The organism is Acinetobacter sp. SFA (assembly GCF_001647535.1).
Taxonomy (GTDB): domain Bacteria; phylum Pseudomonadota; class Gammaproteobacteria; order Pseudomonadales; family Moraxellaceae; genus Acinetobacter; species Acinetobacter pecorum.
Window position 1 is genome coordinate 1 of the sequence record NZ_LSZI01000003.1, and the last position, 115,343, is coordinate 115,343.

At 41.7% G+C, this 115,343-nt stretch carries 93 protein-coding genes, 1 tRNA gene and 1 rRNA gene (1 of these 95 running past the window's edge); 60 read left to right on the forward strand and 35 right to left on the reverse strand.

Annotation, left to right across the window (positions count from 1 at the left end; all coding sequences use genetic code 11):
- The first annotated feature begins 21 nt into the window (after positions 1 to 21).
- The 5 genes from rrf to AY607_RS02350 all read left to right on the forward strand — a co-directional run bounded on the left by rrf (position 22) and on the right by AY607_RS02350 (position 4,641).
- Positions 22 to 136 (forward strand): 5S ribosomal RNA (gene rrf, locus AY607_RS02330).
- A gap of 329 nt (positions 137 to 465) precedes the next feature.
- Positions 466 to 1,830 (forward strand): MFS transporter, encoded by a 1,365-nt coding sequence (locus tag AY607_RS02335; protein WP_064101647.1) that lies wholly within the window; start codon positions 466 to 468, stop codon positions 1,828 to 1,830.
- Positions 1,831 to 2,183: 353 nt separating this feature from the next.
- The gene (locus tag AY607_RS02340) at positions 2,184 to 3,533 is read left to right on the forward strand and encodes an aromatic acid/H+ symport family MFS transporter (RefSeq protein WP_064096849.1); all 1,350 of its coding nucleotides are present in this window, start codon (positions 2,184 to 2,186) and stop codon (positions 3,531 to 3,533) included.
- A 94-nt stretch (positions 3,534 to 3,627) separates the two neighbouring features.
- On the forward strand, positions 3,628 to 3,828 hold the full coding sequence (locus tag AY607_RS02345) for a hypothetical protein (RefSeq protein ID WP_064101648.1): 201 nt from the start codon (positions 3,628 to 3,630) through the stop codon (positions 3,826 to 3,828).
- A 489-nt stretch (positions 3,829 to 4,317) separates the two neighbouring features.
- Positions 4,318 to 4,641 (forward strand): ankyrin repeat domain-containing protein, encoded by a 324-nt coding sequence (locus tag AY607_RS02350; protein WP_064096851.1) that lies wholly within the window; start codon positions 4,318 to 4,320, stop codon positions 4,639 to 4,641.
- Between the two features lie 48 nt (positions 4,642 to 4,689).
- On the opposite strand, the gene AY607_RS02355 is transcribed toward AY607_RS02350, so the two are convergent.
- Together AY607_RS02355 and AY607_RS02360 are read right to left on the reverse strand one after the other, a co-directional pair.
- Positions 4,690 to 5,241 (reverse strand): type 1 glutamine amidotransferase domain-containing protein, encoded by a 552-nt coding sequence (locus AY607_RS02355; RefSeq protein WP_064096852.1) that lies wholly within the window; start codon positions 5,239 to 5,241, stop codon positions 4,690 to 4,692.
- Between the two features lie 383 nt (positions 5,242 to 5,624).
- Positions 5,625 to 6,314 (reverse strand): TIGR04219 family outer membrane beta-barrel protein, encoded by a 690-nt coding sequence (locus AY607_RS02360; protein ID WP_064101649.1) that lies wholly within the window; start codon positions 6,312 to 6,314, stop codon positions 5,625 to 5,627.
- 134 nt (positions 6,315 to 6,448) lie between these two features.
- Between AY607_RS02360 and AY607_RS02365 the strand changes: the two genes are divergently transcribed.
- The 4 genes from AY607_RS02365 (at position 6,449) to zupT (ending at position 10,984) form a co-directional block, all read left to right on the forward strand.
- The gene (locus tag AY607_RS02365; RefSeq protein ID WP_064101650.1) at positions 6,449 to 7,897 is read left to right on the forward strand and encodes an aldehyde dehydrogenase family protein; all 1,449 of its coding nucleotides are present in this window, start codon (positions 6,449 to 6,451) and stop codon (positions 7,895 to 7,897) included.
- Positions 7,898 to 8,489: 592 nt separating this feature from the next.
- A complete protein-coding gene (locus AY607_RS02370) occupies positions 8,490 to 9,965 on the forward strand; it encodes a sodium-dependent transporter (RefSeq protein ID WP_064096855.1) in 1,476 nt (491 codons plus the stop codon).
- A gap of 10 nt (positions 9,966 to 9,975) precedes the next feature.
- Positions 9,976 to 10,086 (forward strand): methionine/alanine import family NSS transporter small subunit, encoded by a 111-nt coding sequence (locus AY607_RS14775; protein WP_081406379.1) that lies wholly within the window; start codon positions 9,976 to 9,978, stop codon positions 10,084 to 10,086.
- Positions 10,087 to 10,174: 88 nt separating this feature from the next.
- The gene (zupT, locus tag AY607_RS02375) at positions 10,175 to 10,984 is read left to right on the forward strand and encodes a zinc transporter ZupT (protein ID WP_064096856.1); all 810 of its coding nucleotides are present in this window, start codon (positions 10,175 to 10,177) and stop codon (positions 10,982 to 10,984) included.
- 69 nt (positions 10,985 to 11,053) lie between these two features.
- On the opposite strand, the gene rsmB is transcribed toward zupT, so the two are convergent.
- Together rsmB and fmt are read right to left on the reverse strand one after the other, a co-directional pair.
- Positions 11,054 to 12,361 (reverse strand): 16S rRNA (cytosine(967)-C(5))-methyltransferase RsmB, encoded by a 1,308-nt coding sequence (gene rsmB / locus AY607_RS02380; protein WP_064101651.1) that lies wholly within the window; start codon positions 12,359 to 12,361, stop codon positions 11,054 to 11,056.
- On the reverse strand, positions 12,358 to 13,320 hold the full coding sequence (gene fmt / locus AY607_RS02385) for a methionyl-tRNA formyltransferase (protein WP_064101652.1): 963 nt from the start codon (positions 13,318 to 13,320) through the stop codon (positions 12,358 to 12,360). The genes rsmB and fmt overlap by 4 nt, the downstream gene beginning before the upstream one ends.
- Before the next feature lie 408 nt (positions 13,321 to 13,728).
- Here fmt and ilvD (AY607_RS02390) point away from each other — a divergent pair, with 408 nt between their 5' ends.
- The 5 genes from ilvD (AY607_RS02390) to AY607_RS02410 all read left to right on the forward strand — a co-directional run bounded on the left by ilvD (AY607_RS02390) (position 13,729) and on the right by AY607_RS02410 (position 20,184).
- Positions 13,729 to 15,558, forward strand: a complete 1,830-nt coding sequence (gene ilvD, locus AY607_RS02390) for a dihydroxy-acid dehydratase (RefSeq protein ID WP_081406380.1) — start codon at positions 13,729 to 13,731, stop codon at positions 15,556 to 15,558.
- A gap of 305 nt (positions 15,559 to 15,863) precedes the next feature.
- The gene (gene ilvD, locus AY607_RS02395) at positions 15,864 to 17,549 is read left to right on the forward strand and encodes a dihydroxy-acid dehydratase (RefSeq protein ID WP_064101653.1); all 1,686 of its coding nucleotides are present in this window, start codon (positions 15,864 to 15,866) and stop codon (positions 17,547 to 17,549) included.
- 150 nt (positions 17,550 to 17,699) lie between these two features.
- A complete protein-coding gene (locus AY607_RS02400) occupies positions 17,700 to 19,022 on the forward strand; it encodes a hypothetical protein (protein WP_064101654.1) in 1,323 nt (440 codons plus the stop codon).
- The gene (locus AY607_RS02405) at positions 19,003 to 19,290 is read left to right on the forward strand and encodes a chorismate mutase (RefSeq protein ID WP_064096862.1); all 288 of its coding nucleotides are present in this window, start codon (positions 19,003 to 19,005) and stop codon (positions 19,288 to 19,290) included. The genes AY607_RS02400 and AY607_RS02405 overlap by 20 nt, the downstream gene beginning before the upstream one ends.
- 156 nt (positions 19,291 to 19,446) lie before the next feature.
- The gene (locus AY607_RS02410) at positions 19,447 to 20,184 is read left to right on the forward strand and encodes a sulfite exporter TauE/SafE family protein (RefSeq protein WP_064101655.1); all 738 of its coding nucleotides are present in this window, start codon (positions 19,447 to 19,449) and stop codon (positions 20,182 to 20,184) included.
- Here AY607_RS02410 and AY607_RS02415 read toward each other — a convergent pair.
- The 4 genes from AY607_RS02415 to AY607_RS02430 all read right to left on the reverse strand — a co-directional run bounded on the left by AY607_RS02415 (position 20,181) and on the right by AY607_RS02430 (position 26,235).
- The gene (locus AY607_RS02415) at positions 20,181 to 21,086 is read right to left on the reverse strand and encodes a LysR family transcriptional regulator (RefSeq protein WP_064101656.1); all 906 of its coding nucleotides are present in this window, start codon (positions 21,084 to 21,086) and stop codon (positions 20,181 to 20,183) included. The genes AY607_RS02410 and AY607_RS02415 overlap by 4 nt on opposite strands.
- Before the next feature lie 98 nt (positions 21,087 to 21,184).
- Positions 21,185 to 22,480, reverse strand: coding sequence for a solute carrier family 23 protein (locus AY607_RS02420; RefSeq protein WP_064096865.1), 1,296 nt, complete (start codon positions 22,478 to 22,480; stop codon positions 21,185 to 21,187).
- Between the two features lie 297 nt (positions 22,481 to 22,777).
- Positions 22,778 to 25,462 (reverse strand): phosphoenolpyruvate carboxylase, encoded by a 2,685-nt coding sequence (ppc, locus tag AY607_RS02425; protein WP_064101657.1) that lies wholly within the window; start codon positions 25,460 to 25,462, stop codon positions 22,778 to 22,780.
- Positions 25,463 to 25,611: 149 nt separating this feature from the next.
- Positions 25,612 to 26,235 carry a TetR/AcrR family transcriptional regulator gene (locus AY607_RS02430; RefSeq protein ID WP_064101733.1) on the reverse strand — a complete coding sequence of 208 codons (624 nt, stop codon included), beginning with the start codon at positions 26,233 to 26,235 and terminating at the stop codon, positions 25,612 to 25,614.
- Positions 26,236 to 26,383: 148 nt separating this feature from the next.
- Between AY607_RS02430 and AY607_RS02435 the strand changes: the two genes are divergently transcribed.
- From AY607_RS02435 to dnaJ, 4 genes are all read left to right on the forward strand, one after another.
- Complete coding sequence (locus tag AY607_RS02435; protein WP_064101658.1) at positions 26,384 to 27,487, forward strand: efflux RND transporter periplasmic adaptor subunit; 1,104 nt, start codon at positions 26,384 to 26,386, stop codon at positions 27,485 to 27,487.
- 2 nt (positions 27,488 to 27,489) lie between these two features.
- Complete coding sequence (locus tag AY607_RS02440; protein ID WP_064096869.1) at positions 27,490 to 30,627, forward strand: efflux RND transporter permease subunit; 3,138 nt, start codon at positions 27,490 to 27,492, stop codon at positions 30,625 to 30,627.
- A gap of 131 nt (positions 30,628 to 30,758) precedes the next feature.
- The gene (locus tag AY607_RS02445; protein ID WP_064096870.1) at positions 30,759 to 31,136 is read left to right on the forward strand and encodes a hypothetical protein; all 378 of its coding nucleotides are present in this window, start codon (positions 30,759 to 30,761) and stop codon (positions 31,134 to 31,136) included.
- Between the two features lie 106 nt (positions 31,137 to 31,242).
- Positions 31,243 to 32,355, forward strand: a complete 1,113-nt coding sequence (gene dnaJ / locus AY607_RS02450; RefSeq protein ID WP_064096871.1) for a molecular chaperone DnaJ — start codon at positions 31,243 to 31,245, stop codon at positions 32,353 to 32,355.
- Between the two features lie 133 nt (positions 32,356 to 32,488).
- Here the strand turns inward: dnaJ and AY607_RS02455 are convergent, their stop codons facing one another.
- Positions 32,489 to 33,712: a glycosyltransferase family 32 protein gene (locus AY607_RS02455; RefSeq protein WP_064096872.1), complete on the reverse strand. Its 1,224-nt coding sequence runs from the start codon at positions 33,710 to 33,712 to the stop codon at positions 32,489 to 32,491.
- A 514-nt stretch (positions 33,713 to 34,226) separates the two neighbouring features.
- Between AY607_RS02455 and dapB the strand changes: the two genes are divergently transcribed.
- The gene (gene dapB / locus AY607_RS02460; RefSeq protein ID WP_064096873.1) at positions 34,227 to 35,048 is read left to right on the forward strand and encodes a 4-hydroxy-tetrahydrodipicolinate reductase; all 822 of its coding nucleotides are present in this window, start codon (positions 34,227 to 34,229) and stop codon (positions 35,046 to 35,048) included.
- 56 nt (positions 35,049 to 35,104) lie between these two features.
- Positions 35,105 to 35,749, forward strand: a complete 645-nt coding sequence (locus AY607_RS02465; RefSeq protein ID WP_064101659.1) for an START domain-containing protein — start codon at positions 35,105 to 35,107, stop codon at positions 35,747 to 35,749.
- Positions 35,750 to 35,797: 48 nt separating this feature from the next.
- Here the strand turns inward: AY607_RS02465 and ahr are convergent, their stop codons facing one another.
- The 11 genes from ahr to AY607_RS02520 form a co-directional block, all read right to left on the reverse strand.
- Positions 35,798 to 36,826 carry an NADPH-dependent aldehyde reductase Ahr gene (gene ahr, locus AY607_RS02470; protein WP_064096875.1) on the reverse strand — a complete coding sequence of 343 codons (1,029 nt, stop codon included), beginning with the start codon at positions 36,824 to 36,826 and terminating at the stop codon, positions 35,798 to 35,800.
- Positions 36,816 to 37,412: a DNA-3-methyladenine glycosylase I gene (locus AY607_RS02475; RefSeq protein ID WP_064096876.1), complete on the reverse strand. Its 597-nt coding sequence runs from the start codon at positions 37,410 to 37,412 to the stop codon at positions 36,816 to 36,818. The genes ahr and AY607_RS02475 overlap by 11 nt, the downstream gene beginning before the upstream one ends.
- Before the next feature lie 24 nt (positions 37,413 to 37,436).
- Positions 37,437 to 37,682, reverse strand: coding sequence for a hypothetical protein (locus tag AY607_RS02480; protein ID WP_064096877.1), 246 nt, complete (start codon positions 37,680 to 37,682; stop codon positions 37,437 to 37,439).
- Between the two features lie 15 nt (positions 37,683 to 37,697).
- Positions 37,698 to 38,240: a M23 family metallopeptidase gene (locus AY607_RS02485; protein ID WP_064101734.1), complete on the reverse strand. Its 543-nt coding sequence runs from the start codon at positions 38,238 to 38,240 to the stop codon at positions 37,698 to 37,700.
- A 69-nt stretch (positions 38,241 to 38,309) separates the two neighbouring features.
- On the reverse strand, positions 38,310 to 39,338 hold the full coding sequence (gene mutY, locus AY607_RS02490) for an A/G-specific adenine glycosylase (protein ID WP_064101660.1): 1,029 nt from the start codon (positions 39,336 to 39,338) through the stop codon (positions 38,310 to 38,312).
- Positions 39,339 to 39,498: 160 nt separating this feature from the next.
- The gene (locus AY607_RS02495) at positions 39,499 to 39,861 is read right to left on the reverse strand and encodes an HIT family protein (RefSeq protein WP_064101661.1); all 363 of its coding nucleotides are present in this window, start codon (positions 39,859 to 39,861) and stop codon (positions 39,499 to 39,501) included.
- Between the two features lie 91 nt (positions 39,862 to 39,952).
- Positions 39,953 to 40,687, reverse strand: a complete 735-nt coding sequence (locus tag AY607_RS02500; RefSeq protein WP_064101662.1) for a dienelactone hydrolase family protein — start codon at positions 40,685 to 40,687, stop codon at positions 39,953 to 39,955.
- 164 nt (positions 40,688 to 40,851) lie between these two features.
- Entirely contained in the window at positions 40,852 to 41,541 is a 690-nt protein-coding gene (locus AY607_RS02505; protein WP_064096881.1) for an FKBP-type peptidyl-prolyl cis-trans isomerase, read from the reverse strand.
- Between the two features lie 49 nt (positions 41,542 to 41,590).
- A complete protein-coding gene (locus tag AY607_RS02510) occupies positions 41,591 to 42,295 on the reverse strand; it encodes an FKBP-type peptidyl-prolyl cis-trans isomerase (RefSeq protein ID WP_064096882.1) in 705 nt (234 codons plus the stop codon).
- Between the two features lie 166 nt (positions 42,296 to 42,461).
- Positions 42,462 to 44,645: a polysaccharide biosynthesis tyrosine autokinase gene (locus tag AY607_RS02515; RefSeq protein ID WP_064101663.1), complete on the reverse strand. Its 2,184-nt coding sequence runs from the start codon at positions 44,643 to 44,645 to the stop codon at positions 42,462 to 42,464.
- A gap of 249 nt (positions 44,646 to 44,894) precedes the next feature.
- Positions 44,895 to 45,971: a polysaccharide biosynthesis/export family protein gene (locus AY607_RS02520; RefSeq protein WP_064101664.1), complete on the reverse strand. Its 1,077-nt coding sequence runs from the start codon at positions 45,969 to 45,971 to the stop codon at positions 44,895 to 44,897.
- Positions 45,972 to 46,713: 742 nt separating this feature from the next.
- Between AY607_RS02520 and rfbB the strand changes: the two genes are divergently transcribed.
- The 12 genes from rfbB (at position 46,714) to AY607_RS02580 (ending at position 59,711) form a co-directional block, all read left to right on the forward strand.
- Complete coding sequence (rfbB, locus tag AY607_RS02525; protein WP_064101735.1) at positions 46,714 to 47,772, forward strand: dTDP-glucose 4,6-dehydratase; 1,059 nt, start codon at positions 46,714 to 46,716, stop codon at positions 47,770 to 47,772.
- Complete coding sequence (rfbA, locus tag AY607_RS02530) at positions 47,772 to 48,647, forward strand: glucose-1-phosphate thymidylyltransferase RfbA (RefSeq protein WP_064096885.1); 876 nt, start codon at positions 47,772 to 47,774, stop codon at positions 48,645 to 48,647. Before rfbB ends, rfbA begins: the two co-directional genes overlap by 1 nt.
- 5 nt (positions 48,648 to 48,652) lie before the next feature.
- Positions 48,653 to 49,066 carry a sugar 3,4-ketoisomerase gene (locus AY607_RS02535; RefSeq protein ID WP_064101665.1) on the forward strand — a complete coding sequence of 138 codons (414 nt, stop codon included), beginning with the start codon at positions 48,653 to 48,655 and terminating at the stop codon, positions 49,064 to 49,066.
- 69 nt (positions 49,067 to 49,135) lie between these two features.
- On the forward strand, positions 49,136 to 50,227 hold the full coding sequence (locus tag AY607_RS02540) for an acyltransferase family protein (RefSeq protein ID WP_064101666.1): 1,092 nt from the start codon (positions 49,136 to 49,138) through the stop codon (positions 50,225 to 50,227).
- 62 nt (positions 50,228 to 50,289) lie between these two features.
- Positions 50,290 to 51,405, forward strand: coding sequence for a DegT/DnrJ/EryC1/StrS family aminotransferase (locus AY607_RS02545; RefSeq protein WP_064101667.1), 1,116 nt, complete (start codon positions 50,290 to 50,292; stop codon positions 51,403 to 51,405).
- Positions 51,406 to 52,650, forward strand: a complete 1,245-nt coding sequence (locus AY607_RS02550) for an O-antigen translocase (protein WP_064101668.1) — start codon at positions 51,406 to 51,408, stop codon at positions 52,648 to 52,650.
- Positions 52,651 to 52,663: 13 nt separating this feature from the next.
- Positions 52,664 to 53,551, forward strand: a complete 888-nt coding sequence (locus tag AY607_RS02555) for a glycosyltransferase family 2 protein (protein ID WP_064096890.1) — start codon at positions 52,664 to 52,666, stop codon at positions 53,549 to 53,551.
- Between the two features lie 151 nt (positions 53,552 to 53,702).
- Positions 53,703 to 54,845, forward strand: a complete 1,143-nt coding sequence (locus AY607_RS02560; protein WP_064101669.1) for an O-antigen ligase family protein — start codon at positions 53,703 to 53,705, stop codon at positions 54,843 to 54,845.
- A 2-nt stretch (positions 54,846 to 54,847) separates the two neighbouring features.
- Positions 54,848 to 55,714: a glycosyltransferase family 2 protein gene (locus tag AY607_RS02565; protein ID WP_064101670.1), complete on the forward strand. Its 867-nt coding sequence runs from the start codon at positions 54,848 to 54,850 to the stop codon at positions 55,712 to 55,714.
- Positions 55,714 to 56,862: a glycosyltransferase family 4 protein gene (locus tag AY607_RS02570; protein ID WP_064101671.1), complete on the forward strand. Its 1,149-nt coding sequence runs from the start codon at positions 55,714 to 55,716 to the stop codon at positions 56,860 to 56,862. The genes AY607_RS02565 and AY607_RS02570 overlap by 1 nt, the downstream gene beginning before the upstream one ends.
- A 91-nt stretch (positions 56,863 to 56,953) precedes the next feature.
- The gene (locus AY607_RS02575; RefSeq protein ID WP_064096894.1) at positions 56,954 to 57,907 is read left to right on the forward strand and encodes a hypothetical protein; all 954 of its coding nucleotides are present in this window, start codon (positions 56,954 to 56,956) and stop codon (positions 57,905 to 57,907) included.
- Positions 57,908 to 59,081: 1,174 nt separating this feature from the next.
- Entirely contained in the window at positions 59,082 to 59,711 is a 630-nt protein-coding gene (locus AY607_RS02580) for a sugar transferase (RefSeq protein WP_064096968.1), read from the forward strand.
- 438 nt (positions 59,712 to 60,149) lie between these two features.
- Here the strand turns inward: AY607_RS02580 and AY607_RS02585 are convergent, their stop codons facing one another.
- From AY607_RS02585 to AY607_RS02595, 3 genes are read right to left on the reverse strand one after another with little or no spacing between them, the layout of a single operon-like run.
- A complete protein-coding gene (locus AY607_RS02585) occupies positions 60,150 to 62,336 on the reverse strand; it encodes a polysaccharide biosynthesis tyrosine autokinase (RefSeq protein WP_064101672.1) in 2,187 nt (728 codons plus the stop codon).
- A gap of 16 nt (positions 62,337 to 62,352) precedes the next feature.
- Complete coding sequence (locus AY607_RS02590; protein WP_064101673.1) at positions 62,353 to 62,781, reverse strand: low molecular weight protein-tyrosine-phosphatase; 429 nt, start codon at positions 62,779 to 62,781, stop codon at positions 62,353 to 62,355.
- Complete coding sequence (locus tag AY607_RS02595) at positions 62,781 to 63,884, reverse strand: polysaccharide biosynthesis/export family protein (RefSeq protein ID WP_155858350.1); 1,104 nt, start codon at positions 63,882 to 63,884, stop codon at positions 62,781 to 62,783. Before AY607_RS02595 ends, AY607_RS02590 begins: the two co-directional genes overlap by 1 nt.
- A gap of 565 nt (positions 63,885 to 64,449) precedes the next feature.
- On the opposite strand from AY607_RS02595, the gene AY607_RS02600 reads away from it, so the two are divergent.
- From AY607_RS02600 to AY607_RS02675, 16 genes are all read left to right on the forward strand, one after another.
- On the forward strand, positions 64,450 to 65,733 hold the full coding sequence (locus tag AY607_RS02600) for an oligosaccharide flippase family protein (protein WP_227509948.1): 1,284 nt from the start codon (positions 64,450 to 64,452) through the stop codon (positions 65,731 to 65,733).
- Complete coding sequence (locus AY607_RS02605; RefSeq protein ID WP_064101675.1) at positions 65,733 to 66,593, forward strand: ATP-grasp fold amidoligase family protein; 861 nt, start codon at positions 65,733 to 65,735, stop codon at positions 66,591 to 66,593. Before AY607_RS02600 ends, AY607_RS02605 begins: the two co-directional genes overlap by 1 nt.
- A complete protein-coding gene (locus AY607_RS02610; RefSeq protein WP_064101676.1) occupies positions 66,590 to 67,756 on the forward strand; it encodes a nucleotide sugar dehydrogenase in 1,167 nt (388 codons plus the stop codon). The genes AY607_RS02605 and AY607_RS02610 overlap by 4 nt, the downstream gene beginning before the upstream one ends.
- Positions 67,756 to 68,652: a glycosyltransferase family 2 protein gene (locus AY607_RS02615; RefSeq protein ID WP_064101677.1), complete on the forward strand. Its 897-nt coding sequence runs from the start codon at positions 67,756 to 67,758 to the stop codon at positions 68,650 to 68,652. The genes AY607_RS02610 and AY607_RS02615 overlap by 1 nt, the downstream gene beginning before the upstream one ends.
- Before the next feature lie 65 nt (positions 68,653 to 68,717).
- Complete coding sequence (locus AY607_RS02620; protein WP_171255263.1) at positions 68,718 to 69,767, forward strand: EpsG family protein; 1,050 nt, start codon at positions 68,718 to 68,720, stop codon at positions 69,765 to 69,767.
- A gap of 14 nt (positions 69,768 to 69,781) precedes the next feature.
- Positions 69,782 to 70,540 carry a glycosyltransferase family A protein gene (locus AY607_RS02625; RefSeq protein ID WP_171255264.1) on the forward strand — a complete coding sequence of 253 codons (759 nt, stop codon included), beginning with the start codon at positions 69,782 to 69,784 and terminating at the stop codon, positions 70,538 to 70,540.
- Positions 70,541 to 70,555: 15 nt separating this feature from the next.
- On the forward strand, positions 70,556 to 71,812 hold the full coding sequence (locus AY607_RS02630) for a glycosyltransferase family 4 protein (protein ID WP_064101680.1): 1,257 nt from the start codon (positions 70,556 to 70,558) through the stop codon (positions 71,810 to 71,812).
- On the forward strand, positions 71,805 to 72,413 hold the full coding sequence (locus AY607_RS02635) for a sugar transferase (protein WP_064101681.1): 609 nt from the start codon (positions 71,805 to 71,807) through the stop codon (positions 72,411 to 72,413). Before AY607_RS02630 ends, AY607_RS02635 begins: the two co-directional genes overlap by 8 nt.
- Positions 72,413 to 73,066 (forward strand): NeuD/PglB/VioB family sugar acetyltransferase, encoded by a 654-nt coding sequence (locus tag AY607_RS02640; protein ID WP_064101682.1) that lies wholly within the window; start codon positions 72,413 to 72,415, stop codon positions 73,064 to 73,066. The genes AY607_RS02635 and AY607_RS02640 overlap by 1 nt, the downstream gene beginning before the upstream one ends.
- A gap of 30 nt (positions 73,067 to 73,096) precedes the next feature.
- Positions 73,097 to 74,272, forward strand: coding sequence for a DegT/DnrJ/EryC1/StrS family aminotransferase (locus AY607_RS02645; protein WP_064101683.1), 1,176 nt, complete (start codon positions 73,097 to 73,099; stop codon positions 74,270 to 74,272).
- A 116-nt stretch (positions 74,273 to 74,388) separates the two neighbouring features.
- Complete coding sequence (locus AY607_RS02650) at positions 74,389 to 76,263, forward strand: polysaccharide biosynthesis protein (RefSeq protein WP_064101684.1); 1,875 nt, start codon at positions 74,389 to 74,391, stop codon at positions 76,261 to 76,263.
- A 12-nt stretch (positions 76,264 to 76,275) separates the two neighbouring features.
- Positions 76,276 to 77,151 (forward strand): UTP--glucose-1-phosphate uridylyltransferase GalU, encoded by an 876-nt coding sequence (gene galU, locus AY607_RS02655; RefSeq protein ID WP_064101685.1) that lies wholly within the window; start codon positions 76,276 to 76,278, stop codon positions 77,149 to 77,151.
- A 12-nt stretch (positions 77,152 to 77,163) separates the two neighbouring features.
- Positions 77,164 to 78,420 carry a nucleotide sugar dehydrogenase gene (locus AY607_RS02660; RefSeq protein ID WP_064101686.1) on the forward strand — a complete coding sequence of 419 codons (1,257 nt, stop codon included), beginning with the start codon at positions 77,164 to 77,166 and terminating at the stop codon, positions 78,418 to 78,420.
- A complete protein-coding gene (gene pgi, locus AY607_RS02665) occupies positions 78,420 to 80,078 on the forward strand; it encodes a glucose-6-phosphate isomerase (RefSeq protein WP_064101687.1) in 1,659 nt (552 codons plus the stop codon). The genes AY607_RS02660 and pgi overlap by 1 nt, the downstream gene beginning before the upstream one ends.
- A gap of 1 nt (position 80,079) precedes the next feature.
- Complete coding sequence (gene galE / locus AY607_RS02670) at positions 80,080 to 81,099, forward strand: UDP-glucose 4-epimerase GalE (protein WP_064101688.1); 1,020 nt, start codon at positions 80,080 to 80,082, stop codon at positions 81,097 to 81,099.
- A 2-nt stretch (positions 81,100 to 81,101) separates the two neighbouring features.
- Positions 81,102 to 81,980, forward strand: coding sequence for a beta-1,6-N-acetylglucosaminyltransferase (locus AY607_RS02675; protein ID WP_064101689.1), 879 nt, complete (start codon positions 81,102 to 81,104; stop codon positions 81,978 to 81,980).
- 83 nt (positions 81,981 to 82,063) lie between these two features.
- On the opposite strand, the gene AY607_RS02680 is transcribed toward AY607_RS02675, so the two are convergent.
- The 10 genes from AY607_RS02680 to AY607_RS02725 form a co-directional block, all read right to left on the reverse strand.
- Positions 82,064 to 83,440, reverse strand: coding sequence for a phosphomannomutase/phosphoglucomutase (locus AY607_RS02680; protein ID WP_064101690.1), 1,377 nt, complete (start codon positions 83,438 to 83,440; stop codon positions 82,064 to 82,066).
- A gap of 59 nt (positions 83,441 to 83,499) precedes the next feature.
- Positions 83,500 to 85,338, reverse strand: coding sequence for a glutamine--fructose-6-phosphate transaminase (isomerizing) (gene glmS / locus AY607_RS02685; protein WP_064101691.1), 1,839 nt, complete (start codon positions 85,336 to 85,338; stop codon positions 83,500 to 83,502).
- Positions 85,339 to 85,349: 11 nt separating this feature from the next.
- Positions 85,350 to 86,714: a bifunctional UDP-N-acetylglucosamine diphosphorylase/glucosamine-1-phosphate N-acetyltransferase GlmU gene (gene glmU / locus AY607_RS02690; protein WP_064101692.1), complete on the reverse strand. Its 1,365-nt coding sequence runs from the start codon at positions 86,712 to 86,714 to the stop codon at positions 85,350 to 85,352.
- A 20-nt stretch (positions 86,715 to 86,734) separates the two neighbouring features.
- A complete protein-coding gene (locus AY607_RS02695) occupies positions 86,735 to 87,256 on the reverse strand; it encodes a phosphatidylglycerophosphatase A (protein WP_064101737.1) in 522 nt (173 codons plus the stop codon).
- A complete protein-coding gene (thiL, locus tag AY607_RS02700) occupies positions 87,234 to 88,151 on the reverse strand; it encodes a thiamine-phosphate kinase (protein ID WP_064096914.1) in 918 nt (305 codons plus the stop codon). The genes AY607_RS02695 and thiL overlap by 23 nt, the downstream gene beginning before the upstream one ends.
- A gap of 17 nt (positions 88,152 to 88,168) precedes the next feature.
- A complete protein-coding gene (gene nusB, locus AY607_RS02705; protein ID WP_005173752.1) occupies positions 88,169 to 88,618 on the reverse strand; it encodes a transcription antitermination factor NusB in 450 nt (149 codons plus the stop codon).
- Positions 88,619 to 88,622: 4 nt separating this feature from the next.
- Positions 88,623 to 89,093, reverse strand: a complete 471-nt coding sequence (gene ribE, locus AY607_RS02710; RefSeq protein ID WP_004280926.1) for a 6,7-dimethyl-8-ribityllumazine synthase — start codon at positions 89,091 to 89,093, stop codon at positions 88,623 to 88,625.
- Positions 89,094 to 89,111: 18 nt separating this feature from the next.
- Complete coding sequence (ribBA, locus tag AY607_RS02715; RefSeq protein WP_005173756.1) at positions 89,112 to 90,227, reverse strand: bifunctional 3,4-dihydroxy-2-butanone-4-phosphate synthase/GTP cyclohydrolase II; 1,116 nt, start codon at positions 90,225 to 90,227, stop codon at positions 89,112 to 89,114.
- A 420-nt stretch (positions 90,228 to 90,647) separates the two neighbouring features.
- The gene (locus AY607_RS02720) at positions 90,648 to 92,159 is read right to left on the reverse strand and encodes an aldehyde dehydrogenase family protein (protein WP_064101693.1); all 1,512 of its coding nucleotides are present in this window, start codon (positions 92,157 to 92,159) and stop codon (positions 90,648 to 90,650) included.
- 357 nt (positions 92,160 to 92,516) lie between these two features.
- Complete coding sequence (locus AY607_RS02725) at positions 92,517 to 93,479, reverse strand: alpha/beta hydrolase (RefSeq protein WP_064101694.1); 963 nt, start codon at positions 93,477 to 93,479, stop codon at positions 92,517 to 92,519.
- Between the two features lie 293 nt (positions 93,480 to 93,772).
- On the opposite strand from AY607_RS02725, the gene AY607_RS02730 reads away from it, so the two are divergent.
- The 8 genes from AY607_RS02730 (at position 93,773) to AY607_RS02765 (ending at position 104,171) form a co-directional block, all read left to right on the forward strand.
- A complete protein-coding gene (locus AY607_RS02730; RefSeq protein ID WP_064101695.1) occupies positions 93,773 to 95,473 on the forward strand; it encodes an NAD-dependent malic enzyme in 1,701 nt (566 codons plus the stop codon).
- A 510-nt stretch (positions 95,474 to 95,983) separates the two neighbouring features.
- Positions 95,984 to 97,027, forward strand: coding sequence for a phytanoyl-CoA dioxygenase family protein (locus tag AY607_RS02735; protein ID WP_064101738.1), 1,044 nt, complete (start codon positions 95,984 to 95,986; stop codon positions 97,025 to 97,027).
- Positions 97,028 to 97,233: 206 nt separating this feature from the next.
- Positions 97,234 to 98,061 (forward strand): ABC transporter permease, encoded by an 828-nt coding sequence (locus tag AY607_RS02740; RefSeq protein ID WP_064101696.1) that lies wholly within the window; start codon positions 97,234 to 97,236, stop codon positions 98,059 to 98,061.
- Positions 98,058 to 98,720, forward strand: a complete 663-nt coding sequence (locus tag AY607_RS02745; RefSeq protein ID WP_064101697.1) for an ABC transporter ATP-binding protein — start codon at positions 98,058 to 98,060, stop codon at positions 98,718 to 98,720. Before AY607_RS02740 ends, AY607_RS02745 begins: the two co-directional genes overlap by 4 nt.
- Positions 98,710 to 99,807, forward strand: coding sequence for a capsule biosynthesis protein (locus AY607_RS02750; protein WP_064101698.1), 1,098 nt, complete (start codon positions 98,710 to 98,712; stop codon positions 99,805 to 99,807). The genes AY607_RS02745 and AY607_RS02750 overlap by 11 nt, the downstream gene beginning before the upstream one ends.
- Before the next feature lie 3 nt (positions 99,808 to 99,810).
- The gene (locus AY607_RS02755; protein ID WP_064101699.1) at positions 99,811 to 101,496 is read left to right on the forward strand and encodes a polysaccharide biosynthesis/export family protein; all 1,686 of its coding nucleotides are present in this window, start codon (positions 99,811 to 99,813) and stop codon (positions 101,494 to 101,496) included.
- A gap of 77 nt (positions 101,497 to 101,573) precedes the next feature.
- Complete coding sequence (locus AY607_RS02760) at positions 101,574 to 102,896, forward strand: glycosyltransferase family 2 protein (RefSeq protein WP_064101700.1); 1,323 nt, start codon at positions 101,574 to 101,576, stop codon at positions 102,894 to 102,896.
- A gap of 144 nt (positions 102,897 to 103,040) precedes the next feature.
- Entirely contained in the window at positions 103,041 to 104,171 is a 1,131-nt protein-coding gene (locus AY607_RS02765) for a GT-D fold domain-containing glycosyltransferase (protein WP_064096923.1), read from the forward strand.
- 116 nt (positions 104,172 to 104,287) lie between these two features.
- Here AY607_RS02765 and AY607_RS02770 read toward each other — a convergent pair whose 3' ends face one another.
- Positions 104,288 to 108,955, reverse strand: coding sequence for a capsular polysaccharide synthesis protein (locus AY607_RS02770; protein WP_171255266.1), 4,668 nt, complete (start codon positions 108,953 to 108,955; stop codon positions 104,288 to 104,290).
- 361 nt (positions 108,956 to 109,316) lie between these two features.
- On the opposite strand from AY607_RS02770, the gene AY607_RS02775 reads away from it, so the two are divergent.
- From AY607_RS02775 to AY607_RS02790, 4 genes are read left to right on the forward strand one after another with little or no spacing between them, the layout of a single operon-like run.
- Positions 109,317 to 110,690: a bifunctional cytidylyltransferase/SDR family oxidoreductase gene (locus AY607_RS02775; RefSeq protein WP_064096924.1), complete on the forward strand. Its 1,374-nt coding sequence runs from the start codon at positions 109,317 to 109,319 to the stop codon at positions 110,688 to 110,690.
- Between the two features lie 10 nt (positions 110,691 to 110,700).
- Positions 110,701 to 111,864: a hypothetical protein gene (locus tag AY607_RS02780; protein ID WP_064101701.1), complete on the forward strand. Its 1,164-nt coding sequence runs from the start codon at positions 110,701 to 110,703 to the stop codon at positions 111,862 to 111,864.
- A 3-nt stretch (positions 111,865 to 111,867) separates the two neighbouring features.
- On the forward strand, positions 111,868 to 113,853 hold the full coding sequence (locus AY607_RS02785; RefSeq protein ID WP_081408790.1) for a capsular polysaccharide biosynthesis protein: 1,986 nt from the start codon (positions 111,868 to 111,870) through the stop codon (positions 113,851 to 113,853).
- 7 nt (positions 113,854 to 113,860) lie between these two features.
- On the forward strand, positions 113,861 to 115,120 hold the full coding sequence (locus AY607_RS02790) for a capsule biosynthesis protein (RefSeq protein WP_064101702.1): 1,260 nt from the start codon (positions 113,861 to 113,863) through the stop codon (positions 115,118 to 115,120).
- A gap of 175 nt (positions 115,121 to 115,295) precedes the next feature.
- Here the strand turns inward: AY607_RS02790 and AY607_RS02795 are convergent.
- Positions 115,296 to 115,343, reverse strand: a tRNA-Gly gene (locus AY607_RS02795) (it continues 28 nt past the right edge of the window).

Below are 115,343 nucleotides of genomic sequence, written 5' to 3' on the forward strand. Positions count from 1 at the left end.
TGCAAAGTCATGAACAGTTGTGCTGGCGACCATAGCAAGAGTGAACCACCTGATCCCTTCCCGAACTCAGAAGTGAAACCTCTTAGCGCTGATGGTAGTGTGGGATTACCCATGTGAGAGTAAGTCATCGCCAGCTCATTATTCGAAACACCCCCAACTAAACGGTTGGGGGTGTTTTTTTATGTGCGGGAATTTATTGAAAGATAAGTAGAAACTCTTATTAAATGTGATTAATAAAAATATAAATAACGTGAAAAGTATAATTAAATTAAGCTAGCTTTATGTTACTAGCACTTTATTTAAAACCCTTCCTGCTAAAACTTTAGTCCAAATTTTTTAAAATTACTTAACTTGGTATGTTTTGCAGTAGACAAAGTAAAAATAATCATCCATTTTGTATACAAAAGTGAATGACCATTCATTTTTTCATAGAATAAAAAAGCTCACAATTGGAGGTGAGGAAAAATGACAGCAACAACGGTAAATGTGAATGCTGTAGTGGATGAGGCAAAGTTTAAACCTTTTCATTTAAAGATCGTACTCTGGTGCGTATTTGTCGTGATTTTTGACGGTTATGATTTGGCAATTAACGGTGTTGCTTTACCGCTACTGATGCAAGAATGGAATATGACGGCAGTTCAAGCCGGAATGCTGGCCAGTACTGCTCTGGCAGGCATGATGTTTGGTGCCATGTTTTTCGGTATGCTGGCAGATAAAATTGGACGAAAAAATGTCATTCTGATTTGTGTAACCTTGTTCAGCGGATTTACGTTCTGGGGCGGTTTTGCCTCTAATCCGACTGAATTCGGCATCCTGCGTTTTATTGCAGGTTTAGGTATTGGCGGTGTATTACCCAATCTGGTTGCGCTCACTTCTGAATATGCGCCACAAAAAATGCGTAGTACTCTAGTGACGACCATGTTTAGCGGTTATGCGGTGGGTGGTATTATGGCGGCCTTGCTCGGTGCCTGGTTAACCCCAAGTTTTGGCTGGGAAATCATGTTCTACATTGCCGGAATTCCATTATTAATTATTCCGGTTTTATGGTTCTATTTACCAGAATCTTTAACTTTTCTGGTGAAAAAACAGCAAAATGAAAAGGCCAGTAAAATTGTTCAGCAGATCAGTCCTGAGCAAAATGCCACTGCTCGTACCCAGTTTGTACTGAATGAAGTACACGCACCTGATGCTTCAATTGCTGCTCTGTTCAGACAGGGGAGGAGCATGAGTACTTTATTATTCTGGTGCTGCTTCTTTATGTGTCTGCTGATGGTTTATGCATTGGGTAGCTGGTTACCAAAACTGATGATGGCAGCGGGTTATTCTCTAGGTAACAGTCTGATGTTCCTGATGGCCATGAATATTGGCGCAGTGATTGGAACCATTGGTGGCGGTATTCTGGCTGACCGTTTCCATCTGAAACCGGTCATTATTGGCATGTTCCTACTAGGTGCAGTTTCACTGGTCGGATTAGGCTTTAACTCTCCACAAGCCGTGATCTATCTACTGGTTGCCGCTGCTGGTGCTTCAGCGATTGGTAGTAGTATTCTGCTCTACAGCTTTGTAGCCCAGTACTATCCGCTGTCAATCCGTTCTACAGGTATTGGCTGTGCTTCAGCAGTCGGTCGGGTAGGCGCCATTGTGGGGCCGATTATTATTGGATTCCTGTTGGGTATGGAGTTGCCACACAAGATGAACTTCCTGGCAGTTGCTATTCCAGCCATTATTGGGGCAATTTCAGTCGCTCTGATTGTACGCAAAGATCTGAACGCGGAAAGAAATGCGGAAACCTTACTCTCCAAACAGAAACTGAATTCGGTTAAAACCTAGTCACTTTTTGCCAATCACAATGACTTAAACTTCTATTGGATGACAAAAGCCCCTTCGATAAAAGGGGCTTTTGCATACAGTTCATAAAGAATTGAATAAATCAAAAAATAAATAATTCAAACACCTGTTATAAGTTCAGTTTAATTAAAATTACAATGATTCGAATATTCAGTAGTTTATCTTAATGAAAACGTGATATATCACGCAAAAAAATGATATTGAAATATGCATAGCAGAATATCAATTAGTCTTATTGTGCCTCAAATTCCACTTGCGTATATTGCTAAAACTTGAATATTCACTCGTATATTCAAAAGGATTTTACGGACAAGTACTCATGGGAGATGAGAACGATGACAACGGAAACAGTAGATATAAATTCTGTAGTCGATAATGCGAAATTCACGCCTTTCCACTTCAATGTAGTTGCTTGGTGTTTACTCATTATCCTATTTGATGGCTACGATTTAGCAATTAATGGTGTAGTTTTACCATTATTGATGCAAGACTGGGGCTTAAGTGCAGTGCAGGCAGGAATGCTTGCAAGTACTGCACTGGCTGGCATGATGTTTGGTGCGATGATCTTTGGTTCCCTAGCGGACAAGATTGGTCGTAAGAAAGTGATCATGATCTGTATTGTATTATTTAGTGGTTTAACTTTTGCCGGTGGCTTTGCTTCAAACCCAACCGAATTCGGTATTTTACGTTTTCTTGCCGGCTTAGGTATTGGTGGTGTCATGCCAAACCTGGTGGCATTGACGTCTGAATATGCCCCACAAAAAATGCGTAGTACGCTGGTGACCACCATGTTTAGCGGTTATGCAGTCGGTGGCGTAATGGCTGCGTTATTGGGTTCATGGTTCACGCCAAGTTTTGGTTGGCAAATCATGTTCTTTATCGCGGGTATTCCACTGTTTTTATTACCAGTGATCTGGAAATTCCTGCCTGAATCACTTGCCTTCATTGTGAAACAGAACAAGCAGACGGAAGCGCGTCGCATCGTACGTCGCCTGGAACCAAACCTGAAAGTCACCGAGAACACGACTTTTACTTTGCCGCAGGAAAATGTGCCTGAAGCCGCTAACGTGGTGAGCTTGTTCCGTCGTGGTCGTGCGGTGAATACCTTACTGTTCTGGGTCGCGTTCTTCACCTGTCTGTTAACCATGTATGCGCTGAGCAGCTGGTTACCGAAGTTGATGATGGCAGCAGGTTACTCGATGGACAACAGTCTGATGTTCATGATGGTCATGAATGTGGGTGCGGTTGTGGGTATTGTCGGTGGCGGTATTCTTGCGGATCGTTTCCACCTGAAACCGGTACTGATGTTCCTCGGTATGATGGGTGCGATTGTGATGAGCTCAATGGGCTTTGCATCTAACCAATTCTTACTTTACATCCTGGTGTTCTTGGCCGGTGCAGCGTCAATTGGTTCACAAATGTTGCTATATAGCTATGTTGCGCAGTTCTACCCACTTGCGGTACGTTCGACAGGTATTGGCTGGTCTTCTGCGATTGGTCGTATGGGTGCGATTGTAGGGCCGATCCTGATTGGTGGCTTACTGGGGATGAACCTGCCTGCTTACTTTAACTTTATGGCAGTTGGTTTACCGGTATTGATTACTGCAATTGCGGTTGCATTGATCATGCATGACGATGAGTCTGAAAAGATTGGTTCAATTGAACCAGCAGTGTCTAAAGCTTAAAGCTAAGTATTAAATAAGAAGCCTCCGAAAGGGGGCTTTTTTATTATTATCATTAAATGATAAATTTTAAAAATATTAAAAAAGTGATAAATAAATGAACTTAAACGAAAGATTTAAAAAATTTGCTGATCTGGAATACGAATCTATTGATGATGCCTATAATATTCAATTTAAAGGACAAAAAGCTGATTATTTCACTTTTGATCGCTCATGGATTCTAGAAGTAAAGTTTTTAGAAACAGACAGGAGCCCCAATATTAATGATTATATAAATAAACAAGTAGATAGATCCTGATTTTCCTAAATTTTATGGAACTGTACATATTGAGGAGTTAATCCAAAAACATAAAAATCCAGATTTTATAAGAAATCAATTATTTAATTATGCTGCGCGTAATTTAAAGGCTATTTGTTCCAAGGCAGATAAACAGATAGCTGAAACAAAAAATGCTTTAAAAAATCCTTTGTGCATTGGAATCTTAGTTGTACTAAATGAAAGAAATGACTTCCATGACCAAAATTTTATATATCAAGAAATAAGTCGTTTACTACATAAAAAAAATCCTGAGGGAGATTTTGAAAGAAAAAATATCCACGCAGTGTGGTATATACACGAATATCAGAATAACAAAAGTAAATATGCAATTTCTGATTTTTTGATAAGACCTACAGATGAGTATGAGTCTATTAGGTCTTTAGCAAATCTCTTACATTTGGATTGGATTAGTTATAATGGATATGCTTTTATACCCTCAGACTTAAAATAAATCTTGAGGTAGATTCTATGCAATTCGACTCATTCTCCCCAATCCCTGAAGATGATGACGAATTACATCTTCCTGAACTGGTGTACTGGGCTTCTTTAGGCGACGTTGAACAGGTCGAACAGGCACTACAGGAAGGTCTGGACGTCAACTCCGCCGATGAAGAAGGCTATAGCGCCTTACAGGCGGCTGCTGAAAATGATCATCTGGAAGTGGTCAAACTCTTGGTTAGCAAAGGCGCAGATATTGCCCATCGTAGTCCAAATACTGCTTTAGAACTGGCCGAAATGGCAGGCAACAAAGAAGTTGTGGCTTATCTGAAAAGTCTGGCTGGTGGTGTCTGAATATAAAAAAGAACCTCAATGCTGAGGTTCTTTTTTATTGGTAGGAGCTTAAGCAGCTTCATCTTCAAGTTCTTTTAAAATGGCTTCATTAAAGGCCGGAATATCATCCGGATTACGTGAAGTAATCAGTACCCAGTCGCCGGTATTGCAACGATGAACTTCTTCATCGACCCATTTCGCGCCAGCATTTTCCAGATCCAGCTTGATACTCTTATATGAAGTCAGATTCTTATCTTTAATTCGATCTGCATCAATTAAGGCCCATGGCCCATGACAGATCGCGGCAATCGGTTTGTGATTGTCGGCAAAATGCTGAATGATTTTCTGCGCATCCTGATTGATTCTTAGAGTATCCGCGTTGACTGTACCGCCTGGAATCACCAACAAATCATAATCATTCAGATCGACATGGTCGAAACTGGTATCCGGCGTATATTGGGTAGCAGCTTTGGTATCACCTTTGACAGTGGCTACATCTTCATTTTTTTCTGCGGCATGAATCACTTCAAAACCTTTGGACTTTAAAAAATTTAAAGGCTCAGTCAGTTCATCATGTTCAACGCCTTGATTGGATGTAATAAAGAGGACCTTTTTTACCATGATTGCTGTTCCCAAAAAATGTGAGGATTTTTAGCTTAACAACAAGCAGATTTTTACAATGTTGGAGTTTTAACTCGGAACTGTTAAGCAATGATAAATAAAGCAATGTATATGAAAAGGAATATGCAGAAAAAAAGCCCCGACATCCTGTCGGGGCTTTTCCGTATCTCGTGATTTAGGTATAACTCCTGTCGTACCTCACGTCCTGGTGTTGCGATGTTATTCTTGTTTTTAGGTCTTCTTGGAGCATCCTGCTCTCTATGTTTATAAGATAATATACATCCCGACAGGCTACTAGCAGCAGATTACGCTTATCAATGTACGCTTTGGCTTACAACAGCGCAGAGAAATTGAGCTGTGTAGACTGAAGCAGTGGCATGTCATTAAAAGTGTACATCCAGACCGATATAAGGACCTTTAAATTCCAGCCGTAAATCTGGTCGTTGATCCTGTTCAAAATCCACCTGCATCATGCGATAACCGACTTTGGCACCGACATCGACCAACAGATTATCAATAAAGTCATATTGCAGTTCGGCCTGTACATCGGTTTTTTTGCTATCGCTGCCATGCGTGTAAATGGCTTCGGCTTTGGCACTCATACCGGTAAATGGCAGTTTTACGCCAACTGTTGCATAGAGTAGCGGACTGTATTCATCCAGATCATACTGGTTTAGAGCACCTGCATTCAGGTTTCTCACCGTACCGTCCAGATTGTTAAGACCAGCACCAATATCGGCATGTACTACGGTATCGAGTAGTTCGTAATACAGAATATAGTCAATGTTATTCAGCTCGATATCTGCGGCATTGGCAGGCGAGCTTTGTTCGCTGTTACTGTCAAGATTGACATATCTGATTTTCGCATTGGGTAAAAGTGGTAGCGGATGCTCCACAGCAACAGATAGCTGTGCGGTACCTTGCCGATCCAGTTCATGCTTGAAATTGTTGTCTTGACTATAGCCATCAAAATTCCAGTAACTAAGATCAGCTTTTACGCCAATCACATCTGCATGACTGAATGTGCTGAGTCCAAAACCTAATAATAGTGAGGTGAGTATGTTTGCGCGCATGGCTCTATTTCCTTATAGCTTGCTTCAAATCAGGCCGGTCTGTTACTTAAAAACATTTTCTTTATATGTCTGAGCAAGTGCATGATATAGAGAATTTCAAAAATGTATATCCTTGGATGTTGAAGGACGAGAAGATGGTATCTGTAGAAGCAAAACAGCATAAAGATTATGCATTATATGTCGCCGGTCAGGCGGTTCAGACAGGGGAATGGCTGGAGGTTAAACATAAATATAGCCAGAAGCTGTATGCACGTGTCGCCCTGGCAGATGCCAGCACGCTGGAACAGGCAATTCAGTCTGCAACAGATGCTGAAGCCGAGATGGCCGCATTAGAGCCGTTCCAGAAACAGAAAATTCTGCTGCACTGTGTGCGACGTTTCCGCGAAATTCATGAAGAACTGACGGAAATCCTGATTGCAGAGGGCGGTAAACCACGTAAAGCTGCAGAAGCTGAAGTCGAACGCCTGATCAATACCTTTCAGATCGCAGCAGATGCCGTGACCCAGATGGATCAGGGACGCATCCTGCCTTTGGCCGTCACTGCGGCAGCTTCGGGTTATCAGGGAATGGTCAAACAGGTGCCAATTGGTGCGGTATCTCTGATTAGTCCGTTTAATTTTCCCTTGAACCTGACTGCGCATAAAATTGCACCTGCGATTGCAGCCGGTTGTCCTTTTGTACTGAAACCGGCAAGTTTGACTCCAATTTCTGCGCTTAAAATTGCCGAGATTCTGGCAGAAACTGAGTTGCCTTATGGTGCATTTTCAGTTTTACCCTGTCCACGAGAACTGGCCGATGTGCTGGTCACGGATGACCGCTTTAAATTACTCAGCTTTACCGGCTCTGATGCAGTGGGCTGGGACATGAAAGCCCGTGCCGGCCGTAAAAAAGTCACACTGGAGCTGGGCGGCAATGCTGCAGTGATGATCGAACCAGATACAGAGATTAATGATGCACTGATTAGCCGTTTGATCGGTGGCGCCTATGGCCATGCCGGACAGGTATGTATCAGTGTACAGCGGATTCTGGTGCATCAGGATATCTATGATGACGTGAAACAGAAAATGGTGGCCAAGCTGAAAACGCTTAAAGCGGATGATCCAAATCTGAGCACGACCTTGGTGGGGCCAATGATCAAGAAAGCTGAGGCCAAACGGCTAGAAACATGGCTGGATAAAGCTGTGAAAAAAGATGCAAAAATTCTGGCAGGCGGCAAACTGGACGAGGTACTGTTCGCACCGACCTTGCTGGAGAATGTGGATCAGAATCTGGAAATCTATCGGGATGAAGTCTTTGGTCCAGTGGCCATGATTGAACCTTATACCGATTTTGAATCCGGTATTGCCTGTATCAACCGCAGCCGTTTTGGCCTGCAGGCCGGGGTCTATACCCAGAATCTGAACAAGATGCTATATGCCTGGGATCATCTGCATGTCGGTGGTGTCATCATCAATGATATACCGTCTTTCCGGGTGGATAACATGCCCTATGGCGGGGTAAAAGATTCGGGTCTGGGCCGTGAAGGGATTCAGTCCGCCATTCGCGACATGCAGGAAGAGCGCATGCTGGTCATTAAAGCTTAAGTTCAGCATGTTCTTTGCCCAGATCGCAAGCCGGGTGGTTTTTCAATCGGGTGATGGGATCTGGGTCTATTGCATAATCTTAAATTTCAGGCCGGGGCAGGGAAAGACTCTGCTCCATATACTTCGACCAGAAAAAGGGATTCATCCGTAGAGATTTGTAGCGCTTAGACACAGGATATTAAACAGCGATTTATCCTGATGACAGGAAAAGCTTTAAGAACCATAAGTCTGTAGTAAAACTTAATAAAAAATATATTCCAAAAAGTTTGTCAATATATAACCTTAAAAATAAAGTCTTTTCCGTAGAATTATTGAGCAATTAATTCAAACAGATTATAAATAACGAATATTTTGAGCAGAATTTACAGAAAAAATTTACAAAAGTCAGTATTGTTAAATCATCTACAAGGTCAGTTTTTCGATCAGACTTTAAGCAAGCTGTAAGACCTGCTGACCTGTTTGTATATTAGAATTCGACACCCACAAGGTGCCCTCTAATTCAAACACCCAAAATTATTGAAATGCTTCTTTTTTTGCTTGCGCTATAACCATAACAAGCAGCATCTGAAGGAGTTAAAAGTTTAGGTGTTCTATGACAGAAACTCGTGAGAATTGGTCCGCACGCTCAGGATTCATTATTGCAGCGATTGGTTCCGCCGTTGGTTTGGGGAATATCTGGCGTTTCCCTTATGTGGCCTATGAAAATGGTGGCGGGGCATTCCTGATCCCTTATCTGATTGCGATTTTCGCAGCAGGTTTACCTTTACTATTTTTAGATTATGCAGTCGGACACAAGTTCCGCAAAGCGCCGCCTATGGCTTACAAGAAACTCATGAATGCCGAATCCCTGGGGTGGTGGCAGGTCATGGTGACGCTAGTGATCGGGATTTACTATGCCAGCGTATTGTCCTGGGCCGGCAGTTATATGTTCTATTCCTTTGGACAGCAATGGGGTACAGATACCCAGGCCTTTTTCTTCAACTCCTACCTGCAAAATGGTGAAGGCCTGACCTTAGGTTTTGTGCCTACACTGTTCTTTGGTCTGGTGGTGGTCTGGGCTGCGGTCATGTTGATTCTTTACGGCGGGGTACGCCGTGGAGTAGAGCTGGCCAATAAAATCTTTATGCCATTGCTGGTGGTTTTATTTTCCATTCTGGTGATTCAGGCAGTGCGCTTACCGGGTGCAGTTGATGGCTTAAATGCTTTCTTTACCCCGAACTGGGAAGCCATGACCAACTATAAAGTCTGGCTGGCCGCTTTTGGTCATATCTTCTTCTCACTGTCGGTGGGCTTCGGGATTATGTTGACCTATGCCTCTTATTTGAAACGCAAAACCAACCTGACCGGTTCGGGAATCGTGGTGGCACTGGCCAATTCGTCTTTTGAAATTCTGGCGGGTATTGGGGTATTTGCAGCGCTTGGTTTTATGGCGTTCAGTTCAGGTGCTAAAGTTGAAGATGTAGTGTCTGGCGGTATTGGTCTGGCCTTTATTGCATTCCCGAAAATTATTTCCAGTTTAGGGACAGGTGGTGACCTGTTTGGCTTCCTGTTCTTCGCGTCATTGACGGTTGCCGGTATTACCTCGATGGTGAGTATCCTGCAAGTTCCGATTGCTGCGTTTCAGGACAAACTGGGCTGGTCGAAGAACAAGTCAGTCACAATCATTGCGGGTGGTTCGGCGGTCATTTCTACCCTGATGTTCTCGACGCATAGTGCCGTTACCTTTGTCGATATCATTGATTATTTTGCCAATAATATTGGTATTGTCGGTGGTGGACTGGTATCGATTATTCTGTTGTCGTGGTTCCGCCGTCCATTGATGAAACAGCTGGAAGACCATGTTAACCAGTTTGCCAGCGTGAAGCTGGGACGCAGCTGGAATTTCATGCTGACCTTCGTCACCCCTTTGTCGTTATTACTGGCACTCGGCCTGACTCTGAAATCGATTATGACCGAAGGTTATGGTGATTATCCTGCCAGTACCTTGTGGCTGGTTGGCGGAGGCGTCATGGCATTCTTTATCCTGGGTGCCATTCTGTTAAGTCTAGTCAAAGACCGTCGTAGTTAGGAGAATAAATATGAATACATCTGCACTGATCATGATGATTTTCTCCATCGTTCTATTATGGGGAGGGCTGGTACTGGCGGTTATTCATCTGGCAAAAAATCCGGAAGAACCAGAAGACTAAAAATCTTGACATAAACCTACATTTACAAGCAACGGAAGTCATTATCATCTTTGATGATAATGACTTTTTTAATGGCTGATGCTTTGACATGATTTCCGTTTCAGATGGACAAGTCTATACAGCTTTTGCCGTGACTTTTTTGGCCGGTCTGGCTACCGTAGTGGGGGGTGGACTGGTACTGTTCTTAAAAAAACCCAATTTCCGCCTGCTTGCTTTTGGTCTGGCCTTTGCTGCCGGTGCCATGGTCTATGTTTCTTTAACCGAAATTCTGAATAAGTCGATTGCGTCCTTCACTGTGGATTTTGGTGAAAAAACCGGTTTCGCCTTTGGCACTTTTGCTTTTTTACTGGGCGTGGTGCTGGTGTTATTGCTGGACCGCTTTGTCCCGAATCCGCATGACACTATTGAAACCCAGTCTGCCAAGGGAGTCAGTTCACAACAGTTACTGCGTACTGGCATGCTGACCCTGTTTGCGATTAGTGCCCATAACTTGCCGGAAGGACTGGCAACATTTTTTGCCACCCTGGAAAGTCCTGCTCTGGGTGCACCTCTGGCGGTCGCGATTGCGATTCATAACATACCAGAAGGCGTGGCGATTGCCTTGCCGGTCTATATGGCCACCGGCCGTAAAGATTATGCCCTCTGGGCCAGTTTGGTTTCGGGAATGGCCGAGCCTCTGGGTGCAGCCTTGGGGTATTTTATTCTGGCGCCTTATATGAATGAAACGGTCTATGGCCTGATCTTTGGCGTGATTGGCGGTGTGATGGTCTATCTGGCGCTAGATGAATTATTGCCGACGGCAAAACGCTATTCTGAAGGGCATGAAACAGTCTATGGCTTGGTGAGCGGCATGGCTGCTCTGGCTACTAGTCTGGTAATTTTTAAATTTATTCAATAAGCCTCATATTCCTGAATCACGCGCCATAAAAAAGGCAGCTTAGGCTGCCTTTCATTTTAAACACATGACTTATGCAGTTTTTTCTATACGGCAATAGAAGAAGCCGTCGCCTTGATCTGCTTTCGGCAACAACTGACGACCATGAATCTGTTCGATACCCCAATCGGCTTCGATCTTGATTTCTTTGGCATCGGCATGGGTATTAAAAAACTCGACCATCTGCTGTTCGTTTTCGGCTTTCAGAATTGAACAGGTGATGTACAGCAAAGTACCACCGACTTTCAGTTGCTGCCACATATTTTCCAGAATCTGCTTTTGCAGCTCAACCGTTTTCGGAATATCGGTAGACTGACGCAGTAAACGGATATCCGGATGACGACGGATCACACCAATTGCAGAACACGGTGCATCGAGAACGATACAGTCGACAGGCTCCGGAGCTGTCCAGGTGATCGCATCAGCCGCAATAATTTCAACGTCGGCATATTCAGTTAACAATAGACGTTCCAGATTTTCTGCCACACGGACTAAACGTTTGGCGTCCTGATCAATGGCATACAGTTTTTTCGGGCTATATTTTTCCAATATATGCGCGGTTTTACCACCCGGAGCGGCACAGGCATCGACCACGACTTTGCCTTCAAGGTCAGGAAGCAAGGTTGCGCAAAGCTGGGCATGTTCATCCTGAACCGAGAAACCGCCGGCTTCATAGCCTGGCAGGTTCGGAATATGCACATTCTGTTCCAGAACGATGCCAACTTCAGAAAGAGTGCAGGCACGTGCCTCATAGCCTTCTTCTTCCAGAATTTCCAGATATTCATCACGGCTGACCTGATTGACATTGACACGCAAAGTGAGCGGTGCAATCTGTTTCAAGTCATGTGACAGCTCGGCAAGCTGTTCCGGCCAGTCTTTCTTTAAACGCTTGTAGAGCCAGCTTGGCAGGCCATGCGCCTGATTTAAAGCCAGGTCAAATTCTTCTGTTTCACGTGAAACACGACGCAGTACCGCATTGACCAGACCGCTTAAAGGTTCAAAGCCCAGTTGTTTGGCAGCAGTTACGGTTTCTGAAATCGCAGCATGTGCCGGAATACGGGTACATAGAATCTGGTACAAACCCAAATATAAGCAGCTCTCTAGAGCCTGGTTATCGAGAGGTTTGGTTAACAGCGGCAGGGTGATGGCTTTAAGGCCATGCCACTGACGTAAACAGCCTAGAGTTAACTCGTGATAAAGACCACGGTCACGCTCAGACACGATGTTGATATGTTGATTAAGTACAGAAGCAAGTGATTGACCATTTTGTACAGCCAATAGCGTTTTTACAACTTGCGCGCGCAAATTCAAGTTTTTAGCTGATGATTGAATTTGGCTCATGCGAATTTATATCCTACCGATAGTTTTTGAGTTTGATTAATTTGAACAGCATTCAGGGCTTTGCCGCCTGGCCATTGCAGATTGGTGATGCAAATGGCATGTTGATCGCCACACATCACATGTACGCCATCTTTATCCAGGGCAATCACTTCACCAGGCAGGGCATTGCTTGCATTTTGCGTGGAAAGTGATGAATTCCAGATGCGTAAATTGTTGCCGTCATCCAGTGGGGTGAATGCCACCGGCCAGGGATTAAAAGCACGAATATTACGGTCAATGGCTGCTGCAGGCTGGGTCCAGTCAATTTGTGCTTCGGCTTTTGACAGTTTATGCGCGTAAACCGTCAGGCTTTCATCCTGGACTTCGCGAGTCTCAAGATAGTGCTGTAAGGTCTGTTCCGATTCAAGCACGGCCACAATCGCCTCAGCACCTTGCAGCGCCAGTTTGTCATGCAGGCTGGCAGAAGTATCCTCGGCAGTAATCGGACATCGTGTTTTATACATCATATCCCCGGTATCCAGACCGGCCGCCATTTTCATAATGGTCACACCCGTTTCGGTATCGCCGGTAGCAATCGCGCGCTGAATCGGGGCTGCACCGCGCCAGCGTGGCAACAGTGAACCGTGTATATTCAGGCAACCATATTTTGGCGTATCCAGAACCACTTGTGGCAGGATCAGGCCATAAGCCGCCACCACCATCACATCTGCATTTAAAGCTTTGAGTTCCGCCTGTGCCGCCAGACCTTCTTCAGTCGATGACTTGAAATGTAAAGGCTGATAGACCGGAATATGGTGTTCAAGCGCCAACTGCTTCACTGCAGAGGCCGTAAGTTTTTGTCCACGTCCAGCCTTGCGGTCAGGTTGGGTATAAACCGCCACAATTTCATGATTGGTTTTGAGCAGCGCAGCCAATGCAGTCGCTGCAAATTCTGGTGTGCCTGCAAATATGATCTTCACACATGAAATTCCAAATAAACTTAAAGCGTATTATAAGCCAAAAGCCAAATTTCAGCCTAATCCTTACCAAAACTTATCGGATAGGGCCTGTGAGTGCTTGAATTTCAGTGGAATTTTTATATAAAAAAAACTCATGCAAATTGTAAAAATTATTCATGAAAGTTTTGTATTGTCGCAAGGGTGATGGCGTTATAGTAGATTTCATCCAGAAATTTTTATCGTCAGATCGCCAAAACCTCTCTATAGACATTTTTGCCTGCATCTACATCCAAAAGGCCATCTGGTAAAACAAGGGCTTGTAGTATGATAGGTTTAAAATTCAACTGATTTAAGCTCCTTGTCAGTATGATTTAGCCAGAGTGGATCTGTCCGATTCATTGCAAGCTCAAACTTTGTTGGAAGTATAAAATGCCTGACTATCGTTCAAAAACATCGACACACGGAAGAAATATGGCTGGCGCACGCGGTTTATGGCGTGCCACCGGTATGAAGGATGAAGATTTCGGTAAACCGATTATTGCGGTAGTGAACTCCTTTACCCAGTTTGTACCGGGTCATGTACATCTCAAAGACCTGGGTCAGCTGGTGGCACGTCAAATTGAAGCGTCAGGCGGTGTAGCAAAAGAATTCAATACCATTGCGGTAGATGATGGAATAGCAATGGGGCATGACGGCATGCTGTATTCACTGCCTTCACGGGATCTGATTGCAGACTCGGTTGAGTACATGGTCAATGCACATTGTGCCGATGCCATGGTGTGTATTTCGAACTGTGACAAGATCACCCCGGGAATGTTGATGGCCGCGATGCGCCTGAACATTCCAGTGGTATTTGTCTCTGGCGGTCCGATGGAAGCGGGTAAAGTCAAAATCCGTGGTAATGATAAGGCGATTGACCTGATTGATGCGATGATTGTAGCTGCAGACGACAGCTATACCGATGAAGAAGTCGCAGAGTATGAACGTTCTGCATGCCCAACTTGCGGTTCATGTTCAGGCATGTTTACTGCCAATTCCATGAACTGCCTGACTGAAGCCTTGGGTCTGTCACTTCCAGGTAACGGTTCAACTCTGGCGACGCATGCCAACCGTAAAAAACTGTTCGAACGTGCGGGTCAACTGATTGTTGAAATTACCAAACGTCATTATGAACAGGACGATTACAGCTTACTGCCACGTTCAATTGCCACCAAAGCATCCTATGAAAATGCCATGACCCTGGATATTGCCATGGGTGGTTCAACCAATACCGTATTGCACCTGCTGGCTGCAGCGAATGAAGCTGGTGTGGACTTCACTATGGATGATATCGATCGTCTATCTCGTAAAGTGCCTGTACTGTGTAAAGTGGCACCGGCGAAGCAGGACGTGCATATGGAAGACGTACACCGTGCTGGCGGGATCATGTCAATTCTGGGTGAGCTGGACCGTGCAGGTCTGCTGGATACGTCTGTACCCACCGTTCATGAAGCAACGCTGAAAGATGCCTTGGATAAATGGGACATCATTCGTACTGATGATGAAGAAGTGTATCAATTCTTCAAATCAGCTCCAGGCGGTGTACCAACACAAACTGCATTCTCACAAGACCGTTATTATTCACGTCTAGATGGTGACCGTGAAAATGGGGTGATCCGTAATGCAGAACATGCTTTCTCTCAGGACGGTGGTCTGGCTGTACTCTACGGTAACATCGCGCTCGATGGCTGTATTGTAAAAACTGCGGGTGTAGATGATTCGATCCTGAAATTCAACGGTACTGCACGTGTTTTTGAAAGTCAGGATGCTGCGGTAGACGCGATTCTGGGTGGCAAGATTACTGCAGGTGATGTGGTGGTGATTCGCTATGAAGGTCCACGCGGTGGGCCGGGCATGCAGGAAATGCTATATCCAACCAGCTACCTGAAATCGAAAGGTTTAGGTAAGGAATGCGCACTGTTAACTGATGGCCGTTTCTCTGGCGGCTCGTCAGGTCTGTCGATTGGACATGTATCGCCAGAAGCAGCTGAAGGGGGTGCGATTGGTCTGGTTGAAGATGGTGACCGTATTGAAATCGATATTCCAAACCGTACTATTCACCTGGCTGTTGAAGACGCTGTCATGGCAGAGCGCCGTGTAGCGCAGGACGCTAAGGGCTGGCACCCGGTAGAGGAGCGCCCACGCAAAATTTCGAAAGCCCTGAAAGCATATGCCATGCATACCACCAGTGCGGCAAAAGGTGCGGTACGTGAAATCTAAGCTGTAAATTTTTATAGCGCAAGAAAGCACTCCAGACGGGGTGCTTTTTTTATACAAGAAACTATGTTTAGACTTGCCAAATTTTGCCCAGTGGAGTGCGACAGGAAGTCGCACGTTTGCCCGTATGGTAGCGGAACAGCGACATCCATGTCGCTTGGTCATGTGATTCAAATTTTTAAGGATTCATCAAAATGTTTTTCTGTAGGCGAATTTCTTTTACATACTGAATGCTTTCTATACAATGACCTTAAAATAAATTGTCCAAGACCGACGCTTAAAATTGGTCATCGCCCAGGAAGAAAATAATGAGTAAAGATAATATCCGCGAGCATTCAGCCCCCGTTTATGAAGGCATTGAAAATGCACCGGCGCGATCCATGATGCGTGCTACCGGTTTTAAAGATGCTGATTTTGATCGGCCATTCATTGGGATTGCCTCAACCTGGGCCAATGTCACACCATGTAATATGCATATTGATGGTTTGGCCAGAACTGTCGAGCAGGGCGTGAGTGCTGCGGGCGGCAAGGGTATTATCTTCAATACCATTACCATTTCTGACGGGATTTCCAACGGTACGGAAGGGATGAAATATTCATTGGTATCGCGTGAAATTATTGCCGATTCGATTGAAACTGTGGTTGGCTGTCAGGCCTATGATGGGGTTATTGCGATTGGCGGCTGTGATAAAAACATGCCGGGCTGCATTATGGGACTGGCTCGTCTAAACCGCCCCGGTCTGTTTATTTATGGCGGTACCATCAAACCCGGTGAAGGTCATACTGACATGATTTCGGTATTTGAAGCGGTAGGTCAGTATGCCAAAGGTGAAATTAACGCGATTCAGGTCAAGCATATTGAAGAAGTATCCTTGCCGGGTCCGGGCTCCTGTGGCGGCATGTATACGGCCAACTCGATGGCCTCTGCAATTGAAGCACTTGGCATGAGCCTGCCGGGTTCCTCCGCGCAGGAAGCAGTTTCGGAAGACAAGCAAATCGACTGTGCCCGTGCCGGTGAAGCAGTCATGAATCTGTTGCGCCTGGATATCAAGCCACGTGACATCATGACCAAGGCTGCTTTCGAAAATTCAATCAAGGTCTTGATTGCACTGGGTGGTTCGACCAACGGGGTACTACATCTTTTGGCCATGGCGCATACCGCAGGGGTGGAACTGAGCCTGGATGATTTCGTGCGGATTGGCAAAGATATTCCGGTGGTGGCCGATGTGCGTCCATCCGGGAAATATCTGATGTCGGAACTGATTGCTATAGGCGGAATCCAGCCATTGATGAAGCGCATGCTGGATGCCGGCATGCTGGATGGGTCCTGTTTAACGGTCACAGGTAAGACGCTGGCAGAAAACCTGGCAGATGTAAAAGATTATCCGGAAGGTCAGCAGATCATTTTACCTTTTGACAAGCCGGTAAAAAAAGACTCACATCTGGTGATTCTCAAAGGTAACCTGTCACCAAAAGGCGCCGTGGCGAAAATTACCGGTAAGGAAGGCTTGCACTTCAAAGGACCGGCACGGGTCTTTGAAGGTGAGCAGGGTGCGATGCGTGGCATTCTGGATGGCGAAGTCCAGCCGGGCGAAGTAGTGGTGATTCGTGGCGTCGGCCCGAAAGGCGGGCCAGGTATGCCAGAAATGCTGAAACCGACTTCTGCGATTATTGGTAAAGGTCTGGGTGATTCAGTAGCATTAATTACCGACGGACGTTTCTCCGGTGGTAGTCATGGTTTTGTGATTGGTCATGTGACGCCAGAAGCCTATGAGGGTGGCCCGATTGGGCTGGTGCAAAATGGCGATCAGATTTCGATTAATGCCGAAACCCGGGAAATGACCTGGCATGTGGATGAACAGGAGATTGCAGCACGTCAAGCGACCTGGACCAAACCTCAGCCAAACTATACGCATGGTGCGCTGGCCAAATTTGCCAAACTGACCTCAGGTGCAGAAACCGGAGCAGTCACTGACCTGAATCTTGATCTCTAATCTATTGTTAAACATTGAACATTTGCTTATGACTTGATATAAGTTTTTACACCATGCAGAGCTTTGGTTCTGCAATTTTAAAAATAGATTATTCTGTGTAGCTGCTACTGTATGGCGCTGTGCACAGTCACTCTTGTCGAGGCCGATCTCATGTCCCTGTTACGCCGTTGGTTTGATCCAATCCGATCGAGTTGGTTTTACCAAAAACCGACCCGTCAAACGGTGTTATCTATTGAAGATGGGCTGAGTATCCATTTAAGACTGGACGATGTCTACAGTTATCTGGCGGTACAGCAGTTGCCCCAGCTCGAAGAAATTTTAAGTCCGGCATTAAAACCGCTAAAAGTGATCATTTCTAGTGAGCATGCCGAACCGCCGAACCAGATGTCTTTTGATGAATGGCAGCACTACACGATTAATGATGCCAAGATCTTGTCGAAACAGCATCGCTTCAGTTTTCACGACACACCGGAATTACCGAGTGCTGAGGCCTTAAAACAGGCCGAACTGATTTTGCGCTATACACCGCTGCGGGGACAGGATTTTCTGTACTTGCTGGAAGATGTATTCCATATGCTCTGGCAGAAGCAGACCGGAAAGTTGCGCACCCTGTATGTCATGGCCAGTCGCCATCATCAGCCACAGGATTTTCCCGAACGTATTTTTGACCAGACGCCCATACTGGCCAGCTATTTTAATTTAGGCGGACGCCAGTATCAGGCAGTCGATGACCTGTTGCGTCTCACCCGGCGTCTGGAGCAGCAAAAACTGCTGACCGGTAATCCGATTTTTATGATCGATCACATTGAATGGCGTGAGCATCTGATCAGTGATGCCGAAGAACTGAACGAGATCCAGTCGATGGATCCGGAACTGGACTTGTATATCGCGCTGGAAGATCCGATTTCCTGGCTATTGCTTGCCTACATCAAGGAAGAGCTGGCGGATTTTTATAATATCCAGCTGAATGTCTATCCCTTGTCCTATCGTGGCCGGGACAAGTTTGACTGGAGTCTGGCTACTCGTTTATCCAAACGGACTGATGTTAAATTCACCCCGTTCTGCCGGCCGACCGAGCAGGCAATCGTACCTATGGCCCAGTTATTTTATAGCTGTCCTGAAGAACAGCGGATCGAGGCTATGTATGAGATTTTGCAAGCCGTGTGGACCCAAGGGGCAGACCTGTCTTATGCGCCACATTTCAGGCGTTTGCAACAGCAGTTAAATATTGTGGAGCTGACCCAGGACGACATTCTGGCCAAGTTGCAGGATAACGACATGCTGTGTGAAATGAAGTCGCAACCAAACTTTCCAGTGCTGGAATTACGCATAGATGATCAAAGTTATACATTTAATAGCTTATATCGGGTCTGGATGATTGAAAGTATTTTCAGTAATGTGTTAGAAGAAAAGTATAAGAGTAATAATCAAACTGAAAGTGAACTGAAAAAACATGGAAAAGATCAAAGCTGAATCATTACAACATGCACGTCACCAGATCGATGCCATTGATACAGCTTTAGTTGAGCTGATCGCTGCGCGTCAATTTTATGTTGATCAAACGACCCGTTTCAAGAAAACCGAGACCGATTTGCAGTCACCCGAACGTATGGAGCAGATTGTAGAAAATGTTAGAGCTCTGGCGCAAAAGCAGGGTGTTGATCAGGAATTTATAGAACATCTGTATCGTGAAATGTTCCATTACTTTATTCAACGTGAACTGAAAGAGTTTCGTCCTTAAGTGATGTTCAGATTCATTTTCTGCTGATGAATATGATGGTTTCTGGCATATCAAACTCGAGCCTCAAGATTTGCTTGAGGCTGTCTCCTTAAAAACCTGATTTTTCTCTATCAGCAATAGCTATAACATGGTTCTAAATAAATTTAGGGCTATCGGATGATTGCTTTTGTTATTGCTGTTTTTGCTCTGGCTGGCATGATTAAAGGCACGATTGGTTTAGGTCTGCCTGCAGTATCTATGGGTTTGCTGACCATATTTATGAGTCCTTTTCAGGCCGCGACCTTACTGATCGTACCTTCACTGCTAACCAATTTCTGGCAGTTATTTGCCGAAGGCCATGTCCTGCAATTAATCCGCCGTTTCTGGCTACTGCTGACCGGTATCATCATAGGTTCAGTATGGAGTATTTTTCCGACTTTAGGTCATGCTGAATTTCATAGTGAAGCCCTCTTGGGAGGAATGCTGGCCCTGTATGGTCTCTACGGTCTATACGCTAGAACAATGCCAGATTTGAGCCGGCATGAAACATGGCTCTCTCCGATGATGGGTTATCTGGGCGGTGCCTTGACCGTGGCGACCGGTGTCATCGTAATTCCAGTCGTGCCTTATTTACAGACTTTACATTTAAAACGTGACGATCTGGTCCAGGCTTTAGGCTTGGTATTTACCACCTCAACTATATGTCTGGCCATCTTTCTGCATCAAAATCCTGTTGAAGATATACCGACCGATTATACGATGTCAGCGATTGCACTCATTCCTGCGCTGATCGGGATGTGGTTCGGCAAGAAAATCCGCTATCGTATTCCTGAACAGAAATTCCGGACGGTATTTTTTATTGGCCTGATGGTCCTGGGCAGTTATATGATGCTGCATCAATTCGGCTGGATTTAATCCAGAATTTTTTGTAGATCTGCAGAAACTAAAAACTGGCTGAAGTGCCGATAAGTCGTATTGAGTTCATCAAAATTTTTTGCGGCCAATAACAGTTTGCGGTTAGCCCAATCCCCATCCAGCTTGATTTGCCTAAATGCATATAATTTTGCCAGACGTTGCGCGGCGCGTTTTGGCATGATGGCAATGCCAACACTATTGGCCACGACTTGGGCAACCGCTGCAAAATTCGGTAAACGCAGGCGGTATTGAATCTCACAGTTCAGCAAACGGGCCTGGGTTTCAATCGACTGCTGTAATGAGTGATATTGCATCAAACCGACAAAGGGGTAATTTAAACAGTCTGCTAATGTTAATGTCTGAATGTGACTTAAATCATGCTGTTCCGGACAGATCAGGACCAAAGGATCATCTGCAAATTCCAGTGTCTGTAATTCAAATGCAGGGAAAAAGCTCGAGATTAGTCCGAGTTTGGCAGTACCGTTGTTTAAAGCTGTAATGATGTCATTGCTTTCTGCTTCTTTTAAATCAATCTGGATATGGGAATTTTTAACCAGATATTGTGGCAGCAGTAAGGGCAGGTATTCGCTCTGTGCTGAGGAATTACACCATAAACTGATGTTGGCGTTCAGTTCCTCGCCAAAGCTGGCCATGGCCTGAGACAGTTGGTGTCCCTGTTGCAAGAGCACTTGAGCATGATCAGCAAAGACCTGTCCTGCACAAGTCAGTTTCACCCCGCCTGAATGACGGGTAAACAGACTGACCTGATAGTGTTGTTCCAGCTTTTTAATCCGCTCACTGACCGCTTGCAGGGAAATGGCAGAGCGTTCAGCACCTTTGGTCAGACTACCTGTTTCGACAATATTGAGAAAAAGATCTAAATCAAAAAAATCCAGACGCATCGGCAGGATGCTCACACAAAAGATCAGCCTTATCTTAAACAATTCTTGTGCTATAAAAAAAGCAGCCATGTGGCTGCTTGAAAAATTAAGTCTGAGAATTATTTTTTATCGGCCAGACCAAAGAACCAGTTCAATAGAAGGGCAGCGAAAGTTGCGGTACCAATCCCACCCAGATTGAAGCTGCCAAAGGTCAGGGCAAAATCACCTGTACCCAGAATAATGGTCACCGCGGCTACCATCAGGTTTTTGTTCTGCGAGAAATCAACCTTGTTTTCAATCCAGATTTTGGCACCGGCAATGGTAATCAGACCAAACACCACAATCGAAGCACCCGTCAGAATCGCTGTTGGAATCGTGTGAATAATTGCACCAAACTTTGGCGATAACCCCAGAAACACGGCAAAGACACCCGCGACGGCAAAGATGATGGTCGAGTAGACCCGGGTGACGGCCATTACACCGATGTTTTCACCATAGGTGGTCATACCCGGCGCACCCACACTACCGGCCAGCGTCGTGGCAACGCCATCTGCAACAAAGGCTTTACCAATATATGGATCCAGATTTTCACCGGTCATTGCACTTACAGCTTTAATATGCCCCAGATTTTCAGCCACCAGAATCAGTGCAATCGGTGCAATAATCAGCATGGCGTTTAATTCAAAGGTCGGTGCGTGGAAAGTTGGTAAACCGAACCAGGCAGCTTGTTGCACGGGAAGGAAGTTGATGGGCGTGCCATAGCCCATGACATTGCTGAGTACAAAATAGATCAGATAGGCTAGGAGCAGGCCAATCAGCAAGAGCAGACGCTGTAACAAGCCACGGGTAAATACGGCAATTGAACCCATGCACAGGACGGTGACCAGGGACATCCACATATTAAAGGTATTGCCCATCACGCTTTTCACCGTAACGGGGGCAAGATTCAGGCCAATGATCATCACCACGGCACCGGTCACCACCGGGGGCATCAGCTTTTCAATCCAGCGGGTGCCCGTCGCCATGACCAGAAAGCCCATCAGCGCATAGAAGATACCACAGGCAATGATACCGCCGGCTGCAGCACCAATATTCGGATTGAGTCCGCCACCACCCGCATAACCGGTTGCTGCGATCACCACCCCAATAAAAGCAAAGCTTGAACCTAGATAACTTGGAACCCGGCCACCTGTGATCAGAAAGAACAGAATGGTACAGATCCCTGACATTAAAATTGCCAGATTTGGGTCAAAGCCCATCAAAAATGGTGCCAGTACCGTTGCACCAAACATGGCAAAAGCATGTTGTACCCCTAGGATCAGGGTTTGGGCAGGCGGTAAATACTCTGCGGTACCTACTGGTCGTGCATCGATACTACCCTCGTAAGGGCGCCATTTGGGAAACCAATTGGACATAAAATGAGCACTCGAAAGATAAATTGTGCACATCATACTCTTGTTTTTTTCAAGATTTAATTACCAGAACAAAAATTTTGTTCAAATTAATTCTATGACTTTATTTAATATTTTACCGTGCGGTAAAAGTTTTTGAAATTAAAACTAAAGTTAAATCAGTAGATTAATTCCCGAACAATTCATATTCAACTTCTATAACTAATTTTAATTTGATATATAAATAAAGCTTTTTGTAGCTATTGACTGGTCAATAAAAAAGCACATCGTATAGATGTGCTTTAAATTGAAGTCAGAAAATCAACCGGTATTGCGTAAACCGGCCGCAATTCCGGCAATACTGACCATCAGCGCATGATCCACCGGGGTGTTTTCGGCCTGTTGCTGTTCAAGATATAAACGGCGACGTTTCATCAGTTCGGCTTGCAGCAAGTGCAAGGGTAACAGATACGGTTTACGCACCTTCATGGACTGATCCAGTACGCCGTTGCTGCTCAGAAGTTTCGATTCACCTTTCAAGGTTAACAGGGTTTGTACGGCATCCTGCAAACGCTGGCGTAACGCTGTCCCCAGAATTTTCAGATCTTCATCCTGGGTCAGATGCGATTCGTAATAAAGTGCCACATGGGCATCGGCTTTAGAAAGTACCATTTCCAGCATATCAATCAGGGTCTGGAAATATGGCCACTCGGCCAGCATCTCATCGAGTACAGTACGCTGTCCCTGATCCAGGACTTCATTCAGTGCAGCACCGGTACCGAGCCAGGCAGGCAGCATCAGGCGGATCTGGGTCCAGGCAAATACCCAGGGAATCGCACGTAGGGATTCAATCCCGCCACTGACTTTACGTTTGGCGGGGCGTGAACCCAGAGGCAGCATCTGCAGTTCAAGCTCAGGGGTAACGGTACGCAGGTATTTTACAAAATGCGGATTTTCCCGTACGGTCTGGCGATAGACCTGAACCGACAGTTCGGTCATTTGATGCATCAGGTCGCGCCATTCCGGTTTTGGCTCAGGTGGCGGGAGCAGTGTCGCTTCCAGGGTTGCAGCGGTATAAATTTCCAGATTTTGCAGCGCGATTTCTTCCAGCCCGAATTTAAAGCGGATCATTTCACCCTGTTCAGTCACCCGGATCGTACCGGAAATAGAACCCGGTGGCTGAGAGAACAAGGCTTGCTGGGTGGGCGCACCACCACGGCTGATTGAACCGCCACGACCATGAAACAGGGTCAATTGCACGTCATGTTGCTGGGCAACTGCGGTCAGTTCTTCCTGGGCACGATACTGCGCCCAGTTGGCTGACATAAAACCGGCATCCTTGGCAGAATCCGAATAGCCAATCATGACTTCATGTTTGCCCTGAATATGCTGTTTGTACCAGTGCATATTGAACAGGGTCGACATGGTTGCGGCTGCACCATCCAGATCTTTCAAGGTTTCAAACAGAGGAACCACCCGTAAGGCCTGCTCGATGCCGGCTTCTTTTTGTAACAGCAGTACCGCCAAGACATCACTTGGATATTCTGCCATGGAAATAATATAGGCACCCAGAGACTCGCTCGGCTGTTCTGCCAGTGTGCGCATGGTGGCAAAGACTTCCTGTACATCCGGATGTTCAATCAGGCTGCCGGCCGGTTCATTCAGATGTTTAGGCAGTAACGGACGCTTGCTTTGCAATTCCTGCAGTAAAAAGTTTTGACGGGCCTGTTCGGTCCAGGTTTCAAAATTCCCCAGTCCCAAATATTCAGTAATGGCTGAAATCGCCTGACGGTGACGCCCAGATTCCTGACGGATATCCAGTTTCAGTAGTTCGATCCCAAAACTGTTGACCCGGTAAATAAAGTCCAGCAGGCTGCCATTGGCAATTTCAGCCAGATTGCAGTCCATCAGCGAGCGGTAACAGGTCAGGAGCGGTTGTAAAAGTTCGTCTTTACTTTTAATCACCAGACTGTCATCGGCATCATTGCCTTTTAATTTTTCTGCCAGCCAGTGCCGCGTCGCTTTCAGGCGGGTACGGGTGTCACGTAAATATTCACGATAGGGTTCTGGATGGGGCTGGCCCAAGGCTTCGGAAATTTCCGGACTGCATTGCTGAATGGACAGTTCCCAGCGCAGGTTTTCAATATCGCGTACATAAAGGTCGGCTGCTTTCCAGCGTGACAGCCACAGTACTTCCTGAGTGACGGTGTGAGTGACATTTGGATTGCCGTCGCGGTCACCACCCATCCAGGAGGCAAAACGTACTGGTGCGACATCTAAGGGCAGGTTCTGGCCACATTGCGCTTGCACCATGCCATTTAGTTCGCGGATAAATTTCGGGACTGCATTCCACAGGGTCTGTTCAATGGTGGTAAAACCCCATTTGGCTTCATCGATCGGAGTCGGGCGATGCTGACGGATTTCATCGGTTTGCCAGGCAGAGCTGATCAGCTGTTTCAGATCGGCCAGAACTGCCTGACGTTCACGTGGAGTCAGTTTCTGCTGGTCGAATTTGGACAGGGCAGTGTTGATGCCATCATATTTTTGAATCAGAGTACGGCGGCTGACTTCTGTGGGATGCGCGGTCAGGACCAGTTCAATTTTCAGTTCACAGATTTGCTGATACAGCGTATCGGCAGAAATTTCCTGCTGTTTAAATTTTTCAAATAAAGGCACCAGAGGATTGGGCGATTCTGCAGTGTCATCAAACTCGCTCTGACGGCGACGACGTACCACATGATATTGTTCGGCAATATTGGCAAAGTTTAAAAAGTGGGTAAAGGCACGGGTCAGCGGCAGGATTTCGGCATCTTCCAGACTCAAAAACAGCTGTTCCAGTTGTTTTTCTGCTTCGACCTGTCCATCGCGAGCGCCTTTGGACAGGGCACGGATCTGCTCGATCTGATTAAACAAATCCTGCCCGGCATGTAATTTTAAGGTTTCCCCAAGCAAATTACCCAGTAAGCGTACGTCTTCGCGTAGTGGTGCATCAATCTGTTGAATCATTTTTTATTCCCTCACATGCATGCTTTGACTATACCGCGACTGCATGACAATCCAAGTCCCCTAGAGACAAAAGTTGCAGAGCATTGGCTACTTTTTTAGCAACTTTTAGGCCATATACGGTGATCGATGATCAGTCCGAAGGAAAGGAGTTAATCCGGCAGGGCATATTTCAGCATAAACAGTTCAATGGCCTCGCTAATAATCTGTTGCTGTTCTGCGCTTGAAGGGGGAGGGCTGAGACCCAGCAGGATTTTCTGATGACGGGTTCCGGTCAGCAAGGATACGATCAGCTCGGTCTGTTTTTCTGGAAGATCGATCTGAATAAAGCGGTATTGCTGGGCCAGGGTAAAAAAATCATTCCAGACTGCATCCAGTTTGCTATGCGAGGCCTGATAAAACTGTTCTGCCAGAGGACTTTGCTGCGAGGCCAGTTCCATCAGTAGCAGGTCCAGCTTGATCGCTTCTGGTAAATGAATAATATTTAAAGCGCGTTGACAGGCCTGATAAAATTCCTGCACAAAGTCACTGCTCGGCTGCAAGAGCTGAGGATGTTCATGCAGAATGGCTTCACAGGTATCCTCAATCGCACAGCTAAACAGGGTCGCCTTGTCCTGAAAATGATTATACACCGTCAGCTTGGTCACACCTGCCTCACGTGCAATCTGGTTCATGCTGGAGGCATGATAGCCATGCGCTAAAAACAGCGCTTTGGCCACACTCAGGATGCGCTGACGCTTTTCCAGATCCTTGGGTCGTCCTACAGGTATTTGCACAATTTCTTCCAAAAAAAGTCAACACGGTCATTGCTTTGAAGCTTGAGTTGTAATTAGTGTACCGGGTGGTATATTAATTAAAAAACAAGCAATTCAATATATCAGCATAGTTTGCCCTAAAAAAGACGATCAGATAAGAGCGAATAAGATGAGCAGGATTTACAGCGTATTGGCTGGCATGGTGGTGCTTTGCAGCGTGACCTTAAGCGGGTGCAGCAAAGATACTGCTGCAGCAGAACAGGAAGTTCCCTTTGTCATGGTGGCCACACCCATTACTTCACAGCATGAATTAAAAAGTTATGCCGGTGATGTGCAGGCACGTCAGCAAACGGCGCTGGCATTTCGGGTCGCTGGACAGGTGACCCAGCGCTTCGCCGATGTGGGTGACCAGGTCAAAGTCGGACAGGTGCTGGCAACTCTGGATGTCAAAGATGCCCAGCTGCAGCTGGATGCAGCACGTGCCCAGCTGGAAAGCGCGCAGTCTGCCACTAAGATTGCTCAGGATGAATTACAACGTTTCAAGCAGTTATTGCCATCCAATGCCGTGAGCCGCTCACAATATGACGCGATCGGAAACCAGTACAAGACCGCCCTGTCAAATCTGAAGCAGGCACAATCCAACTATGATACCGCTAAAAACCAGACTGCTTATAATCAGCTGATTGCCACCAGAAACGGCGTAATCACTGCACGCAATATTGAAACAGGTCAGGTGGTCGCTGCCGGGCAGGCGGCGTATGAACTGGCGATTGCCGGTGAGCGTGAAGTGGTAATTGGCGTACCGGAACAGGCTATTTCGGAGATCAAGGTTAGACAGGCAGCTACAGTGACATTATGGTCCAAACCTGAAGAAAAATTTGCCGCTTTTGTTCGTGAGATTTCACCAGCAGCGGACCAGTCGCGTACCTTCCGGGTTAAAGTTTCCTTACGTGAAGGCAATGGCCAGATCCAGCTGGGACAAAGTGCCCGGGTATTTTTTCAGCACAGCCGCGATAATATGCTTAGTGTGCCGCTATCCAGTGTCTCGGCAACGGATCAGCAGGCTTATGTCATGGTGGTCCAGCCGGATCATACCTTACGTAAAGTCCCGGTCCAGCTCGGTGCCTATGGCCGGGACAGTGTTCCTGTACTCAGTGGCCTCAAGCCGGAAGACTATGTGGTGATTGGCGGCGTACATCTGCTGCGTAACCAGCAAAAAATCAATCCGATTGATCGTGAAAACCGTCGTGTGACCATTCAGGCAGGGAGTTAAGCATGAACTTTAACCTGTCGGAATGGGCCTTAAAAAATAAAGGTCTGGTGCTGTATTTTATGATCCTGCTGGGTCTGATCGGCATCGTCTCTTATTCCAAACTGTCGCAAAGTGAAGATCCGCCTTTTACCTTTAAAGTCATGGTGATCCAGACCTATTGGCCGGGTGCCAGTGCCAAAGAAGTATCCCTGCAGGTCACTGACCGGATTGAAAAGGAACTGATGACCACGGGACAGTATGATCGCATCATGGCCTATTCGCGTCCGGGTGAATCCATGGTGACTTTTGTTGCCAAGGATTCCCTCGCTTCGAAAGATGTCGCGGATGTCTGGTATAACGTGCGCAAGAAGGTGGGCGATATCCGGCATGAATTGCCACAAGGGATACAAGGTCCATTCTTTAATGATGAATTCGGCGATACCTTTGGCAATATTTATGTGCTCAAGGGTAAAGATTTTGACTATGCGACCCTCAAGGAATACGCCGACCGCTTACAGCTGCAACTGCAACGGGTCAAAGATGTTGCCAAAGTTGAGCTGATTGGCCTGCAAGACCAGAAAATCTGGATTGAAATTTCCAATACCAAGGCCATCCAGCTGGGCGTTCCAGTGATGGCGATTCAGCAAGCCCTGCAGCAGCAAAATGCCACCACCCAGTCTGGTTTTTTTGAAACTGGTTCAGACCGGATACAGGTGCGGGTCAGTGGTGCATTAAACAGTGTTGAAGAATTAAGACAGATGCCGCTGCTGGTCAATGGCAAAACCATTCAGCTGGGGGATGTCGCGGAAGTCTATCGAGGCTTTAGTGATCCGGCACAACCGCGGATGCGCTTTATGGGCGAAAACGGCATTGGTATTGCTGTATCGATGCGTAAGGGCGGGGATATTCTGGCACTGGGTAAACATCTGGAACAGGAGTTTGCCCACCTGCAAAAAACCTTGCCACTCGGCATGGAACTGCAAAAAGTCTCCGATCAGCCGGTGGCAGTTAAACGCAGTATTAACGAATTTATGAAAGTGCTGGCAGAAGCGGTGATTATCGTATTGCTGGTCAGTTTTTTCTCGCTCGGTTTCCGGACCGGTCTGGTGGTGGCTTTCTCGATTCCGCTGGTGCTGGCCATGACCTTTGCCGGTATGCAGCTGTTTGATGTCGGACTGCATAAAATTTCCTTAGGGGCTCTGATTCTGGCCCTCGGTCTTTTGGTCGATGATGCCATTATCGCGATTGAAATGATGGCGATTAAAATGGAGCAGGGTTATAGCCGTTTACAAGCGGCCGGGCATGCCTGGCGCACCACGGCTTTTCCGATGCTGACCGGGACCCTGATTACCGCTGCCGGTTTTCTGCCGATCGCCACTGCAGCCTCGAGTACCGGGGAATATACCCGTTCGATTTTCCAGGTAGTGACCATCGCATTGCTGGTATCCTGGCTGGCCGCGGTACTGTTTGTGCCATATTTAGGCGATAAACTTCTACCGGATTTCAACAAAGATTTAATTCAAAAAGCACCGTGGTATCAGCGGCTCTGGGCACGTCTGCGCAAACAGCCGGAACCGGCGCCGATTGTGCATCATGCCGGTGAACATTATGACCCTTATGAAACCCGGTTTTATCAGGGTTTTCGCCGTTGGGTCGATGCCTGTGTGACCTATCGTAAAACTGTCATTGCTGCCACCGTCGGAATTTTTATCCTGTCTATTTTAATGTTTAAGCTGGTGCCGCAGCAGTTTTTCCCGCCTTCGAACCGGGCGGAAATTCTGATAGATCTGAAACTTGAAGAAGGTGCATCACTGAAGGCCACTGAAGCTGCAGTAAAAAAAGTCGAAGCCTTTTTATCGAAACAAGAGGGCATTGATAACTATGTGGCTTATGTCGGGATGGGATCGCCGCGTTTCTATTTACCGCTCGATCAGCAGTTGCCGCAAAGCAGCTTTGCCCAGTTTGTGGTATTGGCTTCATCGCTGGAAGACCGTAATGAAATCCGCAAATCCTTAAGTGACCAGATTCGCAGGTTATTGCCGGAAGTGCGTACCCGGGTGTCCTTGCTGGAAAATGGTCCACCTGTGGGCTATCCACTGCAGTTCCGGGTATCGGGGGAAGACTTGGGGCTGGTGCGTGAATGGGCGCAGAAAGTCGCTGCCACCGTGAGTGAGAATCCGAATACCACCAATGTGCATCTGGACTGGGGAGAGCCGAGCAAAGTCATCAAATTGCAGATTGATCAGGATCGTGCCCGTCAGCTTGGGGTGAGCAGCAGTGAACTGGCCAATGTACTCAACAGCTCGATTTTGGGGGCCGGCATTGACCAGTACCGTGAAAAACGTGAACTGATTGAAATCCGTTTGCGTGGTGCTCAGGCTGAACGGGTGGAGGTAGCATCTTTAGCCAGTCTGGCTGTTCCGACCGCAACCGGTAGATCGGTACCTTTGGCGCAGCTTGCCAAAATTGAATACAGCTTTGAAGAAGGCCTGATCTGGCATCGTAATCGCTTGCCGACCATTACCGTACGTGCCGATATTCGTAGCAAGTTGCAACCCGCTACTGTGGTCAATGAACTCAAAGAGCCACTGGAAAAAATCCGGGCAGAGCTGCCGAATGGCTATCTGCTGCAAGTGGGCGGTACAGTTGAAGAATCGGCTCGTGGACAGAACTCGGTTAATGCCGGCATGCCTTTATTCCTCGCAGTCGTCATGACTTTATTGATGATTCAGCTCAAGAGCTTCTCACGGGCTTTTATTGTGTTCCTGACTGCACCTTTGGGCATTATCGGAGTAGTGTTATTCCTGTTAATTTTCAATAAACCTTTCGGTTTTGTGGCGATGCTTGGGACGATTGCCTTATCCGGAATGATCATGCGCAACTCGCTCATTCTGATTGACCAGATTGAGCAGGATATTCAGGCCGGAGAGTCGCAGTGGGATGCCATCATCAATGCCACGGTACGCCGTTGTCGTCCGATCGTATTGACCGCACTGGCTGCGGTGCTGGCCATGATTCCCTTGTCCCGCAGTATTTTCTTCGGGCCGATGGCAGTGGCGATTATGGGAGGTTTGATTGTAGCCACACTATTAACCCTGTTTTTCCTGCCTGCCTTATATGCACAGTGGTTTAAAGTGAGAAAAAGTTTAAATTCTGTTTAAATTTGTCATAATTTCAGGTGCGAAATTATGAAATTTTCAATATAGTAGCACCTGAGATTTTTATAATTTAAAAAAATAAGTATTTGCTGCATTGGCCGAACTGCCAATATGGTAACGAGGTTGATCCAAACATGACTCAAGTTCCATTAACCAAGATGCGACGCTCCGTAGCGATGGCTTATGTCTTCATGTTTTTGGCCTTATTTACGCTGGTTAGTGGATTATTCGCCTACTGGTTTGCCCGTAAAGTCACCCAGGTCGATTATGCAGAAGTCTGGTTACAGGCACAGGCACTATGGATCATGCGTAATATCGTGATTTATACCATTTTGGCGATCTTTGCTTCGCTGTGGTTTATCCCACTGTTTTTCTTTGCCTGGGATAGCCAGCTCTGGGTCAAAGCCTGTGTAGTGACCGGGGTGATTTTCAGCTTTATTGCCTTTATTTTTCTGATCAATGCCTGGTTTAAAGGTATCTACAAGTTTTCGCAAAACAAAGCAGTCTTCTAAAAACATATAATTTTTTTAAAATTTCCCCTTGTAAAACTAGGTTTAACCCCCAATTTTAAACCTCAATTGAATATTAAACGAAATTCCGTGAGGAGCATCGCCAGACATGGCTAAACGTGATTATTATGAGGTTTTGGGTGTCGCTAAAACCGCTAGTGATGATGAAATCAAAAAAGCCTACCGTAAGTTGGCGATGAAATATCACCCAGACCGTAACCCGGAAAATCCTGAAGCAGAAGAGAAATTCAAAGAAGCTTCAGAAGCTTATGAAGTCCTGTCTGATAGTGAAAAACGTAGCATGTACGACCGTATGGGCCATCAGGCCTTTGAAGGTGGTATGGGCGGTGGTGGCTTCGGCGGCGGTTTTAGCGCAGAAGACATTTTCAGTCAGTTTGGTGATATTTTCGGTGGTGCTTTTGGGGGTGGTGGTCGTAGCCAGCAACGTGCCCGCCGTGGTTCAGACTTACGCTATGTGATGGAATTGACCCTGGAAGAAGCAGTTAAGGGTGTCAAGAAAACCATTACCTTTACTGCACCGGCACCGTGTGATGCCTGTGATGGTAAGGGATCAAAAAATCCAAACGATGTAGAAACCTGTCCGACCTGTCATGGTGCAGGTCAGGTGCGTATGCAGCAAGGTTTCTTCTCGGTACAGCAGACCTGTAGCACCTGTCGTGGTCAAGGTAAAATCATCAAGAACCCATGTAATAAATGTCATGGTTCTGGTGTAGTAGACCGACAGCAAACTCTGGAAGTGACTATTCCTGCCGGGGTAGATAATGGCGACCGTGTACGCTTGACTGGTAAAGGTGAAGCGATCCGTGACGGCCAGCCTGGTGACTTGTACGTAGAAGTGGTGGTGCGTGAGCACGAAATCTTCCAGCGTGATGGGGCCGATCTGTATATGGATGTTCCAGTCTCGATCGTGGATGCTGCCTTAGGCAAGGAAATTCAGATTCCGACCCTCGACGGTCGTGTCAGCCTGAAAATTCCTGAAGGAACGCAAACTGGTAAACTGTTCCGTTTACGCGGTAAGGGTGTTAAGCCGGTACGTAGCAGTATGCAAGGCGATTTGCTGTGCAGGATTGTGGTTGAAACGCCAGTCAACTTAAGTTCACGTCAGCGCGAACTGTTAAAAGAACTCCAGGAAACCATGGATGGTGACGACAGCAAGTCATCACCGAAGAAAAAATCATTCTTTGACCGTTTATTCGATTAATGGAATGAAACTAGAAAAAGGACGCTTTGGCGTCCTTTTTTATGGCTTATAGCAAATTTTATTCTGCTGTAGGTTTCTCAATCAGAAGGGCCTGCATATTCTCAAGTCTTATCAATCCCGGCAAACCCCATTTTTAGATATAGTTTCCTAAATATGAATAGGTTTTAAATCTTTTCTCTGCCCTGATTTTTTCAAAAAGATCCCGGTCGCCCTTAGTAAATTTAATGATTTTAGGCAAGAAAATGATTTCATTTTCTCTACTAAACAACAAGTTGATATATCGATCTGGATTAGACCAGCCATGTCTATCTTTAAAATAGAAAGCTGAATAATCTGCACAGAATGCCTGAATACTCATATATTGTTTATAATCTATAAAGACTTTCTGCTGGCATAAATAAGCTAGAAAATAGAGGAATGATCCTTCTGAATAGGTATTTTTAATTTTTTCAAAGTTAATATCTTGTTTTAATTTTTCTAAAAGTGCCTCGGGTGAAGAATATAAGGCTTCTAGCAAAACTTCTAACCACTTTCCAATGATAAAACTACCTTTTGGAGAACCTAAGAACCAGGATTCGACACACGGCAGATCATGAATAAAATGACATTTTCTATAAAAGCCAATAAGTTCATAATGAGTTTGATTATATTGATTTAAGCCAGTAATGTTATTGATCGAGGTGTTGGTCAGAGTGGAGGCATCAATCCAAAAACCGCCATAATTGTATAGTAGAATAAGCCTTAATAAATCACTCCGAAAAGTAGGATTCATATCATCCTTAAATAAATCATATTCTGTATAGTCTCTTATATTGTCTTTATTAATTAAGGTAATCTCATAGCCCGGGTTTAAATTTTCAAGTTTTTTAACTATTTTGTTAATGAGCGGGGGAGGATTTGAATCCCAATATAACCATATATTTTTTTCAATAGATTTGGGTTGAGTGAGTTTATTGTATTCAAACAAATCTGAATAATGAAATTTTTCTGTTGTATCAACATAATCATTAAATTTTAAATAGAATTCTTCCCATCCTAAAGGTTTATCTGAGCCATTCACAATATTGAGATCTGATCTGCAGGATAAATATTTATTTTCTATTTTTATATTAAGGTGATATCCATGATGATGAACGATCAGATTTACTTCTTGTAAATTATCAGTTAAAGAAAATTTATTTTCTAGAAAGAATATATATTTCTTGGAATCATTTAGCTGAATAAAAATGTTTTTTCCATCAAACAGTACTTCATATATACCAATCGGGATACCATCCCTATAGCATTTTAATGAACTGGTCTCTAGGTCATAGCCCAATATACCACCATGGAAACCTACTAAATTTATATTATTCAAAATTAAACCCTGGATATCATTTATTTATATAAAATTATATTCAGCTTGCAAATATAATTAATGAGTCTTGTTGGATAGATAAATAAGTAATTTTATTGGAAATAGAAAAACTATATTATAAATTATTCCTCTTATAAAACCCCAAACGCAGTTAAAAAATATGAGGAAAAAGCTTCATTATTACGTTCTAAGTAATCAATTTTTCTAAAATCAACTTACTATTTTATATACAATATATTAATTTTTATAAATATAATCAATATGATGGAGAACCATAATTTTTTATATTTTTCTCCTATTCGCTTGTTTTCAGTCCTTTGTCAGGGAGCTTCATGGTCAGCCACAATTGAAACAGGAACTGTAGCAAGTATCTATAAGAACGGCTTTGTGACATGCTCACTGTCAGGGAGTTTCGTAAAAAAGTATTTTTATTGAATTTATGCAATGCATCTTAGTGTTATTCCAGAGTTTTGTTATAGTAAGAACAATTTTGGATCAACATCAGGACTATGTTATGTCAGCTACACCACGCATTGGGATTTTGGGTGCAGGCGGTCGTATGGGGCGTATCCTTATTCAGGCTGTGCATGAAGCAGGTTATCAATTGGCGGCTGCAGTAGAACGCCCTGAAAGTACCTTATTGGGTGCTGATGCGGGCGAACTTGCCGGAATTGGCGCAACAGGTGTGAAGGTCGTGGGTAGCCTTACAGATGTAGTCAAAGACTGTGATGTCGTGATCGATTTCACTGCACCCGCAGCCACCGTCAATCATCTTAAAATCTGCCGTGAAGCGGGTGTCGCCATCGTGATTGGTACGACGGGTATGAATGACGAGCAAAAAGCCTATCTGGAACAATCTGCGACGGAAACCCCTGTAGTCTATGCAGCGAATTATTCAGTGGGCGTAAACGTCTCGATCAAACTGCTTGAACTGGCATCTAAGGTGTTTGGTGATACGGTTGATATCGAAGTGATTGAAGCACATCACCGTCATAAAGTCGATGCGCCATCGGGTACAGCTTTGATGTGGGGTGAGGCGATTGCGGGTGCTTTAGGCCGTAACCTGAAAGAAGATGCGGTATATTGCCGTGAAGGTCATACTGGTCCGCGTGAGCGTAAGAGCATTGGCTTCCAGACCATTCGTGGTGGCGATATTGTCGGTGAACATACCGCAATGTTTATTGCCGACGGGGAGCGTGTGGAAATTACCCATAAAGCCACCAATCGCATGAACTTTGCTTCTGGTGCGGTACGTGCTGCTGCCTGGGTAGTGGGCCGTGAAGCGCGTAAATATGATATGAAGGACGTGCTTGGTTTTAACGATATTCAGGTTTAAAATCGAGTTAAAATCATTTATAAAAAAATCTAAAACTAAAATAAGACGAATAAAAAATGCAAAAAATGATTTTCCTGCTCTGTGCAGTGGCGCTTGGTGCCATTGCGCAGGCCAAGCCTGTCGGGACGCCTAAACTCAGTATTCATAAAAATAATATCAAGGTCTGGACCTACCAGAATGAACAAAACCCGGTCTTTCTCTATAAAGCTGAAACCACCTATACCGCACCCATTGAAAATGCCGTGTCCCTGATTCTAAATGTCGAGCATGCCGTACAGTGGGTTCCCTATATGGGCAGCATCAAGATCCTGTCCCGTGATGATAAAAAAGGCGACTTTACCCTGTATATGGTGCTGGATTTTCCATTTCCCTTAAAAGACCGTGACCTGATTGTACAGGGCAAGATGATCAAGGAAGCCAATGGCCAGATCACCATCAAGAATAAAGCCATCCAAAGTGGTTATCCTTTAAACCCGGATTATGTGCGTTTAACCGATTATCAGGGGGACTGGACTTTTCAGAAACTGGCCAATAACCAGGTCAAGGTTTCAACCTATGGTTATGCCAATCCGGAAGGTTCCATTCCTTTGACTTTTGTGAATATGTTTGTGCAACAGCAGCCTTATCAGATGCTGCAAAAGATGAAGACTGAACTGGCCAAACCTGCCAGTATTGCGGTCTTGCCTAAAGCCCTGCAATAAAAAAGACCCAATTTCTGGGTCTTTTTAACAGCTGAAAATAAGCAGGATTTAAGCTGTAAAATCTGCTTTAAGCACAATCCGGTAACGGGCTTTGCCTGAATGCAGATGTTCAATCGCCTGGTTCAGCTGTGACATCGGGAATACTTCAATTTGCGGAGCAATATTTTTACGTGCAGCAAATTTCAGCAGCTGGCGCAGTGCAGCCGGCGAACCTGTCGGTGAGCCGCTTACTGACTTGGCCCCACCAATCAGCATGCCAGCCGGAATCTGCATCGGTTCCAGAGGTACACCGAGCATATGTACAGTACCATTGGGTGCCAGAGTTGCCAGATAAGCCTGCCAATCCAGAGTCACATTGACCGTACTCAGCAATAAATCAAACTTGCCACGCTGGGCTTTTAAGGCAGCCGAATCACGGCTATTGACCACATGGTCAGCGCCCATGCCTTTCAGCTCATCACTTTTATCCAGATTTGAGGTGAAAGCGGTAATCTCACAGCCCCAGGCTTTTAGCAGCTTGATGGCCATATGCCCTAAACCGCCAATACCAATTACGCCAACATGGTGAATGGCCTGAATCTGATGTTTCAGGATCGGATCAAATACGGTAATCCCGCCACAGAGCAGGGGGCCAGCACTTTCAGGATCAAGATCTTCGGGTAGGGGAATGACCCATTGCCATCCGGCACGCACTTTGTCGGCAAAACCACCGGCATGTCCGACAATGGTAGCCACCTGACCGCCAGTACACAGCACCTGCTGGCCTGAAATACAAGGATCGCAATATTGGCAACTTTCTGCCGTCCAGCCGATACCCACCCGTTGACCCACTTTCAGGCCTTTGGCTTCTGCACCCAGATGGGTAATGGTACCGATAATCTCATGTCCTGCTACAACCGGATACACTGAAGAACCCCAGTCATTATTGATCACTGAAATATCGGAATGACAGAGACCGCAGTATTCTACTTTGATTTCGACCTGATGCGGTTGCAGTTCTCCGGCATCAAACTGATAAGGTTCAAGTTCCGCACCTGCAGACATGGCTGCATAAGCTTGAATAATATTATTCGACATGATTTCGACTCTTATTTAAATGGGAGGATATTGTTTTAAAGTCACAATGATTTTCATGGTCATCGACCATACCAACGGCCTGCATAAAGGCATAGCAAATGGTGGGTCCGACAAATTTAAAACCGGCCTGTTTAAGGGCTTTAGACATCTGCTGACTCTCAATGGTTTGAGCGGGTGCTTGCCGATAATCCACAACATCATTATTCAGTCGCGGTTGCTGTGCAAAAGACCCGAGCCAATCCACCAGATTAATCCCTTGCTGTCGCAGCTTTAGCCATGCTTGGGCATTTTCCCGAATGGCATTGAGTTTGCCGCGATGCCGTATCAGGCTAGCATCTTCGAGTTTTATTTGGAGTTGTTGATCTGTAAGTGAGGCGATAGATTCGATCGAATATTTAAAAAAATGTTCACGATAAGCTTCACGTTTTTTAAGAACGGTAATCCAAGCCAGACCGGCCTGCTGTCCTTCCAGACACAGCATTTCAAACAGGCGATTTTCATCCAGCAGGGCCTGTCCCCATTCCTGGTCATGGTAGGTGATATACAGCGGATCATCGGAGCACCAGCCACAGCGTTGCACAGTCATGTGATGCTCCTTGTTTTGATGCTTTTATAATTTAAACACAGTCCATTGATCCTGCTGATTGTCCCAGTACCACAGTTCAGCCTGATCCAGATCGCTAAATTGAATCCACATATCTTTACCAGCCTTGTCAGCATAGCCGGTACTGATCAGAAGCGCATCCTCGGTAATTTCCATCACCCAGCCCTGATAAGTTTGACCATTCAATACAATTTTTTGTTGATTGCCTGATTCAGCAAATTCCACCAGACGATTGATCAACGCTTCTGACATGTAAATATCCTAAAATTAACGTAAATAGGGATAAGGGTTGACCACACCGCGGCCCTTGCCCTGTAAATAGATTCCATAATGCAGATGAGGAGCAGTATGCCGGGCATTACCGCTATTGCCGACATAACCGATCAGCTGGCCTTTTTTGACATGGTCGCCTACTTTTAAGCCACGTTTATGGCCATCCAGATGCGCATAATAATGCCAGGAGCCGCCTGGACCCAGAATCCAGACTACTTTACCACCCAAATTGTTATTACGTAAATCCGCAATCAGGCCCTCAGTCGCGCTAAAAACTTTGGTTCCACGTGGAGCCAGGATATCAATGCCTTCGTGCAGACGTCCGCGACTGCGAGAAGCGCCCCAGGTATCTGTTAATTCACGTGCCTGTACGCGTGCCACCGGGATTGGCAATGAACTAGGCATTTGCAGGCTGTTGAGCTTCTTCACCAGGATAGGGTTCAGTTGTACAGCGGGGGATTTTTTCGGTGTACTGCTACAGGCTGCCAGCAGCACAGTGATGAAAGCAATCCATGTCAAAGCAAGGTATTGGCGCACTTTATTCATCCTTAAATATTGGCAATGCTCATGTCGAGCTGATCGATATTTTGCTTTGTCCAGACTATGTCACAGATTGACGCTAGTGATCAATTTTTTCATGGCAGTCGGAATACCGGCATCGGTTGCTGTTTGTGGACTCATCCAGCAGCCTTGCAGTTCAATCGCCAGATGCTCCTGCTGATACTGATCTACAGCAAAAACAATCGCTTCAAGGTGCCAGGTAAAATGGGTAAAACTGTGGCTAATCTGGGTCTTTTTGACGATATTTTTCAGGCCCAGCTGCTGGCATCGCTGTTCCAATTCATGTGCATTTTCAATAATCGGCAGACACCAGAGACCGCCCCAAAGACCACTATTGGGACGTTGCTGCCAGAGCCAGTCTGTACCGGACTGGATCAGCAAGACCTGCGCAGAACGTACCGGAACCGGTTTTTTAGCCTTCTTGAAAGGCAATTCATTTTCCAGTCCTTGCTGATGTGCCTTGCAATGCTGCTGCATGGGACAATACAGACACAAAGGCTTTTTTGGCGTACATACGGTTGCTCCCAGATCCATAATCGCCTGGGTATAGTTATGATTGCGTTCAATAGGACAGAGCTGCTCCGCCAGCTGCCATAGGGCACGTTCATGCACTGGTTTGGACAGATCATCTTCAATGGCAAAGAAACGTGACAATACCCGTTTAACATTACCATCCATAATTACGCCATATTGACGTAAACCGAGTGACATCAGGGCGCCCGCGGTAGAACGGCCAATGCCGGGCAAAGCCATCCATTCTTCCAGAGTATGAGGGAACTGCTGCTGTGCCGTCACGATGCCGGCCGCTTTATGCAGATTGCGGGCGCGGGCATAATAGCCGAGACCTGCCCAGTAAGGTGCAACCTCATCCCATGAGGCTTGACCTAAGTCCTGAACAGTCGGGAAACGCTGGATAAATCGTTCGAAATATTGCAGTACAGTTTTGACCTGGGTTTGCTGCAACATGATTTCAGAAACCCAGACTTTATAGGGATCATCGGTCACCTGCCAGGGCAAGTCATGACGACCATGCACATCAAACCATTCCAACAGGGCATCTGAAAATACGAACATGAACACCTAGCAACCGAATAAACAGCAGCTAGTATAGCGGAATCAGCAGGGTGGGAATGTGAAAAGTAGGATAAAAATAGCTGCTCATTTGTTTGGGCAGAAGAGTGATTTCAAAAAAATAAACGCTCCGTAGAGCATTTATTTTTGATATAGAACCCGGTTAATCGTTAATTCCCCAGCGCTCATCCAGCTTCAAGGTTTTGCCTGCATAACGCGGAATAATATGAATATGCAGATGTTCTACCTTTTCCTGAAATACTTCACCATCAATAAAACCGACATGAAATCCGGCAGGCTGGTAGCGTAATTGCAGTTCATTACGTGCCTGTTCCAGTAAAGACATCAAACTTTTACGTTCTTTGTCGGTCACTTCAAAAAATGAGGCCACATGCCGTAATGGAATCACGACACAGTGACCTTCGGACAATGAATTCGGTTCAGGCAACACCACACCATAATCATTTTTGGCAATGACATCATATTCGTCAAAATTGCAGTAGGGGCAGTTGGTTTCAGCCGTCATATACATTCTCCTCTGGTAGGATTTATCTTTCTTTTCTTCATGAAGTATCTGAAATATTCAGCCTGTAAACAAGCCGAATAGTTGTTTCTATTTATGCCAAACAGCGATCCAGTAGGGCGTACATTGCTGCCAGGCCTTTTTGTTCCGCTTCTGGATTGTAGCCAAGATCCACGCCATTGGCTTTGGCCCGTTCATCGGCAAGCGGGTTGCTAAAGCCATGTTTGGCATTTTCAAAAACAGTCACTTCATGTTTGACCTTGGCAGCCTGCATTTCCTCGCGGAAACTGGCAACATCATCCAGCGTTACCATACTGTCCAGTTCTCCATGCAGCACTAGGATTTCTGCCTGTACCTGACCTTCCTGAGCCGGTGCTTTTGGCGTCAGATTGGCATGAAAAGTGACGACTGCTTTTAATGGGGCATTGGAACGGGCCAGATCCAGTACGACTTTGCCTCCGTAGCAGAAACCAATCGCTGCGAGTTTTTCGGGATTAACTTCATCCTGCGCTGCCAGAGCATTCAAAGCCGCTGTGGCACGGTTAACGATGGTGTCAGGATCTGCAAAAGTCTGCATCATCCACTGATATGCCTGATCAGAATTGGTCGTGACTTTTTTGTCCCCATACATGTCCATGGCCAAGGCCGCATAGCCATGTTCTGCAAGTTCACGGGCACGCTGTTCGGTATATTCGTTACGACCCCACCATTCTGGTGCAACCAGTATACCGGCAACAGGAGTATCAGTTTCTGGTGCGGCAAAATAACCGATTAATGGGCTGCCATCCTGTGCAGTGTAATGAATTTCGCGGGTCTTGATTGCTGCCATGCTGACGTCCTCTATTGTTGTTGAATCGCTTGATTAAAACATAACATAGCAAAACTGGTCGGGATGTGACATGAAAACTTGCAATTTAGGGAGGTTGAAAGGCATAAAAAAAGAGAGGTAAATCTAGAACCTCTCTGCTTTTTTATCAGGAAAAATAGGATTTATTATTTAATAATTTCCAGTAATTCCACATCAAAAATCAAGGTACTGTTCGGCTCAATTACATCCCCTGAACCAATTTGTCCGTAGGCCAGTTCAGCCGGAATGAAGAAACGATATTTGGCACCTTCTTTCATCAGCTGCAAGCCTTCGGTCCAGCCAGTAATGACCTGGGTGGTACGGAATACCACGGGCTGATTACGGGCAATCGAACTGTCAAAAACTGTACCATCAATCAAACGGCCTTCATAATGTACGCGGACATTACTGTTTGCATTCGGCGATTTGCCTTTACCTTCCTGAAGAATCTGATATTGCAGGCCTGATTTGGTGGTTTTGATCCCAGGTTTTTTGGCATTCTCTGCCAGAAATGCCTGACCAATTCTGGCATTTTCATCAGCCTGTTTTTTCAGGGTAATCAGCTCTTTGGCTTCTGCCTGGCGCTTGAACTGGGTCAGTACCCGCGCCATCTCTTCTTCACTTAAAGTCGCCTGTTTTCCGGCAGCAGCAGCTTTTAAACCGGCACTGAAGGCATCCAGATCAATACCTTGTAAAGAGTCTGCATTACTTTTTCCCATCAGATAACCAAAGCTGTAACCCACCTGTTCTGCTTCAGAACTTTTAGTGGTGATGTCTTTGGCAAAAAGACTGCCAGAACTTAGCAGTAAAACCAGCAAGCTTATTTGTATTTTCATTATCATTTCTCAAAATAAAGGAGAGCACAATGCTCTCCTTATTCGTGGATTATTTGACTTCGATCAGTTCCACATCAAAAATCAAAGTGCTGTTAGGAGGAATAGTTCCTGGTACGCCCTGTTCGCCATAAGCCAGTTTTGCCGGAATATATAGCGTGGCTTTACCGCCTTCTTTCATTAGTTGCAACCCTTCGGTCCAGCCTGGAATTACCTGGTTGAGTGGGAACTCAATCGGCTCACCACGTTCGACCGAGCTATCAAATACGGTACCATCAACCAGTTTTCCGGTGTAATGGACTTTCACGATTGACGATGCCGCAGGCTGTTTGCCGGTGCCTTCTTTAGTGACTAGATATTGCAAACCAGATGCTGTGGTTTTTACCCCTGCTTTTTTGGCATTTTCAGTCAGGAAAGTATCGCTGGATGCTTGAGCCTGCTTGGCACTGTCGACTTGCTTTTGCTGCATTTCTTTCTGGAACTGCTCATAAGCGGCCTGTAATTCTTCTTCAGTATAAGCAGGTGCAGTACGGGCATGACCTTCACGAACACCTGTCACAAAGCTGTCAATATCCAGCTCAGGTGGAGTTTGGTGAGCGACTTCATAACCAAGTGCATAGCTGATTTTAGAAACAGCTGAGGCATTTTTAGATGCTTTTGTTGTTTGAGCAGCTGGGTTTTGAGTTGCATAGTAAACAGGTACTAGCGCGGCACCGCCTAAAAGAACAGCGACAGCAATCGGTAAGGCCTTACTCATGTATTATTCCAATCTAATGTTATCGTGGAGGTTCATTCCATCTTAGCAGAAAATTTTGAGAAATCTTGCAGAATGGGTGGTTTTTTAGCAAGCGAATACCGCAATTCTGTTGAAGCTGGAAGACATAAAAAAAACCAGCAATTGCTGGTTTTTTTTATGAATGGGGTCAGCTATTTTGTACTCTAGACTTATAACTGTAAATGTAATCGTAAGTATAGCTTCCTGCGGCCGAAGGCTGAATATCATTCAGGATAAAGCCATTTACGATACAACCGGCTTGTTTAAAACGGTTCAATGTCAGCTCAAGCTCCTTCATTTGAGTTTTTGCATAGCGTGCCACGACCAAATTGAGTCCGACATATCGGGCTACGATAGTCGCATCCGTGACCGCCAATACAGGTGGTGTGTCAATAATGATATGGTCATAGTGTGGAATCACAGATTGCAGTAGCTCCTGAAAGCATACCGAATTAAGAAGCTCAGATGGATGGGTTGAGCTTTTACCGCAGGTGATGACATTTAAGTTCGGAAGATTGGTGTTTTGTATCGTCTGTTCTAATGTAATTTGCTCATTCAGGTATTCAGTTAATCCATTTTGATGATCCAGATCAAAATATTTGTGGATATGACCACGACGCAAGTCTGCATCAATCACCAGTACGCGTTTGTTTTTTTCTGCCATGATGACCGCCAGGTTGCTACAAACAAATGATTTTCCAACTTTGGGTGCGGGACCTGAAATCATAATGATGTTGTTCTTGGCCTGGCCAAGGGCAAAATGGCTCGCAGTGCGGATGCTGCGCAAACTTTCGATCGCAATATCATCGCTATGTTTAAGGGCCAATACAAAAGGAATATTTTTCTTTTTCAGGAGTTTTAGCCCAGGTTTCTGACTCGGGGAGTGTGCGATATTCGCATAGACCGGAAGCCCCAGTTGATATTCTATCTGACTGCTCTCTTTCACCCCGGAACGCAGCATATTGCGGAATAATGCCACCAGGATTCCCAGGAAAATACCGAACCAGAAGGCGAGGAACAGAATCAGGGGTGTTTTCTGTTGCATCTGGTCAATCGGTTCAAGTGCGGTATCAATGATATGGACATTGCCAATTTCACCCGCTTTGGCAATACGCAGTTGCTGATAGGAATTTACCAGGTTGGTATACAGTTGCTGTTTGACTTCTACATCACGTGACAGTTGCAAGAACTGGCGTTGGATCTCTGGAACATTTTTAAGTGCGGTATTCAGCTCGCCAATCTTGCCATTGATGACCCGAAGTTGAGCGGTAATTTCCCGCATGGCCGGATGTAGTGCTGCATATTTGGCACCTATTTCAGCCTGTCTCTGTTCGAGTAAGACTTTTTGTGTTTCGAGGGTGACGCTCTGGTTTAAGTACAATTCAGATTCTTTAGCAATATCAACAGTATTATGCTGTTGGCGGAATTTATTAAAGGCAAATTCTGCATTATCCAGCTGTTTTCTTAAATCCGGTAATTGTTCATCCAGAAATGCCAGTGTCTGGGCTGTTTCTGTGGAACGGCGTGTAATATTATGCTGGCTATAAAGGGCTAAAATCGTGTTCAGTACTTTGGTGATGTGCTGTTTATCTTGCCCCTGATAACGAAGCTGCAGAACACCACTCAGTTCGCCTTTTTCTGTAACGGAGTAATTGGCGAGAATGGAATCAATCGCTGTAGGCAGCGAGAGTTTTTGAACTCGATAGCTGTTATCTAGCTTATCCTGAGTGAAGATGGCAACTTTCCAGTCTCCCTGTGCAGCTTTGCCTTGAACGGCCTGGTTAAGTGGCCCTTGAAAGACAATTTCTTCTGTAGCTGGATTGATCAGGCTAAAGCTCTGTGGTTGAAATTTTAGCAGGAGACTTTTATCCAGATACGCTGCAGGAACTTCAAACTGACGGATATCAAAGCTTTTAAAACCTTCTTTAAAGCGTACTGTTTCAGGCTGATATTCGGTTTGCGAGTTTCTTCCCTGAATAAGACGGTTGATAAAAGATTCTTCAGTACTGGCGATATGCAGATCCAGATTTAAGCGATCAATCACGGATTCAAGAATAGTGCGTGATTTTAACACCTCAATCTCAGCATTCGACGAAGACATCTGACTAATAATACTTGACAGGCTGCCTAATAAAGCAGCTGATGCCCCTCTACTTTCCTCGACCTGGACAATTGCATCTACCTTATAGCTAGGGGCTGCGGTACGTATGTACAGCAGCACGACAATCAGGCTGAGCAAGCCACATAAAAGGATGAGTTTCCATTGCGCGAGCAGGGAAAAGAACACCCCTTTTAGGTCAATCATATTTTCGGTATTGTTATTTTTGTTCATAATTTTACTATCTAAAAGTTTAAAAGTGATTTTTCCAGTCAGTGAGTTATTTTTTAATAAAATTATATAAAATAATCAAAGACTTGCTGCCTTTGCGAAAAAGGACTCTAAAATTCTGGTTATATGGTCCTTTCTTGAAATATCTAACCCGCATAAGGCCAGATATTTTAATAATGATCAGAAGAAGACAGTTCTTATTGTGTCTGTTTCATATACAGTATTAAGCACCTGGTACTATAACTAAACTACCTATCGTATAGCCGAGTCAGCGACATATGAAAATGGAAGAATCTGGCTCACAACGCGTTCCCAACGAGTCAGACCTGTGGCATCTACATAGACAATATCGTTACTACGCATCTTGAACTGTTTGGCCAGGCCAAAATCTCCAAGGTTGTTTAAACTTAAGTGATATATGTCGGTCATCTTGTTATCGGAATTGCCACGTAAGACATAAATCCGGCTAGCACTCGCTGAATAGGGGTTGATGCCTTCACTTTCACCCAGTACATCCGCAAGCGTCATTCCCTGATCACGTATTGGCAACGGTTTATTGGCACCTGCTTCCCCTATCACATAGATTTTCTGGTTTTCACGAGGGCTGATATAAAGAGTGTCATTTGGTTGAATCAAGAGTTTATGTAAAGAATATCCCGCCTTTTCCAGTGCAATAGTATTCAGGTCATAGGTCACCCCCTGACGTACCAGTTGAATTGAAGTCGAGTCACCCTGCTCATTGATACCGCCAGCCAGACCTAATGCTGTATAAACACTGATCGGTTGGTCAGATAGGTAAAACTGTCCTGCCGATTTCACATTGCCAACCACAGAATAGCGTTGTCCTTGATATGAAATCACGCGTACCACTACATCCGGGCGGTTTAAATAAGGTGTTAATAGGCGTCGTACTTCCTGATTCACTTGCGGAAGAGTTTTTCCTGCTGCTTTATAGCGTCCAATGAATGGAAAGTGAATATAACCATTCCGGTCAATTTGATAGCCGTTGTTATTATCGCTGGCCGTAGGGGCGGCACTGATTTCAGGATAAGCCCATAATTGAAAAGATAAGATATCACCCGGATTCAAGCGGTAATCCTGCACCTCGGTCTGAAATAAAGCAGCATAATGACTGAGATTATTTGTTTGGGCCGACTGTACGACAGGCAGGGTTTGCTGATTTAATTGCACCAGATTGACAGGTGTTCCTAGCTCAGTTTGATAGATGCCTTCTTTCGGTAAATTATAGGTTTGAAAGCCGGATATTGCTGCACATCCAACTAAAGATAGGCTTAAGGTAAAAATACCTAAAAGGTGTCTATGGTTCACTTGAAACCCCTTTATTTTTATATGTTCAGAATTGGTATTTATTAATAATTATTAATTTTTTTAATTCGATTTATGTGATTAACGTCTAAAAAATATAATATATCACATACCTTGTCTATAGCTATTTTTGACCCAATTAAATAACGCCAGGCTAAGATTTTGCAAAAAGATGGACGAAAATGGACGTGAAAGCTTGATTGAACAAGCGGTAGAGATATAGAAAATTTTTTAAGATTATAAAGAAGATTAATTGTTTCTAATTGTTATTTTTTAATAGATGAGTTGAATCCAATGAAAGAAGCAATAACGATAGAAATTAATCGAGGAAAGTATTTTTATATAATTTTTATCTGATCTAAAGGTTTCTTAGATTGTTGATTTTTATTTAATTTAAGCATTAGTTTAATAATTTATAGAATAATTATGCCTTATGGAATTAAAATAAAACATTGTTAATTAAAGTATTGGAATAAAAAAAATGATGAATATTAGAACAATATTGGCTGGAAAGTGTGTGCAGGATTAAGATCAATATAGGGTAAAAATATTTTTAAAAACGAAAATAGATTCATAAAATGTAACTACATTTAAGTATCGGCTTTTTTTGTAAGTGGTTTGTGTAATAGAATTAATATATCTTATGAACAAATCAATAAAAATAGAGAAGCTTAAAAGGCATCAATATATTAAAAATAATTAGTGAAAAGTAGAATAAAAATATTAAAGGGTATTTAAAATGGTGATGAAAATATTAGTGACTGGTGGAGCCGGTTTTATTGGATCTGCTGTCATCCGGCATCTGGTCAAGGAGACTGAACATCAAGTCTTAAATGTTGATAAGTTAACTTATGCGGGTAATCTAGAATCTTTAATTTCTATATCGGATCACCCACGTTACCATTTCTCTCAAACTGATATTTGTGATCATGCAGCTTTAACACGATTATTTGCAAGCTTTGAACCCGATGTGGTCATGCATCTAGCGGCAGAGTCTCATGTGGACCGATCCATCGATGGCCCGGCCGAATTTATTAAAACAAATATTGTCGGTACCTATACCTTATTAGAAGCTGCACGAAAGTATTGGCAAAAGCTGCCTGAAATTAAAAAATCCAGATTCAAATTCCACCATATTTCAACAGATGAGGTCTATGGAGATTTGGAAGGCACAACCGATCTGTTTGCAGAAACCACACCTTATTTGCCAAGTTCACCTTATTCGGCCAGTAAGGCCAGCTCGGATCATCTGGTGCGTGCTTGGCATAGAACTTATGGTTTGCCAGTCGTGGTCACAAACTGTTCCAATAACTATGGACCTTATCATTTTCCTGAAAAACTGATTCCTTTGATGATCCTCAATGCTTTGGAGGGGAAACCCTTACCAGTGTATGGCAACGGTCAGCAGGTTCGGGACTGGCTTTTCGTAGAAGACCATGCCCGCGCTTTATATCAGGTTGCGACTCAAGGCATTGTAGGTGAGACCTATAATATTGGCGGATGGAATGAAAAACAAAATATAGACGTAGTCAAAACCATCTGTCAGATTTTAGATGAATTAAAACCCCAACTGAATGGGGAACGTTATGAAAGCCTCATAACTTTTGTTAATGATCGGCCTGGACATGATCTGCGCTATGCCATTGATGCTTCAAAAATTGAACGGGAACTGGGGTGGAAGCCACAGGAATCATTCGAGACCGGTATCCGTAAAACTGTGCAATGGTATCTGGATAATCTGACATGGTGTCATCGCGTTCAGGATGGTTCTTATCAGCGTGAACGTTTAGGGGAGGCAGTCTAATGGCTAGCACAACCAAGGGGATTATTTTAGCCGGTGGTTCGGGCACACGTTTGCATCCGATTACCAAAGGCATCTCGAAACAGCTACTTCCGATTTATGACAAACCGATGGTTTATTACCCATTATCTGTCCTGATGTTAGCTGGTATCAGTGACGTTCTGGTTATTAGTACGCCAGAGGATATTGAGGGATTTAAGCGTTTATTGGGAGATGGTTCACAGTTTGGCATGGAGCTGAGTTATGCAATTCAGCCTCGCCCTGATGGTTTGGCACAAGCCTTTATCCTGGGCGAAAAATTTATTGGCCAAAGCAATGTATGTCTGGTGCTGGGCGATAATATTTTCTACGGGCAAGGTTTTACCCCTATGCTACGTCAAGCTGCAGCACGGCAAAAAGGAGCAACGGTATTTGGTTATCAGGTGAAAGATCCTGAGCGCTTTGGCGTGGTGGAATTTGATGAACAGCACCGCGTGATTTCAATTGAAGAAAAACCGAAACATCCTAAATCTAACTTCGCCGTAACGGGCCTGTATTTTTATGACAATGATGTGATTCAAATTGCCAAACAGGTGCAACCCTCCGAACGGGGTGAGCTGGAAATTACCTCGATTAATCAGGCATATCTGGAACGAGGTGATTTAAATGTTGAATTGTTGGGGCGTGGGTTTGCCTGGTTGGATACAGGAACACAGGGCAGTCTGCTTGAGGCAGCTCAATTTGTAGAAACTATTGAAAAACGTCAGGGTTATAAAGTGGCCTGCCTGGAAGAAATTGCATTGAATAATGGCTGGCTGAGCAGAGAGGAAGTTTTAGCGATTGGTCAAACAATGAATAAAAATGGCTATGGACAATATCTGATTTCTTTAGTGGGGTAATAACGATGAATCTTATCGAATGGATAGAATTACCTAATCTGGGAGATCATCGTGGTAGCTTGGTGGTCGCCGAAGCTAATCGGAATGTTCCTTTTAGTATACAGAGGCTCTATTATATTTTCGGTGCTCAGCCTGATGTTCCTCGTGGATTTCATGCACATAAAGACCTTCAACAAATTGCTTTTTGCATTCAAGGCAGTTGCAAAATGCTGATGGATAATGGCAAAGAAAAGCTAGAGGTCTTAATAGGTCAGTCTAATAAAGGATTATTTATCCCGCCAATGGTTTGGCATGAGATGCATGATTTTTCCAAAGATTGCATATTGCTGGTATTGGCAAGCGATTATTATGATGAAAGCGATTATATCCGCAATTATGACCAGTTTTTAAAAGAACTGCATAAGACCTGTACGCAATAGTGAATTAAAATAATAGCATAATAAAAAACAGGGTTTTAAATAATAATAAATATTAAGGAGATGTATGAGATGATTAAGCCGCTTACATCGTTGCGTATGTTTTTTGCGCTATTTGTTTTTCTGAGTCATTTGGCTTTTCTCAAAAATGACACATATTATGCAGATGTTTTTAATAATATTTTTAATGAAGGATTTTTAGGTGTCAGTTTCTTCTTTATATTAAGTGGATTTATTTTAGCCTATAACTATAGAGAAAAATTTCTCACTGGAAGTATTTCAAAAAAAGAGTTTTATATTTCTCGCTTAGCACGGGTATATCCGGTACATATTGCAACTACGGTGATTGTGCTTCTATTAACCTTTATCCAGTATGGACAAGGGTGGGAATACCTGTTTCAGCATATTTTTCTGATGCAAAGCTTTTTTCTGGAAGAAAATATTCATTTTTCATTAAATTCTCCTTCCTGGAGTATTTCTGATGAAATGTTCTTTTACTTACTTTTTCCCTTTGCACTTTTAATATCTGAAAAATTAAGAGGCTATATTTTTATTTTGTATTTTATAGGTATTTTACTATTAAATTTTCAGCTGGATAAAAATCAGAATCACTATTGGCTATATATCTCACCATTTGTGCGTTTTTCTGATTTTTTACTGGGCATGGTCCTGTTTGATATTTTTGAAAAAATAAAATTAAGTTACTCTAAAATAAACCGATCTGTTTTCGTTATTGAAATTGCAGCAATTTTGCTTTTTGTTCTATTCTTTGTATTTCATGATGATATCAATATAAGTTACAGGTATTCTATTTACTACTGGCTACCGATGGCAGCTATTATCCTTGTTTTTGCATTATCTCATGTTGCAAAGGAAAAGAGCATTATTACTAGATTTTTATCAAGTAAATATATGGTACTAGCGGGTGAAATTAGTTTTTCTTTTTATCTGCTTCATGTTTTAGAAATTCAAGTTTTAAATTATATAAAAAAGCTACTGTCATTCGATATAGATTTAATGCTGTTTTCAGGAATTATTTTTATAATCACCTTGATCGCTAGTTTTTTAATGTATAAATATATCGAAAAACCTCTCAATAGGAAAATGAAACAATTTTTATTAGAACCAGGTTTTAAATCTAAGAGTTATGAACTAAATAAATAAACTTTAATTTTAATAGAATTGAAATTAAAAAATAAATAAAAAATGATGTGAGATTGATAAGAATGATTCCTTTTCTTGATCTAAAAGCAATAAACGCGCAATACCGTGAAAAACTTATAACTGCTTGTACGCAGGTCATTGATTCAGGCTGGTATATATGTGGCAAAGAATTAGAAGAATTTGAACGAAATTTTGCAAACTATTGTGGTACACAGTATGCCGTCGGAGTGGCAAATGGACTGGATGCACTTATTCTGACCCTACGTGCATGGAAGGAATTGGGAAAACTTCATGAGGCAGATGAAGTCATTGTGCCTTCAAATACCTATATCGCAAGTATTCTCGCGATTTCACAAAATAATTTAAAACCGGTGCTGGTCGAACCGGATGTTCATACTTTTAATATTGATACTAAAAAAATTGAAGCAGCCATTACAGACCGAACCAAGGCAATTTTACCAGTTCATTTATATGGACAGCTTGCTGCAATGCCAGAAATTATGAGTATTGCCAAGAAATACCATCTACTGGTTTTAGAGGATTCAGCCCAAGCTCACGGTGCTGAAATAGGGGGTAAAAAAGCAGGAAATTGGGGAGATGCCTCAGGCTTTAGTTTTTATCCGGGTAAAAACTTGGGTGCATTAGGAGACGGGGGAGCGATTACCACCAACGATGCCGAGTTAGCCGATATGCTAAAGGCTATACGTAATTATGGTTCACATGAAAAATATAAAAATCTGGTACCTGGAGTAAATAGTCGCCTTGATGAAATCCAGGCTGCAATTCTAAATATAAAACTGAAATTTTTGGACCGGGAGAACCAGCATCGCCGCCAGATTGCAGATCTCTATTTAAAAGGAATTCAAAATCCGGCCATTGAGCTTCCACTCATAATTATAGACACGGAAACTTATACCCAGCATGTTTGGCATTTGTTTGTCATTCGAACCAGACATCGGGAAGAATTACAAAAATATCTGGCAGACCATGGGGTACAGACACTGATTCATTATCCGATTCCACCGCATAAACAACAAGCTTATAAAGAGTGGAATGACTTAAGTTTACCAATTTCAGAACAAATTCATGCCGAGGTCTTGAGCTTGCCGATCGGGCCTACTTTATCTGTAGATGAAGCAAAGCAGATTGTTCAGTTATGTAATGGTTTTCAAATATAGATGAATTTACTTACGACCAGCGTACTCAATGGTGTGGCGGTGTTGATTAAGACCCTAACCCTGTTTGTACTGAATAAAATTCTGGCTGTATATCTGGGACCGACTGGATATGCCGCTTTAGGACAATTTCAAAATTTTATTCAAATGGTGACCACTTTTGCGGGTAGCGCAATTAATACTGCCGTCATTAAATATACGGCCGAGTATCATGAAGACCAAAACAGACAACGTGCAATCTGGAAAACGGCAGGCAGTCTTGTTTTTCTATTCAGCCTGATTTTTGCAATACTAATTTTAATTTTCCAAAGCCAGCTATCACTGTATATATTTCATACTCTTGAATATCAAAATGTTTTCGTATGGTTCGCAGTATTTTTAGTATTTTTTAATTTTAATACCTTGTTTTTAGCAATATTAAATGGAAAAAAAGAAATATTAAAACTGGTTATTGCCAATATTGCAGGCAGTTTATTCGCGCTTATTATTACCAGTATTTTGGCTATAAAATTACACCTATATGGTGCCTTGATTGCATTATCTATTTATCAGTCTATTGCATTTATAGTGACTTTATTTCTGTGTTATCGAGCGAAGTGGTTTAAATTTTCATCTCTGTTTGGAAAAATAGACCTCGAAATTACTAAAAAATTTAGTTCTTTTGTCTGGATGGCATTGGTGAGTGCAATCTGCGTGCCTTTATCGCAAATGCTGATTCGCGCCTATTTAAGCCAGGAGTTTGGCCTGGCATATGCAGGATACTGGGAAGCGATGATCCGTCTAAGTACCGTATACCTGATGCTGGTTACAACAATATTGGGAGTCTATTACTTACCACGTTTATCAGAACTCAAGATGCTTGATGAAATTAAGAAAGAAATCTATTTAGGCTACAAGTTCCTGTTTCCACTGGCTGTGGCAGGTGGAATCATCGTTTTTGTGCTACGTGATTGGATTATCAACGTATTGTTCAGTCCCTCTTTCGCACCCATGCAAAGCCTGTTCTTTTGGCAAATGATGGGTGATGCATTAAAAATAGGGAGCTGGATACTTGCTTATTTAATGTTAAGCAAAGCCATGACCAAACTGTATATTTCTACAGAAATTATATTTACTGTGTCCCTTCTGGTTTTGACCTATGTATGTACCCAGGTTTTTGGATTTGAAGGGGTTTCAATTGCTTACCTGGTAAATTACGGGATATATTGGATAGTTATCAGTTTATTTATATTTAAACCATTAGAATAAAAAGAGATATAATATGAAAATTGAATACCCTTTAATTTCTATCATTATACCAAGTTATAATCATGAGAGATTTGTGTGTGACAGTATCCGGAGTGTCATTGAGCAGTCGTATCAGAATATTGAGTTAATTGTCATTGATGATGGATCTACAGATTCTTCCGTAGAAAAAATCCAAGAACTGATTCCGCTCTGTGAAAAACGATTTACCCGATTTGAGTTTAGACATCGACCCAATCAGGGCTTGAGTGCAACCTTGAATGAAGCATTAGAATGGACACAGGGAGAATATTTTTCTTCTCTGGCTTCAGATGATATAATCTTAAAAGATAAAATAAAAATACAATCCGAATTTTTAAACCAGAACAAAAATTGTATCGCAGTATTTGGAGGAGTGGCGGTTATTGATAATGAGTCCAATCTTGTCAAAAATAGGGTAAAAAAAAGACAAAGTTATAATTTTGAAAAAATTTTATTATTAGAACATGATTTGCCAGCTACGACCCAACTGATCCGATCTAAAGCTTTGAAAAAAATTGGCGGTTATGATGCTAAGGTAAAAATCGAAGATTGGTATATGTGGCTGCTTTTAGCACAGGAAGGGGAGTTATGTTATCTTCCTGTTATTTTTGCTAAATACAGGCTACATGATAATAATATGCATAAACAGACGTCACTTATGCATGATTCGAGAATGATGATTTTAAATGAGTACCAAAATCATATTCTATTTAATAAAGCAAAAAAAAGAGCTTTATGGATAAATGCATTCGAGTTAGGGTTATTTTCCAAAAAACAATCATTAGAAAAAATGCTCAGTATTTTGAGAGAATATCCATCTGAAATTTTAACATATGATTTTTTCAGGTTTTTTTACTGGTTATTGATTAAAAAAGATTTTTAATATAAATAAGTTTGATAAATATTGTTAATTTTGTTAGAGAAAAATAATTTTAAAATATCTTAAATAAGAAAATAATTAAATTAGTAATATAAATATTAATCGGTTCTTTTGCTTTTCTGCTAAGTAAAAGACAATAAAAAAGGAATGGATAATGATTATTTTAAATGAAACTAATTCAAAAAATAACATTATTTTTTTAAGTGATACTAATATAAGAGATAAGTCAATTATATATCTTATACTGTTTTCATTTTTTTTATCTCAGTTTTATTTTTGGTCAAGTGGAGTTCCACAATTCAGCCATATTTTTATTATGGGTGCTATTTTATTACTATTTAGCAAAAGCTCTAAAATAAATATTGAATATTCAAATATAATTTTATTATTTGTTGCTTATGCAATTTGTATAAATTTTGCTTGGTATTTAATTGTTCTCGATTCAAGTTATATGATGTCGACTGTTTACTGGATATTTAATTTATTGTTTTTTCTATTAATGATGAATTTAAATCAAGTTCAGATTAATTTTTTCTATGAAAAATTATTATTCCTTATCCCTTTTTCCTATATTGTTGAAATTATTATCTGGGCAAGTAACTTAGGTCGTTATGATTTTGAACCTCGATACAATGGTCTTTTTAATGATCCTAACCAGATGGCATTTTGGGTGCTGAGTAGCTGTGCAATTTACCTATATATTTCAGGAAACAGCTTTAAAAAAATAACAGTCTATTTTTTAGCCTTATTCTTGATTTTATTGACCATGTCAAGATCTGCTTCAATTGGTTTTTTAATGTTAACTCTGGGACTTATATTTAGTCAAAAAGGGGACCTGAATAAAAGAATATTTGTATTCATTGGAACATTAGTGCTTTTTGGAAGCTTAAGCTACTTTTTATATAACTTGGGGATCTTTGATAGCGTTGTACTACGCTTTATGGAAGGGTTAGATCAACGAGACAGTCAGGTAGAAGGGCGTGGTCTTTTTAGTTTTTTAGATTATCCTCAATATTTAATTTTTGGTGCTGGGCAAGGCGCCCACTGGTTATATAACCCTACAGGAAATGAAATTCACTCAACTTGGTTAGGTATCTTATTTTATTATGGGATTATAGGAATATCCTTATTTTTAATATTTTTATATCAAATATTCAAGAAACTATCGCTTTCCAACAAGATGATATTATTAGGGCCAATGTTATATGGGTTTACTACTTATAGCGCAAGAACAATTATTTTTTGGTTTTTATTGGCGGCTTTTTTATTATTTTCAAATAATAATAAGGATGAATAAATATGTATATTTCTATCGGAATTCCATTTTTTAATGCTGAAAAATTCTTGGAAGATGCGATTAAATCTGTCCTTGCCCAAACTTTTCAAGACTGGGAACTCATACTGGTAGATGATGGTTCAACAGACCGATCTTTAGAAATAGCCCAATCATTTCTCGATCCTCGAATCCGTATCATTTCTGATGGCTATAATAGAAGATTACCCTATCGCTTAAATCAGATTATTAGTGAAGCAAAATATGACATTATTGCGCGTATGGATGCTGATGATTTAATGGCTGTAGACCGGCTTGAAAAACAGATTAAAGTCCTAAATGAAAATCCAGAAATTAATTTAGTTGTTACCAGCTTGTATTCCATTGGAAATAAAAATGAAATTCTGGGAAAAAGAATTTTTTCTACCCACCAGATGCAGCCAAAAGAAATTTTGCAAGGCTTGACAAATTTATTACATCCTTCACTTCTTGCACGTAAGGCATGGTGTCAAAGAAATCCTTATCAGGAAAATAACTGCCTAGCTGAAGATTATGAATTATGGCTTTCAGCAGCTATAAAAAATGATTTTAATTATGTAGTGATGCAAGAACCCTTATATTTTTATCGAGAAGTAGAAAATGTAAAAAAAGAGAAAATGATCCGTGGTTATAATACCCAGATTGAAGTAATCAAAAAATATTATAATAATATAATCGCTGATCGCGAGAAAAATAGGATTCTTTTAAAATTTGAGATAAAAAAAATTATTGTAAAAACATTAGATTTTTTGAAGTTAATGAAGATTTTACATAGTCGTAGGATAACCGCTGTTTCTGATGAGGATAAAAACTTTTATATATCACAATTAGAACTCATAGAGCGTATAAAATAATGGTCTCTAAAAAAATTATTATCATTGGAACAACCGCTTCCAATCTTTATGGCTTCCGCAAAGATTTCATTTTGTCCTGTTTAGCACAGAATTATCATGTTTATGCTTTTGTGTCTGAATACACCAGTGAATGGTTGGAAAAAATAAAAAGTTTAGGAGTTACGCTGGTTACCTATAAACTTAGTCGTGGTGGATTAAACCCATTGGCTGATCTAGGTTCAACCTTTCAGCTGATTAAAAAAATAAAAGAAATTCAACCTGATATTGTATTTTCATATTCAACTAAACCGGTTATTTATGCAACTCTAGCTGCTTACAGAACCAAGGTTCCTTATATCTATGGCATGATTGAAGGATTGGGTTCGCCTTTTACCATTCATAAACATGGGCTCAGTCTGAAAGCCCAATTCATACGCTTTGTACAAATTTCTCTATATCGGCTGGCATTTCCATATCTAGACAAAATTATTTTTCTTAATCGCGAAGACCCCAAAGATCTAGTCCATCGTTATAACCTTCCCCATAAAAGAAATGCAATTCAAGTCCTGGGACCAATTGGTCTTAATTTGCATGATTATGCTTATACGAAATGGGATGATCAAAAAAAATTATCTTTTATCTTTATTGCCAGGCTCATTGCTGAGAAGGGTATATTTGAATATTTAGAAGCTGCTAAAATAGTGAAGCAAAAATATCCCGATATAACATTTAAAATTATAGGGGGGCTGGATCCTGAAAACCCCACGGGTCTGAAACAGGCACAATTAGATCAATTGATAGAAACAGGAATTATAGAATACGCTGGCTTTGTACAGGATGTAGATCAACAAATACGTGAGAGTGCAGTTTTTGTATTACCTTCCTATTATCGAGAAGGCGTACCTCGCAGTACTCAAGAAGCAATGGCAATAGGAAGGCCGGTAATTACTACTGATGTACCAGGCTGCAATCAGACTGTAGTAAATGAAGTTACGGGTTTTCTGATTCCAAAATGGGATGTAAGGGCATTAGTAAACAAAATGATTTATTTTATAGAGCATCCGGAACAGGTAAATAAAATGGGATATCAAGGATTTTTGTATGCCAAAAAGAATTTTAATGCTGTTCATATTAATCATCGGTTGTTACAAATATTAGAAATGATTTAGCTCTTAAAAATATTTTTTAATTATAAAAATTAAATTTTAGCTATACCTAATTTTAAAAATAATAAAGATTTATATGATATAGGAGATTATAGTGATCGAAGATATAAGCTTTCAAATAAAAAAATATGAAGATTTTGATAAGCGCGGGTGGAATGAATTTTTATTAACATGTAAAAATTATCATTTTATATTTAATCGGGATTTTATGGAATATCATTCTGATCGTTTTGAAGATTTCTCTTTAATATTTAAAAATGATAAAGGTAAAATCATGGCATTGTTGCCTGGCAATATTAAAGATAATATTTTTTATAGTCATCAAGGTCTAACCTTTGGGGGGTTTTTAATTAATAGAGGCTTACATGCCATTGATATGATTGAGTTATTCAATCAATTAAAGATTTTTTTAAAAGATAGAAATATTAAAAAAATTATATATAAATGTATCCCGGTAATTTATCATAATTATCCGGCACAAGAAGATTTATATGCTCTATTTATAAATCATGCACATCTTTATCGTAGAGATATTAGTACTTCTATTTATTTAGAGGAAGAATACTCATATTCAGCAAGCAAAAGAAGATCAATTGAGAAACTTAAAAAAAATGGGGTTAGTTGTGAAGAAGTAGATCAGCCCAGTATAGTTTGGGGGGTTCTGCGTGAGGTGTTACTTCAGCATCATAATCAGCAACCTGTACATAATGAAATTGAAATAGATTTATTAAAAAGTAGATTCCCTAATAATATAAAAGCTTATAAGTGCTGTATTGACGGTCATATTGTGGCAGCAGCAGTCACTTTTGAAACTGATAGAGTGGTACATACCCAGTATTTGGCCAGTAATGATAAAGGTCGGGAAGAAAAGGTTCTAGACTATCTGATTGATTTCTTGATAAATAATAGTAAAAAATTTGCTAAAATATTTGATTTTGGTACTTCTAACGAGAATGAAGGAAAATTTTTGAATAAGGGTTTAATCTATCAAAAAGAACGATTTGGTGCACGTGCAATTGTGCATGATTATTATAGTATAGATTTATAAAACTCGGCGCTTGGCTGAGCCAGCCTATGTCCTATTTATTTGTACCACCACTTGCTTCGACGAACCAAGAGTGAATGACAAATAGTGCAGAGATTAGATTGCAAATTTAATCTGTGTAATCATGGGCTACTATCTTAATGTAATTTCTTTCATTGTATACAACCTGGTCACAGGCCATCTGTCCTTGCCTGAATGGTACAAGGATATCCAGTATTTTAAGGACAATAAAGCGATACATATAATGTATCAATATTACTGTAACGACAGTATTTTATTTGAGAGTAAGTTATACACAGGCTAAATGCTGTGCCGGCGGGATAAAAAATTAAGTTTAATATGTCCGTCCATGCTGAAAATGACCTATTTATCAATGACGCCAGCTTTAAAAAGATATAATTCATTTATTTATAATAATTTCAAAAGCTTGTATCTATTTTATGTTTTTTGAATGAGCTTCCAGAAGTTTAGGATTTGATCCGCTTATAAGTAAATCTGTGTATTTTGTCACAAAATGGCAAATTAGATCACATTTTGTCACATTTTTTTTTAGTGTGAGCTGTGTTGTATTTTGTAATTGATATTTTTGTTAATTAACAATAATTTTCTTTCTCTGTTATAAATATCTGGAAGATTGCACTAGCTGGGTATAATTTCATAAGTGGCTAATTTAATTGCAAATTCTATAAAAATTTAATTTAATTATCAAATAAAATTTCACTAATACTACTTAGATTTAAAGTAATAATAAAAAAAATATTAATATCAGGTTATTTTGATTTCATTTGATTGCTTGTTAGCTGGTTAAAACATAATTTATTTTTAAAATTAAATATCCTTGCTATGATTCTGAAAAATAGACATATCGAGGTGTTTATTAATGATAATAGAAAAAGAAAAAAAGAATATTAAAAGAAATGAAGAAAGTACTATTTTAATATATAAGCCTTTATTTAATGAAAAAAATAATATTTTTTTAAAAGAACATTCGATGAATGAGGGGCATTATAAAAATAAAATAATACAGTTTTCTTTAAAGAAAGATCAACCTAATAAAGTGGATAAAAAGCCATTCAGGAATTTTATGCATAAAAATAATTTAATTTTAAAAAATTCTTTAATGCCTCAGGTATATGCTTATTCTGTTGCTGATATGCTTAAATATAAGCAGGATATCTTGAAAAGATTGATTGATATAGTGATTGCCTGCCTGGCTTTGCTCATATTATTTCCTGTTTTTATTATAATAGCTTATAAGGTACGGAAAAATTTAGGGTCGCCTGTTTTCTTTTATCAGGAAAGACCGGGTAAAAATGGTCAATTATTTAAAATAATTAAATTTCGGTCTATGCGGGATGCTGTAGATAAAGAGGGTAATCTTTTACCAGATAAATTCCGTATTACTCCATTTGGACAAAGGTTACGTTCTAGCAGTTTAGATGAAATGCCGCAGCTCATTAATGTTCTAAAAGGAGATATGAGTATTGTCGGACCCCGGCCTCAAATGAAAGAGTTTCTTGAACATTATACTGATGAACAAATGAGACGTCATGAAGTAAAGCCAGGTATGACAGGACTTGCTCAGGTAAGTGGACGTAATAATTTGTCTTGGGAAGAAAAATTTGCATTTGACGTAAAATATGTTGAACAGTGTAACGTGTGGCTTGATTTTAAAATCATGTTTAAAACAGCTAAAGTGATGTTGAGTCAGGAGGGAATTAATGCTCCTGATCAGGAAGTTGGTGCTGCAAGATTTTCAGGGAAAAATATACCTGAAACTCCTTTATATACCAAAGAGGTAAAATAATATGATTAAGAAATTGCTTCAGTTATTGCGGGTTTAGGAAGCTATTTTCTAGTCAGAAATGATTACGTACTAGAGAGAATGAATTTCACTATTTGTTTTTAATCCTGTATTTTTTTAAAAAGAGCTTGTTTTATCCAGCTTGGAAACTTTTAATTTGTGTCCGTTGGACAAAAAATAAAAATCTTTAAAAAAGGTCATGACTGATATTTTATTTTTAGAATGTCTGCATATTGAGTCAGTAATTTAGATTTAAAGTGCAGAGTTAGACAATCTATTCAGCTTGGTTTGGTTAAGCTGTCTTGTTCAATAGACTTCTAATTACTGAATATCGGCTTGATTATAATAATATTTGTTATTCAGATAAATATAAAAAGCTTCAAACAGATTTAAATTGAATGATTCTGAATCTGTTTGAAGCAGGATATCTAGGTCAAAGACCTAGTCTTCATTTTTTGAAGCCTTATAGGAATAAGCATAATTATAACCATAGCCATAACCTGCACTGGAGCGTTGGATATCGTTCAAGATCACGCCATTTACCTTAACTCCAGCCTGTTCAAAGCGATTGACTGTTAATTCCAGCTCTTTCATCTGAGTTTGTGCATAACGTGCAATCAACAAATTCACACCTGCATGTTGCGAGATGATAATCCCGTCAGTCACTGCAAGAATAGGTGAGGTATCAATCAGGATATGATCATATTGACTGGATAACTGGGTCAGCATTTCCCCAAATAATGGAGTGCTGAGTAACTCAGACGGATTCACCGGGCTTTTACCCCGAGTCATTAGATCTAAGCCCGGAATATCGGTTGATTTGATAACCTGATCCAGACTGACTTGCTTATTTAAATACTCGGCTAAACCAGGCTGATGATTTTGATTAAAGTATTTATGGATATAACCGCGACGTAAATCTGCATCAATCAAAAGCACACGTTTCTGGCTTTGTGCCAAAATTGCAGCCAGGTTGGTCGAGATAAAAGATTTACCCACTTCTGGTGCCGGTCCAGAAATCATCACAATATTGTTCCGTGCATTGCTCAAGGCAAAATGAATGGCAGTACGCATACTACGCAAACTCTCAATCGCAATATCATCACTGTTTTTAACCGCCAGGATAGGAATATATTTTTTCTTCTTGGCCAGCTTGATGTAGCCGTTTTGCGCAGGCGAGCGAGGTACGGTCGCATATACCGGCAAATCTAGTTCATTTTCAATTTGACTGGAATCTTTAATGCCCGAACGTAGCATGTTACGTAGCAGTGCCAGCAAGGTTCCCAAGAAACCGCCCAAGAAGATGGATAAAATCAGGATTTGCAGTTTTTTCGGTTTGATCGGTTCTAAGGGTTCAACGGCAGTATCGACTACACGTACATTACCAATTTCACCGGCTTTGGCAATTCGTAGCTGCTGATAAGAGTTTAACAGGGCCGTATAGAGCTGCTGTTTCACTTCAACTTCACGGAAGAGTTGCAAGTATCGGCGTTGCAGGTCTGGTAACTGCTTTAAAGTACCTTCCAGCTCATTAATTCTTTTATTGATCGCACCAAGCTGTGCATTCATCTGCTGCATCACCGGATGTTCATTGGTGTATTTGGCAGAAGCCTCAGCCACTTGCTGTTCGAGCTGTGCTTTCTGGGTTTCCAGGCTAATACTTTGGGTCAGATACAGTTCCGACTCTTTGGTGACATCGACCGTATTGAATTGCTGACGGAAAGTATTGAATTCTCGCTCAGCTACATCCAGTTGCTGGCGCAATTCAGGTAACTGTTCATCCAGAAACTTAAGTGTCTGGGCTGTTTCTGCAGAACGACGTTCAATATTTTGCTGGCTATAGGCAGCCAGGATGGCATTGAGAACCTCAGTAATATGCTGTTTATCCGTGCCCTGATAATTCAGGCCTAATACACCGGTCATTTTGCCTTTTTCTGCAACCGAGTAATTGGCGAGAATTGATTTTACTGCAGCGGGCAGGGATTGCTTTTGAACAAGATAAGGTACCTTGAACTGGTCCTGGCTATAAATGGCAACTTTCCACTGACCATGTTCAGACTGCAATTCACTGCGCTGGTTTAATGGCGCAGAGAATACCACCTGTTCTGTGACCGGATCGGTTAAAGTGTATTTGCCCGGCTGAAAGTCTAGACGTAAATTTTTGTCATGAAAATAAGCCGGCACTTCAAACTGACGGATATCAAAGGATTTGCCATTGTCCTTAAACAGAACAGATGTTTTGCTGTATTCAGTCTGATAGTCATGCGGTGATAACAAGCGGTCGGTAAAGCTGTTTTCAGTGCCAGCAATGCGTAGATCGAGGTTTAAGGCTTTAATGGCCGAACCCAGCACCAGACGTGATTTCAGGAGTTCTATTTCTGCCTGAGCCGGCTGCTTTTGCTCGATCATGTTGGATAGATCACCCAATAAGGCAGCAGAAGCCCCTTTATTCTCTTCGACCTGTACCAGTGCATCGACTGAATAGGTGTCTGGGGTGACTCTTAAATACAGCAATGCGCAGATCACGCTTAAGATGACACACAGCGCAATCAGCTTCCACTGGGCAATGAGTGAAAAAAATAATTCTTTTAAGTCTATCGTATCTTCAGTATTGCTATTTTGGCTCATAATCTTGATTTCAAATTTAAATATATTTTTTCCAGTCAGCAATACAGCTCTGTATTAACTGGCAGGTATCATCAAATACAACTTGGTCATGCTGATAGGGGTCAGCGATATTCTTGCTTTGCCAGTGCCCCAAACGGAAGGTTTTACCTTTGGCAAAAGACCAGGTCTGTTCAATATGTTTTTGTTGATTTTGACTCATCACCAAGACTAAGTCGGCCCGTTTAATCATCTCGGCATTCAATTTCCGGGCGACATGCGGACTCAGGTCAATCCCCAAACGTTGCATGCATAGACTGGCTTTTTCATCTGCTGCATGTCCCACCACGCCAGCAATACCCGCAGATTCAATCTGCAAATGCGGATATTGCTGTTTTAAAAAGTATTCGGCCATCGGACTGCGGCAAATATTGCCAATACAAACCACTAAAATATGTTTAATCTGCATTATTGTCCCAAACGATCCAGGTTATAGAGTGCATTCGAGAACGGGATCATCTGGTTCACGACACGTTGCCAGCGTGCCAGACCTGAAGCATCGACATAGACAATATCGTTGCTACGCATCTTGAACTGGTTGGCCAGACCGAAGTCGGCAATACTGCTTAGATCCATCTGATAAACTTCAGTGTGCACAGCATTTGGCTGGCTGCGCACGATATAAATCTTGCTACGGCTGGCAGAGAGTGGATTTAGGCCCAAACTTTCACCTAATACATCACTTAAACTCATACCTTGATCACGCAGGGGTAAGGACTGGTTTTTGCCAGATTCACCCATGACATAAATTTTTTGATTTTCGCGATTGTTCACATATAAAGTGTCATTTGGCTGGATCAGCAAGTTATGCAGTGAAAGTCCTGCTTTTTCCAGTTCTACGGTATTCAGGTTGTAGGAACGTCCCTGACGGACCAAAGTCATGGAGGCATTGTCGCCCTGCTGAGCATTGACGCCACCGGCCATGCCCAAGGCGGTGTAGATACTCACCGGCTGATCGCTTAAATAAAACTGTCCGCCTTTTACCACATTGCCCTGAACGGAATAGCGCTGACCCTGATAAGACAGCACTCGCACAATCACGTCCGGGGTTTTTAAATAACGCGCTAGCTGGCTGCGCAATTCGCGATTAACTTGAGTCAGTGACTTACCCGCAGCCTTGTAGCGGCCAATAATCGGGAACTGGATATAGCCTTGTGAGTCAATCTGATAACCGTTGGCCTGAGCAGACTGGTCACTACTAATAGTACTGCTTGGCGGGGTCATTTCCGGATAAGCCCATAAATAGATGGACAGGATATCACCCGGACTTAAACGATAGTTTTGATGCTGGGTGCTAAACAAATGCGCATAGTCTTGTTGAATGTTTTGTACAGCAGGCTGAACGGCCAGCATAGAGTCCTGGGTCAGTTTAATCACATTGACCGAAGTGCCGAGTTCGGTTTGATAAACACCTTCTGTCGGTAGATCATAAGTTTGCAGACCAGAGGTCACTGCACAGCCAGTCAAAGCGAGACCACAAGTCAGTAAAAAAGCCAGTTGAATTTGTCGCACATGAAATCCCGTTTTTAATATTTAATTCGTTAAATCCGCGATATTCTACCTGATAAGTTTGATTTTTTTATAACAAAATGTATCTGAATTCAATTGAATAGTAATTAAAGAGAGAAAAGCCTATTTCCTTTTTAATACAACTCTTGAAAGCTTTCCTCCTCATGCCGTTAGCTGAATATTTCCTCATTTTTTTGTTTTTTGGTGTTAAATCATAACAGAAATTTCATTTTTTTCTGCTAGTATGCCTGCCGGAAGATTTATGGATACAGTGAGTACAGTACTTTAATAAAGTGTTGAGATGATACTACTTATCCAGATTTAAAAATTGCTTGATTAGCTTGAGTGATATGGCTTTAATTTAAAATTAGGTATTTGGATTTTTAAAAATCAGGAAAGAATCCCATAGTGGCTTAGCTACCTTCAATTGAATGATTGATAAATTATTGAGGAGCTTTTTGGTTTTTTTACACATGTTACTTTAAAGATATAAGAGTAAATACGATGTATGTGTTAAATAAGTATAACCATAATTCATATGGTCTAAACTTAGATATTAGAAAATTAGATGCCGGTTATAAATATGTTTTTTGAGAAAAAAATATTTTCTAATTCACTTTGGATGATGTTAGAAAAGTTTTTAGGCATATTTGGGCTTATCTTTGTAAACTCATATATGGCTAAATATATCGGTCCAGAAAATTTTGGAAAATTAGCTTTTACGACTTCAATTTTTATTTTTGTTCAAACTTTGTCTTGGTTTGGTGCTCAAAATATATTATTTAAGCGTTTTAGTGAGAATGTTCAATCTGGAATTCGTTTGGCGATTTCTACCCAATTAATGCGTAATAGCATTTATTTTATAATATCAATTTTTACACTTATATATTTGTGGTTTAGTAGTGATACATTAACATTTATATTTGGAATAGGTAATTTTATTGCCAGTTACTTTTTAATAAATGATTTTTTTTCTATACATAATAATAGTCAGCTTATTTCTATTGTAAATGCTTTAACAAATGTAATAGGTCTTTTGTTAGCATTAACCTTGCGATTTGTTTTAGTTCTTTTTGAAGCAGATGCTTACACAATGATTTTTCCTATTATTATTATGGCGATGATCCCATTTTTTTTGAGAAAAACTTATTTTTATAAAAAAAATAAAAGGATTCAAAACAAAAAAAATAATAAAAAATATAATAATTATATGTTTATGACAGGAGGGAGTTTAGTTTTATCTACACTTTCGATTGTTTTGTACACTCAAATTTCGAATATCTTTTTAGCTAAATTTACTTCATTTGCTGATTTAGGTGTTTATAATGTTGCTCTAACATTAGGTGCAGCTTGGAATTTTATTAATATTGCTTTAATTACGAGCTATTTTTCAAAAATTTATGCGACCTCTAATAACTTGGTAGAATTACGGTATTTAAGACAGATTCATTGGCTTATTATATTTGTTACATTCTCTGCTATGACCGGTGTTTTTCTATTTGGATCATGGGGAGTTTCTGTTTTGTATGGGGGGGGGTTTATTGATGCTGCAAAATTACTTCCATTCATTGTCTTTGCAACTATGCTTTCTGCATTAGGAACAATTAGTTATCGGTATATGATGAAATTAAATGGATATAAATACTTGTCAATTAAAATGCTAACCGTTAGCTTAATAAGTATCCCCTTATCTTATTTCTCTATTCAGAGTTATGGTATTTTAGGGGCTGCATATTGTTTTATAGTAATTGAGCTTTTTTCACTAACAGTAGCAAACTATCTCTTTAAAAATGGATGCATTTTAAAAATGCATCTTAATGTTTTTGGTTTTAAGGTTAAGGAAACAATTTAATGTATAAAGTTCTTTCACTCTTGCGGTCACTTTTACATAGAGTTCTTCCTTATAGTGATGCAAATGACAGTTTTTTGAATTATATAGGCTTTTTTATACATCATAAAAGACTTCCAAAAGACAGATATTATTTTAATGATTATCTTTTTAAAATTAAAAATACGAATGAAATTTTAAATCCTATCAGACAGTTTGTTAGTGATAAGTATTTAGTAAAAGATTATGTGCGTGCAAAAGTGGGGGAGCAATATAATGTTCCAACACTTGCAATTTTTAATAACTTTCAAGATTTAAAAGATTATGAATTTCCAGAAAATTGTTGTATTAAGCCGACTCAAGCTAGCCAAGCTGTTATTTTAAGAAAAAATAATGAACCTATAAATATTAATGAGACTGAAAAGTGGTTTGAATTAAATTATTATAAACAAACGAGAGAAAGAAATTACAAATATTTAAAACCAAAAGTAATTGTAGAGCCTTTGATTTTTAATAGCACAAACTTAATGGATTACCGTATTTACTGTTTTAATGGAAAGGCCAAGTTAATTTGTATAGATATAGGTAAATTTACAGGTTATCAGCGCATTTTTTATACAACAGACTGGGTGAAACAAGATTTTTCTTTAAAATATCCCCTTTATGAAGGTGAGTTAGAAAAACCTAAAAATCTAGATGAAATGATTATGGTTGCTGAAAAATTATCTAGTGAATTTGACTTTGTTAGAATTGATTTATATTCAGATGGTGAAAGCTGTTTAGTTGGTGAAATTACTAATTGTCATGCTGCTGCTTCGCAAAATTTTGTGCCTTTAAGTGCTGAGAAAAAAGCCTCAAAAATTATTTTTGGAGATATAGTGTGAAAATTACTGTTGTAGGTACTGGTTATGTTGGTTTATCTAACGCTGTGTTATTTGCGCGTCAGCATAAAGTAACTAGTTTAGATATTGATGAAAACCGTGTTGCTTTAATTAATCAAAAAATATCACCTATTTCAGATGACTATATTGAGCGAGCATTTGAAGAAGATAATTTAAATCTGAAAGCTACGCTTGATAAAGTTCAGGCGTATGAGCAAGCAGATTATATTATTATTGCTACACCTACTAATTATGATTCCGAGACCAATTATTTCGATACATCTTCAATAGAAATTGTTATTTCAGAGATCCTCCCACTGAATAGCACTGCAACTATTATTGTAAAATCTACTATACCTGTAGGTTACACAGCTCAGGTTAAATCAAAATTTAAAACGGAACAAATAGTATTTGTGCCAGAGTTTTTACGTGAAGGTAAAGCACTTTACGATAATTTATATCCATCACGAATTATTGTAGGTGAAAAGTCTGAACGTGCTGAAAAAATTGCAGAACTTTATTTGAATGCAACTGTTGAGCAAAAAGCATCTACATTATGTATGGATGCTACAGAAGCTGAAGCGGTAAAGTTATTTTCAAATACTTATCTAGCCATGCGTGTTGCATATTTCAATGAATTAGATACCTATTGTGCAAGACATGGGCTAAATGCTTTAGATATTGTGAAAGGCGTAGGTTTAGACCCACGTATAGGTCAGCATTATAATAACCCATCATTTGGGTATGGTGGCTATTGCTTACCAAAGGATACCAAGCAACTTTTGGCAAACTACAAGGATGTGCCACAAAATCTGATTCAAGCAATTATTCAGTCAAATCAGACCCGTAAAAAATTTATTGTTAAAGAAATTTTAAAGCAAAGACCGAATGTGGTAGGAATATATCGCTTAACCATGAAAGCAGGTTCTGACAATTTTCGTGATTCTGCAATTCAGGGCATAATTCATGAGTTAGAAGAATATAATATTCAAATTTTAATTTATGAGCCTACATTAAAAACAACCCATTTTGGAAAATATCCTTTAGAAAATGAGTTAAACCAGTTTCTTGAATGTGCTGATGTAATTTTGGCAAATCGTATGCATAGCGATTTGAAAGAGCAGCAAGAGAAAGTTTATACACGTGATTTGTTTGGGGAAAACTAATGAGTGACAAAGAAAAATTACCACTAATTAGTATAATTATTCCTACTTATGGTAGAGCTGAATGGTTGAGTCGGGCTATTGATAGTGTACTAAAACAAACATATGAAAATATTGAAATTATTGTGGTTAATGATAACTTATTAGATTCGGAAAGTTATGAAGCCGTAATAAGAATATTAGATAAATATACTACTAATAATAAAGTCAAATTATTTGCTGATGGAATTAATAGGGGGGGGAGTTGTGCCCGAAACAAAGGTATTTCTCTCTGTAATGGAGAATATATTACATTTTTAGATGATGATGATTATTATTATGAAAATAAAATTGAAAAACAACTTAACCATCTATTAAAAATGCAATTAGATGTATCTGTATGTAATATGAATATTTTAAAAGAAAATAAAGTAATTACTGATCGAAGAAGTAAAGCTTGTATTGGTGATATATCTAATTTTTTGATATATGGCAATTGTTTTACACCTATGATTTTTGCTAAAAAGGAAGTTCTAATTAGTGTTGATGGTTTTGCTAAATCTCCAAGATTCCAAGATCATATATTAATTTTAAAAATGCTTGAAAAGAAAGTCAAAATTTCAGTTATAAATGAAAGTTTATTTGTACATAATGATCATATAGGTGAAAGAGTTACAAAAAACAGAATGGACTCATATGACGTACGATGGGAATATGAGGACAATTTAATTCAATATTTGAATAAAGAAGATCTCAAAAAATATAAATATAAAAGATTATTAAATTATACACGAATGCTAAGAGGTAACTCTTACAGAAGAAAAGCAATGAAAGTTCACTTTTTAAATATTTTTAATATAACTGAGTTAAAGCAAGTTTATATATATCTTAGAGTATTAATCGGTATATTTATAAAATAGTTTGGATGTGCTGTTTTAATTCAGCTAGGAGGTTTCTATTGATATATTTATTTGTATTTTTTTTCGTGACATTTTATTTATATTTTGTTGAGAAATATACTTCACCTAAATTCATAAAACAATTTATATTATGGCTTCCTGCTTTTGTTGTATTTGTTTTTTTTCCAGCTATGCAGTCGGGTGTTGGAACTGATTATGAAACATATTTTCAGTATTTTTTTAATCATGATCATGATCTTTATCTAAAAAAAAATGAAATTCTTTATTTTTATATAATTGAATTTTCTAATTTTTTTGGCGATCCGCAGGTGCAATTTATTATAGTCAGTGTTATTCAAGGCTTTCTATTTTTCCTGTTATTGTACTTATTAAAGCAAAATGGATATAAAGCTTGGTTAATATTTTTAATATATTTTTTATGCACAGGTATGTATCATAACCAAATGAATGGATTGAGGCAGTATATATGTATATATATTGTTCCTATATTGGCTATTTTTGCTTATAAAAATAAATTTATTTCCCTATTTAATTTTTCTTTTATAAGTTTTTTTATTCATGCATCTAGTCTTATGTCTAGTGTTTTAATAATAATTTTTAAAAGACTGAATAATTTTACTCTATATAAAAAAAATATCTTGTTTTTTATATTCTTGCTAACAGCTCCTATATATTTTATTGATTTTAAGAGTATCTTTATTTCTGCTTTAGAGTTTTTTAATTTAAGATTTATTTCTTATATGGATACCAGGTATGTTGAAGGTGCTGGTTATTCAAAAATTATTACTAAATTTTATTATTTACCAATAGTTCTTCTTTTTTGGTTTTATTATTTAAGGGACAATAAATCAGATACTGGAATGAATCATTTTTTTATTCTAATATTTAGTTTTACTTATTTTATGTTTCTTCAGTCTTTAAGTTTTGAGTTAATGCTAAGAGTATGGTCCTATTTTAATTTCTTTTTGATATTCCCGATATATTATGTTTTGCAGCGAAGTAGTAATTTAACTTTTTTTCTGATTTTAATTTATTTTTTAATTTTTTATATTGTAAAAGTTTTGATATTTCCTGTTGCAGAATATGAATATCATTTTTACAGCGATTGGTTCTAATGGGTTTGATAGGTATGAGAATTCAAATTATTTGTTCAACAATGTATGGAAAATCCCCATTATTTTTACAAAAAAATTATAGTGATGGTGATTATTTGGTAATTAATCAATGCAAAGAAAGATCACACGAAGTTAATGGTTTTTTTAATTGTTATGAAACAGGACTATCAAAGAGTAGAAATAAGGCATTAACTTATTCTGATAGTGATATATGTATTATATCTGATAATGATGTATTTTATAGCGAAGATTATATAGAGATCATTAGTAAAGCATTTGAAAGGTATCCTGATGCAGATGCAATTACTTTTCAAATTCACACTCCAGAAGGAGAGATGTATAAAAAATATTCGGATAGTTTTTTTTGGCACAATAAACTGAGCTTAGCTAAAGTTTCTTCAATTGAGATTGCATTTCGTCGTAAAAGTGTTTTAGAGAAAAATATTAAATTCGATGAAAGATTTGGTTTAGGAAGTAAATTCCCTACCAGTGAGGAATACATTTTTCTTTCAGATTGCTTAAGCAAGGGATTAAAAATTGCTTATGTTCCTAAGATTATAGTTTTCCATCCTAAAGAATCTTCGGGCGGTGATTTTTCGAATGACAATCTAGTAAAAGCAAAAGGAGCTATGATTCATCGAGTTTTTGGTGATAAGGGAATTCTAATATGTTTGTTATTTTCAATAAGAAAGTATAAATATTCTGGAAAGTCTTTCTTTAATTTTTGCAAAACAATATTTTCTGGGTTTTTTAAACACAGAAAAGATATTTGATTTTTTAGGTTACACATGAAAATTCTTTATTTCCATCAATATTTCAACACGCCTGAAATGTCAGGTGGTACACGTTCGTATGAAATGGCTCGTCGCTTGGTTGCTGCGGGACATGAAGTTCATATGATTACATCTTGGGTTAAAGAAACGGATAAAACAGATTGGTATGTGACAAATGAGGCGGGAATTCACGTTCATTGGTTTCCAAATAATTATAATAATAAAATGTCTTATATGGATCGTATTAAAGCATTTTTTAGGTTTGCTTTTTATGCAGCTAAAAATGGAAAAACCTTTAAAGATGCAGATGTTGTTTTCGCAACAAGCACGCCTTTAACTATTGCTTTACCGGCTGTCTCTACGGCTAAAAAGTTAAAAATTCCGATGGTATTTGAAGTGAGGGATTTATGGCCTGAACTTCCTATTGCTATGGGAGCACTCAATAACCCTATTTTGCAAAAAATAGCGTATGGTTTAGAAAATTGGGCTTATAAGAACTCAAAGGCAATTGTTGCTCTTTCCCCTGGTATGAAAGAAGGCATTGTAAAAACTGGCTACCCCAAGCAGCAAGTGGCTGTAATTCCAAACAGCTCTGATTTGGAATTATTTAATATTGAAAATGAAAAGGTTATACAATTTAGAAAATCTCTAACTTGGCTACAGAATCGTCCGCTCATTGTGTATACGGGTACTTTTGGTCATATTAATGGGGTTGGATATCTTGTAGAATTGGCTGCAAAGTTAAAGGATATTAATCCTGAAATCCGCATTTTACTGGTGGGTGATGGTATTGAATTTGACCAAGTGACTTCATTTGCTCAAGAAAAAGGTGTGCTAAACAACAACTTGTTTATGATGAAACAAGTACCTAAAAAAGATATTCCAGTTATATTGAATGCTGCAACCTTATGTACAGCTTTATTTATTGATAAGCCTGAAATGCGTGCAAACTCAGCGAATAAATTCTTTGATGCACTTGCTGCTGGAAAACCAATTATGATCAATTATGGTGGATGGATGGTTGATCTCATTGAAAAAAATAATTGTGGTTTGGTAACGTGGAATCTGGATATTGAAGCTGCTGCTCAACAAGTTGCTAATTTTATAGCTGACCCAAAACTTTATGGAATTGCTGCAGCTAATGCTAAAAGACTGGCAAATACTCAATTTCATCGAGATATGCTTGCAGAGCAATTAAACCAAGTTTTAATAAATACTGTTAACGCAAGTAGTATCACACCAGAGTCAATTACTCAGAAATATTATGATTAAACGCCTTCTCGATATTATCATCGCCTCTATTGCCCTGATCCTGCTTTCACCACTTTATGCATTTGTTGCTTACAAAGTAAAAAAGAACTTAGGCTCGCCTGTAATATTTCGCCAGGTACGTCCCGGTTTACATGGCAAGCCCTTTGAAATGATCAAGTTCCGGACCATGAAAGATGCTGTGGACGAGCAGGGTAATCCATTGCCGGACAGTGAACGTCTAACGCCTTTTGGTCAAATGCTGCGCTCCACCAGTCTGGATGAAATGCCGGAACTGTGGAACGTGATCAAAGGGGATATGAGCATTGTTGGCCCACGCCCATTGCTGATGGAATACCTGCCGCTTTATAGCCCTGAACAAGCCAAACGCCATAATGTTCGTCCGGGTATGACCGGTCATGCACAGGTCAATGGCCGCAATGCAATTGGCTGGGAAGAAAAGTTCAAGCTGGATACCTGGTACGTCGAAAATCAGTCGATTTGGCTCGACTTCAAAATCATGTTTAAAACGGTACATAAAGTTTTAGCAAAAGATGATATCAGTGCCGAGGGGGAAGCGACCATGACACGTTTTACTGGCTCACAAAACAAGGACGAAACATAATGAAAGCTTTATATATTGGCGTTTATGGTGCAAGTGGTTTTGGTAAAGAAGTTATGCCATTGGTTCGCCAGCAATTTCCAACCTTAGCCAAAGATAACTTTGTTTTTATCGATGATGGTCAGGCTGGCAATAGTTTAAATGGTTATGCTATTCGAAGTTATCAGAATTTTCTCGCCCAACCAAATACCCATAAGGCTGTAACAATTGCTATCGCAAACAGTCAAGTTCGTGAAAAACTGGTTCAGCGTTTAAATGAAGACCAGATTCAGCATCTAGATGTTCATGCAGGCAATACAGTTATTCTAGATGAGGTGCATATTGGTGAAGGGAGCTTACTTTGTCCTTTCACTTGTCTGACATCCAATATCAAAATTGGAAAATTCTTTCATGCCAATATTTATAGCTATGTCGCTCATGACTGTGTCATCGGTGACTATGTCACCTTTGCTCCCGGGGTGAAATGTAATGGCAATATCCATATTGAAGACCATGCCTATATTGGTACGGGTGCCGTAATCAAACAGGGAACTCCCGACAAACCTCTGGTAATTGGCAAGGGTGCGGTAGTGGGTATGGGGGCTGTGGTCACCAAGAGCGTTCCACCGGGCGTAACGGTGATTGGCAATCCGGCACGGATCTTAGAGAAAAAATAAGTTTTTAAATTTAAAAATTCAGGACACATCATGTTAAACACTGCATTTGAACCATGGCCAAGTTTTACTCAGGAAGAAGCGGATGCGGTTTCCCAGGTTTTGTTGTCGAATAAAGTCAACTATTGGACCGGGCAGGAATGCCGTGAGTTTGAAAAAGAATTTGCTCGGTTCGCAGAAACCCGGTATGCAGTGGCATTGGCCAATGGAACAGTAGCACTGGATGTCGCACTTAAGGCATTAGGTATTGGCGCAGGGGATGATGTGGTTGTTACCTCACGTACCTTTCTGGCCTCGGCCAGCTCCATTGTGACGGCTGGGGCAAATCCGATTTTTGCCGATGTCGAACTGGACTCCCAAAATATCTCCCGCCGTACGATTGAAGCGGTCATCACACCCAATACCAAGGCCATTATCTGTGTGCATCTGGCAGGCTGGATGTGCGACATGGACCCGATCATGCAGCTGGCTTCCGATAAAGGCCTGTATGTGATCGAAGACTGTGCACAGGCGCATGGCGCAAAATATAAAGGTAAATCTGCCGGTTCAATTGGCCATGTCGCAGCCTGGTCCTTCTGTCAGGACAAGATTATGACGACTGGCGGTGAAGGCGGGATGGTTACTACCAATGATGAGAATCTGTGGAAAAAAATGTGGTCTTATAAAGACCATGGCAAGAACTTTGACAGCATCTATAACAAGCAGCATCCACCGGGTTTCCGCTGGCTGCATGACTCCTTTGGTACCAACTGGCGCATGATGGAAATGCAGGGTGTGATTGGACGTATCCAGCTAAAAAAAATGCCGGAATGGACGGCAAAACGCCTTGCCAATATGGAAAAAATTTATGCGGCATTTGCGGATAGCCCATATTTTACCGTCTATCGTCCATCAGGTGATTATATGCACGCTGCCTATAAATGTTATGTGCAAGTCAATATCGATACTTTGCCTGAAGGTTGGTCACGTGACCGGATCATGCAGGACATCAATGCGCTGAATGTGCCTTGTTTCAGTGGCTCCTGTTCAGAGGTCTATTTGGAACATGCTTTTGATGGCACGCCATGGCGTCCGGCGCAGCGTTTGCCGAATGCGCAAAAACTCGGTGAAACCAGTCTGATGTTTTTGGTGCATCCTACTTTAAGTGATGAAAGTATTAACAAAACAGTCACCGCAATTCAACAAGTTATTAATAGAATAGTTACTTAAACTTTTGCAATATAAGTGCGCCGCATTCGGTGCACTTATTTATAAAATATGTCTTTAAGTTGCTAAAAAGAATCATGACTTGTTAAAAATTTATTAGAATTGAGACCACGCATCCAGTGAAATCTATCATTACGCCTTTCGTAGAATCACCACGAGCCGCCAAACTCGCATTTTTAATTATTCTGGATTTTTGTGCTTTTCCTGTCTTGATCTGGCTCTGTTATGCCATCCGCCGTTTTGATTTAGGCGCAGAAGTTGTGCCTAATCTGGCTTTTGGTACGCTCTGGGTCAGCGTGATTGCAGTTGCATCGCTGTTTATCTGTGGGGTCTATCGGTTTATTGTCCGTACGTATAATGAAGTGTTCATGATCAAAATGGGGCTGGCGACGGCATTGACGGTCGCTGGCCTTTACGCCCTGGCTTATTTCACACCGGCCTTTATTCCGACCTCTATTCCTCTGATGTTCGGCTTTATGATGTTTGCCTGGATCTGGTTTAGCCGCGGCATCATCCGCTTTATTATCCGTTCCTACTTGCAGGCGGACGTACAGAAAAAACGCATTGCGATTTATGGCGCGGGTAATGCAGGCCAACAGGTCGCTGCTGCGCTATATCGCTCCAATGAGCATTTACCCGTCATGTTTATTGATGACAAACGCTCCTTGACCGGACAGCAGCTGGGTCGACTCAAAGTCTATGATGCCCAGACTGCCTTAAAACTCATGCGTAAGCAAAAAATTGATGAAATTTTAATTGCCTTGCCTTCGGTAGGGCGGGTCCGTAAAAGTGAAATCATCAAGTTTTTAGAACCGGCACATTTAAAAATTACCGAGATTCCGGGGCTGACCAAACTGGTGGATGGTGAAATCCGGATTTCTGATATTCAGGAAGTGGATATTATTGACTTGCTGGGGCGTGATCCGGTGCCGCCAGTGCCGGAGCTACTGGCCAGAAATATTAAAGATAAAGTGGTGATGGTGACAGGCGCTGGCGGTTCGATTGGTTCAGAACTCTGCCGCCAGATCATTAAAAACCAGCCGGCCAAACTGGTGATTTATGAACTGACTGAATTCGCACTGTATAGTATTGAAAAAGAGTTACGCCTTAGCGCTAGCTGTGAAATTATTCCGATTCTGGGCTCTGTACTGGATGAATCCAAGCTGGAACGGGTAATTGAACAATATGGCGTACAGACTGTTTACCATGCTGCCGCCTATAAGCATGTCCCGCTAGTGGAGTGTAATCCTCTGGCAGGGCTGAAAAATAACGCCGTCGGAACCGCCTTTAGTGTGAATGCAGCAGTAAAAAAAGGCGTCGAAACCTTTGTGTTAATTTCAACCGATAAGGCGGTACGTCCCACCAATGTGATGGGAGCGACCAAGCGTATGGCAGAGCTGTATTGTCAGGCCATGGCAGAAGCCCAGAACCAGACCCAGATCAGTATTGTGCGTTTTGGTAATGTACTCGGTTCTTCGGGTTCGGTGGTGCCGCTGTTTAAACAGCAGATTGCCAAGGGTGGACCGATTACCGTGACTCATCCGGAAGTGACCCGGTTCTTTATGACCATTCCGGAAGCTTCGCAACTGGTGATTCAGGCCGGTGCTTTGGGTACGGGCGGAGACGTATTCCTGCTGGATATGGGCGAACCGGTACGGATTCAGGATCTGGCACGACAAATGGTTGCGCTGAGCGGACTCAAGGTTCGAGAAGAACAAAATCCAAATGGTGATATTGAAATTCAATATAGCGGATTACGTCCGGGCGAGAAGCTGTATGAAGAACTGTTGATTGACGAAGAAAATACAGAAATTACCGCGCATACACGTATTCTGCGTTCTGTCGAAAAACATTATCCATTGGCAGAAATTCTGGCAGTATTTAACCGTATGCATGAACTTGAAGCGACTCAGGCCGATATTGAATGGGCATTGGCACAACTGGAGCATTATGTCGACGGTTATGTACGCGGTAACGAAATTAAAGTGAACTAGGTTTTTATAGATATGATCAAAAAAGCAATTCTTCCTGTGGCAGGTCTCGGTACACGTTTCTTACCTGCCAGCAAATCCATTCCGAAAGAGATGGTGACTGTCGTGGATCGCCCTGCGATTGAATATGTGGTCCGTGAAGCAGTTGCTGCCGGAATTGAGCAGATTATTCTGGTGACCCACTCTTCCAAGGCTTCGATTGAAAACTATTTTGACCGTAACTTTGAGCTTGAAACCACCCTTGAGCAAAAAAACAAAACTGACCTGCTGAAAGAAATTACTGAGATTCTGCCTACAGGCGTGAGTGTGATTAGTGTACGCCAGCCACAGCCTCTGGGTCTGGGCCATGCAGTATTGTGTGCCAAAGCAGTGATTGGCGATGATGATTTTGCGGTGTTATTACCGGATGTACTGGTGAAAGATCAGGATCCGGAAAATGACCTGGCACGTATGATTCAGCGTTATGCTCAGTCTCAGGCGTCACAAATCATGGTAGAAGCGGTGCCTGAACATCTGGTCGACCAGTATGGCATTGTTGATGTTGCGGCATCACCTGAGGAAGGCGAAAGTATCGTCATGCAGGGAATCGTCGAGAAACCGGCGGTCGGTACTGCACCTTCAAATCTATCTGTGGTCGGACGTTATATTCTGCCGGCAAAAATCATGCAGCTTTTGGAACAGACCCCACGCGGGGCAGGTAATGAAATCCAGCTCACTGATGCGATTGCCATGCTGCAGCAAACCGAAGCCGTAGAAGCCTATCGCATGAAAGGTCAGACCTTCGACTGTGGCAGCAAGTTGGGTTATCTAAAGGCTGTTTTACATTATGGCATCGATCATCCTAAACTCGGTAGCGAGTTTAAAGCATTGATTCAGGAACTTGCTTTATAAGAAAGGAATATTATGAAAGTCGCAGTATTGGGAAAAACCTTATTTTCCGGAGTCATGTCAGCTCTTTTATCTGAATGTGGTCACCAGGTGGTCTGGTGTAACAGCTTCAATGCAGATGAGTCGGCCCGGCCCTATTTCCAGGATGAATCTCTACAACAATTACTGCAAAAACAGGAAAAATCTGGCTTTTTAAACTGTTGCGATTTTCAGCATCTAGATTTTAATCAGGATGTTTTTTTCTTTAGTTTTAATGCGACTGAAGAACAGCAGGCATTTCAGATGCTGGACACCATCCGGCATGCCTGTTTTGCCCATCCCAAACTAATGATTAATGCTTCGACCTTTGGCTTGCATGGCACCCAGCGCTTTCAGCAGTTGCTGCCGAATGATGACTGGATTTATCTGCCAGATATTATTCAGGAAGGGAATGCACTGCGTAGCTTTACTCAGGCCACCCAGCTGATTGTGGGCTGTGATCATGCAGATATCCAGCCTAAAATCAAAGAACTCTTACGCCCATTATTTCCACGCGCGCAGCAGTATCTATTTATGCCGGTTCTGGATGCCGAATTTACCAAGCTGAGTATTTCCGGCATGCTGGCCACCCGGATCAGTTATATGAATGATCTGGCCAGTGTGGCAGAAAAGCTTGGCATTGATATTGAACAGGTACGGCAAGGCATGGCTGCAGATAACCGGATTGGTTCTGCCTATCTGTTCCCTGGCGTTGGTTTTGGTGGAGAGAATTTCTCCCATGATATCCGGACGCTTACTCACGCCGTGGCAGATTCAGGAGTGAAAAACCAGCTGCTGGAACAGGTCTGGGACATTAACGAACAGCAAAAAGAATTACTGTTTCGTAAACTCTGGAACTATTTCCGTGGAGACTTGAAGGGTAAAGTCATTGCGATCTGGGGTGCAGCCTTTAAGGAAAATACCCCAAGTATCCAGCAGTCTCCGGTACATGCCATGCTGACCGCTTTGTGGGCGCAAGGCGTGACGGTCAAGCTGCATGATCCTCAGGCAATCGCAAATATTGAAAAGGTCTATGGGCCACGGGAAGACTTGATCCTGTGTAAAGACCAGTATCAGGCCGTGGAAGGGGCGCATGCCTTGTGTCTGATTACGGCATGGAAACAGTATGGCAGTCCGGATTATCCGTATTTGATCAAGTTGATGCAGCATCCCCTGATTCTGGATGGGCGTAATCTGTATGATCCGACGTATGTCAAGACACGTGGTTTTAATTATATTGGGGTAGGACGTTAATGTTGAGCCATTTTAATCCAAATCTCGACACTGAAACTGTGTGTCAGAAACTCGCCTCGAACAAAGAACAGCTTCAGTCTGAGCATTTGCGGGAGCTATTTGCTGCTGACCCGGAGCGCTTTAATCGATATTCTATCCAGTTTGAACAACTGCTGTTTGACTATAGCAAACACAGAATCAATAAAAATGTGCTGCAGGGCCTGATCGAATGGGCGGATGCACAGAACCTCAGATCCTGGATTGGCTCCCTATTTTCCAATCAAAAAATCAACTATACCGAGCAGCGTGCTGCCATGCATTGGGCACTGCGCCTGCCCAAACAGGATCAACAGCATGCTGATCTGGCAGCGGATGTATATGCCCAGCTGGAACGGATGTATGCCCTGGTGGAACAGATTCATGCCGGACAGCGCCGCGGTGCTACCGGTGAAGTGATTCAGGATGTGGTCAATATTGGTGTTGGTGGATCAGATCTGGGCCCCTTGATGGTCACGCACGCTTTATCTGATTTTAAATACCAGTCTGCCCAGCCACTCAACGTACATTTTGTTTCGACCATGGATGGCAGTCAGCTGTCCGAGCTGTTACATCAGCTGCGTCCGGAAACGACACTGTTTATTATTTCCTCCAAATCCTTTGGCACTATTGATACCCTGACCAATGCCCAGACGGTACGCTTGTGGCTGGAAAAGGCCTTAGGTCAACATCCTTATATTCTTAAGCATCATTTTATTGGAGTATCGACCAAGCCGGAAAAAATGACGGCGTGGGGTATCGCGCCGGAAAACCAGTTATTGCTTTGGGACTGGGTCGGCGGGCGTTATTCACTCTGGTCCTGTATCGGACTGCCAATTGCCTTGAGTATCGGGATTGAAGGCTTCAAGCAGCTGCTGGCGGGTGCCTATGCAGTGGATCAGCATTTTCAGTACCAACCTTTTGAACGCAATATTCCGGTATTGATGGGGTTGTTAGGAGCTTGGAATACCAATTTTCTGGATATTCAGACCCATGCAATTCTGCCTTATGATGGCCGGCTGAAATATTTTGCCTCCTATCTGCAACAGCTGGAAATGGAATCAAATGGTAAGTCAATCCAGCGCAATGGAGAGAAAGTCCAGTTCGATACCTGCCCGATCATCTGGGGAGAAGTAGGGCCGAATGCCCAGCATGCCTTCTATCAGTTATTGCATCAGGGTACGCAGTCAGTCAGCTGTGATTTTATTGCGCCGGTAGAGCGTTATAACAGCCAGCAATATACTTATGCAGACAGTGCCGAAGCATTGGTAGAACAACATCATTTGGCCTTATCCAACTGTCTGGCGCAGTCGCGTTTACTGGCTTTTGGCAATGAAGCCTTAGATCAGGCTGAATTGGCGAGCTTGCCGGCCTATAAACAGTATGAAGGTAATCAACCGAGCAGTACCCTGTTATTGCAGGAGCTCAATCCATACAGTTTAGGCATGCTAATTGCACTCTATGAACATAAGGTATTTGTCCAGTCGGTGCTGTGGAACATTAACCCGTTTGATCAGTGGGGCGTGGAAAAAGGCAAGGAAATTGCCAACCAGTTATTGCCCATCCTGAATGGTGAGCAGACTGACTTAAGTGGTCTGGATGGTTCAACCCAAGGTTTAATTAAAGTTCTATTAGGAAAGTAAAATGGCGAAAATTCTGGTCACAGGCGGGGCAGGCTATATTGGTTCACATACCTGTGTGGAATTGCTGAATGCCGGACATGATGTGATCGTACTGGATAATCTGTGCAATAGCTCAGCTGAATCCTTAAACCGTGTCCAGCAGTTAAGTCAAAAAAGCTTGACCTTTGTTGAAGGGGATATCCGGGATAGCCAGTTACTCGATCAGGTCTTTCAGCAAAATTCGATTGATGCAGTGATTCATTTTGCCGGGCTGAAAGCCGTTGGTGAGAGTCAGCAGATTCCTTTGGACTATTTTGACAACAATATTGCCGGTTCCATCAGTCTGGTGCAGGCGATGCAGCGCGCACAGGTGTTTAAACTGGTATTCAGCTCTTCGGCTACGGTCTATGGGGAAAACAATCCGTCACCCTTAAACGAAGACATGCCTACCGGAATGCCGACCAATAACTATGGTTATACCAAACTGATTGTTGAGCAGTTACTGGAAAAGTTATCTATCGCTGATGAACGCTGGTCGATTGCATTATTGCGTTATTTTAATCCGGTCGGTGCGCATAAAAGTGGCCAGATTGGGGAAGATCCACAAGGGATTCCCAATAATTTAATGCCTTATGTAACTCAGGTAGCTGTAGGCCGTCGTGAAAAACTGTCTATTTTTGGTCATGATTACGATACGGTCGATGGTACCGGAGTGCGGGACTATATTCATGTAGTGGATCTAGCCAATGCACATTTATGTGCCTTGAATAACCGTCTGGCCTCCCAAGGCTGCCGGGCCTGGAATATTGGTACTGGCAATGGCATTTCAGTCCTGCAAGTCAAGAATACCTTTGAGCAGGTGAATGGGGTTGCTATTCCATTTGAGTTTGTACCACGTCGTGAAGGCGATGTAGCGATCTGTTTTGCAGACAATAGACGTGCTGTGCAGGAACTTGGTTGGGCAGCTAAATATGGCTTGGAAGATATGCTCGCCGATAGCTGGAAATGGCAGAAGCAGAATCCCAAAGGATATGGATCATAGATATGAATTTTATTTATGGGGTTATTTGTCATCAACTTACCCATTCACTGGTTTTTCTGGTGAATGAGCTGCTGAAAAGTCCTCATAGTATTATTCTTATTCATGTCGATCAGAAAGCCGACCTTGCCCCATTTCATATTCAATTCGGACAGCTTGATCAGGTATATTTTTTAGCAGACCGGACAGATGTACGATGGGGCAGCTATAGCCAAATTGAAGTCATGTTAAAACTCCTGCAGGAAGCGCAAAAATATGATTATGGCTATTTTTTCTTCCTGTCTGGAGATGACATTCCTTTATGTTCCAATACCGCAAGAGAATTATTTCTAGAAAAAGAATATCAAAAACAGACCGAGTTTGTGGGTCATGATGATTTAGCAGATGATGTGGAACAACGGGTGAATGTCCTGTATTTACCGATTATGTATCAGAAAGCTAAATCACCATTATTTCAGTTCCTGAACAGATGGGCATTATGGTATTGCCGGCACTTCCGTAAACAGGATATTTCTCATTTACCTAAACTATATAAAGGTTCAAACTGGATTACCCTCACCGATCAGGCGGTGACATTTATTCTGGATTATCTGGAAGCGAATCCGGATTATGCAAAAACCTTTAAATCTTCACTCTGTGCAGATGAAATCTTTTTCCATACCATTATTTATAATTCCCATTTTCAGCAACGCATCTATCATGCCCAGCATAGGATAGAGGATTGTGAAACAGGGCTAAGATATATTGACTGGGATTCCGGGCCGGATTATCCAAGAACTTTAGATATGTCTGATTTTGATAAAATGAAGCAGTCAGGCATGCTGTTTGCGCGAAAAATGAATACAAATATCACAGTGGATATACTCGAAAAACATTTTCCATAAAAGCTTCAGGCCGAAAAAGTACCCTAAAAACTGGAATCTTTTCTCTGGTTTAAAGGGTACTGTTTTCAGGTTTTTTTGAGGACTTAAGTTTCGCCCTGGATCAGCTGGGTTAGCTCATCGACATAGTCCTGCATTGGGCGTGGATTATGATCACGGCGGCTTTCAATATTCAAACGCAATAATGGTTCAGTATTGGAGGCGCGCACATTAAAACGCCAGCTACCAAAATTCAGGCTAACGCCGTCGGTCTGGTCAATTTCTGGTTTTTGATCGGCATAATGATCGAAAAGTTTTTGGATGGTTGCCTGGGTATCGGCCACTTTAAAATTAATTTCACCTGAACATGGGAACTTGGCGATCATTTCTTCCACCAGAGAAGATAAGGATTTTCCTGTTTCAGACAGTACCGCCATAGCCAGTAACCATGGAATCATGCCGCTGTCACAGTAAGCAAAATCACGGAAATAGTGATGGGCACTCATTTCCCCGCCATAAGCCGCATTATGTTCACGCATGACATCTTTAATGAAGGCATGCCCCGATTTTGATTGGACGGTAATTCCCTGATACTGCTCCACCACATCCAGCGTATTCCAGACCAGACGCGGGTCATGGACAATTTTTTCACCAGACTGCTTCAGCAGGAATGCCTGCGCAAGAAGGCCAACAATATAATAACCTTCAATGAACTGACCTTTTTCATCGAACAGGAAGCAGCGGTCAAAGTCGCCATCCCAGGCAATGCCCATATCCGCACCATGCTGAATGACCGCATCACGGGTGCTATCACGGTTTTCAACCAGAATTGGATTCGGGATGCCATTCGGGAAGTTACCATCGGCCTCATTGTGAATTTTGACAAATTCAACCGGAATCTGTAGCTGTTGAAACTTCTGTTCAAGCGCATCCACCACATGACCTGCGGCACCATTACCGGCATTCATCACCAGTTTCATCGGGCGGATTTTTGCCGGATCGATATAGGTCATCAGGTGGTCGATAAATTCTGGCAGGATATTATATTTTTCCGTATGACCTTTTTGGCTAACTTCAAGGAATTGCCCTGATTCGGCCAAGGCCTGAATTTCTTTCAGACCGGTATCTGCACTGATCGGACGGGCATTTTCACGCACCAGTTTCATCCCATTATAGTCCATCGGATTATGGCTGGCAGTAACTTCAATACCACCCTGGACATCCAGGTGGAAAGCTGCGAAATAAACTTCTTCGGTCCCGGTCATGCCAAGATCCAGCACATTGACCCCGGCATCATTCAAGCCGCGAATAGTGGCCTGTTTTAGCTCTTCACTGCTGAGTCGTATATCACAACCAATGGCTACTGTTTTAGGTTGATAAATCTGTCCATAAGCCCGGCCAATTTTGTAGGCAATTTCTTCGTTGAGTTCTGTGCCCAGTTTGCCGCGAATGTCATAGGCTTTGAAGCAAGTCAGTTTTGTCATTTAGAGGCTCTCCATTTAGAAGAAAAAAAGCCGGTTTCCCAGCCTCGATTCAATTTTAATTATTCTACAGTAACCGATTTTGCCAGGTTACGGGGCTGATCCACATCCGTACCACGTAGCACTGCCACATGATAGGAGAGTAACTGCACCGGGATGCTATACACAATCGGTGCCAGTACTGCATTGACTGACGGAATATGGACTACGTGCTTGCGCTCTTTGGCTTTAATGCCACTGTGCTCATCAGCAAAAACAAACAGTTCACCACCACGTGCCTGAACTTCTTCCATATTGGATTTGAGCTTGTCCAGCATGTCATCCTGTGGTGCCAGAATCACCACCGGCATGTCATTGTCGACCAGTGCCAATGGTCCGTGTTTCAGTTCACCTGCAGCATAACCTTCCGCATGAATATATGAAATTTCTTTCAGCTTGAGTGCACCTTCCAGCGCGATCGGGAAGTGCGTACCACGACCCAGGAACAGACAGTGCTGCTTCTCAACAAAAAGTTCTGAAAGGCGTAAAATTTCATCATCATGACGCAAGGTATCCAGCATGACTTTAGGCATATGCCAAAGTCCTGTGGTAATTTCCGTCACTTTTTCTGTAGAAATAGTATTTTTTACAGAACCGATTTTCAGCACCAACAGCATCAAGGCGGCAAGCTGGGTGGTAAAGGCTTTGGTGGAAGCCACGCCAATTTCAGGACCAGCTAAAGTCAGCAGGCTGAAATCTGTTTCACGTACCATCGAAGAGGTTGCCACGTTACAGATCGTCATCGTGCTAATGTCCAGGCCTTTGGCCGTTGCACGTTTCTGCGTATCACGTAAGGCAGCCAAGGTATCGGCAGTTTCACCAGACTGGGAAATACATATATATAGCGTATTATTCACAATCACCGGAGTGCGATAACGGAACTCGCTGGCAATCTCGACCTGGCAAGGCAAATCAATCAGCTGTTCAAACCAGTATTTGGCGATCATACCGGCATGATAGCTGGTACCGCAGGCAATAATCTGGATTTGCTGGATTTTTGAGAAGTCATGTTCTGCATTGGTCAGGAAGTCTTCACGCAGTTCATGACCATTTAATGCTTGTGAAATGGTCTGCTGGATTGCTTCCGGCTGCTCATAAATTTCCTTGAGCATATAGTGCTTGTATTCACCTTTAGAAGCATTGCTGACGGCAGCATCCAGTTCCTTGACCGGACGATCGACCAGTTGACCATCGACAAAGACTTCAATCGTGGTACGGGTCAAACGGGCAATATCACCTTCTTCAAGATAAATAAAACGATTGGTAATTGGAAGTAATGCCAACTGATCGGAACTAATGAAGTTTTCACCAATACCGACACCAATCACCAGTGGCGAACCTTCACGCACGGTAATCAGTTCATCTGGATGATCCGTATGCACGATGCCCAGAGCATAAGCACCTTTCAGTTGCGGAACCACTTGGCGTACAGCCTCTAAGAGGCTCGGGGTAGATTTCAGCGCATCATTGATCAAATGGGCAACCACTTCAGTATCGGTCTGTGAGGTAAACACATAGCCCAAAGCTTCAAGATCATCCTTGAGCTCCTGATAGTTTTCGATAATTCCGTTATGCACCACTGCCACATTTTCAGAAATATGCGGATGGGCATTTTCTTCAGTCGGTTTACCATGGGTTGCCCAGCGTGTATGCGCAATGCCGAGTGAACCACTAATTTTTGATTCATTCACCGCCTGTTCAAGGTTGGAAACCTTGCCGACACGGCGTTCACGTAAGACCTGATGATTGTTGATAAGGGCCAAACCTGCTGAATCATAACCACGGTATTCCAGGCGTTTTAAGCCTTCAACCAAAATATTGGTAATACTACGTTCCGCAATGCCACCGACAATACCACACATATTTGTTCCCCTTATTTCTTGATTTTTTGCGGACGTGGATAGTTTTCTTTGACAAATTGCTTAGAGCGCTCTACTGCCAAACTGTTATCTTCCACATCACGGGTAATCGTCGAGCCTGCACCCACTGTGGCACCGTTGCCAATTCTCACAGGTGCAACCAATGAACTGTTCGAACCAATGAAGGCCTGATCACCAATAATCGTTTTAAATTTGTTTGCACCATCATAATTACAGGTAATAGTCCCTGCACCGATGTTTGAGCCACTGCCAACTTCTGCATCACCCAGGTAGCTAAAGTGGTTGGCTTTAGAGCCTAGACCAATCGTGGTATTTTTAACTTCAACAAAGTTACCGATATGCACTTCATTGGCCAGTTGTGCGCCCGGACGTAGTCGTGCAAAAGGTCCAATTTGGGTATCTTCCCCAACGATGGCGCTATCGAAAATGCTATATGGCTGAACCTTGGTGCCAGCTGCAATCTTGGTATTCTTGATAATACAGCCGGCGCCAATTTCAACGTTGTCGCCCAACTCGCAATCACCTTCGATAATCACATTGATATCAATGCGGACATCCTGGCCGACAGTTAAATTGCCACGCAGGTCAAAGCGGCTAGGATCAACCAGATGTACACCTTGCTGCATTAGCTGTTTGGCTTGATAAGACTGGAACTGACGCTCTAAAGCAGCGAGCTGTACACGGTCATTTACCCCTTCAACTTCAAAAGCCTGCTCAGGTTCTACCGATGCAACTTGCATACCATCTGCCAAAGCCATCGCGACAATATCAGTCAGGTAATATTCACCCTGCGCATTGTCATTGCTTAAATTTGGCAACCATTCATGTAATTTAGCATTGCTGACGGCATAAATACCGGTATTGATTTCCTTGATCTGACGCTGTTCTTCGGAAGCATCCTTGTGCTCCACAATGGCCTGGATTTCACCATTTTCACGGACAATACGACCATAACCACTGGCATCTGGCAGGGTAAGGGTTACCAGACCAATGCCGGTTGCTGTAGTGGCATCGAGTAATTTTTGCAAGGTCACAGGATTAATACAGGGTACATCACCGGAGAGGATCAGTGATACGCCATCTTGAGGCAGGACAGGCAGGGTCATTTGCACTGCATGACCGGTACCGAGCTGTTCAGCCTGTTCTACCCATTTAATAGCGTGTTGTGCAAATGCTGACTGAACCCGATCACCGCCGTGACCATAAATGGTAATAATATTATCTGCGTTTAATTTTTTTGCCGTTTCAATGACATGACCCAGTAAAGGACGTCCTGCAAGGGGTTGTAATACTTTCGGTAAGCTAGAGCGCATGCGCGTTCCTTTACCTGCAGCAAGAATAATAACAGTCGTTGACATGTTCTAATCCTAAATATGGCTTATGCCACGATGAAGTAAAAATAAAGCAAAATACAAAGAGCAGCCCAAAGACCGGCAATAATATCATCCAGCATAATGCCAAAGCCTCCGTCGACCTGTCGGTCAACCACCCGGATCGGCCAGGGTTTCCAGATATCAAATAATCTGAACAGGGCAAAACCGACCAGCAACCATAACCAGTTCATCTGACCTAAATAAATCAGTGGTAAGAAGGTAATAGATTGTCCGGCAAATTCATCCCAGACGATGCGGCCATCATCATGAACTCCCATAACCTTGGCAGTATGTCCGCAGATATATATGCCAATCAGGGACATGATGGCAATGGCAAAAACACTGTTTAAAAAACCAAGATGCAGCCAGATAGGGATAAATAAAAGTGCAAAGGCCGAACCGAAAGTACCTGGTGCTTTGGGAATGAGGCCAGAACCAAATCCTACCCCACTAAATACAATCAGTCGGTCGGTCCATGACATGGCTTTAAAATTGATCGCAGGTTTATGCAAAATGTTGATACCCATTAAATTGAAATAAATGGTCTGTGCCATCTTTTTCAAAAGTTAAGCCGTCTTGCTGCTGAATTGTGCCGATCATACTAATCGAAACATCAAGTTGTTTTTGCAATAATTTTTCGTAATTTTGCGGGCTTATTGTAAAACATAATTCATAATCGTCACCACCTGCCAGTGCATACTGCCATTTTTGTGCATCGTCTAATGCCTGCAAGGCAGGACTGATTGGCAGGTTTTCAAGTTGCAGCCTGGCACCGACTTGAGAAGCTTTGAGAATATGTCCAAGATCTTGAGCCAAACCATCCGAGACATCAATCATGCTATGGGCCAGTCCCTTTAGAGCAGCACCAAGCTGACAGCGTGGCGTTGGATAGTCCAGACGTTGCTGTAGCGGATGGCCAAGATGCTGTAGTGCAAAAGCCGCATCTCCAACGGTGCCGCTGACACAGACCAGATCACCCGGTTTGGCCCCTGAGCGTGGCACAGCCTGGCCAATATCAACCCAGCCTAATGCAGTGACAGACAGGGTTAAATGAGGACTTTGAGTGGTATCACCACCGATTAAACTCACCCCAAATTGATCGCAGCAATCATATAGGCCCTGACTAAAAGCTTTTAGCCAGTCATGATCAATCTGGGGTAGGCTCAATGCGAGTAAAATACTGTGTGGAGTTGCGCCCATCGCGGCAATATCAGATAAATTGACAGCCACGGCTTTCCAGCCAATCGCATGCGGATTGGTGTCTATTGGAAAATGGCGTCCAGCAACCAGAGTGTCGGCACAGATGACCAGTTGTTGCTGAGGCGGGGGGGTGAGCAAGGCTGAATCGTCACCGACGCCTAAATCGACAGAATTGGCATTCTTGCGATTGAAATAGGTGTCGATAATCGAAAATTCAGCCATCCAACATATCTACGCTATTAGTTAGACTGCTGTTTTTCTGCTGCACGCAAGGTTGTCGCTAAACGATCCAATACACCGTTGATGTATTTATGGCTGTCAGCACCGCCAAAATGTTTAGCCAGTTCGATTGCTTCATCCAGAACCACGCGATATGGAATCTCAAGATGTTCCTTGAGTTCATAAGCGCCTAGACGAAGGGTTGCAAGCTCAACACCATCCAGTGCTGAAAGTTCGCGATCAAGTACCGGAACCAAGAGCGCATCCAGCTCTTCATGATTGGCAACCACTTGAGTCAACAATTCATGATAATAGCTCAGATCCACTTTGTGCATGGCATTTTCCACACGCGTACGTGCTTCAATCTCATGCACCGGATTGTGGCTCATCTGCCATTCATAAATTCCTTGTACAGCAAAGCGACGTGCTTTACGTTTTGCTGCATAAGTTGCTTGAAGTGTTTGCGACATAGCGTTAAATAGCCTTTAACAAGTTAACCATTTCAATCGCAGTCAGGGCAGCTTCGCTACCTTTATTGCCTGCTTTTGTTCCAGAGCGTTCAATCGCTTGTTCAATACTATCCGTAGTGAGTACACCGTTAATGACAGGCAAGCCAGTGTCCAGGCCCACAACGCCCAAACCTTTGGCACATTCGCCTGCAACGAAATCGAAGTGAGGCGTGCTGCCACGAATCACGGCGCCAAGCGCAATGATGGCATCGAAACGATCTGAAGCTGCCAGTTTTTTCGCAACCACAGGAAGTTCCCAGGCACCAGGTGCATGAACAACAGTGATATTATCCTCTGATACACCATGACGTTTCAATGTATCAATAGCACCTTCTAACAGATGTTCAACCACAAAGCTGTTAAAACGACCAACTAAAATCGCATAACGGTCTTCGTTCGCGAGATGTAACATACCTTCAATACGGCGAACTGCCATAACAACCTCGATGATTTCTTAAGATGTTTGTTGTGCGGTGATGTATTCCACCACTTCTAAGTTAAAGCCTGACAGGGCATTGAAACGTAATGGAGAGCTCAGCAGCTTCATTTTTTCAACGCCTAGATCACGCAAAATTTGTGCACCCACACCAATGGTCTGATACTGCTGAGACAGTGCAGAATTTGATTTTACATTTTTTGGTGTTTTCAGGGTATCTAATGCCGGGCCCAAATCCTGTAAATGACGTTGGCCAATCCAGACCAAGACACCACGATCACTATTGGAAATTTCTTTCAGGGCACGATCCAGGTTCCAGGCTGGCTCGCCATCCTGTTTTTTCAGTTTGAGCAAGTCGCGGGTCGGGTTAAAACCATGTACACGCACTGTGGTCACGCCCTCTTTAGGCTCACCTTTGACCAAGGCCAGATGGATATCCGGATTACCCAGTTCACGATAGCGGTACAGGTCAAAGCTGCCGTATTCAGTATCAATACTTTGCTGATCAATACGCTCCACCGTTTGTTCATTGGTCATGCGGTAATGAATCAGATCGGCAATCGTGCCGATTTTCAGGCCATGCTTTTCAGCAAAGACTTCCAGATCCGGACGGCGCGCCATCGTGCCATCTTCATTAATGATTTCACAAATAACTGATGCTGGTTCCAGTCCTGCTAAACGGGAAAGGTCACAACCTGCCTCGGTGTGCCCGGCACGGTGCAAGACACCGCCTGGTTGCGCCATCAACGGGAAGATGTGTCCTGGCTGTACAATGTCTGCCGGTTTGGCATGGGCAGCCACTGCAGTTTGAATCGTGTGCGCACGTTCAGCCGGTGAAATACCGGTAGAAATACCTTTGGCTGCTTCAATCGACAGGGTGAAATTGGTTCCATGCTGCGCACCGTTTGCATCTACCATCAACGGCAGATTTAACTGCTGGCAGCGCTCTTTACTTAAAGTCAGGCAGACCAGACCGCGTGCATGGGTGATCATGAAGTTGATGTCTTCAGGACGTACGTGCGTGGCAGCAATGACCAGGTCACCTTCATTTTCACGATCTTCATCATCCATCAGGATGACCATTTTTCCTGCACGGATATCTGCTACAAGCTCTTCAACAGTATTGAGCGGCATCAACCTTCACCTTCTTTTTTGATCTTGATCAGACCGAATCATGACATTATTGGGTACATAGTCTAACGCTTTTTGCGCAATTTTGCCTATGCTTATTGTTTTCCCTCTAGTGGTCCATTGTTATACACAGTCTTAATAAACATGAAAAGCCAACTTTAAATGAAAGCCTGAACTTTATGCGGAATTTTTGAACAAACAAAAAGCATAAAAAATTAGAAACTTAGGTGAAGTTAATATAAGTGCAGACATTCGGCAGATGTTTTATCCAGGTTTTATCCTCACTGGTTCAGCCAATAGAATTTTGAAGCTGGACTGACAGGAGCAGGCAGGGAAATAGCAGAAAATTTTTATCCGATATTAAAAAATGAATATCAGGGAATCAAAAGCGAACCGAAGCTCGCTTTAAACTGACTTTATTTCTTAGAAGAAACCGGCAGGCTTGGTCGAATAGCTCACCAGCAGGTTTTTGGTTTGCTGATAGTGGTCCAGCATCATTTTGTGGTTCTCACGGCCAATACCGGATTTTTTATAGCCACCAAATGCCGCATGTGCAGGGTAGATGTGATAACAGTTGGTCCAGACCCGACCGGCCTGAATGGCACGACCGGCACGGTAAGAGGTATGCGCAGAACGCGACCAGACCCCGGCACCGAGTCCGTAAATCGTATCATTGGCGATCTTGATCGCATCATCGAAGTCTTTAAAGGTGGTCACAGCCAGGACAGGCCCGAAGATTTCTTCCTGGAAGGTCTTCATGTCATTGGTGCCTTTAAAGATGGTCGGTTCAATATAGAAACCTTGACCCACTTCCTGACGTGCTTCACCACCGGTGAGGATTTGTGCGCCTTCTTCACGGCCAGTGGCAATACAGCCCAGAATCTTGTCCTGCTGTTCTTGTGAGGCTTGCGCGCCAATCATGGTGTCAGTATCTAGTGGATGACCGGTTTTAATGCGTTGCACCCGTTCTACTGCACGCGCCAGAAATTCATCGGCAATGCTTTCCTGCACCAGGGCACGGGAAGGGCAGGTACAGATTTCACCCTGATTCAGGGCGAACATGGCAAAGCCTTCCAGCGCTTTATCCAGATAGTCATCTTCCTGATCCATGATGTCGGCAAAGAACAGATTCGGTGACTTACCACCAAGCTCGAGGGTCACCGGAATAATGTTTTCGGTGGCATATTGCATGATCAGCTGACCCACTGCGGTCGAGCCGGTAAAGGCAATCTTGGCAATACGGGGATTGGTCGCCAGTGGACGACCCACCTCAACCCCATAGCCATTGACGATATTCAACACGCCCGGTGGCAAAATGTCCTGAATCAGTTCAGCCAGCACCAGAATACTGACCGGAGTCTGTTCCGCAGGTTTCAGCACAATGCAGTTACCCGCAGCCAGGGCAGGTGCCAGTTTCCATGCAGCCATCAGAATCGGGAAATTCCACGGGATAATCTGACCCACGACGCCCAACGGCTCATGGAAATGATAGGCAATGGTATCTTCATCAATTTCGGAAATACCGCCTTCCTGCGCGCGGATACAGCCAGCAAAGTAACGGAAATGGTCAATGGCCAGAGGAATATCGGCAGCCAGTGTTTCGCGGACTGGCTTACCATTGTCCCAGGTTTCAGCCACGGCCAGCATTTCCAGATTTTGTTCCAGACGATCTGCAATTTTCAACAGAATATTGGACCGGGTGGTCGGAGATGACCGGTTCCATTGCTCTTTGGCTTTATGCGCTGCATCTAGCGCCAACTCAATGTCTTCTACAGAAGAACGCGGCACTTTGGTAAAGACCTTGCCATCTACCGGAGAGATGTTGTCAAAGTATTCACCTTTGACCGGAGCGACCCATTCGCCGCCAATGAAATTATCGTATTGTGCTTTAAATTGAATTTTTGAACCGTCAGTATTGGGATCTGCGTAACGCATAATCTATTCCTTTATATGATTGTTAGTGGTGCAGGCTGAGCGCATTTTGCTGATCAAAAAATATAGGCGCTTCTGCATTCAGCTCTACTATAAAGAGGGAACAAGACGGACGGTTGTTTGTTTACAGGCTTGCTACAAAAGACAATATTTGGAGACAAGCGTTAGAGAAATAAAAGCTATAAATTCTCAATTCTTAAATTTAAAAACAATGAGTTATGGAAGTTTAAAAACATCGAAAGATTGGCATATTTTCAATGTGTTTGCTTACATTCACACCATAGTGCGGGTTTTACCAGACAGCCAAAATGGAGAAACGAATGAAATTTTCATTTCTCCTCGCTGCTTTATTTAAAGTGTTTAAAGGCCTTGGTCATGCAGCCACTGAAACAGCTGCTGATAAACCTGCTCACGTACTGATTTCTCTGAAAGTACCAGATCATGTAAACCGTTCTGAATACTCAGAACCGTGACATCACCTTTGATTTTTTTGGCATATTTCTGAATGTCTTTAATGCCTAAAATCACATCACTGCTCTGTGCCGCTTTGCCCCATTTTTTAGGATTGAGCGTTTGGTGCGAATGCATGATCAGTACCGGAATATCAATCTGAACACCGCGATGAATTTCCTTTTGTGCCTCATGAACGGCACGAACAAAACTGATCCTTACTCTAGGGTAGCGGGTCTTTTTCCAGTCCAGATTGAAGTCCCATTCTCCTTTTAAGTCCTTGTGCAGACTGGCGGTATACCACTTGTTTAACTCACTTGGAAATTTAAGATTCGGGAAGATTTTAGCCAGCCTGCTTAGCTGAGGAAGACCCAGCGCGCGTTTGATCGGGTTCATGTTGAAGTCATAAAATGGACTATTGACCCAAAGCGCTTTGATTAAGGGGTGCTGCGGATGGTGCGCTGCATATAAGGTCGTAATCAGACCACCGGTAGAATGACCACAGAGCAGGGCAGCATCGTGGCCCTCTGCTGCTATAATGTCGAGCGCCTGGGTAATTTCTGCATCATATTCAGACAGATCATGCACGTTATAATATTTTTGATGGGGCAGAATCGAACGGCCGTATTTTCTCAAATCCAGCGCATAAAAATCAAAGCCTTGCTGATTAAAACGCTCTGCCATTTCAGTCTGAAAAAAATAGTCAATAAATCCGTGAATATATAAAACTGCTTTGGATGTAGGTTGTGCCGCTTTTTTACGGATCAGCGTGGCGACTACCTTGCCCTCATAATCGTCGGGAAAGTTCAAGGTCGCTTGCTCATAACCTGTCCCTAGGATATCGGGCTGATAAAGGGGCTGTAGTTCACTCATTGTTATACTCATCGTTTTCTTGAAATTATACTTTATCCTTGATGAGCTGCAGTTTTTTGTCAAACGGAACTTGCTGCTCACTTGAATTAATAATATCGATACCGGTTCATTTTAAAATCAGCCCCGAACCTATGCGGGAAAGTGAGTGTTATCAGATTATAAAATCCTGCTAAAAGTATTATCAATTTACTAAATGACCTAATAGCCTAGAATCAGACTAAGCTATATAAAATAAGCAAAGTGATGTGATTATTTTGGCAGGATTGCCGAAAATTGATTAGATGAGTTAAAGAATGCCCAGAGAAAATTTGAACAGTAAGCGTCCCTTATATATTCCTTATGCTGGAAATACTCTGTTAGAACTCCCTTTACTCAATAAAGGCTCTGCATTTTCTGAAGAAGAGCGCAGAAGTTTTAATTTACATGGCTTGATTCCTCATGTTACCGAAACGATTGAGGAACAAAGTCAGCGTTCTTATCAGCAATATAGTGCGTTTAACAGTGATATTAACAAGCATATTTATCTGCGGAATATCCAGGATACCAATGAGACCCTATTTTACCATCTGATTGAACACCATCTTAGCGAGATGATGCCGATTATTTATACTCCAACGGTAGGTGAGGCTTGTCAGCACTTTTCTGACATTTATCGCCGTCACCGCGGAATTTTTATTTCCTATCCGGACCGCGACCAGATCGACCAGATTATTCACAATATTAGTAAAAGAAATGTGAAAGTTATTGTTATTACGGACGGTGAGCGCATTCTGGGTCTTGGAGATCAGGGCATTGGCGGCATGGGGATTCCCATTGGCAAACTGGCGCTCTACACCGCATGTGGCGGGATCAGTCCGGCTTATACCTTGCCTATTACCCTCGATGTCGGCACCAATAATCAGCTACTGTTGAGTGACCCGATTTATATGGGCTGGCGCCAACCGCGGATCAGCGGCGATGAATATTATGCTTTTGTCAAGACCGTGATTCAGGCGATTCAACAGCGTTGGCCTGATGCCTTGATCCAGTTTGAAGACTTTGCCCAGAAAAATGCCATGCCTTTGCTGGAAAAATACCGTGATCGGATCTGCTGTTTTAATGATGATATCCAGGGCACCGCTGCGGTGTCGGTCGGTAGTCTGATTGCTGCTTCGCGTGCAGCAGGCAAGCTGCTTAAAGATCAGGTCGTTGCATTCCTGGGAGCAGGTTCGGCCGGTTGCGGGATTGCAGAACAGATCATTAAGCAAATGGTGGCTGAAGGCTTGAGTGATGCTGAAGCGCGTGCACGCATATTTATGGTCGACCGCTTTGGTCTGATTACTGAAAATCAGCCGAATTTACTGAACTTCCAGCGTAAACTGGCACAGCCGCTTGAAAATGTAGAAAACTGGGCAGATACCGAACGCATGATTTCTCTGCTGGATGTAGTCAAGCGCGCCAAACCGACGGTACTGATTGGGGTGTCAGGACAGCCCGGTTTATTCACTCAGGAAGTGATTGAAGCCATGGCTGAAAACAGTATGCAACCGATTATTTTCCCCCTGTCGAATCCGACCTCCCAGGTAGAAGCCGTGCCGGCAGATATTTTGCAATGGACCCAGGGCAGGGCTCTGATTGCGACGGGCAGCCCATTTGCTCCCGTGAATTATCAGGGCCAGATCCATCATATTTCCCAGTGTAATAATTCTTATATTTTTCCGGGTATAGGTTTGGGAGTGATTGCTTCGGGTGCCAAGCGTGTGACAGATAATATGTTGATAGCTTCCAGTAATGCTTTGGCTGATTGTTCACCAAAACTGCAAGATCCTCAGGCAGATTTACTGCCAAGTCTGGATAGTTTGCAGACTATTTCAAAGCAGATTGCATTAAAAGTAGCGCTTGCTGCGATTGAAGACGGGGTCGCACCGAAAGTCAGTGTGGAAAGCTTACAGCAGGCAATTGAGCGTAATTTCTGGACGCCAAAATACCGTGATTATAAGCGAAGCACCTTTTAATGAGATCGAATAAATTTTGCTGTGCTAGCCTGAGTTTATTTGATGTCCTCGCAAGAATAGGATTGTTTGATTAATCAGGAAATAATCACGCATTACTATTTTAAATAGCATTTAAAGCCTCTTCTTGTTTCCGTAAGAAGGGGCTTCCTTGAAAATTTTTTAATGTTTGAAAAATACTGTATGAAATATGAAAGAGTTCGAATATAAAAATAGCCCTCAAAAGATCAGGGCCTTTTACAGCTGAAGCAGGAAAAGTAGACTGCAACTTCAGACTCCCAGCTTAAAAAGATAAAGACAATTTTATTAGAGCTTTAAGGGTTCGGGTGTAAATGAGAGAAGAGAAGTATTAACGGACAACTTTGTTTTTAGTTATAATTTTTCCAAATATGAATCAAGTATAGAATAAGGCTACTTCCATTGAATTTATTTAAAAAAAATATTTTTGAAAATATTAAAAAACTGGACCAGAAAAAACAAAAAAAAATAGCTGTGGCTCAGGAACTAGGCAAGATGTTTATTCACTCCCCAAGCAAATTTATCTTAGATAGTATGGCTTTGTTCACGCAGTCTAAATCCTTTGAAGCCAATTCTGTCTTGGGAAACTCCAGATTAAACCAACTCGGCTTACACCGTTTTCGAGTGCAGTTTGCTGCACAAATGGCAGCCCAACGTAGATCAAAGTTAGCGAAGTTCATTCATCCCGCAGACGTTGAAAATTTTCAAAAAAACGGGTTTATATTCAGAGAAAACTTTTTAGCTGCAGAAGAGTTTTCGCAATTAAAACAGGAATTGCTGACCACCCCTCTGGAAACACGGGAAACCTTACAGGGGGATACGGTAACACGCCGTATGGCATTGGATGGCAAAACCTTGAAGCACATGCCGGTAACCCGACAATTCCTGCATTCAGTGAAATGGAGAAACCTGCTGAACTATGTGGCCAGCTTTAAAGTTCAACCCATCTCTTATCTGCAAGTCATCTTTTCGCATGTCAGAAAAGCCAAAGCGGATCCGCAAACGAATTTACATAGTGATACTTTTCACCCTAGTGCAAAAGCCTGGCTATTTCTAGAAGATGTCGCTGCAGATGAAGGTCCGTTTGTGTATGTACCTGGCTCGCATCTGTTAAATCCTGCACGATTGAACTGGGAACAGCAGAAATCTGAAGCAATCACTGCAAAAACTGATGTGATGACCCGCCGAGGCTCTTTTCGAGTCTCTGAAAGTGAAATACTGGAATTAGGCTATGCAAAACCGCAAGCTTTTGCTGTAAAAGCCAATACCTTGGTGATTGCGGATACCTATGGTTTTCATGCCAGAGCAAAGAGTCTCAAACCTTCAGTCAGGATTGAGCTATGGGCCTATGCACGTCGAAATCCATTTGTACCCTGGTTGGGGGGTGATCCACTTTCCTTGCCCTTTCTGAAGTCAAATCTAGTGCCTTTATATTGGGCAGGTCTGGACTTTATGGAAAAGAAATTCCAGCGCAATAATCCCTGGAAGAAAGTGGGTAATAAGCGTGCCACTGATCCTGCCGTTCTCACCAGTAAATAAGTAGGGTCGGGTTTCAGTTAGAGAATGCATATGGGAGGGTACTAAGCACTCCTGATTGCTCTGGGAATAAAGCCGATCTGTTATTCAATCTGGCCTTCTACAACTTAAGTATGGTGAGAGATATTTTCAGGAGTTTAACTTTCTTCTGCCTATTGATCGCTGTATGATAGTGAAAATTTTACATAAAAAATTTACAAGTAATAATAATGGAATCACAGTCACAGATGCCCTTAAAAAAACTCCCGCGACTTAAAGCTCGAGGTGGTTTACAAGTGATGTATGCATCTATACGTGCATTATTGCTTCGGGAGTTACAAACCCGCTTTGGTCAATACCGTTTGGGATATTTATGGGTCTTTCTCGAGCCTCTGCTGACCATCGGGATTATGGTGGTGCTGTTTGGTACGCTCATGCAGAGGACCTTGCCGGGTATGGATTATCCGGTTTTTTTGATTAACGGCATTATTCCATTCTTTATGTTCAGGACAGGGGTTACCCTGGCGATCAGTGCCACCGAATCCAACCGGGGATTATTCAGCTACCGTCCGGTCAAACCGATCGATGCCTTACTGGCACGAAATGTTCTTGAATTTTTGCTTAAATTTACTGCTTATGTTGCATTTACCACGGCGTTTGTGTGGTTTGGTTACAGTATCAGTTTTGAACATATTCCTGAGCTTTTGGGCTACTGGGTGCTGTTATTTCTATTCATGACGGCATGTAGCCTGATTTTTATCGTGATTGGTGATTTTTCCAGGGAACTGAACAAGTTTCTTTCGGTGTTCTTTTTAATTCTTTATTTCCTGTCCGGGATTTTATATTCCATCCATATTGTTCCAGTCGAATATCGTGAATATTTACTCTATAACCCGTTGATTCATATCTTCGAATTAATGCGCCATGCGGTTGCGCCGACTTATAGTTTAGTGCCCGGAATCAGTTTGAGTTACTTTGTCATATGGATCATTGTCTCCTTATTCATCGGATTATTACTATATAAACGCTTTGAACGCCATATGGTGAAATCAAAATGATTGAATTGAAAAATCTAACAAAATCATACGCCACACCCAAAGGACGGCATTATGTGTTTAAAGATTTAAATGCGGTTTTACCGGAAAATAAAAGCGTGGCCCTGTTGGGGAAAAACGGTGCGGGCAAGAGTACCTTGCTGCGTGTGATTGGCGGAATTGACTACGCAGATTCGGGCAAGGTAATCACCAATAAAACCATTTCCTGGCCGGTGGCATTGTCCGGGGGGTTTCAGGGCAGCCTGACTGCCCGGCAAAATGTACGCTTTGTGGCCAGACTTTATGTGAGTAATCATGATGAAGTTGAACATGTAGTCAAATTCGTTGAAGAGTTTGCCGAAATTGGTAAATACTTCGATATGCCGATGAAAAGCTATTCGAGCGGCATGCGCGGCCGGATCGGTTTTGGTTTAAGCATGGCGTTTAATTTTGATTATTATCTGCTGGATGAAGCCGGTGCAGTGGGGGATGCTTCTTTTCGCAAGAAAAGTCAGGCTTTGCTGGATGAACTCAAAGAAAATTCAAATATTATTATGGTCTCTCATGACTTGAAAGATTTAACCCGTAATTGTGATGTCGCCTTTCTGGTGCGAGATGGCCAGGCGGAATATTTTGATAATGTGCAAGATGCAGTAGAGGTCTATAAAGCGTATGCAAGCTAAAATAAATAAGCGACTCTGGGTTGCCTATACCTGCTGTGTCCTGATCCCGGTGGTGATCATTGTCATTTATCTGTTCGCCTTTGCCAAAGACCGCTACCAGTCTTCTTCCATCGTCCTGGTAAAGCAGGTCGCCGATACCCCGGTGGCAGATGCATCAGGAATCGGTGCTTTGCTGGGTATGCCCAATACCAGCCGTGAAGATTCACAGATTCTCAAAGAGTACATCACTTCGCGTGACATGATTGAGAAGCTGGATCAGACCCTGAATTTGCGTGAAGAATTTTCATCCGTTCATGACCCGATCTTTGCCTTGCCCAAGGATGCACCGATTGAAGATCTGGTGAAATACTTTAATAAGATGATCAAGGTTGAACTGGATGAAAAAACCATGATGCTGCATGTGCATGACCAGGGTTTTTCACCAGAATTTTCACTGAAACTGAATCAGGAACTGCTAAAGCAGAGTGATGCTTTCATTAATGAAATCTCGCAAGCCATCGCGGAAGAACAGCAGGTCTTTGCCCAGCAACAGTATAGCGATGCCGCTACACAGCTAGATCAGGCACGTCGGGCTGTCCTTCAATATCAAAATGAGAATGAAATTTTCGATCCTGAATTACAGGCCAAAGCGGTAGCGACACTGATTGCAGGTCTGCAGAGTAGCCTGGCGCAACTGAAAACCGAAGAGCGCACCTTGCTGAGCTATCTGACCCCGGAAGCCGCCCAGGTGATCGCTTTGCGTAGCCAGATTGCCGCCTTGCAACAGCAGATCAATACCGAAAATGCCAAATTGACTTCACCGAATAATTTAAAGCTGAATAAAAATGTTGCCGATTTTGAGGCACTCAAAGCACAAGTCGAATTTGCAGCGGATCTTTATAAAATTTCCTTGGTTTCTTTGGAAAAAGCGCGTTTGGAAGCCTCACGTAAATTGAAGAAGCTGATCGTGATTTCCACCCCGCGTTTGGCGCAGGAAGCTTTATATCCACGCAAAGTGTATATCAGCCTGACCTCATTTCTGTTATTGAATATCATTTTTGGTATTGGTTTGCTGATCCATTCCATTATCCGTGAGCACAGGGAATAAATTATGAAAAAAATTGCTTTATTATCAGTTTTATCATTGGCATGTGCGGCACAAACCTATGCATTGGATTCCAGCCTGCTGCCTGCTGAAATCTCTCAGGATTTTAATAGTCTAAATCTGGCGCCAGCCAGTACCAATAATAATACGCTGCTGAATAGTCAATCGATCGTTGAGCTTTCTCCCGGTAGCTCGATGAAATACCCGACAGTAAACCGGATGTTTGGTTCGCAGCTCTTTAAGGGGGCCTTTGCCTCTACGGCAGGCTCGACGTTTAATAGCAGTTATCAGATTAATCCAGGCGACAATATCAATTTGCGTCTATGGGGTGCCTATCAGTTTAATGGCACACAAACCGTCGATCCCCAAGGCAATATTTTTATTCCCAATGTAGGCCCGGTCAGGGTTGCCGGTGTTCGAAACGGTAATCTGCAATCGGTAGTCGAAGCACAGGTACGGCGTATTTATGTCTCGAATGTGGGCGTATATGCTGCGTTGGAACAAGCCCAGCCAGTCAAAGTCATGGTTACCGGCTTTGTCAATCAGCCCGGGAATTATGGTGGGGTTTCCAATGATAGCGTGATTGCTTACCTGGACCGTGCTGGCGGGGTAGATCCGGAACGTGGCAGTTATATCAATATCAAGGTACTGCGCAATGGCCGGACCGTGCAGCAGGTCGACTTGTATGATTTCCTGTTACAAGGCCAGATTCAGCCTTTTTCCTTTCGTGATGGCGATGTGATTGTGGTAGGACAGCGGACCCATACCTTCAATGTTTCGGGCGAAGTCTATAACCAGAATGATTTTGAGTTTAATTCTCCAGCCATCACGCTCGCTCAGGCCCTGACTTTTGCCAAACTCAAACCGGGCGCGACCAATGTCAGCATTCAGCGTCGGCAGGGTACAGAATACCGCAGTGAATATTATTCGCTGAGTCAGGCACCGAATATCACGGTTGAAGATGGTGATGTGGTTACCGTAACAGCTGACCGCTATGCAGGCACTATTCAGGTACGGATTGACGGTGCACATAATGGTGCCCATGCCATTGTATTGCCCTATGGTGCCAGACTCGGAGATGTGCTGGTACAACTGCAGCCTAATGCTTTGGCTGAAGTCGAGTCCTTACAGCTTTACCGTGCCTCTGTGGCCACACGACAAAAAGAGATGCTGAATGTTGCCCTGGACAAGCTGGAGGAAACCACCTTCAATGCCCGCTCCAGTACCCAGGAAGAAGCCACCTTACGCTTGCGTGATGCAGAACTGGTCAAGCAGTTCATCGTCAAAGCACGTCAAGTGCAGCCTAAAGGACAGGTGGTTCTCAATCCGGATTCTTTTCAGAATGTGATCCTGGAACAGGGCGATATCCTCTATATTCCGGAAAAAACCTCGGTCATCATGGTACATGGCGAAGTTGCTTTCCCGAACGGGATTGAATACAGTAACGGACTGAATGCCAGGGATTATATCGAGCAGGTGGGCGGTTTTAGCCAGAAATCGAATAAATCCAAAGTGATTGTGATCCGGCAGAATGGTAGAGCAGAGCTGGTCAGTAAAACTGCAAAAATCCAGCAGGGCGACGAGATTCTAGTGCTGCCGAAAGCCCAGACCAAAGGTATCGAGATGACGCGTGGGATCACCCAGGTGATCTATCAGATTGCAGTGGCTGCCAAAGTCGCGTTGGATCTTTAATGATTAGCCTGCCTCTAAAACTGGAGACAGGCTGAGCAATTCAAATATTAAACATAATAATTTTAAAGTGTATAAAAATGTCAAACTGGTCAGTAGTCGTAACAGTAAAAGCAGATCCAGAATTAATAGATATGTTTATTCAGCATTATCTTAAGCTGGGTGCATCTGAAATTTTTATCTATCTGGATGATCCTGCTGATCGGTATATCCAGGATCTCTATTCGGATAATAGTCAGATAGATATACAGATATGTGATGAGGCTTTCTGGAGTATCGATTATAAATTTAAAAATCTGGACTTCGTGGGTAGGCCGGATGGAGTAGAAGACAGACAAAGTCATAATGTAATACATGCCCTGACCAAAACCAAGGTGAAATGGTTAGCATGTGTAGATATTGATGAATTTATCTATTCTGAAAGAAAGATTAGCAGAATTCTGGATAGCATCCCTGATAATATTTTTTCACTACGGATTAAGCCTTTTGAAGCGATCTATCTCAATCATGCACCTCTAACCTATCAAGACGTATTCGCAACTCCATATTTTAAGCATCATACCAAACGTAGTGATGTATTTTTCTGGAATGAAGTTTATCCTGAGGGTCTGATACATAAGGCAGGATTGTTTGGTCACGTATCAGGTAAATGCTTTTTCCGGGCAGATGAGCCACTCAAATGGCCTGGCTTACATAATTTTAATCCCATCGATATTACATTGAAAACAAATTATATTGTCGAGGATTTTAAGCTATTACATTTTGAGGCATTGACCGTTCATTTTTTTATACAAAAGACCTTGAATCGTATAAATAAGAATTTTAATGTCAAATATCTGGACGGACCGTCAGTCAGAAGACTGGAAAATCTCAAAGACCGCTATAATAAAGATGGAGAAAAGGGCCTGTCAGATGCATATAAATTAATGCATGTGATTGATAGTGAGAATTTAAAAAAAGGCTGTGATTTGTATCTAATCGATAGGATCGATATGCATACAGCGGGAAATTTTGATAAAAGAATATTGATCACGACCCATCATACAGCGCTTGTCTATAATGATTTAACAGAACAATGTGAACTTGCTACACTTTCTGAAGAGTTAGAGCCTCATCTCAGTTTTGTGCAGGTGGCTTATGATTTTGATCAGAAAGTCTGCTATTTGTTTGTAGAGAAATTTAATAACGTTATATATTTATATACCGACAAGAGAGGACGCTTAGTCGCTTATCCTTTTAAGAAGGCAATGTTTTTTAAACTGGAACTGCATGACATCATTAATTATCAAATAAGTATAGCCTATGAGAATGGTCAGTATTTTACTGCGACCCCGAAGGGTGAGTTCAAGTTGGGTGCAAAAGAGGTTAAAGCATGGGAGATCTTTAATATAAGGTTAATTTAAAGTTATTTTTAAAACATATAATAAAAATAAATGTATCTAAAAAATAAAAATTATTAAATCAGAGAATTTATATATTAAATCTAATTTTGGTTTTTTAAGTAATATAATATTTTCTCTGATTTAACTTTCATACAGGAAAATGTAATGAAATTAAATGAAATGCATAGACTTTTGCAGCTAAATTTACTAAAAGAACAATTTATAGAAAAAGTAGAAATATATAGGAATGAAGTAGTTTATGTTAATATTAAAAAAGATGATATTTACTTTGCCTTGGATGTTAATGAAAAAAAAGAAATTTTCCTAGTATTCAGAAATGATAATAGCTGGGAAAATATCTGCCAGCATTTCAACTGCAAAATAAATCATAAAACAAAAATTTTTTCTAATAATCAGTTGCTGGTTGATTTTTTAGCTTTAAGTGATAAAGATAATATTGTAGAAATAATCAGACAAATTATTAATCAGTTATTAGAGCATAGCAGTAATGAAGTTTATTTGCTTAAAAGCATAAATAGTAAATTAATAAATATTAATCAAGTTACTTCAAATAAGTATTTGAATGATATTTATCTAGATATGGCAAATAGCTTAAAGGATAAATATTTAACATTACGTGATACCTTAGTCATGGTCAAAGAACAGGAGCTGAGTATTGCCAGATTTGGTGATGGTGAAATTCGTTGCATGGTGACCACCAACGGATGCGGTTTTCAAAAACATGACTGGAAATTGATGCAGGAACTCAGAGAAATCAGTCGTGAGAATACTGGCTTACTGGTCTGTTATCCTAGTTTGCTCATTGAAGATAAATTCTGGCAAAATTTTTGGCCGATATACTGGCCAAAGTGCAAGTTTTATCTGCAGCAGAATCGTATTGGTGATGCCATGATTACCAGACCTGAGGCTTTTTATTTTTATGGTCAAGAAATGGTTACCTTGTGGAAATCAATCTGGAATGACAAAAAAATCTGTTTTATATCGGGTGAAAATTCCAGATTTACTGCGAATCACCCAATTTTTTCTAATATTGAAAATGCAGAATATATTCTTTCAAAAAATAAGAATGCCTATCAGGATATAGATCAACTGCTCGCAAAATGTCTTGGAAAAAAACATATTGATATATTTTTGATAGCACTTGGCCCGACTGGAACCGTACTGTCTGCAAGATTACATCGTCAGGGGAGAAGAGCTTTAGATATTGGTCATTTAAATAATAGTTTTGATACTGTATTTTTAAATAAAGTTACACCGGAAGGAATTCCATATTGATATAAATTTTATTTAATCTCTTTCATCAGTTTTTAGTTTTAAATAAAGTGATAATTTTAAACACCTCATCAACTTGATATGAGATGTTTAAAATATAGAAAATACTTGGATAAAGTTTATAGATTGCGACGGATCCATCCCGTCAGGGTTTTACCTACTTTGGTATTTTCATCAAAACAGTGCTTGAGCAAAATCAGTTTTTCATTCTTTGCATCAGCGAAGAATTGATGCGGATTACGGGTAAATTTGCCCCACTTACGCTGTATATGTTCAAAATCTCCATTTTTATTAAGGATTTTATAAGGTTTTTCCAGAAGACTCATCAGTTGCTCAATATGTTTGTTTTTCATGGTATTTAATTTCTCTTTGGTGGTGATAGGTTGCGCTATGGCTTCATATTCGCCCAATGCATTCTTACGAACATAAATCCCTTCTGCTTCTTTTAAGGGCAGTACCCAATCTCTGTGTGCCGTGACATAACCCTGTTGGGTCACTAAACGTGGAATGCCATTGGTGAGCCATTCAATCGCAATAACCTCAAAGATTTCTCCTTGTGCCAAATATTGATCCTGGCGTTTGGAGTCTTTACGAAATCCGATATCTAAGTATATGGAGTTCCGTTGGATGGCAACTACCCGAATCGGGAATTCGACAGCACGAATATAGTTTTCAAGATTATTCGTCGGATAAACATATTTAATCCCGGTTGAATTCACTGCGGGTAATTTCATCTTTTGAAAGATTTTTTGATAATAAGCCCGAACATCCTGATGACTTCGGGAAAGTGAAATCGCAGCAGAACTGGTGAGCTGGTCCAGATCTTTTTTATCTCTGACTGATTCAAGCTGTTGGATGGAAAGAACTGGCGCATATTCTTTCATTTCACCAAAACTTGAAATGTTGTCTTCTAACTTGGCAAAGACATTACAAATGAACTGGTCACTAGACTCTTTCATCTGATACGTATAACTATGTTCATTCAAGATGCGTGCAAAGCTGGCCGGTTCCTCTGTTTCGATTTTGAGATAATCTTCTGCGAATTCAATTAGGCCTTTTTGGAAAAATTCATAATAGTCATTGAGTCTTGGTACGATCACTGCTTCTACCGATTCATTGACCTTTTGATATTCCGATATACTTTCATAAGGAGTACTGGCAAAAAGAGGCTCAAAATACGAGAAGTTTACAGGCGCCAGGACGAAATTATGGCGAAGATTAGAGCCAGTCTCAGGACTGAAACTACGAATATAGTAGAATGGATTGGTAAGCGCGTGCCCGGCAGCATCCGTTAACAGGCGAGTAAAGGTATCTTGGGTATATCCTCTTCCCCAGAATTCTACAAAAGCAAATTTCTCGGAGAAATCGATATTTTCACGTAAATATTGATTTACGATAACCCGTTTTTCTGCTGCCAGTGCCAGAATTTTTTGGCGGTAAATTTCCGAGTTGCACAATGTCTTGCGGATATTTTCAGCAGTTTCGCCCCGTAAATGTCTGGCTTGTTTCAAGCTTTCAAATTCAGGAAAAAGTGCCAGAAGTTCATCTTCAGACAAATAGCTTGCTCGCACCAGATCCTGAAAACTGTCCATACCGACAAAATTACCAAAAGGGCCAAACATTTCATCATCAACTGTATGGATGAAAGAGGGAAGGCGCCACACTTTGCGAGAGCCATAGATATATTTTGTTTTTATTGGATAACTATTCTTCTCAATCAGGGCATCAGCAATCAGTTTCAGGTAATGGCCATCACGGGAAATAAAGTAAAGTGTTTCATAACCACGTTCTAGGGCATCAAGGATAGTCCAGTGTACATAAGGCACCAGAAGCGAACCTGCATAGGCATAGGCATAATAGCTTTTTTCAAATTCGGAATTGCTGATACTGCTATCAGAGCTTAACTTATTCTGCCGATAACGATGCATGAGCGTAGCCAGCTGATATGCTTCGTATTTACAGGAATTTGGAGCAGAATGAATGAGTCTGCTTTCAAATGGAATAAAGCTGTCGATGTGATGTACACGGGTTTCTATTGCAAATTTTCTTGGAACTGCACCATCTGCATGTGCATTGTCGCCATAATGCACCCATTTTTCGTACTGATATTTTTTTTCAAAGAAAATATGTTTGTAGATTTTCCCTGTTGATTTTTGATAACCGGTACTGCTGGACAGATACAGCGGAATATTATCCAGACGGGAATCCGCCTGATGCAACATGGTACGAATCACGCTTTCCGGAAGATACATATCGCTAATCAAGATGACATCCTGTCCCTGCGCCTGCAGATTTAACAGAAATTCAATACGGGGCTGCATGGGCTCAGCATGTGAAATTTCATTCTCAATTTCGAGTGTTTTTAAATAATCAGTTTGTTCAGCCGTGAGTAAATAATTATTTTGAAGGCGCTCATAAATCAAATCGAGTGAAATTTCAATTTGATCAGTTTTGCGCTCAAACGTTGTTTTTCTAAACATATCGCGCGCATCCATTTCGACTTTATGCCTGATTTGCACCCAGTCGTCTTTGAAGATCTGCGGGAAATTTAGCTCTGAATGCGTAAGCTGCTGTTGCATACGCGCAAAGATACTAAATGGAGCAAGCGTTTTGCGGTGAATCAGTGTGTCGAATACATCAAAGCTGTGTAATTCTTTATATTGGACTGCGAATGTTTTTAGCTGGTCAATTTCTGCAATGAGCTGATCCAGAGTCTTTTGTTTAGAATAGGAAAAGAAATACTCCAGTAGCTCATCTTTATTTTCAATTAGCGGTATTTCTTGAGAAAGTGTTTGCAGCAGGTGCTCAAAGCTGTCTGAAACCACACCACTGGTGAATTTGAAATAATCACCAATAAATCCTAAAGTATCTGAATATTCCTGATAGTCGGGAATATATCGAATGAACTTATTAACATTGGCTTCAAGCAGATCATAAAAAATGCTTGAATAGTCGATAATTGCAATATCAATCAGATGAAAGATTTCATAGATATCATAATTTTCATTCCAGAACATAATATGTTCTGAGTCAGAATACTGCTGCTGGATCTCGAGAAAATAGGGATCATTTCTCATAAACGGGTGGACTTTAATGATCAGTAGATCATTATTTTCTGCTATTGCAGCAGATAATAAGTCAAAGCTCGGTATCAGTTCACTCAGCACCCCGTTAATTTTTTTGATGCGGTAGGTGGGGGCGAACAGAATAACATTCCGGTAATGGGATTTATTGATCAGCTGATTAATATCATAACTTTGTACCTGACCATAAACGATATTACGAGGATAAGGCCCTCTGATAATTTGAGACCGCTCTATAATGGTATCTTGAATAAAGTGATCCTCCATTGCAGGAGAGGTGGCAAGGAAATAAGACTGATTACGGTAAAGCTTAAAATTTCGGATATGTTTGCGAACAATACTGTCTGCTAAAATGGATTCTGGGCCAAGTGCCAATTCAATATGCTTAAGACCCACCCCATGCCAAGTATTAATGACTTTTGTCGTTGCCGGCAGGTTGTCAGGATATTTCTCTCTAAAATTTTCAGTGATGTAGACATCACACTCGGCAAATAAAGCTTTGCATCGTTTATCTTTAGCAGAAAGAATATTGTTAAGGCCAAGTTTTTTTAGGGTTTCATATTCTTCATTATTTTCTGAAATCCACCAGCACTCATGGGAGTTTTGGTATTTATGACTCATATATAAAAATAGAGCTTTAGGATTACCCTGCCAGTTATAAGAAGAGAAGATCCAGCTATATTTTTGCTTTTTCTGCTCTGATAATTTATTTTCCAGAATATCCAGACTCAAATTTATTTTAGGTAAATCGGAAATATAATTAACAAAACTATTTGTATTATATAGTTTTTTATCAAACTTATAAGTCAATTTATGGATGAAAAAGTCATTTATAATTTCATTAAAGCGCTCAAGATTAAATTCTTTTGCGAGACTTTGGTTGAGTTGTAGCGCTTTTCTGGGATGGATTTTAAGCATGTTATCCCATTCATTTTTGTATTCTTCATCCGTCCAATACAGCATTTCAACGATGTCATGATACATAAAATAATTGGTTAAACTTTCTTGGTTTTTCCACCATAAGTTCAAGACGGTATGGATTGCATTCAGGACATAGGAATTCGGGGAACTATAAATAAACCAGTTGCCTACTCGAGAACCGCTATAAGTAAAAAAGAAACAGTTTTGCTTTTTGATTTCCTGTAATGAATGACTTAAATCTTGGGTCAGCAGGCAGGTTGAATCTAGCCAGACACCCCCATATTTGGTAAGTAATTCTGTTCTTAGCCAGTCTGAAAAGTGAGTAGGACTAGAATTAATCAGTTTTTCGATATGTGGAGGAGTTCTGACATAGTCAGATAAATTATTTTTAGTCAAAATAATTAAATCAAAATCCTCACCAATATATTTTTTTTGACTTTCTAATGCCACCTTGACTACAGCAGGAGCGGTTGCTGGATTATCCCAGAAAACAAAAGCTTTATTCTGATTGATTTTTTTTATACTTAAGTTTTCTCTGATTTTTTCCTTAATCTCGGATTTATTTTGAATAATAAATTCCGCCATGAGATGACGTTCTAATAATAGCGATGGGTGGATCTTAAACGCTGCTTCCACATCATAATTGGCATGCAGGGTGTTTTTTATTGCATGGTTGATAATGAGTCGAGATTTTTCTTTATCATTTTTCTTTTCATAAATCCCTGCGATTTTTAAATCTAGTAATGCATCATTAGCAAAATCTTTTTTACACTGTTCATACAATTTCAGTGCTTCGTCATAATTTTTCTTAGATTCTGCTGTTAAAGCGGTTTTGAAATCCTCATTTTGTGTAACAGGAGACTGAGATTTCTGCTTTGATTTAACTAAGTTATTGTAAATTAATATTAATTCTTGATTATCCATGATACTTTTTTTGAGCCAATTGATAAGCTATTTTGTAGAGCATATGTTCTAAAAGCAATAGATCATTTGACAATTAAGTGATTTGTACAGAGTCTTGTAGCCATGACAGCCACTCTAGTGCTGTTGCTCTAATTCATGCTATCTTTCAAAACTATATTTATACCTTTATACCTTATTCGGTATAACGCTGTACTAAAGAACAAAAAATTTTGAGAAGATAATGAAAAACATTGCTGTAATTTTATCTGGTGGTTCTGGTTCACGCTTTGGTGGAGCCTTGCCCAAACAATTTACTAAACTTGCCGGTAAAGCAATTATTGAATATACCATCGATGTATTTCAGAGTTCCGAAGATATTGACGAAATTATTATTGTTTCCCAGACCCAGAATGTTCACCGTACCTGGGAAATCATTAAAAAGAATAATTGGTCAAAAATTACTAAAGTCGTGACAGGTGGTGCAGAACGCTTTGATTCAACCTATTCAGCACTGACAGCCCTAAGAGGCAATGATGCGACGTGTAAAGTTTTATTTCATGATGCAGTACGGCCTTTGGTGAATCACCAGATTATTTCTAATTGTCTTACAGCGCTGCAGGATTTTGATGCTGTTGATGTCGTGATTTCATCTGCGGACACTCTCGTGGAAGTTTATGATGATGGATGTATTTCAAATATTCCCAATCGCTCATTTATGCGCCGTGGACAGACGCCCCAGGCTTTCACCTTGGGTACTATTCAACTTGCTTATAGTAAAGCATTAGAAATGAATCGAAAGACCTTTACCTGTGATTGCGGGGTAGTGCGTGCCATGTTGCCTCAGGTACGTGTGGCGACGGTTGAGGGAAATGAACGCAATATTAAAGTTACCCATCCGGTTGATTTATTTATTGCAGAAAAGTTTCTACAGTCTGCTCATGATATTCCGTTTAAAAATGGCGACAGCTTAAATTTTTTAAAAGATAAAAATATTGTCATTTTTGGTGGCAGCAGTGGTATTGGCCTGGAAATGAAAAATATAGCCTTGGTACATGGGGCGAATGTAGAAATTGCCAGTCGTTCATATAATCAGGTCGATATTTGTAATCTGGAAAGTGTTAAAGCTTATCTGTCTACTATAAAGAAAAAAATGGGTCACATCGACTATGTGGTGAATACAGCCGGACTTCTGATCAAGAAACCTATTGATCGGTTAAGTATAGAAGAACTCACCTCTTTAATTGGTGTGAATTATACCGGCGCGGTAAATGTGGCCATTGCAGCAAAACCCTATCTGCTAGAAACTTCTGGCATGTTAATGAATTTTACTTCTAGTTCTTATACTCGAGGCCGTGCTTTCTATGCAGTATATTCATCAACAAATGCGGCGATTGTCAACTTTACTCAAGCTTTAGCTGAAGAGTGGAGTAATGAAGGCATTCGGGTGACCTGTATTAATCCGGAACGTACCGCTACCCCAATGCGAACAGCGAACTTCGGTATAGAGCCTGCCGGATTATTATTGTCTGCTCAGGAGGTTGCCTTGGCCAGTTTAAAAGTGCTGGGTACGCAGAATACCGGTATAATTGTAGACGTTAGAAAAGACGGTCGATAAGAAGCTGCCCATGCCTGGAAATAATTTGTATTACATTTATATAGACTCAAAAATTGAAGGTACCATAGATCAACTCATAAGTTATTTTCAGGCAGATATTTTTAATGCTGATGACTGTATCTGTATTTATTTTAAATATTATAAAGATATTGAAAAATATATAAAAAATAGACTAGGTTCACAGCGGATAAAATATAAATTTATACGTAAAAACAGCGATTTGAATTTTATTTCACATAAGGTTGTATTTTATCTGTTTAATGCACAGTCAAATTGTAAAATTACTGCACGCCGTGATTTAACCCATATTTTTGTCACCCATGGTGAAAGCCATAAACTGGCTTCTATTAAACCGATTATAAGAATTTACGATTTTGTTATTACCTCAGGACAGGTAGGTATTGAGCGGTTTTTAAAGGCAAGTATTTTTAATTCATACAATATTCAGCATGAACATCGCGTCTTAACAATGGGTGATACCTTTATTGGTCAAAATGCTTATGTATTCGCATCCGATAGCCAAAGCCTGCTTTATGCTCCTACTTGGGAGGGCGGCGTACCTGAGGAGAATTATTCCTCGATTGGACTGCAAGCCACTAAAATTTTAAAACATATTATCCAGCAATATGGGATAAAAAAGCTGTATATACAGCCCCATCCTAACCTAGGACACCGGGATAAAGAATACTTGGTTCATTTCAAAAAGATGTTAAATGAGCTGAAGCAATCATCGCTTGAAATTGTAGTGGTGAAAGCACAAATCAAATTAGCAGATCACTGGTCTTATCGGGGTTATACGCTTATTTCACAATCCTATAAGCCTAAGCTTAAAGTTGCAGCTGCGGTGACTGATATTTCGGCGATGGAAATGCAGCTGATTAATAATAAGATACCGACTTTAGTACTTTTTGATCAGGATTATTTGAATAGGCTTATTATTCCGCGCCGGGTGCAATATTTGTATGCAACCACACGATCTTTGCAAAACTTTAATGTAGAAGCCTTCAGTTTTTCACAGCAAAAAGATGAAATACAAAAACATGATGATTATCTGATTGGTTATTTTGAGGAAAATTTGAGATTAATGTCATTTAGACAACGTATACAATGGTTGTGTGGGTTTGCATACGAGAACAAGATCAAAAATTATCGGGAAAATTTGGAATTATATTAATTCATGTTGTTATTTAAATACTTAGAAAAAAATTCAATGCAGGCTTGGAAGCCCCTGTTAGAACCTTATAAAAATCATACAGCAGGCTGGGGACGCAAAAAAAGTTTTTTCAAAGCCCAAGCTTTGGCAGAGGAAAAGAGCTTAAAAATACTCTGCCTGGAGGACGGTTTTATCCGTTCTTTGGGGTTGGGTAAACAGGGCTTCGCAGCTCTTTCTCTGGTTGCTGACACTACAGGCATTTACTTTAATGCCTTACAGCCTTCTGACTTGGAACAACTGATTGTTCAACCTGAAAATGAAAAATTAAACCTGCGAGCTTCATCCGTCATTCAGACAATTTTAAGCCATAAAGTCACCAAATATAATCAAAAATTCCAAAGCATCGATCCTGCTAAATTTGAACAGACAACTAGACATGTTTTGGTTGTTGATCAAACTTTTGGTGATCAATCCATTAAATATGCAGGTGCTACCCCAGCAACCTTTAAGACCATGTTGGCACAAGCCTGTCACGATCATCCGCATGCGATTATTTGGGTCAAAACTCACCCTGATGTAATGGCGGGAAAGGCAAAATCTCATTTTCAACCGCAGGACTTGGATTCTGAAAATATCCGGGTTTTAACTGAGGCCTATAATCCGATTGAACTATTGGAATATATAAGCGAGGTCTATGTGGTCAGTTCACAGCTAGGCTTTGAAGCCTTACTGTGTGGGAAAAAAGTTCACTGTTTTGGTGTGCCATGGTATGCAGGCTGGGGACTTACCCAAGATCATCACGCACCTCTGCATATTTTAAATGGGCGACGCAGACAAAATCACTCCTTGCAGCATTTATTTGCCTGTGCGTATTTGCAGTATGCACATTATCTTAATCCAGTAACCGGACAGCGCTGCGAGTTAGAGGAAATCCTCGATTTATTTATTCCAAATATACAGTTCCAACAACAACTGGCCCAATCGTATATAGCCTATGGGTTTAGTCCCTGGAAAAAAAAGTTTATTGCAGCTTATTTCGCATTTCCTCAGCTCAAGCTGAAATTCCAGCGTTATTTTAAACCGCATAAACATCATTATATTTTAGCTTGGGGGAAAAGAGCCAAGCTATTAAAAGAATCAGCTTATGAACAAGTCACTACTGTTGAAGATGGATTTATTCGTTCTGTTGGCCTAGGAGCGAAGCTGATCCGGCCCTGTTCACTGGTTTTTGACAATGTCGGCATTTACTATGATGCTACACAGCCTTCACGAATAGAACAGCTGCTTTTAAATGTGAATTTAAGTACAGAGCAGATTGACCGCGCACAGCGATTAAGAAAATTACTTATTGATTTAAATATTTCAAAATACAATGTCGGCACAAAAAAATCATTAACACGTCCTCCACATTCACGTGTTCTGTTGGTCGTTGGACAGGTGGAAGATGATATGTCGATTCAGCTCGGGGGAGTGGGGGTTAAAACCAATCTGGGGCTGCTCAAGCAGGTCAGGGAAAACCATCCGGACAGCTATATTATTTACAAGCCACATCCAGATGTCCAGAGCGGACTACGCACAGGGAAAATTCCTGAACCGGACATGCTGCATTATGCCGATCAGGTTGAACTTGATACTTCCATTTTAGAGTGTTTTGAAATTTGTGATGAGGTACATACCATAACGTCCTTAAGTGGTTTCGAAGCTTTAATTCGGGGGCTAAAGGTCTATTGTTATGGATTACCTTTCTATGCAGGCTGGGGCTTGACACAGGATAGATACTTGTCACAAAGACGCAATAGACATCTTACATTGGAGGATTTATTGTATGTAACCCTTGTAGAATATCCGACCTATAATTTAGCGCATACCGAGGTGTCGGGTATCCCCTTGGTCAGACCTGAAGATGTAATTGCTTATATAAAAAAACAGTTAGATCAACCGGTAAGTTATAACGAAAGGTATAAACGTGTATTATTAGCTCTATATAATATACTAAAAAAAATAGGTTAATTGCTTTATGTCAGTTCATATAAATCGTTTATTACTTTCTGAGCGGGTCCTCTTGTTACAGGGCCCGATGGGGAACTTTTTTAATCGTTTTTCTGCATGGCTAAAAGATCATGATATTCATTGCTTTAAAGTAAACTTGAATGGTGGTGATCAGTTTTTTTCACGTTCTTTTGAATACAATTTTAATTTTACCGGTGCTTCTTCTGAATTTTCAGCCTGGATTGAGGATCTGCTGTTAACCCAGGATATTGATACTGTCGTATGTTTTGGGGACTGCCGTCAATACCATCAGATTGCAAAAAAAGTAGCATTGAAGCATCAGATTAACTTTTTCGCTTTTGAAGAAGGGTATATCCGGCCAAACTACATTACCTTTGAGCAGGACGGGGTTAATTTCTTTTCCAACTTTTTATCGCATTTGAAGTTAAAAGCCAAAAAACATAAGCATAGCCAGATTGAGGAAATTTCCGAAGTCAATAATAGCTACCGCTCAATGGTAGTCAGTGTGATGATCTATTATCTGTTTATGCTGATTTTTTCATGGAAATACCCCCATTATAAACACCACCGGCAGATGAGTATCTGGGCTGAAGTTTATTACTGGATCTGGTCAGGTGTGCGGCGCATTAAAAACTATTTTGTAGAAGACGGCCGGTTTAATACATTTATACAGGGCCATAAAAAACGCTATTTTGTTTTTGCCCTGCAAGTACATAACGATTTTCAAATTCGTACCCATTCCGATTTGAAATGTATGAAAAAGTATATTGAAATGGTGATTCGGGATTTTGCACGACATGCAGATTCGCATCATCATTTAGTACTTAAGCATCATCCAATGGATCGTGGCTATCGTAATTATGCCTCTTATATCCGTAAGTTGGCTAAATCGCAGGATGTGGAGGGACGGATTCACTATTTTTGTGATATCCATTTACCTACGCTTTTAAAAAATAGCCTGGGTTTTGTCACGGTAAATAGTACGACAGGCATTCAGGCTTTGTATCACCATATTCCTGTCAAGGTATTGGGCTATGCACTCTATAACTTGCCTAAGCTGACCAACCAACGGCCACTGGCTAAATTCTGGAGGAATCCAGGTAAGGTGGATCAGGTGTATTTTAATTACTTCCGTGAAGAGCTGATTAATTATTCTCAATTAAACGGGGCATTTTATGGTGCTTCACCTTGGATGGATCACTATGATCTGTCGCATATCGAGGTAGATGTAGAAATGCAGCCGGTCAATAATCCTGTTTCCATCTGATCGGGATGAGAGCCTTCATGGCTCATATAATTAACTGGTAAAATTTAGAAATTTTAGAAATCTTGTTGAGAGAAATCCTTAAATAAAATACTTTTGCCCGAAATTCATTGAAGAGGATAAAAGAATTTAAAATAAAAAAAGCCCTGATCGAAAAATCAGGGCTTTTCTTAGAATCTGGAGCGGGAAAGGAGACTCGAACTCCCGACCCCAACCTTGGCAAGGT

Excerpts from the sequence above, each read along its gene's own strand:
- galU (WP_064101685.1), top strand. The coding sequence starts at position 76,276 with ATGATCAAAAAAGCAATTCTTCCTGTGGCAGGTCTCGGTACACGTTTC.
- AY607_RS02755 (WP_064101699.1), top strand. The coding sequence starts at position 99,811 with ATGAAAAAAATTGCTTTATTATCAGTTTTATCATTGGCATGTGCGGCA.
- AY607_RS02745 (WP_064101697.1), top strand. The coding sequence starts at position 98,058 with ATGATTGAATTGAAAAATCTAACAAAATCATACGCCACACCCAAAGGA.
- zupT (WP_064096856.1), top strand. The coding sequence starts at position 10,175 with ATGATTTCCGTTTCAGATGGACAAGTCTATACAGCTTTTGCCGTGACT.
- AY607_RS02510 (WP_064096882.1), bottom strand. The coding sequence starts at position 42,295 with ATGAGTAAGGCCTTACCGATTGCTGTCGCTGTTCTTTTAGGCGGTGCC.
- AY607_RS02785 (WP_081408790.1), top strand. The coding sequence starts at position 111,868 with ATGTTGTTATTTAAATACTTAGAAAAAAATTCAATGCAGGCTTGGAAG.
- AY607_RS02560 (WP_064101669.1), top strand. The coding sequence starts at position 53,703 with ATGATTATTTTAAATGAAACTAATTCAAAAAATAACATTATTTTTTTA.
- AY607_RS02680 (WP_064101690.1), bottom strand. The coding sequence starts at position 83,440 with ATGACAAAACTGACTTGCTTCAAAGCCTATGACATTCGCGGCAAACTG.
- AY607_RS02765 (WP_064096923.1), top strand. The coding sequence starts at position 103,041 with ATGAAATTAAATGAAATGCATAGACTTTTGCAGCTAAATTTACTAAAA.
- AY607_RS02660 (WP_064101686.1), top strand. The coding sequence starts at position 77,164 with ATGAAAGTCGCAGTATTGGGAAAAACCTTATTTTCCGGAGTCATGTCA.
- AY607_RS02675 (WP_064101689.1), top strand. The coding sequence starts at position 81,102 with ATGAATTTTATTTATGGGGTTATTTGTCATCAACTTACCCATTCACTG.
- AY607_RS02565 (WP_064101670.1), top strand. The coding sequence starts at position 54,848 with ATGTATATTTCTATCGGAATTCCATTTTTTAATGCTGAAAAATTCTTG.
- AY607_RS02415 (WP_064101656.1), bottom strand. The coding sequence starts at position 21,086 with ATGCGTCTGGATTTTTTTGATTTAGATCTTTTTCTCAATATTGTCGAA.
- ilvD (WP_064101653.1), top strand. The coding sequence starts at position 15,864 with ATGAGTAAAGATAATATCCGCGAGCATTCAGCCCCCGTTTATGAAGGC.
- AY607_RS02440 (WP_064096869.1), top strand. The coding sequence starts at position 27,490 with ATGAACTTTAACCTGTCGGAATGGGCCTTAAAAAATAAAGGTCTGGTG.
- mutY (WP_064101660.1), bottom strand. The coding sequence starts at position 39,338 with ATGTTCGTATTTTCAGATGCCCTGTTGGAATGGTTTGATGTGCATGGT.
- AY607_RS02340 (WP_064096849.1), top strand. The coding sequence starts at position 2,184 with ATGACAACGGAAACAGTAGATATAAATTCTGTAGTCGATAATGCGAAA.
- glmU (WP_064101692.1), bottom strand. The coding sequence starts at position 86,714 with ATGTCAACGACTGTTATTATTCTTGCTGCAGGTAAAGGAACGCGCATG.
- pgi (WP_064101687.1), top strand. The coding sequence starts at position 78,420 with ATGTTGAGCCATTTTAATCCAAATCTCGACACTGAAACTGTGTGTCAG.
- AY607_RS02630 (WP_064101680.1), top strand. The coding sequence starts at position 70,556 with ATGAAAATTCTTTATTTCCATCAATATTTCAACACGCCTGAAATGTCA.
- AY607_RS02480 (WP_064096877.1), bottom strand. The coding sequence starts at position 37,682 with ATGTCAGAAGCGTTGATCAATCGTCTGGTGGAATTTGCTGAATCAGGC.
- AY607_RS02400 (WP_064101654.1), top strand. The coding sequence starts at position 17,700 with ATGTCCCTGTTACGCCGTTGGTTTGATCCAATCCGATCGAGTTGGTTT.
- AY607_RS02465 (WP_064101659.1), top strand. The coding sequence starts at position 35,105 with ATGCAAAAAATGATTTTCCTGCTCTGTGCAGTGGCGCTTGGTGCCATT.
- AY607_RS02555 (WP_064096890.1), top strand. The coding sequence starts at position 52,664 with ATGAAAATTGAATACCCTTTAATTTCTATCATTATACCAAGTTATAAT.
- AY607_RS02365 (WP_064101650.1), top strand. The coding sequence starts at position 6,449 with ATGGTATCTGTAGAAGCAAAACAGCATAAAGATTATGCATTATATGTC.
- AY607_RS02475 (WP_064096876.1), bottom strand. The coding sequence starts at position 37,412 with ATGACTGTGCAACGCTGTGGCTGGTGCTCCGATGATCCGCTGTATATC.
- AY607_RS02725 (WP_064101694.1), bottom strand. The coding sequence starts at position 93,479 with ATGAGTGAACTACAGCCCCTTTATCAGCCCGATATCCTAGGGACAGGT.
- AY607_RS02335 (WP_064101647.1), top strand. The coding sequence starts at position 466 with ATGACAGCAACAACGGTAAATGTGAATGCTGTAGTGGATGAGGCAAAG.
- AY607_RS02535 (WP_064101665.1), top strand. The coding sequence starts at position 48,653 with ATGAATCTTATCGAATGGATAGAATTACCTAATCTGGGAGATCATCGT.
- rfbB (WP_064101735.1), top strand. The coding sequence starts at position 46,714 with ATGAAAATATTAGTGACTGGTGGAGCCGGTTTTATTGGATCTGCTGTC.
- AY607_RS02720 (WP_064101693.1), bottom strand. The coding sequence starts at position 92,159 with ATGCGTTACGCAGATCCCAATACTGACGGTTCAAAAATTCAATTTAAA.
- rsmB (WP_064101651.1), bottom strand. The coding sequence starts at position 12,361 with ATGAGCCAAATTCAATCATCAGCTAAAAACTTGAATTTGCGCGCGCAA.
- AY607_RS02505 (WP_064096881.1), bottom strand. The coding sequence starts at position 41,541 with ATGAAAATACAAATAAGCTTGCTGGTTTTACTGCTAAGTTCTGGCAGT.
- AY607_RS02355 (WP_064096852.1), bottom strand. The coding sequence starts at position 5,241 with ATGGTAAAAAAGGTCCTCTTTATTACATCCAATCAAGGCGTTGAACAT.
- AY607_RS02600 (WP_227509948.1), top strand. The coding sequence starts at position 64,450 with ATGCCGGTTATAAATATGTTTTTTGAGAAAAAAATATTTTCTAATTCA.
- AY607_RS02605 (WP_064101675.1), top strand. The coding sequence starts at position 65,733 with ATGTATAAAGTTCTTTCACTCTTGCGGTCACTTTTACATAGAGTTCTT.
- AY607_RS02780 (WP_064101701.1), top strand. The coding sequence starts at position 110,701 with ATGCCTGGAAATAATTTGTATTACATTTATATAGACTCAAAAATTGAA.
- AY607_RS02410 (WP_064101655.1), top strand. The coding sequence starts at position 19,447 with ATGATTGCTTTTGTTATTGCTGTTTTTGCTCTGGCTGGCATGATTAAA.
- AY607_RS02585 (WP_064101672.1), bottom strand. The coding sequence starts at position 62,336 with ATGAGCCAAAATAGCAATACTGAAGATACGATAGACTTAAAAGAATTA.
- AY607_RS02775 (WP_064096924.1), top strand. The coding sequence starts at position 109,317 with ATGAAAAACATTGCTGTAATTTTATCTGGTGGTTCTGGTTCACGCTTT.
- dnaJ (WP_064096871.1), top strand. The coding sequence starts at position 31,243 with ATGGCTAAACGTGATTATTATGAGGTTTTGGGTGTCGCTAAAACCGCT.
- AY607_RS02500 (WP_064101662.1), bottom strand. The coding sequence starts at position 40,687 with ATGGCAGCAATCAAGACCCGCGAAATTCATTACACTGCACAGGATGGC.
- AY607_RS02405 (WP_064096862.1), top strand. The coding sequence starts at position 19,003 with ATGGAAAAGATCAAAGCTGAATCATTACAACATGCACGTCACCAGATC.
- AY607_RS02625 (WP_171255264.1), top strand. The coding sequence starts at position 69,782 with ATGAGAATTCAAATTATTTGTTCAACAATGTATGGAAAATCCCCATTA.
- ilvD (WP_081406380.1), top strand. The coding sequence starts at position 13,729 with ATGCCTGACTATCGTTCAAAAACATCGACACACGGAAGAAATATGGCT.
- AY607_RS02635 (WP_064101681.1), top strand. The coding sequence starts at position 71,805 with ATGATTAAACGCCTTCTCGATATTATCATCGCCTCTATTGCCCTGATC.
- ribE (WP_004280926.1), bottom strand. The coding sequence starts at position 89,093 with ATGGCAGTTCGCCGTATTGAAGGTATGTTACATCTCGCGAACGAAGAC.
- AY607_RS02790 (WP_064101702.1), top strand. The coding sequence starts at position 113,861 with ATGTCAGTTCATATAAATCGTTTATTACTTTCTGAGCGGGTCCTCTTG.
- AY607_RS02640 (WP_064101682.1), top strand. The coding sequence starts at position 72,413 with ATGAAAGCTTTATATATTGGCGTTTATGGTGCAAGTGGTTTTGGTAAA.
- dapB (WP_064096873.1), top strand. The coding sequence starts at position 34,227 with ATGTCAGCTACACCACGCATTGGGATTTTGGGTGCAGGCGGTCGTATG.
- thiL (WP_064096914.1), bottom strand. The coding sequence starts at position 88,151 with ATGGCTGAATTTTCGATTATCGACACCTATTTCAATCGCAAGAATGCC.
- nusB (WP_005173752.1), bottom strand. The coding sequence starts at position 88,618 with ATGTCGCAAACACTTCAAGCAACTTATGCAGCAAAACGTAAAGCACGT.
- rfbA (WP_064096885.1), top strand. The coding sequence starts at position 47,772 with ATGGCTAGCACAACCAAGGGGATTATTTTAGCCGGTGGTTCGGGCACA.
- AY607_RS02495 (WP_064101661.1), bottom strand. The coding sequence starts at position 39,861 with ATGACGGCTGAAACCAACTGCCCCTACTGCAATTTTGACGAATATGAT.
- ahr (WP_064096875.1), bottom strand. The coding sequence starts at position 36,826 with ATGTCGAATAATATTATTCAAGCTTATGCAGCCATGTCTGCAGGTGCG.
- AY607_RS02760 (WP_064101700.1), top strand. The coding sequence starts at position 101,574 with ATGTCAAACTGGTCAGTAGTCGTAACAGTAAAAGCAGATCCAGAATTA.
- AY607_RS02435 (WP_064101658.1), top strand. The coding sequence starts at position 26,384 with ATGAGCAGGATTTACAGCGTATTGGCTGGCATGGTGGTGCTTTGCAGC.
- AY607_RS02420 (WP_064096865.1), bottom strand. The coding sequence starts at position 22,480 with ATGTCCAATTGGTTTCCCAAATGGCGCCCTTACGAGGGTAGTATCGAT.
- AY607_RS02345 (WP_064101648.1), top strand. The coding sequence starts at position 3,628 with ATGAACTTAAACGAAAGATTTAAAAAATTTGCTGATCTGGAATACGAA.
- AY607_RS02360 (WP_064101649.1), bottom strand. The coding sequence starts at position 6,314 with ATGCGCGCAAACATACTCACCTCACTATTATTAGGTTTTGGACTCAGC.
- AY607_RS02615 (WP_064101677.1), top strand. The coding sequence starts at position 67,756 with ATGAGTGACAAAGAAAAATTACCACTAATTAGTATAATTATTCCTACT.
- ribBA (WP_005173756.1), bottom strand. The coding sequence starts at position 90,227 with ATGCCGCTCAATACTGTTGAAGAGCTTGTAGCAGATATCCGTGCAGGA.
- AY607_RS02570 (WP_064101671.1), top strand. The coding sequence starts at position 55,714 with ATGGTCTCTAAAAAAATTATTATCATTGGAACAACCGCTTCCAATCTT.
- ppc (WP_064101657.1), bottom strand. The coding sequence starts at position 25,462 with ATGATTCAACAGATTGATGCACCACTACGCGAAGACGTACGCTTACTG.
- AY607_RS02540 (WP_064101666.1), top strand. The coding sequence starts at position 49,136 with ATGATTAAGCCGCTTACATCGTTGCGTATGTTTTTTGCGCTATTTGTT.
- AY607_RS02695 (WP_064101737.1), bottom strand. The coding sequence starts at position 87,256 with ATGGGTATCAACATTTTGCATAAACCTGCGATCAATTTTAAAGCCATG.
- AY607_RS02750 (WP_064101698.1), top strand. The coding sequence starts at position 98,710 with ATGCAAGCTAAAATAAATAAGCGACTCTGGGTTGCCTATACCTGCTGT.
- AY607_RS02590 (WP_064101673.1), bottom strand. The coding sequence starts at position 62,781 with ATGCAGATTAAACATATTTTAGTGGTTTGTATTGGCAATATTTGCCGC.
- AY607_RS02370 (WP_064096855.1), top strand. The coding sequence starts at position 8,490 with ATGACAGAAACTCGTGAGAATTGGTCCGCACGCTCAGGATTCATTATT.
- AY607_RS02545 (WP_064101667.1), top strand. The coding sequence starts at position 50,290 with ATGATTCCTTTTCTTGATCTAAAAGCAATAAACGCGCAATACCGTGAA.
- AY607_RS02740 (WP_064101696.1), top strand. The coding sequence starts at position 97,234 with ATGGAATCACAGTCACAGATGCCCTTAAAAAAACTCCCGCGACTTAAA.
- AY607_RS02550 (WP_064101668.1), top strand. The coding sequence starts at position 51,406 with ATGAATTTACTTACGACCAGCGTACTCAATGGTGTGGCGGTGTTGATT.
- AY607_RS02645 (WP_064101683.1), top strand. The coding sequence starts at position 73,097 with ATGTTAAACACTGCATTTGAACCATGGCCAAGTTTTACTCAGGAAGAA.
- AY607_RS02515 (WP_064101663.1), bottom strand. The coding sequence starts at position 44,645 with ATGAACAAAAATAACAATACCGAAAATATGATTGACCTAAAAGGGGTG.
- galE (WP_064101688.1), top strand. The coding sequence starts at position 80,080 with ATGGCGAAAATTCTGGTCACAGGCGGGGCAGGCTATATTGGTTCACAT.
- AY607_RS02445 (WP_064096870.1), top strand. The coding sequence starts at position 30,759 with ATGACTCAAGTTCCATTAACCAAGATGCGACGCTCCGTAGCGATGGCT.
- AY607_RS02350 (WP_064096851.1), top strand. The coding sequence starts at position 4,318 with ATGCAATTCGACTCATTCTCCCCAATCCCTGAAGATGATGACGAATTA.
- glmS (WP_064101691.1), bottom strand. The coding sequence starts at position 85,338 with ATGTGTGGTATTGTCGGTGGCATTGCGGAACGTAGTATTACCAATATT.
- AY607_RS14775 (WP_081406379.1), top strand. The coding sequence starts at position 9,976 with ATGAATACATCTGCACTGATCATGATGATTTTCTCCATCGTTCTATTA.
- AY607_RS02730 (WP_064101695.1), top strand. The coding sequence starts at position 93,773 with ATGCCCAGAGAAAATTTGAACAGTAAGCGTCCCTTATATATTCCTTAT.
- AY607_RS02735 (WP_064101738.1), top strand. The coding sequence starts at position 95,984 with ATGTTTATTCACTCCCCAAGCAAATTTATCTTAGATAGTATGGCTTTG.